At 66.0% G+C, this 100,146-nt stretch carries 81 protein-coding genes (1 of these 81 running past the window's edge); 42 read left to right on the top strand and 39 right to left on the bottom strand.

The genetic code is table 11. The features are described 5' to 3' along the window. Positions 1-157 precede the first annotated feature (157 nt). Entirely contained in the window at positions 158-1,390 is a 1,233-nt protein-coding gene (locus P8R42_15225) for an LL-diaminopimelate aminotransferase (protein MDG2305967.1), read from the top strand. Then, a complete protein-coding gene (locus P8R42_15220) occupies positions 1,387-2,640 on the top strand; it encodes a glycosyltransferase family 4 protein (protein MDG2305966.1) in 1,254 nt (417 codons plus the stop codon). The genes P8R42_15225 and P8R42_15220 overlap by 4 nt, the downstream gene beginning before the upstream one ends. On the opposite strand, the gene P8R42_15215 is transcribed toward P8R42_15220, so the two are convergent. From P8R42_15215 to P8R42_15205, 3 genes are all read right to left on the bottom strand, one after another. After that, on the bottom strand, positions 2,637-3,686 hold the full coding sequence (locus P8R42_15215) for a class I SAM-dependent methyltransferase (protein MDG2305965.1): 1,050 nt from the start codon (positions 3,684-3,686) through the stop codon (positions 2,637-2,639). The two genes, P8R42_15220 and P8R42_15215, sit on opposite strands and share 4 nt — an antisense overlap. Before the next feature lie 44 nt (positions 3,687-3,730). Further along, the gene (locus tag P8R42_15210) at positions 3,731-5,950 is read right to left on the bottom strand and encodes a sulfatase (protein MDG2305964.1); all 2,220 of its coding nucleotides are present in this window, start codon (positions 5,948-5,950) and stop codon (positions 3,731-3,733) included. A gap of 114 nt (positions 5,951-6,064) precedes the next feature. Next, the gene (locus tag P8R42_15205) at positions 6,065-6,994 is read right to left on the bottom strand and encodes a hypothetical protein (GenBank protein ID MDG2305963.1); all 930 of its coding nucleotides are present in this window, start codon (positions 6,992-6,994) and stop codon (positions 6,065-6,067) included. A 206-nt stretch (positions 6,995-7,200) separates the two neighbouring features. Between P8R42_15205 and P8R42_15200 the strand changes: the two genes are divergently transcribed. Then, positions 7,201-7,596, top strand: a complete 396-nt coding sequence (locus tag P8R42_15200) for a hypothetical protein (GenBank protein MDG2305962.1) — start codon at positions 7,201-7,203, stop codon at positions 7,594-7,596. Between the two features lie 64 nt (positions 7,597-7,660). Here the strand turns inward: P8R42_15200 and P8R42_15195 are convergent, their stop codons facing one another. Then, positions 7,661-10,420: a hypothetical protein gene (locus tag P8R42_15195; protein ID MDG2305961.1), complete on the bottom strand. Its 2,760-nt coding sequence runs from the start codon at positions 10,418-10,420 to the stop codon at positions 7,661-7,663. Between the two features lie 243 nt (positions 10,421-10,663). Continuing rightward, complete coding sequence (locus tag P8R42_15190) at positions 10,664-11,956, bottom strand: hypothetical protein (protein MDG2305960.1); 1,293 nt, start codon at positions 11,954-11,956, stop codon at positions 10,664-10,666. A 112-nt stretch (positions 11,957-12,068) separates the two neighbouring features. Between P8R42_15190 and P8R42_15185 the strand changes: the two genes are divergently transcribed. Then, the gene (locus tag P8R42_15185) at positions 12,069-15,323 is read left to right on the top strand and encodes an NHL repeat-containing protein (protein ID MDG2305959.1); all 3,255 of its coding nucleotides are present in this window, start codon (positions 12,069-12,071) and stop codon (positions 15,321-15,323) included. An 11-nt stretch (positions 15,324-15,334) separates the two neighbouring features. On the opposite strand, the gene P8R42_15180 is transcribed toward P8R42_15185, so the two are convergent. After that, entirely contained in the window at positions 15,335-16,174 is an 840-nt protein-coding gene (locus P8R42_15180) for a class I SAM-dependent methyltransferase (protein MDG2305958.1), read from the bottom strand. A gap of 106 nt (positions 16,175-16,280) precedes the next feature. On the opposite strand from P8R42_15180, the gene P8R42_15175 reads away from it, so the two are divergent. Continuing rightward, positions 16,281-17,549 (top strand): glycosyltransferase family 4 protein, encoded by a 1,269-nt coding sequence (locus P8R42_15175; GenBank protein ID MDG2305957.1) that lies wholly within the window; start codon positions 16,281-16,283, stop codon positions 17,547-17,549. Here P8R42_15175 and P8R42_15170 read toward each other — a convergent pair. The 3 genes from P8R42_15170 to P8R42_15160 all read right to left on the bottom strand — a co-directional run bounded on the left by P8R42_15170 (position 17,546) and on the right by P8R42_15160 (position 22,997). Further along, the gene (locus tag P8R42_15170) at positions 17,546-18,979 is read right to left on the bottom strand and encodes a glycosyltransferase family 2 protein (protein ID MDG2305956.1); all 1,434 of its coding nucleotides are present in this window, start codon (positions 18,977-18,979) and stop codon (positions 17,546-17,548) included. The genes P8R42_15175 and P8R42_15170 overlap by 4 nt on opposite strands. Next, positions 18,976-20,103, bottom strand: a complete 1,128-nt coding sequence (locus P8R42_15165; GenBank protein ID MDG2305955.1) for a class I SAM-dependent methyltransferase — start codon at positions 20,101-20,103, stop codon at positions 18,976-18,978. Before P8R42_15165 ends, P8R42_15170 begins: the two co-directional genes overlap by 4 nt. A 71-nt stretch (positions 20,104-20,174) precedes the next feature. Continuing rightward, a complete protein-coding gene (locus tag P8R42_15160; protein MDG2305954.1) occupies positions 20,175-22,997 on the bottom strand; it encodes a S8 family serine peptidase in 2,823 nt (940 codons plus the stop codon). 512 nt (positions 22,998-23,509) lie between these two features. Between P8R42_15160 and P8R42_15155 the strand changes: the two genes are divergently transcribed. Both P8R42_15155 and P8R42_15150 read left to right on the top strand, forming a co-directional pair. After that, complete coding sequence (locus tag P8R42_15155) at positions 23,510-24,301, top strand: sulfite exporter TauE/SafE family protein (GenBank protein MDG2305953.1); 792 nt, start codon at positions 23,510-23,512, stop codon at positions 24,299-24,301. A 19-nt stretch (positions 24,302-24,320) separates the two neighbouring features. Beyond that, entirely contained in the window at positions 24,321-25,586 is a 1,266-nt protein-coding gene (locus P8R42_15150) for a hypothetical protein (GenBank protein MDG2305952.1), read from the top strand. 10 nt (positions 25,587-25,596) lie between these two features. Here P8R42_15150 and P8R42_15145 read toward each other — a convergent pair whose 3' ends face one another. Then, entirely contained in the window at positions 25,597-28,413 is a 2,817-nt protein-coding gene (locus tag P8R42_15145; protein ID MDG2305951.1) for a M1 family metallopeptidase, read from the bottom strand. Positions 28,414-28,783: 370 nt separating this feature from the next. Continuing rightward, positions 28,784-29,200 carry a hypothetical protein gene (locus tag P8R42_15140; protein MDG2305950.1) on the bottom strand — a complete coding sequence of 139 codons (417 nt, stop codon included), beginning with the start codon at positions 29,198-29,200 and terminating at the stop codon, positions 28,784-28,786. A 48-nt stretch (positions 29,201-29,248) separates the two neighbouring features. Between P8R42_15140 and P8R42_15135 the strand changes: the two genes are divergently transcribed. Further along, entirely contained in the window at positions 29,249-29,929 is a 681-nt protein-coding gene (locus tag P8R42_15135; GenBank protein MDG2305949.1) for a DUF1573 domain-containing protein, read from the top strand. Positions 29,930-29,958: 29 nt separating this feature from the next. On the opposite strand, the gene P8R42_15130 is transcribed toward P8R42_15135, so the two are convergent. After that, positions 29,959-30,369: a hypothetical protein gene (locus P8R42_15130; protein ID MDG2305948.1), complete on the bottom strand. Its 411-nt coding sequence runs from the start codon at positions 30,367-30,369 to the stop codon at positions 29,959-29,961. 43 nt (positions 30,370-30,412) lie between these two features. Here P8R42_15130 and mfd point away from each other — a divergent pair, with 43 nt between their 5' ends. Next, the gene (mfd, locus tag P8R42_15125; protein MDG2305947.1) at positions 30,413-33,979 is read left to right on the top strand and encodes a transcription-repair coupling factor; all 3,567 of its coding nucleotides are present in this window, start codon (positions 30,413-30,415) and stop codon (positions 33,977-33,979) included. Further along, on the top strand, positions 33,976-35,922 hold the full coding sequence (locus tag P8R42_15120) for a potassium transporter Kup (GenBank protein MDG2305946.1): 1,947 nt from the start codon (positions 33,976-33,978) through the stop codon (positions 35,920-35,922). The genes mfd and P8R42_15120 overlap by 4 nt, the downstream gene beginning before the upstream one ends. 224 nt (positions 35,923-36,146) lie before the next feature. Here P8R42_15120 and P8R42_15115 read toward each other — a convergent pair whose 3' ends face one another. From P8R42_15115 to P8R42_15100, 4 genes are all read right to left on the bottom strand, one after another. After that, positions 36,147-36,761: a PadR family transcriptional regulator gene (locus tag P8R42_15115; protein MDG2305945.1), complete on the bottom strand. Its 615-nt coding sequence runs from the start codon at positions 36,759-36,761 to the stop codon at positions 36,147-36,149. A 244-nt stretch (positions 36,762-37,005) separates the two neighbouring features. Beyond that, positions 37,006-37,884: a 5'-3' exonuclease H3TH domain-containing protein gene (locus P8R42_15110; GenBank protein MDG2305944.1), complete on the bottom strand. Its 879-nt coding sequence runs from the start codon at positions 37,882-37,884 to the stop codon at positions 37,006-37,008. Positions 37,885-37,889: 5 nt separating this feature from the next. Further along, positions 37,890-39,089 carry a HupE/UreJ family protein gene (locus tag P8R42_15105; protein MDG2305943.1) on the bottom strand — a complete coding sequence of 400 codons (1,200 nt, stop codon included), beginning with the start codon at positions 39,087-39,089 and terminating at the stop codon, positions 37,890-37,892. Further along, complete coding sequence (locus P8R42_15100; GenBank protein ID MDG2305942.1) at positions 39,086-39,994, bottom strand: peptidylprolyl isomerase; 909 nt, start codon at positions 39,992-39,994, stop codon at positions 39,086-39,088. Before P8R42_15100 ends, P8R42_15105 begins: the two co-directional genes overlap by 4 nt. An 87-nt stretch (positions 39,995-40,081) precedes the next feature. On the opposite strand from P8R42_15100, the gene P8R42_15095 reads away from it, so the two are divergent. Next, positions 40,082-41,266, top strand: coding sequence for an alpha/beta hydrolase (locus P8R42_15095; GenBank protein ID MDG2305941.1), 1,185 nt, complete (start codon positions 40,082-40,084; stop codon positions 41,264-41,266). Then, positions 41,263-41,871 carry an HD domain-containing protein gene (locus P8R42_15090; GenBank protein MDG2305940.1) on the top strand — a complete coding sequence of 203 codons (609 nt, stop codon included), beginning with the start codon at positions 41,263-41,265 and terminating at the stop codon, positions 41,869-41,871. The genes P8R42_15095 and P8R42_15090 overlap by 4 nt, the downstream gene beginning before the upstream one ends. Here the strand turns inward: P8R42_15090 and P8R42_15085 are convergent. The 3 genes from P8R42_15085 to P8R42_15075 are packed head-to-tail and all read right to left on the bottom strand — an operon-like array spanning position 41,868 to position 44,761. Then, a complete protein-coding gene (locus tag P8R42_15085; protein ID MDG2305939.1) occupies positions 41,868-42,524 on the bottom strand; it encodes a class II aldolase/adducin family protein in 657 nt (218 codons plus the stop codon). The genes P8R42_15090 and P8R42_15085 overlap by 4 nt on opposite strands. Positions 42,525-42,572: 48 nt before the next feature. Next, the gene (locus P8R42_15080) at positions 42,573-44,195 is read right to left on the bottom strand and encodes a HAMP domain-containing sensor histidine kinase (GenBank protein MDG2305938.1); all 1,623 of its coding nucleotides are present in this window, start codon (positions 44,193-44,195) and stop codon (positions 42,573-42,575) included. Continuing rightward, the gene (locus P8R42_15075; protein ID MDG2305937.1) at positions 44,192-44,761 is read right to left on the bottom strand and encodes an NUDIX hydrolase; all 570 of its coding nucleotides are present in this window, start codon (positions 44,759-44,761) and stop codon (positions 44,192-44,194) included. Before P8R42_15075 ends, P8R42_15080 begins: the two co-directional genes overlap by 4 nt. Positions 44,762-44,942: 181 nt before the next feature. On the opposite strand from P8R42_15075, the gene P8R42_15070 reads away from it, so the two are divergent. From P8R42_15070 to P8R42_14985, 18 genes are all read left to right on the top strand, one after another. Continuing rightward, entirely contained in the window at positions 44,943-47,750 is a 2,808-nt protein-coding gene (locus P8R42_15070) for a glycosyltransferase (protein MDG2305936.1), read from the top strand. Further along, complete coding sequence (locus tag P8R42_15065) at positions 47,747-52,123, top strand: glycosyltransferase (protein MDG2305935.1); 4,377 nt, start codon at positions 47,747-47,749, stop codon at positions 52,121-52,123. The genes P8R42_15070 and P8R42_15065 overlap by 4 nt, the downstream gene beginning before the upstream one ends. Further along, positions 52,116-52,742, top strand: coding sequence for a hypothetical protein (locus P8R42_15060; protein MDG2305934.1), 627 nt, complete (start codon positions 52,116-52,118; stop codon positions 52,740-52,742). The genes P8R42_15065 and P8R42_15060 overlap by 8 nt, the downstream gene beginning before the upstream one ends. Further along, positions 52,742-52,963 carry a glutaredoxin family protein gene (locus tag P8R42_15055; protein MDG2305933.1) on the top strand — a complete coding sequence of 74 codons (222 nt, stop codon included), beginning with the start codon at positions 52,742-52,744 and terminating at the stop codon, positions 52,961-52,963. The genes P8R42_15060 and P8R42_15055 overlap by 1 nt, the downstream gene beginning before the upstream one ends. 133 nt (positions 52,964-53,096) lie before the next feature. After that, positions 53,097-53,861, top strand: a complete 765-nt coding sequence (locus P8R42_15050; protein ID MDG2305932.1) for a hypothetical protein — start codon at positions 53,097-53,099, stop codon at positions 53,859-53,861. A gap of 61 nt (positions 53,862-53,922) precedes the next feature. Beyond that, complete coding sequence (locus P8R42_15045; GenBank protein MDG2305931.1) at positions 53,923-54,231, top strand: hypothetical protein; 309 nt, start codon at positions 53,923-53,925, stop codon at positions 54,229-54,231. 82 nt (positions 54,232-54,313) lie between these two features. Further along, positions 54,314-54,670 carry a hypothetical protein gene (locus tag P8R42_15040; GenBank protein ID MDG2305930.1) on the top strand — a complete coding sequence of 119 codons (357 nt, stop codon included), beginning with the start codon at positions 54,314-54,316 and terminating at the stop codon, positions 54,668-54,670. A gap of 63 nt (positions 54,671-54,733) precedes the next feature. Next, positions 54,734-57,556: an isoleucine--tRNA ligase gene (gene ileS, locus P8R42_15035; protein MDG2305929.1), complete on the top strand. Its 2,823-nt coding sequence runs from the start codon at positions 54,734-54,736 to the stop codon at positions 57,554-57,556. Then, a complete protein-coding gene (gene lspA, locus P8R42_15030; protein ID MDG2305928.1) occupies positions 57,553-58,077 on the top strand; it encodes a signal peptidase II in 525 nt (174 codons plus the stop codon). Before ileS ends, lspA begins: the two co-directional genes overlap by 4 nt. 73 nt (positions 58,078-58,150) lie before the next feature. Beyond that, a complete protein-coding gene (locus tag P8R42_15025) occupies positions 58,151-59,173 on the top strand; it encodes a glycosyltransferase family 9 protein (GenBank protein MDG2305927.1) in 1,023 nt (340 codons plus the stop codon). Position 59,174: 1 nt separating this feature from the next. Continuing rightward, positions 59,175-60,326, top strand: coding sequence for a hypothetical protein (locus P8R42_15020; protein MDG2305926.1), 1,152 nt, complete (start codon positions 59,175-59,177; stop codon positions 60,324-60,326). A gap of 56 nt (positions 60,327-60,382) precedes the next feature. Beyond that, on the top strand, positions 60,383-61,966 hold the full coding sequence (locus tag P8R42_15015) for an NAD(P)/FAD-dependent oxidoreductase (GenBank protein ID MDG2305925.1): 1,584 nt from the start codon (positions 60,383-60,385) through the stop codon (positions 61,964-61,966). A gap of 113 nt (positions 61,967-62,079) precedes the next feature. Continuing rightward, positions 62,080-64,023 carry a sulfatase gene (locus P8R42_15010; protein ID MDG2305924.1) on the top strand — a complete coding sequence of 648 codons (1,944 nt, stop codon included), beginning with the start codon at positions 62,080-62,082 and terminating at the stop codon, positions 64,021-64,023. 85 nt (positions 64,024-64,108) lie between these two features. Beyond that, entirely contained in the window at positions 64,109-65,122 is a 1,014-nt protein-coding gene (locus tag P8R42_15005; GenBank protein ID MDG2305923.1) for a sulfotransferase, read from the top strand. 203 nt (positions 65,123-65,325) lie between these two features. Continuing rightward, positions 65,326-67,950, top strand: a complete 2,625-nt coding sequence (alaS, locus tag P8R42_15000; protein MDG2305922.1) for an alanine--tRNA ligase — start codon at positions 65,326-65,328, stop codon at positions 67,948-67,950. Next, on the top strand, positions 67,947-68,930 hold the full coding sequence (locus P8R42_14995) for a PhoH family protein (GenBank protein MDG2305921.1): 984 nt from the start codon (positions 67,947-67,949) through the stop codon (positions 68,928-68,930). The genes alaS and P8R42_14995 overlap by 4 nt, the downstream gene beginning before the upstream one ends. 10 nt (positions 68,931-68,940) lie before the next feature. After that, on the top strand, positions 68,941-69,390 hold the full coding sequence (gene ybeY / locus P8R42_14990) for an rRNA maturation RNase YbeY (protein MDG2305920.1): 450 nt from the start codon (positions 68,941-68,943) through the stop codon (positions 69,388-69,390). Positions 69,391-69,583: 193 nt separating this feature from the next. Further along, positions 69,584-70,033 carry a hypothetical protein gene (locus tag P8R42_14985; GenBank protein MDG2305919.1) on the top strand — a complete coding sequence of 150 codons (450 nt, stop codon included), beginning with the start codon at positions 69,584-69,586 and terminating at the stop codon, positions 70,031-70,033. On the opposite strand, the gene P8R42_14980 is transcribed toward P8R42_14985, so the two are convergent. After that, positions 70,030-71,091: an NAD(+)/NADH kinase gene (locus P8R42_14980; GenBank protein MDG2305918.1), complete on the bottom strand. Its 1,062-nt coding sequence runs from the start codon at positions 71,089-71,091 to the stop codon at positions 70,030-70,032. The two genes, P8R42_14985 and P8R42_14980, sit on opposite strands and share 4 nt — an antisense overlap. A gap of 69 nt (positions 71,092-71,160) precedes the next feature. On the opposite strand from P8R42_14980, the gene P8R42_14975 reads away from it, so the two are divergent. Further along, positions 71,161-71,646, top strand: a complete 486-nt coding sequence (locus P8R42_14975) for a hypothetical protein (protein MDG2305917.1) — start codon at positions 71,161-71,163, stop codon at positions 71,644-71,646. An 8-nt stretch (positions 71,647-71,654) separates the two neighbouring features. Here the strand turns inward: P8R42_14975 and P8R42_14970 are convergent, their stop codons facing one another. Next, positions 71,655-72,338: a sulfotransferase family 2 domain-containing protein gene (locus P8R42_14970; GenBank protein ID MDG2305916.1), complete on the bottom strand. Its 684-nt coding sequence runs from the start codon at positions 72,336-72,338 to the stop codon at positions 71,655-71,657. 83 nt (positions 72,339-72,421) lie between these two features. On the opposite strand from P8R42_14970, the gene P8R42_14965 reads away from it, so the two are divergent. From P8R42_14965 to P8R42_14955, 3 genes are all read left to right on the top strand, one after another. Next, entirely contained in the window at positions 72,422-73,612 is a 1,191-nt protein-coding gene (locus P8R42_14965) for a sulfotransferase (GenBank protein MDG2305915.1), read from the top strand. A 98-nt stretch (positions 73,613-73,710) separates the two neighbouring features. Then, a protein-coding gene (gene prfB, locus P8R42_14960; protein ID MDG2305914.1) for a peptide chain release factor 2 occupies positions 73,711-74,845 on the top strand; the annotation gives its coding sequence in 2 pieces (ribosomal slippage) (positions 73,711-73,770 and positions 73,772-74,845; 1,134 coding nt in all). A 119-nt stretch (positions 74,846-74,964) separates the two neighbouring features. Further along, complete coding sequence (locus tag P8R42_14955) at positions 74,965-75,252, top strand: hypothetical protein (protein MDG2305913.1); 288 nt, start codon at positions 74,965-74,967, stop codon at positions 75,250-75,252. 49 nt (positions 75,253-75,301) lie between these two features. On the opposite strand, the gene P8R42_14950 is transcribed toward P8R42_14955, so the two are convergent. Continuing rightward, the gene (locus P8R42_14950; GenBank protein MDG2305912.1) at positions 75,302-76,771 is read right to left on the bottom strand and encodes an aldehyde dehydrogenase family protein; all 1,470 of its coding nucleotides are present in this window, start codon (positions 76,769-76,771) and stop codon (positions 75,302-75,304) included. Between the two features lie 254 nt (positions 76,772-77,025). Between P8R42_14950 and P8R42_14945 the strand changes: the two genes are divergently transcribed. Next, entirely contained in the window at positions 77,026-77,400 is a 375-nt protein-coding gene (locus tag P8R42_14945; GenBank protein ID MDG2305911.1) for a hypothetical protein, read from the top strand. Positions 77,401-77,416: 16 nt separating this feature from the next. On the opposite strand, the gene P8R42_14940 is transcribed toward P8R42_14945, so the two are convergent. Further along, a complete protein-coding gene (locus tag P8R42_14940; GenBank protein ID MDG2305910.1) occupies positions 77,417-78,172 on the bottom strand; it encodes an SDR family NAD(P)-dependent oxidoreductase in 756 nt (251 codons plus the stop codon). Between the two features lie 96 nt (positions 78,173-78,268). Here P8R42_14940 and P8R42_14935 point away from each other — a divergent pair, with 96 nt between their 5' ends. Further along, positions 78,269-80,167, top strand: a complete 1,899-nt coding sequence (locus P8R42_14935; protein MDG2305909.1) for a sulfatase-like hydrolase/transferase — start codon at positions 78,269-78,271, stop codon at positions 80,165-80,167. Here the strand turns inward: P8R42_14935 and P8R42_14930 are convergent. From P8R42_14930 to P8R42_14890, 9 genes are read right to left on the bottom strand one after another with little or no spacing between them, the layout of a single operon-like run. Beyond that, entirely contained in the window at positions 80,164-82,605 is a 2,442-nt protein-coding gene (locus tag P8R42_14930; GenBank protein ID MDG2305908.1) for an aminotransferase class III-fold pyridoxal phosphate-dependent enzyme, read from the bottom strand. The two genes, P8R42_14935 and P8R42_14930, sit on opposite strands and share 4 nt — an antisense overlap. After that, positions 82,602-83,720, bottom strand: a complete 1,119-nt coding sequence (locus P8R42_14925; GenBank protein MDG2305907.1) for a hypothetical protein — start codon at positions 83,718-83,720, stop codon at positions 82,602-82,604. Before P8R42_14925 ends, P8R42_14930 begins: the two co-directional genes overlap by 4 nt. Before the next feature lie 8 nt (positions 83,721-83,728). After that, positions 83,729-84,001, bottom strand: a complete 273-nt coding sequence (locus P8R42_14920; GenBank protein ID MDG2305906.1) for a hypothetical protein — start codon at positions 83,999-84,001, stop codon at positions 83,729-83,731. Further along, positions 83,998-84,339, bottom strand: a complete 342-nt coding sequence (locus tag P8R42_14915) for a tetratricopeptide repeat protein (protein ID MDG2305905.1) — start codon at positions 84,337-84,339, stop codon at positions 83,998-84,000. Before P8R42_14915 ends, P8R42_14920 begins: the two co-directional genes overlap by 4 nt. Positions 84,340-84,377: 38 nt before the next feature. Beyond that, the gene (locus tag P8R42_14910) at positions 84,378-84,959 is read right to left on the bottom strand and encodes a hypothetical protein (GenBank protein MDG2305904.1); all 582 of its coding nucleotides are present in this window, start codon (positions 84,957-84,959) and stop codon (positions 84,378-84,380) included. A gap of 35 nt (positions 84,960-84,994) precedes the next feature. Beyond that, positions 84,995-86,365 carry a hypothetical protein gene (locus P8R42_14905; GenBank protein MDG2305903.1) on the bottom strand — a complete coding sequence of 457 codons (1,371 nt, stop codon included), beginning with the start codon at positions 86,363-86,365 and terminating at the stop codon, positions 84,995-84,997. A 9-nt stretch (positions 86,366-86,374) separates the two neighbouring features. Then, positions 86,375-87,955, bottom strand: coding sequence for an AMP-binding protein (locus tag P8R42_14900; protein MDG2305902.1), 1,581 nt, complete (start codon positions 87,953-87,955; stop codon positions 86,375-86,377). 58 nt (positions 87,956-88,013) lie between these two features. After that, a complete protein-coding gene (locus P8R42_14895; protein ID MDG2305901.1) occupies positions 88,014-89,819 on the bottom strand; it encodes a hypothetical protein in 1,806 nt (601 codons plus the stop codon). A gap of 10 nt (positions 89,820-89,829) precedes the next feature. After that, positions 89,830-90,444, bottom strand: coding sequence for a DJ-1/PfpI family protein (locus P8R42_14890; GenBank protein ID MDG2305900.1), 615 nt, complete (start codon positions 90,442-90,444; stop codon positions 89,830-89,832). Between the two features lie 103 nt (positions 90,445-90,547). Between P8R42_14890 and P8R42_14885 the strand changes: the two genes are divergently transcribed. Continuing rightward, complete coding sequence (locus P8R42_14885; GenBank protein MDG2305899.1) at positions 90,548-90,802, top strand: hypothetical protein; 255 nt, start codon at positions 90,548-90,550, stop codon at positions 90,800-90,802. Between the two features lie 11 nt (positions 90,803-90,813). On the opposite strand, the gene bioB is transcribed toward P8R42_14885, so the two are convergent. Genes bioB through P8R42_14865 form a run of 4 tightly spaced genes read right to left on the bottom strand, consistent with a single transcriptional unit; the run spans position 90,814 to position 94,213 of the window. Then, a complete protein-coding gene (gene bioB / locus P8R42_14880) occupies positions 90,814-91,839 on the bottom strand; it encodes a biotin synthase BioB (protein MDG2305898.1) in 1,026 nt (341 codons plus the stop codon). A gap of 30 nt (positions 91,840-91,869) precedes the next feature. Next, positions 91,870-92,706, bottom strand: coding sequence for a hypothetical protein (locus tag P8R42_14875; protein ID MDG2305897.1), 837 nt, complete (start codon positions 92,704-92,706; stop codon positions 91,870-91,872). After that, a complete protein-coding gene (locus tag P8R42_14870) occupies positions 92,703-93,743 on the bottom strand; it encodes a lipoate protein ligase C-terminal domain-containing protein (GenBank protein ID MDG2305896.1) in 1,041 nt (346 codons plus the stop codon). Before P8R42_14870 ends, P8R42_14875 begins: the two co-directional genes overlap by 4 nt. A gap of 11 nt (positions 93,744-93,754) precedes the next feature. After that, complete coding sequence (locus tag P8R42_14865; GenBank protein ID MDG2305895.1) at positions 93,755-94,213, bottom strand: nuclear transport factor 2 family protein; 459 nt, start codon at positions 94,211-94,213, stop codon at positions 93,755-93,757. A gap of 226 nt (positions 94,214-94,439) precedes the next feature. Between P8R42_14865 and P8R42_14860 the strand changes: the two genes are divergently transcribed. Together P8R42_14860 and rnhA are read left to right on the top strand one after the other, a co-directional pair. Next, a complete protein-coding gene (locus P8R42_14860) occupies positions 94,440-95,288 on the top strand; it encodes a chlorite dismutase family protein (GenBank protein MDG2305894.1) in 849 nt (282 codons plus the stop codon). Between the two features lie 11 nt (positions 95,289-95,299). Further along, complete coding sequence (gene rnhA, locus P8R42_14855) at positions 95,300-95,758, top strand: ribonuclease HI (protein ID MDG2305893.1); 459 nt, start codon at positions 95,300-95,302, stop codon at positions 95,756-95,758. 306 nt (positions 95,759-96,064) lie between these two features. Here rnhA and P8R42_14850 read toward each other — a convergent pair whose 3' ends face one another. The 3 genes from P8R42_14850 to P8R42_14840 are packed head-to-tail and all read right to left on the bottom strand — an operon-like array spanning position 96,065 to position 99,070. Continuing rightward, on the bottom strand, positions 96,065-96,478 hold the full coding sequence (locus P8R42_14850) for a DUF4079 family protein (GenBank protein ID MDG2305892.1): 414 nt from the start codon (positions 96,476-96,478) through the stop codon (positions 96,065-96,067). A 14-nt stretch (positions 96,479-96,492) separates the two neighbouring features. Next, on the bottom strand, positions 96,493-97,185 hold the full coding sequence (locus tag P8R42_14845) for an SAM-dependent methyltransferase (protein MDG2305891.1): 693 nt from the start codon (positions 97,183-97,185) through the stop codon (positions 96,493-96,495). Positions 97,186-97,195: 10 nt separating this feature from the next. Continuing rightward, positions 97,196-99,070 (bottom strand): cobalamin-dependent protein, encoded by a 1,875-nt coding sequence (locus P8R42_14840; GenBank protein ID MDG2305890.1) that lies wholly within the window; start codon positions 99,068-99,070, stop codon positions 97,196-97,198. Between the two features lie 120 nt (positions 99,071-99,190). Between P8R42_14840 and P8R42_14835 the strand changes: the two genes are divergently transcribed. The 3 genes in view from P8R42_14835 to P8R42_14825 are tightly spaced (each overlapping or abutting the next) and all read left to right on the top strand, a layout consistent with a single transcriptional unit that may run on beyond the window. Then, complete coding sequence (locus P8R42_14835; protein ID MDG2305889.1) at positions 99,191-99,553, top strand: hypothetical protein; 363 nt, start codon at positions 99,191-99,193, stop codon at positions 99,551-99,553. After that, positions 99,484-99,975 (top strand): HAD hydrolase-like protein, encoded by a 492-nt coding sequence (locus tag P8R42_14830; GenBank protein MDG2305888.1) that lies wholly within the window; start codon positions 99,484-99,486, stop codon positions 99,973-99,975. The genes P8R42_14835 and P8R42_14830 overlap by 70 nt, the downstream gene beginning before the upstream one ends. After that, on the top strand, positions 99,972-100,146 hold the 5' portion of the coding sequence (locus P8R42_14825) for a calcium/sodium antiporter (protein MDG2305887.1). Its footprint extends 920 nt past the window's final position; the window shows 175 of its 1,095 coding nt (coding positions 1-175); the start codon lies at positions 99,972-99,974; the stop codon falls past the right edge of the window. Before P8R42_14830 ends, P8R42_14825 begins: the two co-directional genes overlap by 4 nt.

Below are 100,146 nucleotides of genomic sequence, written 5' to 3'. Positions count from 1 at the left end.
CGTTGGTTAGTCTCGCCTTTTTTGTTTAGTCGCCGCGGGACCTTCTCTAAGACGCAGCGCCAGCCGACGGCCGACGACTAAACAAAAAAGGCGAGACTAACCAACGTCCCCTCGCCACCGGTAGCGCCGTTGCCGCACAATGGGTAATCCACCGGCCATGGCGCGTATCAACGAGAACTTTCTGAAGCTGCAGGCTGGCTACCTGTTTCCGGAGATTGGCCGACGGGTCGGGGCCTTCCAGAAGGCCAATCCGGACGCCGCGATCATCAAACTGGGCATCGGCGACGTGACGAAGCCGCTCGTGCCGGCGATCGTCGAGGCGTTCCACGCCGGGGTCGACGAGATGGCCGTCGAGCAGACGTTCCACGGCTACGGACCGGAGCAGGGCTACGGCTTCTTGCTCGATCTGATTCGTGAGAACGACTACGAGTCTCGGGGTGTCTCGATCGAGAACGACGAGATCTTCGTCTCGGACGGCTCGAAGTGCGACAGCGGGAACATCCAGGAGATTTTCGGCCTGGACAACGTGGTGGCCTTGGCCGACCCCGTCTACCCGGTCTACCTCGACACGAACGTCATGGCCGGCCGAACGGGCGAAGCGGACGACGCCGGCCACTACGCCGGGATCGTCTACATGCCGGCCGTCGCCGAGAACGGGTTCAACCCCGAGCCGCCGTCCGGCGCCGTCGACCTCATCTACCTGTGCTCGCCGAACAATCCGACCGGCACGGTGTCGACCAAGGAGCAACTCGCGGCGTGGGTCGCGTACGCGAAGAAGAACGACGCGATCATCCTTTTCGATGCCGCGTACGAGGGCTTCATCTCCGATCCTTCGCTGCCGCGATCGATCTATGAAGTCGAAGGCGCCCGCGACGTCGCGATCGAGTTCCGCAGCTTCTCGAAGAGTGCGGGTTTCACTGGGACGCGTTGCGCCTTCACGGTCGTGCCGAAGACCGTGATGGGCAAGACGGCTTCGGGTGAAGAGGTCTCGCTGAATGGCCTGTGGAACCGCCGCCACACGACGAAGTTCAACGGTGTCTCCTACCCCGTGCAGAAGGCCGCGGCCGCGGTGTACTCCCCGGAAGGGCGGCGACAGACGAACGATGTCGTCCGCTTCTACATGGAGAACGCGCGCATGATCCGAGAGGGCCTGTCCAAGACCGGACTCGAGGTCTACGGAGGCGAGAACGCGCCGTACATCTGGTTCCGTACTCCGGCGGGTCTGGGGTCCTGGGACTTCTTCGACAAGCTGCTCGAGAAGACGCATGTCGTGGGGACTCCCGGCTCGGGCTTCGGTCCGTCGGGCGAGGGTTACTTCCGCCTCTCCGCGTTCAACTCGCGTGAGAAGGTGGAGGAGGCGATTTCCCGCGTGACCGAGGCGACCTGGTGAGCGACGACCGTCCCCTCCGAATCCTGCACGTCGTTCAGGGGTACGCCCCGGCAGTAGGGGGCACCGAGCGCGTCATCCAGCGGCTCTCGGAAGAACTCGTCTCGCAGTTCGGGGACGATGTGACGGTCTTCACCAGTGATTGCTACAGCGCCGAAGCGTTTCCGCGCCCGGGCCACCCGCACCTGAAGCCCGGGATCGAGACGTGCGGCGGCGTCTCGATTCGGCGATTTCACGTCGTGCGGTCCCTCGGGCCGGTGCTGAAGCCTATCCAGGAAGTCGCGTTTCGGTTGGGCCTGCCGCTGAACCAGTATCTGCGCACGTGGTACGCCGGGCCGATCATCCCCGGGCTGACCGAGGCGGTCCGCGCGCACCCGGCCGACGTCGTGGTGGCTTCGTCCTTCCCCCTTCGCCACATGTACCAAGCCTTGCGCGGCGCACGCCGTGGCGGACGGCCCTGTATCCTCGTGGGCGGCATGCACCCCGAGGATCGCTGGGGCTACGACCGGGGGATGATCCATCGCGCGATTCGACAGGCGGATCTCTACATTGCCTACACCGGCTTCGAGGCCGAGCACGTCGTTGCGGAGGGGGCGCCGCTCGAGAACGTCGAGGTGATCGGACTCGGTGTCGATCCCGAGCCGTTCGACGCGGTCGATCCGGTCGCGGCGAAGCAGGCCCTCGGATTTGGGGAGCATCCGGTCGTCGGATTCATCGGGCAACTCGGTGTCCACAAGGGAGTCGACACGTTGCTCGACGCGATGCCGGCGATCTGGGCCCGTCGCCCGGAGACGCGTCTTCTCATCGCCGGTTCGCACACGGAGTTTGCAGCACAGATCGAGGCGCGCGTGGCGCAGTACGATCCCGGGTCTCGGCGCAAGGTAATGTTGCACTATGACTTCAAAGAGGACGAGAAGCCGCGCCTCTTCTCCGCCATCGACGCCTTCGTATACCCGTCGGGATATGAGTCCTTCGGCGTGGCGTTCCTCGAAGCGTGGTCGGCCTCGAAGCCTGTGATCGGTTGCCGCCGCGGTGCCGTCCCGGACGTGGTGCGCGACGGGCAGGACGGCGTGCTCGTCCCGTTTCGTGATGCGGCCGCTCTCGCCTCGGCGGCGCTCGGCCTCGTGGAGAACCCCGAGTGGGCACGGGGGATGGGTTTGATGGGCCGAGAGCGCGTTCGAAACCGTCACACGTGGCCTGCCGTCGCGCGGCGTTTTCGCGAGAGCTACGTACGGACCGCCGCGCGCGGCTAAGGCGACTCGTCTGGTCGCCGGAGAACGACCAGGTCCTGGTAAGTGTGCATCCCCGCCGGGATGTAGTCGACGATCTCGAACGTTCGCGACCAGTGCCGCATCGTGTAGCGGCGGGTCTGGAATACCGCGCGATAGTACCCTGGGGGCGCAACCGTACCGAGGCGAGGATCTTCACCCAGATCGTCGAATCCACGGGCCTCCGGCGTCCCTACGCGAAGGCGTTTGAGCCTTCGGCGCCAACGGTCCGCTCCCTGGAAGTGGAGGGATGCGGCAAAATCGCCGTGGACGGACACGACCAGGAGCCCCCCGGGTGCGAGGACCCGCCGCAGTTCCGCAAGCCACGCTTCCTGCATGGGCTCGGTCAGATGTGTGAACACCGAGCACCCGATCACGAGATCGAAGAAGCGGTCCTCGTAGGGCGTGGGCGGCTCGGGCGAGGCGTGCTCGAAGTGTCCCGTCGGAAGGCTCTCGCGACACCAGGCGACGGAATCGCCGTCGATGTCGCAGCCATGCACCTCTGGGACCGGTCCGTCGTGCAGGAAGTGGACCGTGTTGCGCCCGCCGCCGCAGCCCCAGTCGAGCATCCGGCGTATCGAGCTCAGCGGGCGATGTCGCTCCACCGCACCGCGGAACTCGGAGTACGACCGCAGGCCTTCCGCGCGGTAGTACTCGGGACTCGATCGGCCGATGGTGCGTTCCAGAATTTCGGCGGGCGGCAACGGAACGAAGGTCTCGAGGTCGCTGCGGAACGGTGTCCGAAGCCGGGCAATGGCCCGTCCGCCGGCCCGCCCTTCAATCTCGATCTCGCCCGCGTGCGGAGGGCCGTCGATCCGGAAGTCAAACCCGGTGTGGGCCGAGTGCCGAAGGTGCGGATACACCTGAAGTACGTCTTCTCGGTCGGTCGGAGGGCACGCCTGACGTGGCTCGCCGTCGACGAGGAGGACCAGCTCTTCGAGCGGGCTCGTCGGCACGAGCATCCACCCGCGCACCAGGAGCGAGCCGCCCTCGTTTCGTACTTCCTCGAAATGCCCGCGCGCCAGCTTCACCGACTTCCCCGGACCGGAGTCAAAGCACGGTGCTGCGGACGTCGCTACCGGAGATAGCCCAGGGCCTCGAGCTGCTTGCGGAGGTCGGCATCGATTGCAGTCGCGCCGCGAGACCTCGGTGCGGGGGCGTTCTTCCACAGGACTTCGAGTTCTTCACGCAAGTGCTCCGCCTCCGCAGGCGGATCGCCTGCGAGGTCGACGATCTCAGCGGCGTCGTTCCTCAGGTCGAAGATTCGGTGGATCTCGCCGTTCGTTTTCCGGATGAGCTTATGGTCCTTGGTTCGGATCGAGGATCTCCAGCCGCCCTGTTGCCAGGTGGCGCCTGGGCCGAAAGAGAGCACGGACGTCGCCTCAGCCCCCCCCCCGTCCTCGGAGAGCGGCAGCAGGCGGCCCGCGCTTTCCGGCAGCGTCTTCGCGCCTGCGAGGTAGACAAGTGTCGCACTGAGGTCGACGAGTTCGACGAGCGCGCTGGTCCGCCGAGGTCGTTTTCCGGGTGCTCGAATCAGGAGCGGAACGTGAATCTGCTCGTCGAAGAGATACTCGCCCGGGTGTTGGAAGGCTCCGTGTTCGAGGAACTGCTCCCCGTGGTCGGCAGTCAGGACGACGACGGTCGTTTCGAGGAGATCCAGAAGCTCGAGCTGCTCGACGATTCGGCAGACCTCGCCGTCGACGTAGAGCAGGTTGTCGTCGTAGCAGTCGACCGCGTCCTGCCTTAGGGCCCGAGCCGCCTCGGGGCTCTTCTCCGTCGCGTCCAAGAGAACGGACCCTCGACCGTCGAACCCCGCGTCCTTCGAACCGCACCGACCCCAGCGTGACCGAGGCGGGGCATACGGTGCGTGCGGCTGGAGGTAGTGGGCCAACACGAAGCTCGGACGGGTTCGCGGGGTGGCGAGAAACTCCAAGGTGGATTCCGTCATGAGTTCGGCGCGTACGACGCCATCGACGCCACGCTCCTCCGCAGCGGCGGTGCGGAAGAGCTCACGGATGTCGTCGAAGCCACGCGTGAGCCCGAAGGCCTTCCCCAAGAACGGGTTGGCGGTGATGAGCGCCGTCTCGTAGCCCTTCGCTCGGATGGCTTCGGCCACGGTCGGGATGTCGGTGTTCAGAAGAACATTCGGCCGAACGCCGTGCGTCGGTGCATGGGTACCGGTCAAGAGAGACGCCATCGAGACGAGGGTCATCGGTCCCTGAGCGAACGCTTCGGTGAAGACCACGGACTCGTCCGCAAGACGGTCGATGCACGGGGTCGTTTCGCGGTGGTAGCCGAGGCTGTGCACGTGGTCGGCGCGCAGCGCATCGAGAACAACCAGGAGGACCGACGGCGGTGTGTCTGTCGAACGTGAGGCCGCAGTGCTCCGCTCGAGCCCGATGTGGTCCAGAACGATCGGGTACGCATTGTCGTTCGTCAGCAGGATCTCGGTGTCTCCGGTGGGAGGGGCGGACAGCTCGAGCAAGTCCGAGCCGTCCTCGTCGGCCTTGGGCCCGAACGGCACTCCCAGCGTCTTCCCACCGGACCGGGAGAAGACGGAGAGCACGGTCGCCGCCGGAGCCCCGCCCGCCGTGCGTAGGCGTAGCGAGGCGTCTTCTCGGATCCGCGTCTTCCAAGAGATTCCGGTATGGGCGGGTAGATGGAGCCGGCCGGCGTCGTCGGCCCAGCCGGTTGCGCCGGAGCCCGCAGGAGACTTCGTGCTGGGCCCACCGTCGCCCACGCGCAGGAAGTCGAGGGCGACGGCGAGAGTCCGCTTCTGTCCAGCGGGCTCTTCGAACGACCCGACGAAATCGAGGTCGAGCAGATTCGTCCCTGCGCTTAGAGCCCCGGCCGGCACCGGCACAGAGTATTCCTGCCATCCCTCGGCGATCTCCGTTACGTCCAATGCCGCACCGGCAATTGAGACCGTCATCGAGATCGGCGCGGGCGGTCCATACGCGCGGAAGGTCAGCTTTGAGCCCGCGGGGCCGAGTGCCCGCAGCTTCAGCGCCGCATGAGGCCCCTCGGCCCAAACGTAGGTCGAAGTGCCGTCGCTTTCGTCCAGGAGCCAACCCGACGCGAGCGCGCGATCCCGTCGTGCTTCCCGCGTTCCGAGATCGATCTCTCGGGTCGGGAGAAGCGGGTCGGCGGCGGCGAGGTGCGCGAGGAGATCGAGTCGTTCGACGCCTGCGTGCGCGCCCGGCGCACCTGCGAGTGCGACGACGATTGCCAGAATCGCCCGGCAGCCCGTGTGAGTACAGAGGCTCTTGAGTCGACTGCCCGCCAAGGTGGACACGGTTCTAGCAAAGGGGCGACGTGAACGCCGACCCGAACGTCGGACGAACGTCCTGCCTCGAGTGCTGGTGCATCGTAAGCGACAAGGCGTTGGTGCCATGTCGCCTGCGGTGCACTAGGAGCCGGCGCCGGTTGGGATGAGGGCGACCGACGGCAGTCGCTGGCCGGCGGCGAATGTGCCGAGCGATTGGCTGTAGAGCCCCAGGTAGTTGCCCTCGCCGGGGTCGACGTCGAAGAAGACCTTCCCGCTGCTGTCGAGCGTGATGCCGTCTGCGAGTGTTTGCAGGTTGCTCAGCAGGACGCCGTTCACCAGTGCGGGCTGCGTGATCAGGCGTTTGCCGGAGGCGTCGAAGAAGACGGCCATTGCGTTGTCCGACCGTCCGCTCACGCCGAACGGCACGCCGTAGTCGTCCTGGAACGTTGCGAGCAGGACCCGGTTCCCGTCAAGCTCTGGAGGTTCGAGGGTCTGCGGGTTGAAGTAGACCGGGATCACGAGGACCTCGGGTGCGAAGCGCTCGTACGCGACGTCCGCACCGTCGACGACGGTTCCGGAGGGAGGTCGTTTGCCGTCCCCATCGACCGCGGAGCGGGCGAACGGATTCTGACCGAAGCCCGACCCGAGTGCGAGGTTCGCGAGGGTGAAGACCCCGGTGAGCGGGCCTGGTGGCACCACCGCCCGGCGATCGTCGGGTCCCTCGACTGGAGTCACGAGTGCGAGCCCGGCGTGCCCGATGGCTCCGCCATCGGCGAAGCTCTTCGGGTCGATGATCACGTTAGCGGCGGGCAGGATCTCGACGACGGCGTCTGCCACACGGCTGTCGAGGCCCGCGTCGTAAAACGCGACTTCGACGAATACGCGCTCGTCCGTCGTGTTCGCGACGCCGAGGAACGGAATGCGATCGGCGCGGGCGTCGTACAGAAAGATCAGCTGGTCCCCCGAGACGTCGGGGACTTCGAGCGCGCGCACCTGCGTCCACACGAGCAGGGCGCAACCGAGGGTGAGCGCCGCCACAGCGCGCGTCGTCGTCTTCGAGACGGTCTTCACGTGCGAGTGATCATCCCAGGACCGGGAGGTCAGTCAAGCGAGACCAGCGAGGGCGGCGACCATCCAAGAGGCCGTTATACTGCGGACGTTCGATTTCGGGGGTCTGCGCTCAGGGGTGCTACGAGGCGTAGCGCGAAGATGGGCGCGAGTTCCGTTGGTCTCGCCGCTGGTGCGGGCTTCTCATCGATTCTCCTGGAGCGACGTCGTTGGTTTTGGAAGTCGGGGTTCCCCGCGTCGCGTTTCGCGATGCGTTGCTCCTGCGGGGTCGGCCCCGTCCTCTCGTACTGACGATCTCTCTCGATGGTCGTCCCTTGGCAACGCACTGGCTGACCCCGTGGACGCGCACGATCGAGGTCCCGCTCAGGGCTTCTGCGACCGATGCGGTGCGGCAATTGAGTTTCGCGTTGAACCGCACTTGGACGTCGCGGCACGGAGACGATCCACAGCAGATGGGGATTCAGCTGCATGGAGTGACCGTCGTCGAGGCGATCTACTACCTGCAGGCATTGGCCGCTGGGCCCGGCTCGTCCTCGTTCAACCTGCGGCTGCAGCGCGTTGCCCAAGAGTCGAATCTCGACCAGCTCGCGCCGCTCGTTCCGTGAGGGGTGTACGCGAAGTACAGTTCCTGCCGCTGCATGTTCCGGCCAGAAATAGCGGCGCCCGCGCCTAGGGCACCGAGAGCGTGAAGCCTCCGTCCGAATCGCCGGTCGTCGACGAGAACGCAATGAACGGCGGATTGAGCACCATCACGTATGCTGCGCCGTTCTGTGCGGCCGCCGGAACCTGGAACGTGAGCTGGTTCGACGAGATGACGTTCAGTGCGATGTTCGCCGTTCCCCCGCCGCTTAGCCCGCCGAGATTGGCGACTCCACCGGCGGTCTGGGCGAAGAAGTTGATCACCGACAGCGAGGAGAACCCGGCGCCGTTGACCGTGACCGTCGTGCTGCTTTGGCTGATCGAGGTGATGTCGAGCGCTTCGCCGATCGGAACCGAGACGGCATTCGAAAGCACGTTGCCCGTGTAAGGAGTGTTCACGACCTGCAGAGCACCCGGACCGGTGACGGTCCCTGGGGGGATCGTGATCTCGAACGATGTGCTTGTCCACCCGGACACCGGTGCGAGCGGCCCGACGTTACCGGCCGCAGTGAAGAGGTTCACAAGGGGGCTGTTGAAGCCCGTACCGGTGAGGACGATCGTGGTCCCGGCGGCGACGATGGTCTCGACGTTGTTGGTCGGGATTGTCGGATCGAGCGCGCTCAGGGCCACGCCGTCCACCGTCAGGATGGTCGGGATGTTCTCCCCGGCAGAACCGAAGAGTGCCTGGCTCTGCAGCGTGGACAGCTGGAAGCTCTGGTCGGTGTTTACGATCAGGAGCGAGACGAAGCCGTTCCCGAGCGGAAGCGTGTTCGGCACGTCCCACGTGAGTGAGGTCGGGGTCCATGCTGAGGGGGTGAACGGTCCGAAGTCGGCCGGTCCCGACGCAGTTGCGATGAACGCGAGGACGACCGAGCCGGCGGTGAACTGAGAGCCGTCGAGCACGGAAGTCTCGCCGACGACGATGGGCGCGGCGATCGGATCCAGGATGGGCTTTCCCGGTGGCAGGATCGGTGTTCCGGTCGGTGCCGGGGTTGGTGTGGGCGACGGAGTCGCCGTGGGAACCGGCGTCGGGGTTGGTGTCGGCGTCGGAGTGGGGGTCGGGGTTGGTGTCGGCGTCGGAGTGGGGGTCGGGGTTGGTGTCGGCGTCGGGGTGGGGGTCGGGGTTGGTGTCGGCGTCGGAGTGGGGGTCGGAGTCGACGTGGGCGTCGGGCTCGGGGGCGCTACGGTGCAGTCCGCCTCGCATCCGTCGCCGGGCGTGAGGTTCCCATCGTCGCATTCCTCACCGCACTCGAGGATGAAATCACCACAGACGTCGTCCACTCGCTGGCAGAGGCCGGCGCAGCCGTCGCAGCTCGCGCTGCCGCCGTCGTCGCAGACCTCGCCACCGGAGACGACGCCGTCGCCGCAGTAGCCGCAGGCGGCGATCGTCACGTCCTGCAGGAGCGTGGGGGCGGGCGAGACCGACCCGGTGACGACCGGTACCAACGATAGGTAGAAGAGTTCGTTCTCCGTCTCGGCGATCAGGTCGCCGGTGATGGTCGTCTGACCGCCGGTCTTGAAGGTGGTTTGACCGAAGCCCGGGAACGCCAGAGTGGACCGGGAGTCCAGCTCTCCGCCGGCCAGGACGTTGAGATCACAAGTCGCCATCTCGATTCGGCCCCCGATGCTCTCAGGGTTGCCGTTACCGCGCACGGTGATCTTGTCGAAGATGTCGATTGTGTGAGGCGACAGGACCAGTACGTCGGCGCCGAATCCGGGGGACGAACCGTCGATGTCCCCGAGGTAGGAGCTTCGTCCGGTGGTGATGTCGATTGCCCCGCCGGCGCCAAAAAAGCCTCCGGTGGAGGTTGAAATTGAGCTCGTGGCGCCCTGGATGAAGTCGAGGCGGGCGTCGAACACGAGGTCTCCACCGAAGCAGTGGAGGCCACCCTTCACGTCGATCTCTCCGTCCACGATGATGCTGCCGCCCGTGTCGAGGTACATCGACGCGCCGTCGCCGCAATCCTCATCGGGACCGACGCCACCCTGTCCGCGGAGAATGGCGCCCGGGGAGACGACCATGTCACCACCGCTCATGGCGTCCAGTTCGCCGGCTTCGCCATCGGGGTTTCCGCCCGACAGGAGGACCGTGTCGTTGAACGTGATGGAGCCGCCGGCGAAGAACGTGATGTCCCCGCCGCCGAAGTCCTGACCCTCGGCCGTCAACTTGGCATCCACGAGGATGTCGAGCCCTGCGGTGATGTTGATGTCGCCACCGCCCGCGAAGTCACCACCGGCTTCGGCAGAGAACTCTTCGCCGATCGTCACCGATCCGGCGGCTTGGACGTCGATGTCGCCCCCGGTTGCGTCTTCACCCTGGGCGCTCGCATCGAGGAGGCCGTCGAGAATCGCATCGCCGGCGGAGATGATGTTGATGTCGCCGCCCTCGATGTCGTCGGCGGACACGTCGATCCTCGAGCGCGTCGAGCCGGTCGTTTCCATCGTGATGTTGCCGACGACCGACTGCAGGGTAACCCGGGCGCGATCACCGTTGTTGTTCGCGCCGGACGGATCACCCAGGACCCGCGCGTTCGGCTTCATCGTGATCTCGTCCGCGGTGATCGAGATGACACGCGGGTTGATGCCCGCGCCCACCCGCAGGAAGGCCCCCGAGTTGATCACCAGCGATTGACCCGTGAAGTCCAAGGCGGAGCCAGGGTCGATCGTGACGTCGCTCGTGACGACGCAGGGGTTGCCGGTGCACAGGTCGCTCTCGACCGTCGCACGCACGGACGTAGAGAGGAGTACAACCGCTGCGGCGGTGAGGAATGAGATAGTGAGTTTGTTCACGACACGCTTTCTTCTTGGGGGTGGGTCCAGACCTGACGACGTTCGTCGCCGGTTGCGGGCGAGCGCCCGCTGAACTAGCCCGAGGCTACCACGGCGAATTTTTCTGAGTGCGAAAAAAGTGCGGGAATCTGCCGGTCGTCGCTCGCCAAAGAACTTAAGAAAAACAGCTATTTAAGAGGGTTTGGCTGGGGCGGGATCGCGTCGCCGAGCGCCGTCGGCCCAGTGGCCTCTCGGCAGGGTCGCTCAGGGCGGTGGAGCCCCGTGAATCTGCGCCGCGATCACGTTGTCCCGGATCGCCCAGTAGCTGGTCTCTCTCGCCTTCACCCGCCGGTGCCAGGCCTGGTAGCCGCTTCGTTCGGTGATTCCGACCCAATTGACGCTGATCGACAGCACGACGAGCAAGACGGCGATGATCTTACGGGGAGCGGTCGTCGCCCAACGTTCGTACCCGACCGCCATCAGCAGCCCCCAAGCCGGTATCGTTTCGGTGAGGAGACGCGGACCGTAGGTCCAGCCGCCATGCCAGCCGATCCATGTCGCGCAGAGGAGGGTCTGAAGGACGCTGCCGAGAAGGAGCGCAGCGAGCGCGCGTTCCCGGTTCGGGCCGGAGGGGAGGAACCATCTTCGGGCTTGGCCGAGGCCGGCGAGGCCGAGCAGGAGTGCCGGAGAGAAGACGAATAGGCCGCGCGAAGGCGAGATCAACAAGCCCGCGAGGCCCCAATGCGTCGGAGTCGACCAGTTTCCTCGCGAGTACTTCTCCAGGGCGTAGCCGCCGGTCGCCGGCGCGTCGAAGAAGTGCGCGTTGTACGCCCAGAGGGCGAACAGCGGTAAGGCCGCACCTACTCCGAGTAGAACCGCGGTACGCCACCTCCGGTCCACGAGCGCGGAGAGGCCGGCGGCACCCAGCATCAGACCGGTCATCGCACGCGTGAGAACTGCCATGCCGAATGTGAAGCCGGATGCGAGCGCCAGCAGAGTGCCGCGCCGCAGCGAGGTTGGCTCGCGCCACAGGAAGCACGTGCCGAGTAGAATCCAGAACGTCGCGGGGCCGTGCGCCCATCCGGCCTGTGCAGCCGTGCTCATCAGCGTTGTTCCGAGGCCGACGACGAGGGTCGCCGGCAGCGCGCCCCGTGGGGCGACCTGGACGGCGAGCCAGTAGAAGAGCGCGGTGGCCGCCGCGGTGAACGCCGAACCGGTCCGCTTGCCGAGCCAGCGCATCTCTTCGTAGGTAGGTAGGGGTGCGCCGTACCAGGCGATCGGTGCCAGGAAGGGCGTTGCTGCGATGCCGATTCCAGGGGGGTATTTCGAAGCCCGCCCGGCAGGGCTCGACAGGACGACGCGATTGAACCGGTGGATCTCGGGGTACCGCTCGAGACTCAGGTCGCCGTGGCGGACAAGTGACCAGGCGACATAAGCTGTCGGGATGGCGTCGATTTCCTCCAGGACGAGGCGGTTCGATTGATAGACGCCGAAGCACAGGATTCCGATGAGGACCGTCTTCCACAATGCGGGTGGTGTGTGCGTCGCTGGAGCCACTGAGTGGTCCTATGCCATGCGGCGCGCGGGGCTGCGACCGGTCCGGTGTTCCAAGAGTGGGGTTCACGCGACACGTGAACCCCGCCGATAGTAGGAGGGGAATTCCCTCCGCATGGGCACAGTCATTACTCACACTCTGATCCTCGCGATTTCGCTTTCGGTGGTTGTCGCGGACTCGGCGCCTGCCGCAGTCGATCCCGATGCGCGCATCTCTATCGGCGCGAGCAACCTGATCAGCAATCACCTGAACACCACCAATGCGACCGGCCTGTTCTACCCCTACGACATCGTCGTCGATCCGTCGGTCGCACACACGAGGGTCTACGTCGCCGACACGTTCAACAGTCGAGTCATTGCCTTCGAGTGTGCGGGTGCCTCTTGTGATCTCCCGACCGAGGCGACTGCGGTGCGTGTCTTCGGCCAGCTGGACTTCAGTCAGGGGCTCCGCAATCACGGGCACACCGGGGTCGTCGGCTCGATGACCATGAGCTTCCCGCGCGGGGTGGCCGTGGCCAGCGACGGGACGCTCTACGTCGCGGATACCGGGAATCATCGCGTGCTTCGCTTCTCGGACCCCTGGAACGATCCGACTGCCGACGTGGCACTCGGTCAGGTCTCGCTTGGCACCGGAGTGGCGGGTTCGTCCTCGGCCGGGCTCAATTCGCCAGAAGGCGTTGCCGTCGACAGTGGTGGTTCGGTCTGGGTCGCGGATACGGCGAACCATCGCGTTCTCAAGTTCTCGTCGGTCGTCACCGGGGCCGCGTCGAGCTTGCAGATCGGGGGCCCCGGGGCCGCCTCGACGACGACCCTGAGTTCCCCCACGGATGTCGCCTTCGACTCCTCCGGCCGGCTCTTCGTCGCGGACAAGGGTTTCAGCCGTGTGCTGACGTACGCGACCCCGCTGGTCGGCGGCAAGGCGGCATCGATCGTCTTCGGTCAGGGCGGCAGCTTCTCGAGCGGGGTCGCGAACAAGAATGGCCTGTCGGCGTCGAGCCTCGCTTTCCCGGAAAAGCTGCTCCTCGATTCCTCGAATCGGCTGTGGGTGGGTGATTCGGCGAACAACCGCGTGCTCGAGTTCGATACGCCGGTTTCGAGCCAGACCGCGGCGCGCGTGTTCGGCCAGGCGGATCGCGATCAGACCCCGACCTTCTCTACGAACATCCACGACGCGCCGGACGGCTTTCCGAGCGCTGCGGGCGTCTGGGGCGCCCGCGGGATCGCGCGCGATGCGAGCGGAACCCTGCTGGTCTGCGATCGCGACAATAGCCGGGTCTTGCAGTTTGAGGATCCGACCGGTGCCGTGCCGGGGGCAGTTACCGCAGACCGTGTCCTCGGGAAGGACTTGTTCATCGGCGCGTTCGCGAACGAGCCCTCCGATGATCGGATGAACAACCCTACGGGTGTGGCGGTCGACTCCTCCGTTTCCCCGGCGCGATTGTGGGTGGTGGACATCGGGAACAACCGACTTCTCGGGTATGCCTCGACCGACGCGCTGGCAACCGGCCAGCCCGCGGATCTCGTGCTCGGCCAGGCAGGCTTTGCAGAAGGACATACGAATGCTGCGCTCAACAGTCCCCTGCAGGATGGGGCCGACGCGGTCGCGAACGCTTCGTCGCTTTTCTTTGCGGAAGGCGTCGCGGTGGACGGCGTCGGTGCGGTGTACGTCGCCGACACCAGCAACAGTCGAATCCTGCGCTTCGACGATCCTTTCGCGAACGACGGCACCGCGGACGGAGTGCTGGGCCAGGACGACTTCAGTGATCGCAACCCGCATTGGCCCTGGGGTGCGGCAGAGAGCTTGGCCGGTCCGCGCGGCGTGGATGTCGATGGATCGGGTGACGTCTGGGTGGCCGACACGCTCGATCATCGGGTCGTCCGTTTTGCCTCGGGAGCCTCGTCCGCGAACCTGGTTCTCGGTCAGAGCACGTTCGTTTCGCTGAGTGTTTTTCCCCCGTACTCGTCCGGCTGTTCCGCGACACAGATGAAGAGCCCGGGGAACGTGCACGCGGCTGCGAGCGGGAGGGTCTACGTTGCAGACACGTTCAATCATCGAGTTCTCGTCTTCTCTCCGCCGTTCTCCAACGGGATGAGCGCGACCACGATTTTCGGTCAGAGCAACTACACTTCGTGTGCGGCGAACCGGGGTGGGAGCGTCGGTGCGCTGACCCTGAACGAGCCGATGGGCATCTACGAGGACGGGGCCGGCAACGTCTACATCACAGACAGCGGGAACAGCCGAACGCTGGTCTTTCACACCCCGTTTGGGAGTGGTGACCTGGTGCCCGACGAAGTGCTCGGCCAGCCGGACTTCACGACCAACACCGTGACGCCTCCAGATGCAGACACGCAGGCGAATCCCGCCGGGCTCGATATGGATCCGTCGGGGCGGCTCTTCATCGCCGATCGTGAGAACTCGCGGGTCACCTGGTTCGATTCGAACGGGGGCAACGCGATCGGGCTCGACCCGAGCCCCGTCCCGATGGTCGCCGGGCAGTTCTTCTTCCTGACCGGATCGAGCTTCACGCCGGGGTCGCAGGTGAAGCTCTTCGTTGCGACGGCTTCGGGCCCGGAGGACTTCGGAGCGTACGTTCCGAACTTCATCACGCCGGGCCTCCTTTGGTTCTTCGTGCCGCCCGAGGTCACGCTCGGCAATGGTTTCGTGACAGCAGTCGTGATCAACACGGACGAGGGCTTCATCCAGTCGCCGTCGCAGAGTCAGCTCCTGTTCGGCGACCCGACTCGGAATATGCCGACGGTCCTCGCGATCGACGGCATTCCTCTCACTGCGGTCGACCCGACGATCCCGACGGCGAATATCGAGACCGTCATCTCCCAGGGCTCGACGATTTGGATCGAAGGCACGGGCTTCAACGGCCCTCTCGTGAATCTCTTCACCGCGGTTGGGAACGTCGGACCGCTCAGTCCGCTCGCCGGCGGAACCGACACCTCGTTCCAGATCGAAATCCCGGCCGGTACGGTGACGGGGCCCGGTTCATTCCAGGTGGTCAATAACCCGTACACGGGGACGGTCATCTCCAATGCCGTGTCCGTGCCGATCGGACAAGCGCTCGACATCACGTCGATCAGTCAGGACGGAACGACGATCGCGGTCGACGGCGCCGGCTTCTCGGCGCTCTCCGTGATCAACTTCTTCGCTCAGACCGGCGGTGGCGTCGAGAATTTCGGCGGTCTCGACGGCGGCGGGGCATCCAACATCCCGCTTACCATCGTCTCGGAGAACCAGTTCACCTTCCAGGTGCCGGCCGGCGCTCAGGGCGGTGCCGCCTACGTGATGGTGCTGAACCCCCCGTTCATTCCATTCTCGTCGACTACGGGCGATGAAGATGGCGGGTTCACGCTGAACTGAGTCGTTCCGTCCTACCGGGCGCGGAACAGAACGAGGTCCTGCTCGCTCGTGACCGGCTCTTGAGTTGCTGTCCAGAACCCGGGGAGAATCCGCTCCACTTCGAGTCCCGCCTGGGCCGCCAGTTCATCGATCCGTTCGCGTGAAAACGCGATGACGTTCTCGGGGAATTCGGGGTCGTGCACGGCGACGCCGCGCTCGTCTTCGAGTGGGTGCTCAAACTCATAGAGCTCGCACGCTGACGTTCCCTTGCCCTCGTAGCGATCGAGAATGAAGAAGCTGTACAGGCACTTGCCGCCCGGGCGCAGGACGCGGCGCGTCTGCTGAAGGTAGTTCAGGGCGGTGTTGGGCGTGAGGTGGGTGAACACCGACGCCGCGTACGCCATGTCGAAGGTCGCGTCTTCGTAGGGAAAGACGTACTGGTCGGCCGGAATAGCGCCGCCAGGGTTGTAAGTCCCGTTGAAGATGTCGGCCACCGTGAATCGGAGGTGTGGGTAGCGGCTCTGGATCTCCCTCCGCGCGAACTCGATCTGCGTCGGCAGGATGTCGAGGCCCTCGTAGCGGCCAGGTGGCTGGAGCAGGTCGACAAGCCCGAGCATCGTGCGGCCGTGGTTGCAGCCGACCTCGAGGACGCTGGAGCCGGCCCGGAGTCCGCACAAGAGGACGAGGTACGACCGGTACTCCCAGGCCCACCGCAGGAAATGGGAGACGGGATCCTGGGGGCCCACCCACAGGTCACGCGGCGGTATGAGTTCCTCGAGGTCGGGCCAGAAGGTAGGGCCCCAGCCGTCGCCGCTTTGCGCCGCTAGCGGCTCCGGCGCCGGTTGGGAACTACGTCGTCGGAACCATCCCATTGCGCTGTACTTGGCAACCTGACCGCCCGGCCGCAACCGGTCGGGGGAGGCTCTTGCCCGCGACTGACGTGAACCGGTACGCCAGTGCGTCCGGAGCCGACTCGTCATGAGAGCCCTGCACGTCTTTCCGCTGTTCTCTGCGGACCGAACCAACGGTGCGTCGCACCACACGTTCGTCCTGAGTCGGCATCTCCAGTCGCTGGGCGTTGAAGTGGAGATCTTCTCGACGACGACGTCCGCGATCGTTCCTCACGCAGCCTTCGGGCTGAAATGGCCCGACCGCCTCCCGCGAGAAGAAACGGCCGCGGGACTCCGCGTTCGCCGGTTTCCCGTCACCTTCTCGCCGTCCGTTAAGCTGGGCCGTGCGTTCTCGAAGGAGATTCTGGAGAGATGGGAGACCGAAGCGCTCCCCGCGGGGGCTGCGTTCGATGAGTGGCTTCGCGCGGCCAACTCCCGCCCGCGTCGATACGATTGGATGAGTGCCATCGGCCGCGGGCCGACGTCGCTCGGGCTACTCGCGGCGATCGCGCGGGAGAGCAAGAACATCGACGTGATTCTCGTCGGCTACGCCCCGTTCTCGATGGTGGGGCAGGTCACGTGGCTGGCGCGGGCCCTTCGCAAACCCGTGGTCGTTCTTCCGCTCTTCCACGCCAACGATCCGTACCATCACTTCCGGTCGGTCTACGGGAGCTTCGAGCGCGCGGACCGTGTTCTCGTGGAGACTCCCTACGCCGTGGATCTCTTCCGTCGCGCGTTTCCAAAGAGCACGCCCGTGGAGATTGGCGTCGGCGTCGAACCCGAGGATTTCCGGGATGAAGCCGTTTCGGGCGAGCGGTTTCGCAGCCTGCATGGCTTGGGGGACAAGCCGATCGTGCTGATGGTGGGCCGCAAGGAGCCCGCGAAGCGCTGGGATCTCTCGGTCCAGGCGATTGATCGCGTGAAGAAGGCCGGGGCGACCCTGGTTCTCGTCGGTCGGGAGGTCGATGGCCTGCCCATCGAGTCCTCGCGCGTTCTCCACCTGACGGACGTCGACGATCAGGCGCTGCGTGACGCCTATGACGCGTGCAACGTGCTCGTCCATCCGTCGGAGAACGAGAGCTTCGGCTTGGTCTTGCTCGAGGCCTGGATGCGGCAGAAGCCGGTGATCGGCAGTCGGGTGTGCGGAGCTGTCGCGTCGGTCATCTCGGAGGATGTGGACGGCCTCCTCTGCGACGGCGCGGACGATCTCGCCGCCAAGATCGATCGCCTCCTGGACGCACCGGAGTTGGCGGCACGCTTTGGTCGAGCGGGGCGCGAGAAGGCGAGGTCGCGCTACCCGTGGGCCCACATCGCGGGCCGCGTGAAAGCGACCTACCAAGAACTGCTCGAGCGCTAGGAGCTGCTGGTGGTTGCCGCGGTGGTCAGTGGATCAGCGGTCTCGAGCGTGAGCGAGCCGAGTCCCATTCCCAGCGGGCGGCCGATCGAATCGACGACGGGCCTGTCGGAGATGAGTTGGAGTTCGTACGTGCCTGGTCCGATTTCGCAGTTGATCGTCTGCGTCGACCAGGCCTGCGTGAGAGTTGCCAGCGGGCTCTGCCAGACCGGAGTCAACTCGCCGAGGCGCCGGGCGACGAGCTGAACGTGCTGCGCTTCGCGTGGGCTGATGGCGGTGATGTTCAGTCGCGAGACCGGTTGCTCGAGCCGAATCAGAACCGAGGCTGCGGCTGTCGCCCAGCGGAACGCGCGACGGCCATCGTGCTCGGCGGGGTACCAGCCGTAGAGCAGGCTCTCGGCGTGGTCGCCGGTCTCGACGCTCACATGTGCCGACGTCGGTCGCGGCGGGACCTCGGGGACGTGTTCTTCTGGCAGCGGCGCCGGGTACTGTTTCCACGTGCGAGCGAACAGCCCCCAGTATCGGCCGGGGTCGACCTTCCTGCGGCGCCGCATCGCTAACGCCGATCCGAGATGTCTAAGATTCCAGCCCCACGCGCGGAGGGGGATGTCGCGGAGTCCTGCGATCCGGAGATAGCGAAGAATCTCGTACTCGTGGAAAAACCAGAACGGTAGGTGGCGCAGCGGGAAGAACTTGAACACGGTCCGGATCCGATTGCGCTCACAGAGGTAGACCTTCTGATGATTTGTCGTAGTCGACGAGCCATACTCGTGATCGATCCAGGCCTCGGGACACACGACCACCCGCTTGCCCGCGTTCCAGACGGCGATGCCGAGCTCGACGTCGTCGTAGTAGTTGAAGATGATGTCATCGAACGGACCGATCTCATCCATCGTCGCGCGGCGAATGAGCATCCCACAACCCATCGGATAGAGTACGTCGGTAGGGATGTTGGCGAACTCGTACGAGGCGTGGAAGCAGTGATCGCCGCCGTAGCCTCGAAGGTTCAGCGTGCCCCCGGCGCCGTTCACGATGATCTTCTTCTTGTTGAAAAAGACGAGCGAAGCGACGGCACCCACGGAGTCATCGCGGAACATCCGGACCGCGTTCTCGAGCCACGTGGGTGCGGGGTACCCGTCGTTGTCCACGAAGGCGATGATGTCGCCTCGTGCGTGCTCGAGGCCGACGTTCCGGCCACCAGGAACACCGCAGTTCTCCTTCGACCAGACGACTCGCACGCGCTCGTCGGCTTCGTAGGCGCGAAGGACGTCATCGCTCCCGTCGCTCGACGCGTTGTCGACGACGATGATCTCGTAGTCCTCGAACGTCTGCACCAGCAGGTGCTCGACGCACTTCCGGACGAGCTCAGCCCCGTTGTAGTTGAGCACGATGACGCTGACGGCGGGTGTGGCGCGATGGGCGCGTGTCGTCATCGCGTCGCCACGACGTAGTAGTCGGTGCTGGAGTAGAGCAGGTCGCTCAGGAAGTTCGTCGATCGATCGAATTCGGCGTTGCGTTCGCCGGATTCCTGCGGCGACGTGGGTTCGGCGGGCAATGGGGGAATCCGGACCGCGCCCGCGGCGGGTGGGATCATGTGGATTTCGATCTCCTCGAAGCCGGCCGCGCGCAGGAGCTCTTCGAGCAGCCAAGGGTGAACGAGCCGCCGATGGGTCGGGTCGAGCCAGAACCAGCGATAGATGACCTGCAGGCACTCCGGGTTGAGTGTCTCCAGCACGACGCGGCCGCCGGGATGCACCTTGTCACGAATGAGTTCGAGTAGCTCCACGAGATCTTGCGACGACAAATGCTCGATGAACTGAGCGGAAAACACGCCTCCGAGCGAGGCATCGGGGAGCTCCGCCAGGTGTCGCAGGGAATCGGCGCGGACCACGTCGAGGCCGCGATCCATGCAGGTCTGCACCATGCCTTCGTCGAGGTCGACGCCGCTGGAGGGTACGTCGGCCCGACGGCACGCGTCGAGGAAGCGGCCGGTGCCACACGACACGTCGAGGACGTTCCGAAGCCCGACGAAGCCGTTTGCGTAGTCGGTGTATCGCTGTTCCGCGTCGCGCGTGATGTTCGCGAAACGCTTGTTCCAATCGAGGGAGCGGAAGAGATCCGACCGATCGAGGATTTCCTCTCGGCGCCGTGTCGGCCCGCCGGGTTGTCCAGTGCGGCTCTCGCGGAGGGAGGAGATCTCTCGCTGGTGTCTCTCGAGGGCGTGTCTAACTTCGTCGAAGGAAGCGACGGAAGCGCGATTGAACTGGCGTTGCTCGCCGGTGAAGGTGCGCAACAAGGAGAGGAGCGTGCGGATGGCAAATTGCCCGACGCGACGCCGGATCCAGCCGCTCTCCGCCATGGCCGGTGCGGATTGGCCGACATTCTCGAGTCGTCTTGCGTAGCTGACGGCCGTCGCGAGGCCGAGAAGCGATTCGGAAGAAACGCCGTCGCCGAGGGCAGTCGGGGCTGTGGCAGGAGATCGTCTGTGTTCCGCTAGGAGTAGGCGGAGGCGCTGCAGCGCAACGTCTACCTGGTTATCCGTCTCCGTCGGGTCCACGGTCCGGTCCGGGGTAGCACGCCTCGCACCACGGTGCAGCGGTGCGAGGCGTCTACGGGATGCCGAATCGTCTACGGGCCGACGCTGAGCGTGAAGGCGCCCTCGGCGTCCCCTGTCGTCGAAGAGAACGGGATGAAGGGCGGGTTCAGAACCATGACGTAGGCCGCTCCGGCTTGTGCTGTGGCCGGGACCTCGAAGGTGAACTGGTTCTCGGAGACGATGGTAAGCGGGATGTTCGATGCCCCGCCGCCGTCGAGGCCGCCGAGGTTCGCGACACCGCCGGCGGTTTGAGCGAAGAAATTGATGACGGAGAGAGCGGAGAAGCCCGTTCCGTTCACTGTGACCGTCGTGCCGGCCTGGCTGATCGAAGTGATGTCCAGTGCGTCACCGATCGGGACCGAGACGGCGTTCGAGATGACGTTTCCGGTGTACGGGTTGTTCACGACCTGGAAGGAGCCGGGTCCCGTCACGGTGCTTGGGGGGATCACGATGTCGAACGAGTTCGCGGTCGCGCCCGGCTCAGGCGACAGCGGTCCGACGTTGCCCGCGGCGGTGAAGAGGTTCACCAGCGGGAAGTTGAACCCGGTGCCGGTGATCGTCACGGTCGACCCCTGCGCGATGATCGTCTCGACGTTCGCCGTCGGAATGGTCGGGTCCACTGCGGTGAGCGGCGTCCCGTCGATGGTCAGGATCGTCGGAATGTTGAGCGTCGGATCTCCGAAGAGCAGCTGACTCTGGGTCGGGGACTGCACGTAGTTCTCGTCGGTGTTGACGACTCGAGCCGTGCCGAAACCGTTCCCGAGAGGGATGGAGGGGTCGATGTCCCATGTCATCGTGGTCGTCGACTGCGTCGTCGGGCTGAATGGTCCGTAAGAGACCGGGCCGGCCGACGTGGCGACGTACAGGAGGATCACCGACCCCGGCGAGAATCCGATGCCGGTCAGAGTTGCGGGATCTCCCACCACGAACTCCGTCGCCGGCTGATCCAACAACAGTCCACCCGGTGCATCCACCATCACCCAGTCCGGCACGATGGCGAGCCCGGCACCGACCTTGGTGTCGTCGCCGACGTCTTCGATATCGACCGCTGTGCCGATGAACCACTCTTTCACGGTATCAGGCGTAAGCTTCGGAAGACCGTGGTTGACCCGGTGGCTCTGCATGAGCGCGACCATCGCAGCCACATGCGCCGAGGCGGCTGAGGTCCCGTTGAACGTCCAGTCGCTAACGAAGTCGAACTCGGTGACGGCGAAGTTCTCGACGATGCCGGGGCCGCCGATGTCGGGCTTGAGCGGGCCGGAGGCCGCCGGGCCCTGGGAGCTGGTCTCGGTCACCTCGTCCTCGAAGAACGCGTCGATCTCGGACACCGTGATCGCGCTCTCCACGACGGCGAGATCCGAGAGGCTGCCCGGAGTGTTGTAGAAGGTGAATTCGTCGACGCCGGTGCCGCAGGCGATCCGGAACTCGGGCCACGCAGTCTGCGCGCCCTTGCGGGTGTCCTCCACCGACAGGTAGTAATAGTGCTCGTCGAATTCACCGTCGAAGATTTCGATGGGCTTCTCGAAGAACCCTCCGAGGACTCGGCGCGTGGAGGCGACGTTCGTTGCACCGTCGTCGCCGGGGCAGATCGGCTCGTCGTTCTCCGAGCCATCGTCGTATTCGTGGAGGCGCATCTTGAAGTCCGTAGCGTCCGGGAAGCCGTCCTCGACGGCGCTCCAGCACTTGAGGGTAATCTTCTCGTCGTCGTAGTGATCGTCGTCGAACAGAATCGGGTTCAGGGCCATCTCGATGATGTCCTCGAACTTGTGGAACTTGCTGTTGTCGCTGGCGTCGTTGCAGATGTAGTTCTCGTGCGCGTTGTCGCACTCGAGGCACGGTACGAACTGTTCCTGGAGATGTCGCTTCGCTTCGTTCCCCGCAGCGACGACGACGACGCTTCCGAGCCCGACGGCGTACTCGATGTCGTCGGTGAAGCGGTTGGTTCCACCGGCGAGGTTGCTCGTCGGGTCGCTCATCGTCTCGATGTGCGTGAGCGGAATGTGAATCACGTCGAAGCCCTGGTCCGCCGCGTGACGGATCGAGTACTCGATGCCGTCAATGCTCTCCACGCCGTAGAGCTTGATCGTGGCGCCCGGTGCCATCTCATATATGACCTCTGCTGACGCCGTGCCGTGTTCGCGGTCGTCGTGCGTGTTGAGGTCGGCGTTCTGGAAGGTGTTGTTCGAGCCGACCTGACGGAACATGTCGCTGATGGCGATCGATTTCAGCTCGTCGTCGATGTCGCCGATCGTATCGGTGAGGACTTCGTAGTCCTTGTCGATGATAGCCACGCTGATGCCCGTGCCGGTCTCGCCGGCTGCGTGTGCGAGGTCCGCCAGTGTGAGCTCGATGCCTTCACTGTCCCAGACTCCGGCCGAGACCGGAGCCACCGGCTCACGGATCCAACGGATGAACGGAAGCTTCGCGAGGTCCTTCTTTGCGTCCACCGGCATCCAGGCTTCGAGCGTGTCGAAGTTGATGACAGCGGTGGGGCCGAGGTCGACCCCGTGATCGGCTAGGATGGCGAGGGTCTCGCTGAGGGTGTCGCGCGGGTCGAAGGAGCGGAACAGCGGGAGATCGGAGCTGCGAGCCTCGGCGATCGCTTGGATGCGGTCCTCGCTGGCGGCACGGTCTGCTGCCGGGAAGCCGGCGGCCTTCAGGACGATGTCGACGCGCCGCATCGTGGGGGCGCCCCTCTCGGTGGTTCCCTCACCTCGTGCGGGCCCGGCGAACGCCAGCCAGACCACCATGGCGGCCAGAAGGATTCCTGCGTGGAGCAGCCAGGAGGGCTGTTGCGAGGCGCTGATCGCTCGAGCGGCAACCGGCCGCGGGTTCATATTCCTGCGAAGCTTCAAAGGGAGTCTCCTTGGGGGGTGTACGATTCGACTCAGGAGAGGAGGGTGCAGGGAACAGCCGGGAGGAGGGGGCGGGGTACGTCGATCCTTTAGCCATGCAACGGTGATGCCGTCGTTCGATGGAGAATGCTGGGCTTTAGGCAGCTCATTTTCTTGCAGAAATGCACGATGCCGCGTCTTTGAGGCACGCCTCGATAGCGTATGCATGAGGCCCTGTCGCCGGTCGGCATTCGGGTGTCGCCCGGGGGACACAGCGCGTCCGTCCTCGGGGCGCGCTCGGCTTGGAGTGTGCATGGGGTCTCGCCAGTGCCGCTCTGGGAAACGGTCATCCTCGCCGACAGGACAACCTGTGTCCAGTGGGTGTTCCCCCCAGCCCGACCTTGGGGCCGTGAGCGGCCGGGGTTCGCGAATCCCCGCCCGGAGCGAGCACGCAAAAGGCTGTCTCGTGGGGTGGGGAGAGTGATGCGGCGTTTTCTGGCTTCAACATCGCGGGTTGGTTACTGTGCCCCGCTGTGTTCGATCCTGGCCTGAGCCTGAGCGGATTCGTCGTCGGTGTTCTCGTGGGGCTCACCGGAGTCGGCGGTGGCGCCATCATGACGCCACTCCTGATTCTGCTCTTCGACATCAAGCCCACCCACGCGGTGGGTACGGATCTCGCCTACGCGACCATCACGAAGATCTTCGGCTCGTACTCGTACATCCGCCGCGGCCAGGTCAACTTCCCGTACGTTCGGTGGTTGATCGTCGGTTCCGTTCCGATGTCGTTGTTCGGCGTCATGGTGTTGATGCCGTGGCTGACCACGCAGGGCATCAATATCGATGATCTGATCGCGCGTGTCCTGGGCGTGATGTTGCTGATCGTCGGAGTGGTGAGCATTCTCGAGCACGGGCTCTTCAACGGGCAGCTCCGCGATTCTCGGCTCATTCGGAACCGGCATGTGCAGAAGAGGTTCAAGGAACCGATTCTCGTCGTCGGTGGCGGATTGATCGGTCTCGGCGTCGGCCTCACGTCTGTCGGATCCGGTTCCATGCTGATGGCGATCCTGCTTCTCGTGTCGGAGCTCCCGATCCTCGTGCTGATCGGTACGGACATCGTGCACGCGACAATCCTGCTCGGCGCGGCCGGCCTCGCGCATTGGTCGCAGGGGCACACGGACTGGGCGATCGTATTCGCGCTTCTCATCGGCTCCGTTCCGGGTGTCTGGGTCGGGAGCCGACTTTCGCAGTACGTCCCTGCAAGCCCTCTGCGCATCCTGCTCGCACTGATCCTCATCGGGACCGGGATCAAGCTGTCTCTCGGGTAGCCTGTTATAGCCAAGCCCGATGAGTGGGCTGAGTTCGATTGGGCTGTACCTGCCGCGCCACCAGATCGCGCGCGACGACAGGGCCGTCGCCGCCGCGAACGGTGACGAGGATGCATTCACGATGGCCGTCGAGGCGGCTCATCGGTGTCTGGAAGAGGTCGAGCCTCTCACTTTCGGCGGCCTGTTCTTCGCTTCGGTTACATCTCCATATCGTGAGGCTCAGCTTGCGAGTGCCATTGCGACCGCGTGCGATCTGCCTCGCGACATCGTGACGGCGGACTTCGGAGGCTCGCCGCGTGCCGGCCTCTCCGCGCTGATCAGCGCCGTTCGAGCGGTCGACGGTGGGGTCCGCAAGGTTCTGGTCGTGGCGGCGGATTGCCGCCTGGGTGGGCACGGAGACGGGGCGGTCGCGGCCGTCGTCGATTCGAAGGCGAGCCTCTGCGGGTTCCTCGCGACGGCCGCAGTCGCCGAAGACGTGACGTTCCAGGGAGCCGCGGAGCGGGTCGAGGACGAAGCTGCGCGGTCGTTGCGGGACCTCGCGGAGGTCGTCGAGCGTGTCATCAACGAGTACGGCGTCGGCGCCGACCAGCTCTCCGCACTGGCGCTCGGAGGATCCGAAGAGGAAGGTGCGGTCCGGTTGGCCGAGATGGTGGGCATCGACCCGAACGCGCACCTCGTCTCTTCACACGTTGCGGAGGTCGGTGCCCTCGGTTCGCCCGAGGCGCTGTTCCAGCTAGCCGTTGCCCTCGAGCGGGCGGAGCAGGGTGATCGAATCGTGGTCGCGTCGAACGGGGAGGGGGCGGAGGCCGTTTTGTTCGAGGCCATGGCCGGCGCCGGCGCCGGCCGCCCAGCGGTACGCGCGATCCTCGACCGGCAGTTGCCGCCATCGTCGCCGACCGACGCGTCGGTCGGACCGCTCGTGTGGGACGAGTCCTTCCGGGCCGAGCCTGCCGACGAGCGGTCGCTTCAACAGACCACGCGGCTGTACGGCACGCGGTGCGCGGCGTGCCATGCGGTGCAGTTCCCGCAAGCCGCTGAGTGCTCGGCGTGCGGAACGAAAGACGGACTCGAGCCGGCGAAGCTGCGGAAGTGCGGACACGTCACGTCCGTCGACCCTTCAACGGGCGCGGCCATGGTCGAACTGCAGGACGGCGGGTGCCTCCAGGTCGCGATCACGGATACCGCCTCGGCCGCGGTCTCCCCCGGGGGGGAAGTGCGCCTGACGCTTCGCCGGAATTCCCCGGGTGCGGCCGCGCGCTACACGTGGAAAGCGCGCCTGCCCTGACTCGGGTCGCTCAGCGTCCGTTGTCGTCGGAAGGCGGGGCCTTTTGGTCGAGCCAATCCTTCAGCTCTTCGGCCGCGCGCTTGCGGAATTCTTCGTTCACATCGAACCGCTCGAGCGCGAGCTTGAGTGCGCGCGCCGCGGTCTCGACGGGGTGCTCCTTGAAGAACGCGCCGACTTCCTTGCGGTGATCCTTCGACTGGAGGAGGGCCGTAGCCTCGATGAGCCGTGAAGCCATCATGGGCGGTAGGCGTCCGCCGAGTGCTTCCCAGTGCTTCTGGATGAACGCCCAGGCGAGCGGACGGGCGATGCGATTCGACAGGTAACGGATGAGGAGAAACCCGACGTCCTGCGTCGGCACTTCCGGCGTGAGCGTGATTCCCAGGCCCTGTTCCATCGAGCGGGTCTGGCGGAAGTCGCCCAAGGCCTGCTGTAGGCGGCGCCGTTCCTGCGGAGTGCGGGTGTTCTCGACCGCGCCGCGCATGCGGGTGAATCGTTCGTAGTCGCCTTCGCGGGCTGCGATGCTGACGAACGAGTCCGCGAGGTTGGGGTCGAGCGTGGTGGCGTCGTCGAGGTAGGCGTCGAGCCGGGTCGACGCCTCGGCGGCGATTTCCCGGTTTTCGGCGAGCACGCCGACGAGCCGGAAGAGCGAGGCACGCCTCAGAGCGCGCGCTTGTGCTTCGTCGGGTTCGGCGTCCCACCCGAGTTCGGCTCGGGCCGGTCCGAAGACGCTCTCGAGCCAGGCGTGAAGCTGCTCGCGGCTGTCCGGGCCCGCCGCGTCGACGACCTGGTCGTCGAGGAACGAGAGCGGACCCACGAGAGTGTCGAGAACTTCGTACTCTCCCTCGTGGCGACACGCGTCGACGAGGGCGAGGAAGCTCGAAAGCGGCGCACGTCCGGCGCGAACGATCGCCCACTGATGTCCTGCGAGGCCCATGCGCTCGACGGGCTCGAGGTGGGACTGGAAGTTCTCGGTCAGGCTGGCGAGACACTCGTCGTCGTGGAGGGGGCGGTAGAAGCCGCCTTCCGCCGCGTTGCCGTAGTACCACGCCGGCGCGGCGTCTCCCTTGACGGTGATCCGGTCGCGGGCCTTCTGGACAAGGGCGCGCTCCATGCGGGTGCCACGCGTCGGCTTCGGCACTTTCACCACGAGCGGGAGCGGCCAGCTGGTTGCGCCGCCGGCGGGCACCTTCGTGGTCGGGCTCGCCTTGAACCGTTCCTGGCGCACGGCGAGCTCGGGCGTGGTCTTCTCCTCGTCCCGCGCGAACGTGACGATCGGGAAGCCGGGCTGCTTGATCCAGGCGCCCGCGATCTTCTCGACGGGTTGGTTCGAGGCCTTCTCGAGTGCTTTCCACAGATCCGCGGCGACGGCGTTCGATTCGGCGTTCTTGGCGATGTACTGCCGCACGCCTTTGCGGAACCTCGCTTCGCCGAGGTAGCTCTCGAGCATCCGCACGACGGACGCACCTTTTTCGTAGGTGATCGCGTCGAAGTTTTCGGTCGCCTGCGCGGCGTTCGCGACTTCCGCGTAGATCGGGTGGGTGTTTGCGAGCGCGTCCATGCCGAGTGCGGCGGACCGATGCGGCTCGAAGTTGTTCCACATCCGCCACTCGGGCTTCCAGTCGTCGATGATCTTGAACGCCATCCAAGTGGCGAACGCCTCGTTCAGCCAGAGATCGTCCCACCACTGCATGGTGACCAGGTTGCCGAACCACATGTGGGCCAGCTCGTGGGCGATCACCTCGGCGACGCGTTTCTGTTCGGCGACGGTGATGGTGTGCGGATCGACGAGGAGCAAGGTTTCGCGGAAGAACACCGCGCCGGCGTTCTCCATGGCGCCCGCCTCGAAGTCCGGGACGGCTACGAGGTCGAGCTTTTCGTACGGGTACGGGATGTTGAAGTAGCGCTCGAGCCGCTGCAGCGACGCGATGGCCGTCTCGAGCGCGAAGGTGGCCATGTTGGCCTTGCCCGGTACGTGCCACACTCGAACAGGCACGGTGCCGAGATGCCGCTGCTCTTCGCTCTCGAGCTCGCCGACGGCGAGCGCGCACAGATACGTTGAGAGAGGCGGCGTCTGAGTGAAGTGCCAGGTCGTCGTCCCGTTCGTGTTGTGATCGGAGCGTCGGACGGGGTTGTTCGAGACCACGGTCAATCCGGAGCGGACCGTCACTGAGAACGTGAAGCGAGCCTTCATCGCCGGCTCGTCGAAGCACGGGAAGCAGCGCCGGGCGTCGGCGGCTTCGAACTGCGTGAAGGCGTAGCGGCGATTGCCGCTCTGTGCGGCGTAGAGCCCGCGAAGTCGTTTCTGCAGGGCGCCGTGGTAGGCGATGCTCAGGGTGTAGCGGCCAGGCTGGAGTGAGCGCGGAAAGCGGATCTCGACGGTCTCGCGCGACGGGTGCGCGGTGAACTCGGTGGCCTCGACCGGGCTGTGCGAGGCTGCGTAGCTCGGTTTGCGCGGGGCGCCGGCGGTCTTGGTCTGGCCTTCCCCGCGCGGGGTGATCTCGGCTCGGTCGAGTTCGAGGTCGGCGGCATGGACCTGGATGACGGACCGGCTGCGATCGAGGGTAATCTCGATGATCTCCTCACCGCGAAAGATGCCGCGGTTGAGATCGGGCACGACGTGGATGTGATACGCTTCGGGCCGAACGTCTTCGGGGAGCCGGAACGATCCGTCGCCGCGTCGGATGACGGGGGCCGTGGTTTTGGGACCACCTTTGAGGGCGCGCCCGGCGCCTCCGCGACGAGCGAGGGCGGCCTTCTTGGCGGCAACCTTCTTGGCGGCCGCAGCCTTCGCTGCCGGTGTCTTGGCGGTCGTTTTCTTCTTGGCCACGGGAGCTTTCTTGACGCCCTGCGTCGTGGAGGGGGTGGCCTTTTTTCCAGTGCTCGCCTTTTTCGCTTTAGCGGCGGGCTTCTTGGCGGTCTTCACGGCCTTCTTGCTCGAGACCTTCGTCTTGTTGCCGGCCTTGTGTCCGCTCGGCTTCGAAGAGCCCCCCGAGGTTCTCCCGGATTCTCTCAAGTGCTTCCTCCAATTGCTGGCAGACTTTTTGCCGTCTGGAGGGCGGTCGCGCAAGGGTTGGTGCGTCAACTCCGCTGGAGGGGCCGAGGGGGAAGAAAAGGCGAAACCGGAAAAGTCGCCCACAGTGTGGGATGGATTTCCCTCTGATCCCGCCGGAAATACCGGGAATCAGAAAGTTATTTCGTCAGTGGCCTTTGTGGTGATCGGCGGCTGTTTGGGCGACATCTGCGCACGATTCGGACCTCGCTTCGAGCTTCTCGAGCGAGGGACCGCCCTGTCCGGCGCTATTGTCGAGTCGGATCAGGTCTCCGGGCGCGACCGCCGGCATTTCCTTGAAGAAGAGCGACGTCACGCCGCCGTCCAGGCCGCTCGCCGGGGCGAAGGTGACCATTTTCATCATTGGCTCGATCGAAACCACGCAGCGGGTGTTCTCATCCCCGGCGGGTTTGCTCGTCGTCGCGGCACAGCCGGCCGCGGCCAGACCGACTAGGACCAGCCCGATCGACCACCGAATCCGAGCCGCGGCATGCCGGGCTCCTCCCAAACGTATCGAACCGTCCAACATCAGCGAGAGGATGCTCTGCGCGGGCGTCGGTTGCAAGATCGCGCCAAGTTGCAACTTACGGCGGGTAGCGCGTAGTCGGGGGGGATGCGGTGGTTGCTGGCGGTCGTGTTGGCGTCGGGGTGCGTGGCTCGCTCGCCCATCGTGGCCCTCGTCGCGGAGCCGCGCGCCGAGCTCACGTCGACCGTTTACGACTTCGGCAGCGTGCCCATCGGCGAGGAGGTCCGCCACGTCTTTCCGGTTCGCAACGGCGGCCGGAAGCCGCTCACGCTCGTTCCCGGTCGCAAGGAATGCGCGTGTACCTCCGCGGTCAGTCCGGGCGGCACGGTCGCGGCCGGCGACGCGGGCTGGGTCGAAGTCGCCTTTGCCACGAAGGGTGCCGGCGGGAAGCGCGCGCGCACGGTGACGATCGAGACCAACGATCCCGAACGCCCCGAGCTCGTGCTCACGCTGCGCGGGACCGTCCGCGTGGATGTGAACGTCTCACCCGACCGGGTGTTCTTCGGCCGCGTGCCGCGCGGAGCTTCGCGGCAGATCGAGGTCGACATCGCGACGGCACCTGGTGTGGCAATCGAGAAGATTCGCAAGGACAGCCGGCGCTTTCGACTTCGGGTGGAGCAGGGGTCTGCCTCCGGGGCGGGGATCCGGCTAATCCTCTCCCTGAACCCCCAGCGTCGCCGAGGACCCTTCGATGACACCGTCATCCTCGAGACGAGTAGCGCGCGGCAGTCGACGATCGAGCTTCCGGTGTTCGGCCTCATCGAGTAGTGCGGTCGTGAGCGACCGGGGGCAGCGCTTCAGGCCTTCTTCGGGCGGACCTTCTTCTTCGCTCGGGTTTTCGCGCGGCTGGTCGTCTTGGCGACCTTGCGCACCGCCTTCTTGCGGCGTTGGGCCCCGTCGAGTTCCGCGCCCAACTCGTCGAGTCGGGACGCGATCGAGTGGAGCCCCTGCGCGAGGTCGAGGACGCGGCCTTCCATCATGCCGACCTTGCGCTCGAGCTGATCTTCCTCGCCCTGGAGGCTGTCCCCCTGCGCGTCGACGACACGACCCAGGCGCCCGACGAGGCCGACCAGCGCTTCGAGCTGGTCGGTGGCGCGCTCGAGGTGGTCGCCGGTCGTCCCGATGCGATCACCGAGTTCTCCGATGCGTTTCTCCAATCGGCGAATCCGCTCGGCGAGCAGATCCCGGGTTTCGGCGCGTGGTGCCACTGGAAAAGAGCATTATCAGCGGCGATGCTACAGCGACAAGCGGATGACGGACCCTTCGGACATGATCGGCAGGCGCTCGATCGAGGGTGCGGTCGCCCGCGTCGCCGCTCGGCTCCCGGACGAGAGGCGCGTGAAGGTCGCCGGTGCCCGCGGTCCGGCCCGCGCCGCCCTGGTGGCGCAGCTAGCGCGCTTCCTGTCCCGGCCCCTTCTGGTGTTCGCGGCGAACGTGGGAGAGGCCGAATTGCTCGCGCAGGATCTCCGGTTCTTCCTGGGAGAGGCGAACGACGCGGACCTGCTGCGCAAGCGGGTGCACGTCTTCCCGGCGTGGGACACCGCGGCCTTCGCGCCGATGTCACCGAGCCCCGAGACCATCGCGCAGAGAATCGAGGGGCTCTATCACCTCCGCCGGTCGCGCAACCCGGTCATCGTGACGACGCCCGAGGCGGTGCTCCAGAGGGTGATGCCACCCGCCGCGCTCGATCGTGCGGTCACGTACCTCGTGGAAGGCGAGGAGGTCGACCTCGCGGACCTCGCGGGGCGGCTCGCCGATTGGGGTTATCGCCGTCGCCCCCTCGTCGAGGATCGTGGGGAGTTCGCCGTGCGGGGTGGACTCGTCGACGTCTTTGTCACCGGGCAGCCCGATCCGCACCGCCTCGAGTTGATCGGCGATACTCTGGACTCGATTCGGACGTTCGACGCGCGGTCCCAGCGGCGGGTCGAGGCGTGTGAGGACGCGCTCATCCTGCCGGCCGCGGAAGTCCCCCTTGCGGCGCGGCAGGATCCCGCCCGTCTTCGCATCATCGAGGAGCGGGCGCGTGAACTCGAGATGCCGCGTCGGGAGCGACTCGCGCTGCTCGACGCGCTGGCCGAGGGCACCGCCTTTCCCGGTTACGAGGCACTCGCGCCGTATCTCGCGCCGCTGGTGCCGATGTTCGAGTATCTGCCGGCGGACACGGTTCTCGTGCGCGACGAGGAACTCGCACTCGTGCACGCGAGGGACGAAGCCTGGGAGAGCGTCCTCGAACACGCCCGGCTCGCCGATGAGGAGCGCCGGCTCTATCCACCCCCCGAAGCTCTGTTCCTGCCCGGAGACGAACTCGCGGAACTCGTCGCCGCATGGCCGTGCGTCGAGCTCGATTCGCTTGGGGTGCCCGACGGGACCGACGGGACTGAGGGTGTCGCCGTCCGCCTTCCGTTCGAAGTCCGTGACACGCGGCTGCTGCGCGAGAAGAGCCAGTTCGCCGCGGTGGCGGACAAGATTCGCGGCTGGGTGGATGCCGGCGATCGCGTTGCGCTCGTCGTGGGCTCCGCATCGCAGGCCGAGCGGCTTCGCAACGTCCTCGAATCGCAGGAGCTGATGGTACCCGTCGTCGGCGACGACTTGCCGACCGCGGTTCTCGAGCAGGACGAGCCCGCGGCGTTCATCGTGGAAGGGGAGCTCTCCGGCTCGGTCTGGCTCCCCGAAGATCGTCTCGTCTGCGTGGCCGAGCTGAACCTGTTCGGCGAGCATCGCAGGTCGCGGCGGCGGAAGGCGGTCGCGCTCACCCTCGACGAGGTGATGCGCAGCCTGGAGCAGCTGAAGCCGGAGGACTGCGTGGTCCACCTCGACCACGGCATCGGTCGCTACCACGGCCTCACCCATCTCACCGTGGCGGGGGAGGAGGGCGACTTCCTGCTGCTCGAGTACCACGGCGGCGATCGCCTCTATCTTCCAGTCGATCGGGTGAACCTCGTGCAGAAGTACGTCGGCGGGGACGGCAAGGATCCCGATCTCGACAAGCTCGGCGGCAACACGTGGGAGAAGGTCAAACAGAAGACCAAAGAGTCCATCCTGGCGATGGCCCACGAACTCCTCAATCTCTACGCCGTTCGCCAGCGGAATGAGAGCCACGCCTTCTCGTCGGACGATCCGTACTACCAGGAGTTCGAGGCGCGCTTCCCGTTCGACGAGACGCCCGACCAGGGGCGCGCGATTCGCGAGGTGTTGGCGGATCTCGGCAAAGGGCGCCCCATGGATCGCCTGGTGTGCGGCGACGTGGGGTACGGGAAGACCGAAGTCGCGATGCGGGCCGCGTTTGTCGTGGCCATGGAAGGGAAGCAGGTCGCAATACTCGTTCCGACGACCGTGTTGGCGCAGCAGCACACCGAGTCGATCCGGAAACGCTTCGCGGGTTACCCGGTGAACATCGAGATGGTCTCGAGCTTTCGGACGCGCAAGGAGAATCTCGGCGTCTTAGCGGGTCTGAAGGCCGGCAGTGTCGACATCGTGGTCGGCACGCATCGTCTCCTTCAGGCGGACGTGGAGTTCGCGCGGCTCGGGCTGCTGGTCGTCGACGAAGAGCACCGCTTCGGGGTGCGCGACAAAGAGCGCGTGAAGCAGATCCGTAAACTCGTCGACGTCCTGACGCTTTCGGCCACACCGATCCCGCGAACGCTCGAGCTGTCGCTTACCGGCATCCGCGACCTTTCGGTCATCGAGACGCCGCCTCTCGATCGCCAGGCAATCCGTACGTACGTGACGCGCAGCGAGGATGCCGTCATCCGCGAGGCTCTCCTGCGCGAGTTACGCCGCGGCGGGCAGGCGTTCTTCGTGCACAATCGCGTGCAGTCGATCGAGCGGACGGCGGAGAAGCTGCGGGCGCTCGTGCCCGAGGCGAAGATCGTCGTCGGTCACGGCCAGATGCGGGAGCATCAGCTCGAGAAGGTCATGATGGGCTTCCTCGAACACGAGTTCGACGTCCTGTGCTGCACTGCGATCGTCGAGTCCGGCCTCGACATCCCGAACGCGAATACGATCCTGATCAATCGCGCCGACATGTTCGGGTTGGCCCAGCTCTATCAGCTTCGCGGTCGAGTCGGCCGGTCTCCCGCGCGTGCCTACGCTTATCTGCTGATCCCCGGAGAGCAGATCCTCAGCAAGGATGCTCGCCTCCGGTTGCAGGTCCTCCAGGAGCTCGACGATTTGGGCGGCGGCTTCAAGATCGCCGCGCACGACCTGGAGATTCGCGGCGCCGGAAATCTCCTCGGGAAGAAGCAGAGCGGGCATGTCACAGCCGTAGGCTTCGAGCTCTACACCCGGATGATGGAGGAGGCGGTCCACGAGCTCCGGGGCGAGCCCATCGAGACGGACATCGAGCCGGAGGTGCATCTGGGGATCCCGGTCTACATCCCCGATTCGTACGTGAACGACGTGAATCAGCGGCTCGTGTGGTATAAACGGCTGGCTGCGCTTCGGCGGGCGGAGGACCGAGTCCTCCTCGCGGAGGAGCTTCGAGACCGCTATGGACCGATCCCGTCGATCGTCGACACGCTTCTGGATGTGATGGAGCTTCGCCGCCGAATGAAGATGCTCGGTATCCTCGAGGCCAGAGTCCGCGGTGCGCGGATCGGTGTCCGCTTCCACGAGAGTTCGCAGATCCCGGCGGAGAGCCTCGTGGACTTCGTCACGCTCGGTGGCAGTGGGCGGACGCTGCAGGCGGACGGGACCCTCACCGTGTCGGTGACGCAGGGAGACGAATTGCTCGGCGAGGTGTCGGAGCTTCTGTCGACGCTCGAGGGCCTGGGGCGCATCGAGCCCGCGGCTGGGCCGTTGGGTGAGACCGCGCCATGACGCAGGGGGGCGCCGAAGCGTGGGGCAAAACCTCCGAGGGGTCCGACCAGGCCGACCAGGAGGTCCAGGGCCCGCTGCCTTGGCTCGCGCTCGGGGCTCTGGGTGTCGTCTACGGTGACATCGGCACCTCGCCGCTCTACGCGCTGCGCGAGTGTTTTCTCGGCGAGCACGACCTGGCGATCACCGCGCCCAACGTGCTCGGCATCTTGTCGCTGATCTTCTGGTCGCTCGTGATGGTGATCAGCGTCAAATACCTCACGTTCGTCATGCGCGCGGACAACCACGGCGAAGGCGGGATCCTCGCGCTCCTGTCCCTGACGCAGGCCAGCCGAACCGATCGCAGTGGGCCGCTTCCGCGCTACGTCCTGTTGCTGCTGGGGCTATTCGCGGCCTCGCTGCTCTACGGCGAAGGCGTGATTACGCCAGCGATCTCGGTCCTCTCCGCGGTGGAGGGCCTCTCCGTCGCGACGGATGCGTTCGATCCGTTCATCATCCCGATCACGATCGGGATCCTGATCGGCCTGTTCACGGTCCAGTACCGCGGGACTGCGGGCATCGGCGCCGTCTTCGGGCCGATGATGTTGATCTGGTTCGGTACGATCGGCGTGCTCGGCGCAACGCAGATCTTCGCCCAACACGCCGACCACGTTTCCGTCCTGGCCGCACTCGATCCGAGCTGGGCGATTTCGTTTCTCGCGAACTCCGGCGAAGTCGGCTTCCTCGTGCTCGGCTCGGTGGTGTTGGTCATCACCGGCGGCGAAGCCCTGTACGCTGACATGGGCCACTTCGGCCCGCGGCCGATCCGACTCGCGTGGTACACCGTGGTCCTTCCCGGTTTGCTGCTGAACTACTTCGGGCAGGGCGTGCTTCTTCTCGAGCACGGCGCTGCGGTGCGGAATCCGTTCTTCGAACTCGCCCCGGAGTGGGGACTCTATCCCCTCGTGGCGCTCGCGACCGTCGCGACGATCATTGCCTCGCAGGCGTTGATCTCGGGATCGTTCTCGCTCACCCAGGCGGCCGTCCAGTTGGGCTACTCGCCGCGCTTCACGATCATCCACACCTCGAAGACGGCACACGGACAGATCTACATCCCGGCCGTGAACCGCACGTTGATGGTGTTCTGCATCCTTCTTGTTCTGGGCTTCCAGGAGTCGAGCGAGTTGGCCGACGCGTATGGCATGGCGGTCATGGGCACGATGACCACCACGACCTTGCTGTTCTACGCCGTCGCGCGAGAGCGCTGGGGCTGGTCACGTGTTCGTGCGGGTAGCGCCATCGCGGTCTTCTTGCTCTTCGATCTTACGTTCCTCGGCGCGAACCTCGTGAAATTCTTCGAAGGCGGTTGGTTCCCGCTGGCGGTCGGCGCGGTCCTTTTCACGGCACTGACGACGTGGAAGCGTGGTCGCGCTGAGGTGGGGCAGATCCTCCAAGGGACCCGCCTCCCTCTGGACCTCTTCTTGCGGGACGTCGAGGCGACGCAGTGCCACCGCGTGCCGGGTACGGCGGTCGTCATGACCTCCGCGCTCGACGGCGTGCCGAGCGTCCTGCTGCATCACTTCAAGCACAACAAGGTGCTCCACGAGCGTGTCGTCCTCATGTCGTTCGTCTCGGCGATCCGGCCCGAGGTTCCGAACGAGGACCGGGTCGAGGTCGACGAATCCGAACATGGCTTCTATCGCGTCCAAGCTCGGTTCGGATTTATGGAGGCCCCGAAGATCGATCTGGTGGTCGCGCTGTGCGCGGAGCATGGTCTGAAGCTCGATGTCGACCAGACCACGTTCTTTCTCGGGCGTGAGACGCTTCTCGCGACCGGGACGTCTCCGATGGCCACCTGGCGGAAGCACTTGTTCGCGGTGCTGTCGCGCAACGCGCCGTCCGCGACGGCGTACTTCGGTATCCCGCCGAACCGCGTCGTCGAGTTGGGCGCACAGCTCGAACTCTGACGCCCTGGGCTTGGGAGAATCGCAGCGCCTGCCGAGGTGTTCCCCGTGGCCGTTCCCGTCAGACGCGTGCTCGCGCGCTCCCTACGGGTCGAGCGGGACGTTCCCGATTTGAATGTCCTCTACCGCCGAGAGCTCATCGCGCTCGATCCGGACGGCGCGACCGATTCCGAGCAAGTGTGGGCCCGACTTACCTCGGGCACGGGGGTGTACCCCCCGGTCCGGGGCTACCCACCCGGACCGCTTCTCTCCAGAGATGCACGGCGTCGTGGACGACCTGTTCGCGCTTGGGCATCGTACGCGTCCGCGTTGAGGTGTGCGGCGCACAGCTCGAGCCATTCGATGTGCGCGCGGATCGACAGACGCGAGGCCTCGAGAGCGAGAAACTTCGCGGACTCGACGGTCGTGTCCGCGTCCTCGAATTCGCGAGTGAGGTCGGCGACCAGATCGAGCTCGCGGGCGTAGACGGCGCGCTCGACGAGGACCCCCTCGAGGATCTCCTCCAGGCAGGCCCGCCCGCCGACGGCGAGCCTCCCCAGGATTTGGTTGCGTGCGGGCCCGGGGGGCCTCGTCGGTCTAACCTCTGCGCTTCGCCATCGTGCGAGCTCGGCCTCGCCTTCCGCTGTGATCGCAACGGGCCAGCGCTCGTGGCCGCCCCGTTGGTTCGTCTCCGGAGGAAGCTCCTCGACCCATCGCTGACGGCGCAGTCGGTCGAGCACCTGATAGACCTGCCCGACGTTTACGCACCACACCGGTCCGAGCAGACCGTCAAGGCGTTGTTTCAGGCGGTAGCCGTGGTCGGCGCCGTCCTGCAGCAGCGTGAGGATCGCGTGCTGGAGCATGACGGCCGGTACCGCGAACCGGTTCGCCTGTGCAACGACTGTAAGGTCTCGACGAGTGACGTCGACCTGCGCTTGCCATGCACCAGATCGATGCAGTGTAGCTAGTTCAGATTCGTGGAGTCTCGCGCCGGCGGCGGACCTCTGGGACGAACTCCCGCAGCATGGCATAGGCGGCCCAGAGGAGGAGAACGTCTCCGATGCTCACGATCCGGAGCGCCTTCACGGCACTTTCGTGTCGTTCTCGTTACGCCTGCTTCGCCGCGATCCTCTCGGCGCGTTTCAGGAGATTCATCGCGCCAAGCTTTTCGCACATCGGTGCGAAGTGCTCGCTCGGACCCTGCCAGTGCCAGTCGTCCACCGATCGTCCGACCGGCGCGTCCGTCCGAAGCGTCGCGAGCTGCTTAAACAACATGGCGTCTTCACGCCCCTCGGCCAACGCGTCTGCGAGGCGCGCTGCGCTGCGGGGCTTGACCTTCCACGTCTCGACGTCGTCGGGGATGTTTTCGAGATGTCCGTAGCGGGCCAGCACGGTGGCCGCCGATTTGGCGCCCCATCCGGGAAGGCCGGGAAAGCCGTCGGCGGTATCGCCGACTAGAGCCAGGTAGTCCGTGATCGATTCGGGGGGGACGCCGAACTTCTCGACGACGCCCTTCGTGTCACTGATGACGTTCTTGCGGCGATCCATCAGAACGACCCGGCTTCCTTCGACGCACTGCGCGAGATCCTTGTCGGGCGTGCAGATGAAGACCTTCTTCACGCGGGAATCGGCGCTCGCGACCGCCGCGGCCGACGCGAGTCCGTCGTCCGCTTCGAACTCCACCATCGGCCACACGGCGATGCCGAGGGCGCCCAGGAGATTCTCGAGCGGATGGAACTGCTCCAGGAGCGTGGGCTCCATGCCTTCGCCGGTCTTGTAGCCCTCCCACATGTCATTCCGGAACGATTCCACGACGTGATCGGTCGCCACGCCGAGGTGGGTAGCGCCGTTCTCGAGCATCATGACGACCGAGCCCACCACACCGCGGGCCGCGGCCATCTCGTTTCCGTCGGCATCGAGATGGGAGGGCAGGGCGAAGAAGTGTCGGAAGAGCTCGTACGTTCCGTCGACGAGGTGGACCTGCATGGACTTCACCCCCAGTTGCGTATCACGACCCAGTACAAACCGAGACCGAGGATGGCCGCCGATCCGGTCTCTGCGACGCGGATGTACCAACGGCCGTCCCCGAGCCGAGCGAGCGCTCGTAGCGCCGGCCAGAGGAGCACCACGACTGCGAGCTGTCCGAGCTCGACGCCAACGTTGAAGCCAAGAAGGGCGGGAACCAAACGGCTCGTCGGCAACTCGATCTCCATCAAGATCCCGGCGAACCCGAACCCGTGAACGAGCCCGAACGCGAACGCGACGATTGCCCGCAACAGGCCGCCCGAGCCGGCGGAGGTCTGAAGGAGGCCGAAATGGCAGGCGGAGAACACGGCTAGCCCGGTCCACGCGAGCGCCGAGAGCACGCCGCTTCCCGCGATGGCGAGGACGGCGGCGATCAGGAGGCCGCCGGTTACCGCGTACGGGATCGAACGTGTCTTCCCGCCGAGCAGCCAGCCGTTCTCGGCGGCGACGAGTGCGATAGAGAAGCCGATCAGGATCTCGACGGCGGCGGCTTCCGGCCGCACGACGCCGAGCACAGCCAGAGCGAGCGTGATGCTGTGGGCAATGGTGAACGAGGTGACGAGAGTCGCGACCTCGCGGAAAGATGTCGAGAGAATGAGGAGCGCCGCGACGAACGCGAGGTGATCCCAGCCGGCGAGGATGTGTTCGATTCCCACAACGACGTAGCCGGAGAACGACGTGCCGACGGATTCCTCCTCGCCGGGGGCGAGCGACCAGGTCGGTGCGGCCGGCACGAGCACGCGCTCGAGGACGCCGGCCTCCGGGTCACTCACGCGCGCGAAGTGTAGGTGCGAGGAGAGAACGTCGGCCAGAATCGTGCTCTCGATTCGCCGGGAGTCCTCACTCGGACAGGTGGCCTCCCACCGAAACACGGCCCACCCGGGTGCCGTGGCCTCCACGCGTGTGGCGTTCGACGGCGCGCAGATCTCATCGCCGGCAAACAGCCGTAGGTGCTGTGTGAGGTAGCTCGGCCAGTCGTGTTCCGGGGGGAAGCGGGTCAGTTCCAACAAGGGGAGCCGGACCCGCACCTGCGCGCCGCCGTCCGTCATCCGGAAGCGGGAGTAGGACGCGCTCTTCGTGTGCGCGTCGGCCAGTGCCGGCAGCAGGACGGCGATCGCGAGGAGGACCGAGGCGATCCGGAGTGCTGGCCGCGAGCGGATCCTCATGGCGCCTCCGGCAGTGCCGTGACTCCCGGTTTGATGCGCACGTCCGCGGTGGCGCGGAGCTGGTCGAGGTAGGAACGCAGCGCATTGTCGCCGGCCCGGCGGAGCATCTCGGCCCGGACTTGGGGTTCGACCTCGTCGAGTGGAGGCGTCCGGGCCGGATCGCGATCGATCATCCGAAGCACGTACCAGCTGCGCCCGCCCTTCACGGGCTCGCTCACGCCGCCTACGTCGAGCGTCAGCGCACGCTTGGTCGGCGTGGGGCCGAGGTACTCCCGGAGTTTCGTTGCCGGGAGCAGGCCGTTGGGAACCGGGACCACCCACGCATCCGCGAGCTCGGTCTCGACCTGCGCGGAGTCGTCGCCGGCCTGGAGTCGTTCTGCGGCGGCGGTGGCGCGCGCACGGACGTCCGCGTCTTCTTCTCCGTCTCGTTTGGCGAAGCGAAGCGGTCGCACGTGCAGCCGCCCCGTGCGTGCGAAGTATCCGCCATTCTCGGCGAAGAATTCCTCGACGTCGCTCATCGAAGGTTCCTCCGGCTGCGCATCGGCGACGATCGAGTCGATCATGGAGGACACGAGCAGTGAGCGGACGCGGCGATCGTGCTCGTCGACCCCGAGTTCTCTCGCACGCTGCACGAGGAGCTCTTCTTCGATCATTCGGTTCAGAACGTGTGTCCGCTCCGCTTCGCCGATTGGATTCTTGCTGTCGGCGGCGAGGAGGCCGACGGCCCGCTCGAACGCTTCCTCTTCGATCACCGCGCCCTCGATCACCGCGGCGGTTCCCGGCGGGACGTCGGCGTCGAATCGAGGTCCGGGACGGACGATGGCGGCGACAGCGAGGAGCAGGCCCACGGCAGCGCCGATCGCGAGAAGCCGTCTTGCACGAAGGGAGTCCTGCGTTTCGGTCATCCCGCCATCTAACCCCGAAGATCTCATCGGCGCTAGCCGGTTCGCGGGCTCTGGCGCACACACCGGCGCGAGTCCTAAGGTAGTGCCATGTCGGAGCTTCTGAAGACCGGGCGGCCGCTGGGAATGAGCTACTGGCCCTTGCCCGAGGATGCCCCGGATGTCGATCTCGTCCAGGAGGAGATCCGACTCCTCACGCCGGACGGGATGCTCGTCCGGGGGATGTTGTGGACACCGGCCGGGAAGCAGCCGAAGACGGCTGTCCTCCTGGCCCACCCGCGCGGGGACTTCACCGTGCACTACGCCTGTCCTCTGCTCGCGGCGGCGGGGTTTGCCGTTCTGGGTTTTTCGACCCGGTATCTGAACAACGACGCGGACTGCCTCCACGAGAAGTGCGTGATCGACGTGGAGACCGCCGTGGCCGAGATGCGACGGCGCGGCGCCGAGAAGGTGGTGTTGTTCGGCAACAGCGGCGGCGGCTCGCTGATGGCGCTGGCTCAGGCAGAGACCGGCTGCGGAGATGCGTGGGTAGGCGTCGCCGCGCACCCCGGCGAGGGCGTGTTCATGGGGCAGGTGATCGATCCGTCGGTCGCCGATGAGGACGATCCCCACTCGGTCGTCCCCGAACTCGACATGTACGATCCGCGCAACGGGTGGAAGCCGTGGCCGGAACCGGCGACGTACGACCGCGGATGGCTCGAGAACTATCGCGCGGCCCAGCGCGACCGCATCGAGCGGATCGACACCATCGCGCGCGACGCGATCGCCGCGGCCGACGCCGCGCGTCGCGGTGGCCGCGACCTGCCCAAAGGCAGCGACGAGTGGCGGGAGGCACGGCGCCGTGGTCTGCACACGCCGTACCTCACGATCTACCGGACGCTCGCGAACCCGGTGTACCTCGATCCGACGATCGACCCGGACGACCGGCCTCTCGGCTCTCTGTTCGCCTTCCCCGACCCGTTCGAAGCGAACTACTTCGGGCGGTTCGGCTTGGCGCGCGTCATGACGCCTTACGGTTGGCTGTCGACATGGTCGAGTCTGTCGTCGTCGGCGAAGCTCGCCGACACGATGCCCAAGGTCACCTGCCCGGTGCTACTCATCCATCCGACGGCCGACACCGAGATCCGCACCTGGCAGGCCCGCGAGGTGCGCGACCGAGCCGGAAGCGACGACGTGACGTACCACGAGCTCGAAGGCGCGCTGCACTACCTGGAAGGACACCGAAAGCCGGCGATGGAGCTCGTCGTCAGCTGGCTGAGGGAACGCTTCTCGTGAGCGATACGACCGACAACCCCCGACTCGGAGAGCCTTTCGCGGAAGCGCTCGCCTACGCGGCCCGCCTGCACATTCGGCAGACGCGAAAGGCGAAGGAGACGCCGTACATCGCGCATCTCCTGGGCGTCGCGAGTCTTGCCCTCGACGCGGGCGCCGACGAGGACGAAGCGATCGCTGCCGTCCTGCATGACGCCGTGGAAGATCAGGGCGGGGAGCCGACGCGCGTCGAGATCGAGAAGCGGTTCGGCGCGCACGTCGCGTCACTGGTGGTGGCGCTCTCCGACAGTCTCGTCGACACGAGTGATGGGGCGAATAAGGAGCCGTGGCAGGTTCGGAAGGATCGCTACATCGAGCATCTGCGGACGGCGGAGCCGTCGGTTCGACTGCTCGCGGCGTGTGACAAGCTGCACAACCTGCGCGAGCTCGTCGAGGATCACCGTCGGCTCGGAGACGAAGTGTGGGAGCACTTCAGTGCTGGGCCGGAGAAGCAGCTCTGGTTCTACCGCACCGTCGTCGGTATTCTCGCCGATGGGAAGGAGGGCCCGCTGTTCGGTCGTCTCCGAGCAGCGCTGGCCGACTTCGAGAGCCTGGTCGAGGGCGCTTAGCTCGAGCGCAGCAGCTTGTAGATCGGTGCGAAGCGCTCCAGGGTCGAATCTGGGAGCGGAACGAGATCGCCCAGGAGTCTGGATCCCCAAATGATCTGCGCCGTTCGCTCGACCAGGTGCGCGACCTTCATCGCATTCTCGATGTCTTTGCCGACGGTGAGCAGGCCGTGGTTCGCCATCAAGACGGCGCCACGGTCCTCGACCCAGCGAGCGACTTCGTCGCCGAGCTCGTCGCTGCCGGTCATCTTGTACTCGGCGACCGGGACTTCGCCGCCGACGAAGACGTCAAACTCCTCGATGACGCACGGGATCGGTTGCCGGGTGACGGCGAACATCGTCGCGAACATCGCATGCGAATGGATGACGCCGCCGAGGTCGTCGTGGGCGCGAAGGCAAGCGAGGTGTAGGGCCTTCTCGGTGGTGGGGGATCGTTCCCCTTCGAGCACGTTGCCGTCGAGGTCGATGACTACGAGGTCTTCGAGCTTCATCTCCTCGTAGTCGAGCGACGACGGCGTCATGATGACGTTGCCGTCGGGGAGGCGCGCGGAGAGATTCCCCGCGGTCCCTTCGACGAGCCCGGTCCGCAACATTTCTTTGGCGGTTCGGAGAACGGCCGCCTTCACTTCTTCCGCGCTTCGTTGGACCTTGGCCACGATTGCGAACCCTAGCCTCCCCCTCGAGGAACGCCACCTACCGGAAGGTCAGGCTTGCGGCCGGTCGGCGGGGAGCACGACTTCGAAGCGGGAGCCTTCGCCTTCGGTGCTCTGGGCGTGGACGGAGCCTCCGAGTCGTTCGGTGGCGCGGCGGGCGATGTGAAGTCCGAGCCCGACGCCGGCGTACCGACGGGCGGTCGATCCGTCGGCCTGGCGGAACGCTTCGAAGATGGTCGGGAGCGCTTCTCTCTCGATGCCGACGCCGGTGTCTTTCACGACGAGGACGACCTCCGTGCCCCGGCGCTTCGCGCTCAGCGAGACCACGCCTTCCGGGGTGAACTTGAGGCCGTTGCTGAGGAGGCTCTTGAGAATCAACTTGAGCTTGGTGCGGTCGGAATGGACGCGCGCGACGTCGGGAGCGATTCGGCGTTCGATCTCGACGGCCGCATCGCGCTGCGTCACGCGAACTTCCTTTTCCGCCTCGTCGGCGAGTTCCGCGAGATCGATGTCTTCGAGGTGGACCGGGACCTGGCCGTCGTCCAGCCGGGTGAGCTGGAGCGCGGCTTCACTCAGTTCGAGCAAGGATCGTGCTCCGAATTGGATCCGATTCATCCCGTCGTGTTGATCGGCGCTGAGCTCGCCGAACTCTCCGTCGAGGAAGAGGTCGGCGAAGCCGAGGACGACGTGAATGGGTGTGCGCAGCTCGTGGGAGACCGTGGCGACGAATTCGCTCTTGAGTCGGCTCGCCTCGCCGAGTTGGCCGACGAGCCGTGCGTTCTCGATGGCGAGCGACGCCAGTTGTCCGAGTCGTGCGGCCAATCGCTCGTCGACCTCGGTGAAGGGCTCGTCGCTGCGGCGGCACGCGGTCTGAAATCCGATCCGCTTGTCGCCGTGGCGGAGCGAGATCTGCAGGAGCTGACAGACCCCCAATCGCTTGGCCAACAAGGCGAGCGGGGCGACGGCATGTTCGCGAAAGTCGACCTGAGAGACGGCGACGTTCTCGCCGCGTGCGACGGCGCCGACGAAGGCCGTGCGGGGGAGGCGCATGTTCCGGATGGCCTCCGTGTTCTCCTTGGTGTCGCCGTGGGACGCGGCGGCTCTGTAGGACTCGTCTTCTTCCTGCCAGAAGATCGTGTGGCTCGCATCGCAATCGAGGAGTTCGACGGTCAGGCGGCACAAGCGGTCGAGCGTCTCCGGAAGGTCGAGGGATGTGATCAGACCCTGGCCGGCCCGCGCGAGGGCGCTGTCGATCTGAGCGCTCGCGTTCTCTTGCGCGCGGCGCATGTCGTCTCGCCGCCGCTCGGTGATGTCGGTCTGGGAAACGACGGCGCCGCCCGGGCTCGGGTAGGCGGATAGGGACAGCCACACGGTCTGGTCGGAACGCCGGACCGGGTACTCGATTTCGAATCGATCTCGCGTGCCGGCGAGCAGCTCGCCGATTCCGAGGTTCAGGGTGGATCCGACGAGCGGCTCGGTGGCGTCGCCCGCCCACCCGGAGAGCAGCGTCTCGCCGACAGCGGGATGTCCGAACTCTTTCCAGGATCGATTCGTCTCGAGGATCATGCCGCGGTCGTCGATCGACGCGATGTGGATCGGTAGCGCGTCGATGATGTTCCATTTTGAGCGAAGGCTCGTGGGGGAAAACGCCGGGGACAGGTTGGCCAGGGTCAAGAAGGTGCCTCCTCACGCAGCTCGAGCCAGTGGAACGCGACCACGACCAGGGCGTGCGAGATCAAACCGGTGCGGATGAGTTCCGGGATCCGGGTGAGAGGTTCGAGAACTACTTCGGTCTCTTCGGTGCCGTCGAACGAAGGGGTGGCGCGTTTCTCCGCGCCCCGTGCGAGGAAGGTGTGACAATGGTTCGCCTGGATCGCCGGATTGGGATGGATGGAGCCGAGGGGGATGATGTCGTCCGAGCCGAACCCGGTCTCTTCGAGCATCTCGCGACCTGCGGCGACCTGGGGGGACGCGTCGGTCGGGTCGATCATCCCGCCGGGAATCTCGAGGGTGAAGTCTTCGATCCCGTGTCGGTACTGGCGGATCAGGACGACCTCGTCGTCGTTCGTGAGGGGAATGACGTTCACCCAGTCGCAGGCTTCCAGGACGAAGAAGTCGTGTTCACGCCCCGTGCGGGGCGAACGGCTTCTTTGACGCAGCACGTCAAAGACCCGTGTTCGATACACCTTCGACAGCCCCAGGCGCACCCACGGCAACAGCCCCGTACTCTCCCCCGACATCAGCCTCCCCCGAGCCCGTTCATACTAAGCCCCTGCCGGGAGGACGCAAATGCCTAAGGCGGCAGAAAAGCTCCCCGAACCCGGGACGTCGGCGAAAAGGGACGCGACCCATGGCCTCTGTTAGGGGGCAGATGAGAATGGCGGTTGTCGTGGAGAGTCGGGTGGGGTCGGGGTTGGCCGTATGAGAGCAGCGCTCGTAAGCGCGCTGTACCTGCCCGAGTTCCAGGGAGGAGCCACGGTCGTCTGCCGACGGCTCGCTGCCGAACTCGTTGCCCTCGGACACGGCTGTACCGTCTTCAGTGGCCGGACCACCGCGGACGAACCGCTCGGCGCCGTGGCCCGTGGGCGCGTCGATGCAGCCGACACGTATCGGGTGAACGTGGGAGGCGCTCTTCTGCCTTGGGCCCGCGATGGATACTGGAACCCGGTCGCTACCGAGGCCTTCGCGGGCTTCCTTGCAGAAACCCGCCCGGATGTCGTGCACGTGCACAGTCTGCAAGGGCTCGGTGCCGGAGTGATCGGCGCGGCGCGGGCCGCTGGTGCGCCCGTCGTCGTCACGATGCACGACTGGTGGTGGCTTTGTCCGTGCCTCTTCCGGTTGTCGCCCGAGGGGGAGATCTGCCCGAAGCACGTGCGGCCGAAGAGCTGCTCGGGCATCTCGGAGATCGACTTCACGGCACGCCGTGCGACCTTGGAGGCCGCTCTGTCGGACGTCGCGCGCATCGTCGTGCCGTCTGCGTTTTTGCGCGAGAGCCTGATCGAGAACGGGTTCGAGGGTGTGAGGGTCGTCGTTCACGAGAATGGAGTGCCGATGCCGGCGTCGGTCGCGCGCGCGGCCGGGGCGGGACCCGGCCCGACCCGGTTCGTGTTCGTCGGAGGGGCAGGGAATCGCGCGAAAGGACTCGACGTATTGCTCACCGCGGCGGCGTCGCTCGACGAGGACTTCGTTCTCGACGCGTACTCTGTGGACGGCAGTGAAGCGGAGAAGTGGTCGACGGCTCTGGGCGCGCGGCTTCGCTGCCATCCGCCGTTCTCGGCGGACCAGTTGGATGACGTCCTCTCGGCGGCCGACGTAGTTGTCGTCCCGTCCATCATGCGGGAGTCGTTCTCGTTGGTGACGCGCGAGGCGCTCGCGCGGGGTCGGCCCGTGATGACGTCGGATTGCGGTGGCCCGCAAGAGGTGGTGACCGACGGGCAGAACGGCCTGGTCGTGCCGTCCAACTCCGTCGGCGCGCTGGCGAGCGCCCTGCGGCGGCTTGCGGCCGATCGGGAAGAGGTGCGTGCGTTGGCTTCGCGAACGTCGCTGGAGCCGGTCTCGGTTCGCGCGCACGCGCAAGCGAGTGAGGCGCTCTATCGCGAAGTCGTGCGCGAAGCCGGGGGGCCACGCCCCTCGGCGGCGCGACGACGTCTCGCTGGGCGCCGAGTGTTGTTCCTCACCGGGATGGACGGCGCACCGCTACGCTATCGCGCGTGGAACTTGCTGGAACGCCTGGCCCTCGCGGGAATGCAGGGGGACGTCCTCTATCACTCGGACCTTCGCGCGGTCGCTGCGGCCCGAGCCGCCGAGCTGATCGTACTGTATCGAGCGCCGTTCAGCGCCACCGTCGCACGCGTCGTTCGCGAAGCGAGGGCGCGCGCGGTTCCGGTGCTGTTCTCGAGTGACGACTTCGTTTTTCGCGCGGACGACCTGGCCGACGCGCCGGCGCTGCAGCATCCGGATCCGCAGGTCGTCGACGGCTACCGGCAGAGCGTGGAGGGGCACGCTCGGTGCTTGGATGCGGCCGACGGATTTCTTGGAAGCACACCGGAACTCGCGGACGGCGCACGAGATCTCGGGCATCCCTCGTACTGTCTAGCCAACGGCCTCTCTGATCATCTGCTCGGGCTGCGTTCGCCGGTCGCAAGGGGCGCGGCCGACGGGCCCGTCAGGATCGGTTACGCCTCGGGTACGGACACGCACGATGCGGATCTCGCGATGGTCGCCCCGGCACTAGCGGATGTGCTCGGGCGATTCCCGCAGACGGTCTTGGCTCTCGGCGGGCCCGTCGCGACGCCGACCGTCCTGGAACCGTTCGAGGGCCAGATCGAGCGGTGGCCGTTCGTCCCGTGGAACGAACTGCCGGCCCGGCTCGCCACGCTCGACGTGAACCTCGCGCCGCTGGATACGTCGCGACCGTTCAACCTCGGCAAGAGCGAGGTGAAGCTCCTCGAGGCCGCGGCGGTGGGTGTACCCACGCTGGCGAGTGATGCACCGGCGTTCGTTCGGGGGAGCCGAGGTGGGCGCGTCGCGGTGCTTTGCAAGGACGAAACCGAATGGCGGGACGGGCTGGCCCGCCTCGTGTCGGAACCCGCACTCCGCCAGTCCCTCGGTGACTCCGCCCGACGCGATGTTCGGCGTCGGTATGGGGCGAACGGGCAGGTGGACGACCTCGTGGGGATCCTCACTGAAGTCTTCGATCGTGGTTCGAGAGGGGAACGTCCGCTTCCCGAACCGATCGTTCTCGAGGCCGGAGACGGTTCGGAAGTCGCTATCGAGCCGGGGCGGTCGCTTTTCGATCAGTACCAACTCGAGGCCGAGTCCGGTGGTCCGTTGCGTCCCGGAGCCGAAGTGGAGCAGGGATTCGTCTGCGAACGCGACGGTCTCACGCGCGTCGACGTGCGGGTGGGCACGTACGCGCGCACGAATTCGCACGATGTTCACTTTTCCCTGCAGGACGAGGCCGGGAAGACGTTGGCGGAGCGCTCGTATCCCGCCGAGCACTTCGTGGATCGTCGCTTCGTCGGATTGGAGCTCGATGAACCTCAGCCTGACTCCGCCGGACGCACTGTGACGTTTCGTGCGAGCGCGCCGGGCGCGCAGGAGAGCAACGAGATCCTCCTGTGGCATGCTCCGTCCGAGATGGGTGGCCTCACAATCGGCGGGCAGGAACAGTCGGGTAGAGCTCTTTCGTTCCGTGCCTTCGCCGAGCCCGCCGGAAGTGGCTCATGAAGGTCTTGATTTCCTCTTGGGACCGCATCGGGGAACGGATGGCCGGCTCGGCGATCCGCTCGCTCGAGATGGCGCGATCGCTCGCGCGCGCCGGGCATGTAGTCACCCTTGCGGCTCCGGCCGGAAGCACGCTCGAACCCGAGACGCGCCTCGAGCTCGCACTCGTCGACGGTGACGACGGACTCCGCCGTTTCATCGAGCGGGCAGACGTCGTGGTGGTTTCCGGACGCACCGAGCTCATGACGGCCGTCGGGAAGCCTCTCGTCGTGGATCTCTACGACCCTTTCGTGTTGTCGAACCTCGACCTGTTCGGCGGAGACTTCAACAAGGCGGGCGGCAAAGCTCTGCTGTCGCTCCGCTGGTTGCAACATCATCTGGAGAACGGCGACTTCTTCATCTGCGCGAGTGAGGCGCAGCGGAGCTTCTGGCTCGGCATGCTCACCGCGGCCGGGCGGGTGAATCGGGCGAACTACGAGACGGATCCGGTGTTGGAGCGACTGCTCGCCGTCGTCCCGTTCGGGGTGCCAGACGCGGTTCCGGAGAAGGGTCATCCCCAGGTCATCAAAGGGGTCGTTCCCGGAATCGGGAAAGAAGACTCGGTCGTCTTGTGGGCCGGCGGGATGTGGAACTGGGTCGACCCGCTCACGTTGATTCGGGCAACGGCCAAACTGCGTGAGACGCGCACCGATGTGAAGACCCTGATTCTCGGCGGACGCCATCCGAACCCCGAAATCGGTGAGATGGAGATGGCGCAGCAGGCGCGTGCACTCGCCGCCGAGCTTGGCCTTCTCGACCAGGGGGTGACGTTCCTCGATTGGGTGCCCTACGAGGAGCGCCATCGTTGGATCCTCGACTCCGACGTCGGGGTGAGCCTGCATCGCCGCGGAGTCGAATCGGAGTTCGCGTTCCGGACCCGCCTCTTGGACTACCTGTGGTGCGGCCGACCGATGGTGGTGACCGAGGGCGACGATCTCGCGACCGTCGTCGGCGAGAAGCGCTTGGGGCGCGTCGTGGCGCCCGATGACGTCGATGCGGTCGCGAGTGCTCTGGCCGAGGTCCTGGGCGAACCCGAGGACGCCGGACGGGCGGAGCGTTTCGCCGAGGCGCGGTGGGACTTTCGTTGGTCGAGAGTGGTCGAGCCGTTGGTCGAGTTCTGCCGGGCGCCGCGACGTGCGGCGGATCGCGCCGGCGACGCGTGGCTCGTCCCCGACGCGAGCCGTGACGACGTCCCCCGAAAGGAGCAGGCCCTCGTCGCTGAGGAGTTCACCAGCAGCGCTCGCGTACTCTCGGACGCGATCGGCCCGACGTACACGCCGAGGCAGCGCTTCACCGCCCGATACGATCGCCTCTGCCAGGTCGATGTTCTCGTCTGGTTCGATCCACCGCTCGACGGTTCGACGCTCGCCTTCGAGATCTCGGATCCCGCGGAACCGGGGGCCCCTCTCGCGCGCGTCGTCGTTCCGGCGGCCCAGCTCGCGCGCGACGGCTGGCAGCGCTTCGAGTTCCGACCGATGGCGCGCTCGCGAGACCGAGAGTTCGAGATCCGCCTTCAGCTGGAGCATGCGCCGGGCGAATGGGGTCAGCGGGGCCGGATCTGCGTGTGGCGCTGCGCCGGTGAGGGCGTGGCTCCGGGGGAGGGCGACAAGATCGCGTTTCTCGTGCGCTACCTGATCGCGGGCGTGGAAGAGGAGATGCCCGTCGACGCCGACGAGTTTCTCTTTCTTCACAACACGACGCTTCCGGTCGGCTCCCGCGAAGACGGTCTGGGCGACCGAGCCTGGATCGAGGCGGGGCCTCCCGTCGAGGACGTCGACGGCCTTCGGGCATCACTTGCGCGTCTCGCCGTGCGCGCCGAAGCGGTCGAGATGCGGGCCGAGCGGTTGGAGAACGACCGAGCCGAGGCGGCAAGAGAGGCCGCAAGTGTGGTGGCCGAGCAAGTCCTCGACGACGTGAAGTACTTCCGTGGCCTCGCTCGCGAGATGAAGAACGCGGTCGTCCGTGTGGCTCGCGTGGTGAAGCGCTCGTTCATGACCCTGCTCACCCTGCCGCTCACGGCTGTGGCGGCCGGCGTCTCTGTGGTGGTCGGCCTCGCGCTCGTGCTTGGAGACCTGATTCCGGTGCGCCGACGCGGCGATGGCCTGGCGCCCGCCGCGAACGGCGTTGATCCGAGCGACGCGGTTTCGGTCGTGATCCCGACCTGGAATGGCCGAGAGTTGCTCGACATGAGCCTCCCTCCGCTCGTCGAGGCGCTCCGCCGGCACGGCAACCCGGATGATGAGATTCTCGTCGTCGACAACGGCAGCGAGGACGGCACCGTCGAGTATCTCGCTGGACGAGCCGCCGAGTTCCCGGGCCTGCGCGTGATCCCTCTCGATCGCAACGAGGGCTACGGTGGCGCCACGAACAAGGGGGCCTTGCAGGCAAAGAACCCGGCGCTCCTCTTCCTGAACAACGACATGGTCGTCGAGCCGGACTTCGTGCAGCCGCTTCTCGATGTCTTCGGCGAAGAGCCCAATGTGTTCGGGGTCTCGTGTCAGATCGACTTCATCGACCCGAACCGGCCCCGCTGGGAGACCGGGAAGGTGCACGCGGAGCTGCGCAACGGCCTCGTTCGCTTGTTCCACCTCGACCGGTTCGACGAGGACAAGGTCTACCCGGTGTTCTTCGCGGGTGGAGGCGCGTCGGCGTACGATCGCGATCGCTTCGTTGCGCTCGGCGGGTTCGACGAGGCGGTGTACTCGCCGGTCTACATCGAAGACGTCGACCTCGGGTACCGCGCCTGGAAGCGCGGGTGGCCGTCGCTGCTCGCACCGAAGAGTCGGGTGCACCACAAGCATCGCGGGACGACCCGGCGTCTCTGGAGCGAAGGAGTCATTCATTCCTTCTTTTTGAAGAACCTCGCGGCTTTGCTCTGGAAGAACGTGAGTTCGTGGAAGCTGCTGTCGTCCCATCTCCTCGGGATTCTGATCCTGCCGGAGAAGGCACGCCGGGAGCAGGGCGGGTGGTCCGCACTCGCGACGCTCAAGGGGCTCGCGCGTCAGGTCCCCGTGGTGATGCGCGCCCGTCGGCGGGAGCGAGCCCTGCCGCGGGTTCTCAGCGACGAGGACATCTTCAATGTCTCGCGCTTCCGGCACGTGTATCGCGCGCGGTTCCATCCGGGCGAGACGCACGGGGAGGCGCGGCCGCAGGTCTTGGTCGTCTCGCCATACAGCCCGGCGCCGGCCGTCCACGGTGGCGCCGTTCGGATGCTCAATCTGATTCGCGAGATGAAGAAGCGGTGTGACGTCACGCTGATCTCCTTCACCGATACACCGGCCGAGTCGGCTCCGGAGAGTCTGGCCGAGTTGGAAGCGCTCTGCCGCGATGTGGTGCTGATGCCGCGCGATCTCCATAGCGCCGGGGAACGTCTTCTCCCGCTTGCGATGCACGGCTTCTTTTCCGAGCGCATGTTCGAGATGATCGAGATCTGGCTCGAGAAGCGCGCCTTCGACGTCGTGCAGATCGAGTACACGAACATGGCACACTACCTGCCTCCGCCTTGCCCGGGGATGCTTCGCGTCCTGGTCGAGCACGATGTGAGCTTCATCGCCGCCGAGCGTGCGCGGGAGAACGAAGGATCGCTCATGCGCCGGGCGGCGCTCTGGGTCGACGGCCTTCGTACGCTTCGCCACGAAGTGAAATCGGTCGAGCAGGCGGACCGCGTGCTCACGATGAGCGAGAACGATCGCGAGACTCTCGCTCGCTTCGTCGATCCGGAGCCTTTGTCCGTCGTGCCGAACGGTGTTTCGTGTCGAGAATTCAGGTTCGCGCCGCAGGAGGCCGAACCGGCGACGGTCCTGTTCGTCGGGTTCTTTCGCCACGAGCCGAACGTCACCGCCGTGCTGCATTTCGCGAAGGAGGTCCTGCCGCGCATCCGCGAGAGGGTTCCAAACGCGATCTTCCGCGTGGTCGGTGCCTATCCGCCGGCTTCCATCCGGGAGCTCGCCGACCACGACGCGGGAATCGAGATCGCCGGCATGGTTCCGGAGACGGCGTCCCACTACCGGCGCGCGACGGTTTTCGTCGCCCCCATTCTCGTCGGCTCGGGAACGCGCCTCAAGATCCTCGAGGCCATGGCGAGCGGCTGCCCGGTGGTGTCGACGACCGTGGGCGCCGAGGGGCTCGGAGCGGGCGAGGGCGAGATCCAGATCGCGGACGATCCCGCGGCGTTCGCCTCCTCCGTTGCGCGCTTGATCGAGGATCGCGGCCGTCGCGAGGCACTCGCGCAGTCGGCTCGGACGTTCGCCGAGGAGAACTACGACTGGCCGGTCATCGCGCGACGGTTGTTCGATGCGTATGGGTGGGAGAGGCCGCGAGAGCCGTCCGATGCCTAATCTCCTCTCCTACATCCGGCCCTTCCAGTACGACCGGATCTCCCGGATTATCGTCGTCGAGACGGGCCCCGCACGCCTCGTGGCGGGGGTCCTCGAAGAGCTCCGGGAGCTCTTTCCCGACGCACACACCGAGGTCCTTCTTCGCGAGGAAGATGAGGGACTCGCGGGTTCCCTCCAGGCGAATCGGGTTCGGATCGTGCGCTTCGCAGAGCGAGCGGATCTCGTGCGGGAGCTGCGCAAGGAATCGTTCGACCTTGTCGTTCTCCAACTCAGCCAGGGCGGATCCGAAGGGCTCCGGACGATGCCGTTCGTCCTCCGGGCCCGAGCCGGGATGGTCTTCAACGACAGCCTCGACCACTTCCCGCTAAACGTGTTCCGACTTCGGGATCTGGCCAACCACTTTGGTCTGGGCTCGCAGGGGATGGGGATCTTCCTCGCGCCGCTGCTGTTCGTTTTTCTGCTTCTGTCGACGACAAGGATCCGTATTCGCGGCTGGTGGCGTCGATTGCGCCGCGTCGGCCGGCGGACGACACCGGGCGTGGCGTCGAAGGGGCCCGGTCCTGCACAACGGGACGAGCTCGATCGCGATCGCGCCACCGCGGGGTCGGAGAGGGCCTAATGGCGCGCGTCACGCTGTACACGAAGGACGGCTGTGTACACTGTGATCGTCAGCGCGACCTCCTGCGCGGAAGCGACGATCGCGTGGAAGAAGTGAATCTTACCCAGTCGCCGCAGGCGATGAACGAGCTTTTGAAGCTGACCGGTGGTCGTCCGATCGTGCCGGTGATCGTGCGTGGTGCACGGATCGAGGTCGCACCAGACGGCGGCAGCGAAGTCTGAGAACCCCAATCGCCTGCGCTGGCGGGACCCTGTAGTATCCAGGAACTGATGATATCGGTCGGGACGACGACCGGCTGGGTTCGCGGGCTGGTTCTCGTACTGGCCTACGCACTGTCCTCCCTGATTCCTGTGGGTGATCCTAGGCAATACGCGGCTCGTTCAGCGGCGGGTCTCGGGCGATAAGGGCCTCGAACGTCTTCTCGGGGAAATTGATACCGCGACGTCGCGCGCGAGCGATCTCGTCGATCAGATCCTGACGTTTGCACGTGTCCGCGACGTCGGTGACGAGCGGGCGGAGTTCTGCGGAGTCGTCCGCGAGACGTTGGCTCTCGTGGAGCGGGTCGCCGGACCCGACCTCCACGTGACCCGAGATCTCCCGAGCGAGGAGCTTTGGGTTCCAGGGAACCGTTCGCAGCTCGGGCAGGTCGTGATGAACCTCTGCACCAACGGCTTGGGGGCCATGCCGCAGGGTGGGAGTCTCCGCGTGCGAGTGGCCCTGGCGGACGAGGCGCCGGCGTTGGTCCTCCAGGTGGAAGACTCCGGCCACGGCACCGCGCCGGCACAAGAGACCGCAGACACCGCCGCAACGTCGCCGCGGCCCGCAGGGGCCGTGAACGGGGAGGAGATCCTGGTCGTCGATGATGAGCCGCAGGTCCTACAAGTGATGGCGGAGATCCTGCTTGACGCCGGTTACCGCGTCACCAGCTCCGAGAGCGGGACGGAGGCGCTCGAGCTGCTTCGGGAAGCGCACGTCCTAGTGCCGAACCTCCCGGCGATCATCGTGAGTGGCTACCACGACCCGCTCGGGCCGGCTCCGGAGACGAGCGTGATCTTGCGCAAGCCCGTCGAGCTGGCAACTCTGAGCGCGCGCGTTCAGCAGTCCTTGTCGCGGGCGTAGCTTCCCCCCGCCTTCGGAACGCGATACCCAGGGGAAACGCACTAGGAACTCAGGAGCCGCGATGGAGTACACGGCCAAAGACAAACGGATCTATCTTCGCCTCGGCGACCGGGTCACGCACATGTGCCACGAGGAGTGGGGCGAGGGCGCGGTGGTCGAGGAGCGCACGTCGATCGTCCCGGGCGGTACGTGCCTCGTCCGTTTGCTCTTCGAGGACGGGCAGCAGCGCACCTTCAACAACGACCTCGATCACGAGCAGTGCTGCTACTTTTTCGGGCTTCGCAGGAAGTGGTCCTTGGACCCCTCCCAGTGGGAGCCGGCCCGAGCCGAGCATCGGGGTGGTCGCAAGCGACGGATTACCGACCGGTAATCGCATCAGCGCTGCCGGTCGTGTAGCGTCTCGGACTCGGCCACTCGGGCCGCACCTAACTGGACTTTGCAGAGGAGGCCCCGTGGAAATTCGAGACCTGAATGAGGACGAGCAACTGGCGCTCGTAGGCTTGATCGAGTTCATTGCGGAGTCGAACGCCACGATCAGCGAAGAAGAACAGGAAGAGATCAGCGGTCTCGTGGAGGAATTCGGGGCCGAGAAGTACCGGGCCCTGGTCGACGCCGTGGACGAGAAATTCGGCAACGAAGAGGCGCTGCGGGCCTTCCTCAGGGGAATCGAGCGGCAGGAGGCCCGGGATTTGATTTTCGGGCTCGGCCTCGAGACCGCTCTCTCCGACCCCGAGAACCTCAATCACTCCGACATGCTCGACTGGCTGCGGGGCGAGTGGAACGTCTCGGTGGAGATCAGCTCCACCTAACGCTCCACGGTCGTACCATCGGGTCGGTTTGAAACCGCGTTTGTCGGTTGGTACCCGCGCAAGATGGAATACCGCGCGTCGCTGAACCTACCACGCACGAGCTTTCCGATGCGTGCGAATGCGTCGCGGCGGGAGCCCGAGCAGTTGGCCCGTTGGGAGACGGACGATCTGTACGAGAGCATGCTCGCTCTACGGAAGGACGCGCCCGTCTTCGTCCTTCACGATGGCCCCCCGTACGCGAACGGCAACATGCACATGGGGCACGTCCTGAACCGAGTCTTGAAGGACGTCATCGTCAAGTACAAGCACCTCGCGGGATTCCGGACGCCCTACGTCCCCGGGTGGGACTGCCACGGACTTCCGATCGAGCTGCAGGTCGAGAAGAAGATCGGCCGCAAGAAGAAGGCCGAGATGTCCACAGTGGATGTCCGCAAGCTGTGCGACGAGTTCGCGCGCAAGTTCGTCGATATCCAGCGCACGGAGGTCCGTCGGCTCGGGGTCGTCGGCGACTGGGACAATCCGTACCTCACGCTCGCCCCCGACTACGAGGCGCAGGAGATCCGCGAGCTCGGACGTCTGGCGACGGGCGGCTCCCTGTATCGCAAGAAGAAGCCGGTGTACTGGTGCTCGTCCTGCGCGACCGCGCTCGCCGAGGCCGAAGTCGAGTACGAGGACAAGCGCTCGTCCAGCATCTACGTCCGCTTCCCCGCCGTCGACGTCGCGCGACTTGCCGAGGCGGCCGATGCCGGTGCCGAAGCTCTGGCCGCGCACGATCCGAAGCGCGTGTCGCTCGTCGCCTGGACGACTACTCCCTGGACTCTCCCCGCGAACATGGCGCTCTCGCTCAACCCGGACTTCGACTACGTCGGGCTGCGGGTCGGTGACGAGATCCTGGTGGTGGCTGAAGGCCTGGCCGATGCATTCCTGGCGGCCGCGGGGCTCACCGAGAGTGGTGAGCGTCTCCGTCTTTCCGCCTCGCGACTCGAAGGGGCGACGCTCCATCACCCGTGGATCGATCGCCAGGTCCCGGTGGTTCTGGGTGACCACGTCACACTCGAGAGCGGCACGGGGATCGTTCACACGGCGCCGGGTCACGGTCACGAGGATTACATCGTCGGAACCCGGTACGGTCTCGACGTCTACTGCCCCGTCGACGGGTACGGACGCTTCACCGACGAAGTGCCGGAGTTCGCCGGACAGCGCGTCTTCGACGCCGATCCGGCCGTCATCGAGACGCTGGCGAAGGCGGGGACGCTGGTGGCCCAGTCGAGCCTCGATCACAGCTACCCGCATTGCTGGCGCTGCAAGAAGGCTCTGATCTACCGGGCGACCGAGCAGTGGTTCGTCTCGATGGAGGTCGGCGATCTGCGCAAGAACGCCCTCGAGGCGATCGACGCCGTCCAGTGGGTTCCGCCCTGGGGCCGGGAGCGCATCTACGGCATGATCGAAGGGCGTCCGGATTGGTGCATCTCCCGCCAGCGGGTCTGGGGCGTGCCGATCACCGCTTTCTTCTGCGAGAAGTGCGACGAGGTCCATTTCGACGACACGCTGGCTGCACACGTCGCGGCGATCGTCGAGAAGGAAGGCTCCAACGCGTGGTTCGCTCGCCCGGCCGCTGAGTTGCTGCCCGACGGGTACAAGTGCAAGTGCGGAAGTGACTCCTTCACCAAGGAGAAGGACATCCTCGACGTCTGGTTCGATTCGGGGGTCAGCCACGCGGCTGTGCTCGAGCGCCGCGAGGGTCTCCGGTCACCGGCCGATTTGTATCTCGAGGGCTCCGACCAACATCGTGGTTGGTTCCACACTTCGTTGCTGACGTCCGTCGCGAACCGGGGTGCTGCGCCCTACAAGGCGTGCCTGACCCACGGCTTCATCTTGGACGGCAAAGGCCACAAGATGTCGAAGTCGGGCGGGAACGCGATGGCGCCCGATCAGATCTTGAAGGAGTTGGGTGCCGACGTTCTACGGCTCTGGGCGGCGGCTGAGGACTACCGAAACGACGTTCGCATGTCGAAGGAGATCATCTCGCAGTTGGTCGAGTCCTATCGGCGCCTGCGAAACACGTCACGCTTTCTCCTGGGCAATCTCGGCGACTTCGATCCCTCGAAGCATGTGGTTGCCCCGGCCGACATGCCGGAGCTGGAACGCTGGGCCCTCGGCCGACTCGCTCGCGTCGAGACCCGCGCCAAGGAGGCGTACGACGCGTACGAGTTCCACTCGGTCTATCACCTCCTGAACAACTACTGCGCCGTCGACCTCAGCGCGCTCTACCTCGATGTCGTGAAGGACCGTTGTTACTGCGGCGGGACCGACGATCTGGGACGCCGCGCGTCGCAGACCGTGATGTGGCACATTGTGCGCGCGCTCGCGGGGCTCTCCGCACCCATCCTCTCGTTCCTGGCCGAAGACGTCTGGGCGGCGACGCCGCATCTGCCGGAAGAACCCGAGAGCATCTTCCTGGTGGACTTCCCGGCGCCCGAGGTCGATTGGGCAGATGAAACCTTGGCGCAACGCTTCGATACGATGCTTCAGGTTCGCTCGGCGGTCACGAAGGCCATCGAGGAGGAGCGCAAAGAAGGCCGCATCGGCCACTCGCTCGAGGCCCACGTCCACCTGGACGCTGACGGGGACCTGGGCCGTCTGCTGCACGCCGAGGAGGAGTTCCTCCCCGAGTTCTTCATCGCGTCGCGGGTCTCTTTCGGCGGGATGGAATGCCCCGCGAGCACGCTCGAGGGCCTTCGGGTAGGCATCGCGCGCGTGTCCGGCGAGAAGTGCGACCGCTGCTGGATGTACTTCGAGGAGTTGGGCGCCGAGCCCGAGTATCCGGGCACGTGCGCGCGTTGTGCCGAAGTTCTGGTACAATCCGGGTTCAAAGAAGAAGCATGACCACCGCAGCGAAATCCGCAGAGACTCCCGTCGCCGAGGCGTCGGGGGTGGGGAAATACATCCTGGTCGCGAGCATTGCGCTCGTGATCGTCGTTTTCGATCAGATCACCAAGATCTGGATCGACGCGGATATGAAGCTCTACCAGTCGATTCCCATTCTCGACGGGGTTTTCAATCTCACCTACGTGCGCAATACCGGTGCTGCGTTCAGCATGTTCGCCGACATGTCCGAGACCTACAGGGTGCCGTTCTTTGCCAGCGTGGCCGTCGTGGCGGTTCTGGCGATCCTGTATTTCGTGTACTCGACTCCGCCGTCCCAGAAGGTGGTCCTGATCGCGTGCGGCTTCGTGTTGGGTGGGGCGCTGGGGAATCTGATCGATCGTGTCACCTACGGCTCGGTGATCGACTTCCTGGACGTGTACTACGGCGACTGGCACTGGCCGGCGTTCAACGTCGCGGACTCCTTCATCTCGACTGGGGTCGTTCTCCTCCTGCTCAGCTCGGTCTTCACCAAAGATTGATCCTCGCTCGGGCGAGGACCGCGCGAGGCGAGGGATTCGGCGCGCGGGCTTGCTCCCGCCGCGGGGCTAAGCGATGACGAGCGGTGTGTCGGCCGACCGGTTCCTGCTGATTCGCCTGAGCGCCGTGGGCGACGTGATCAACACGCTGCCGACGCTGTCGCTCCTTCGCCGGGCCCGGCCGGACGCGACGATCGGGTTCGTGGTGGAAGATCGAGCCCAGGATCTCTTGGTGGACCACCCGCTGGTCGATCGGGTGCACGTGTTCCCGCGTCGGCGTTGGGGGGAACTGCGCCGCTCGCCGGGCTCGTGGGGTGACTTTCGTTCGGAACTCTCGGCGTACGCGAAGGAGATTCGCGGTGTCGGGTACCAGGTCGCGATCGACGTCCAGGGGAACGTGAAGGGTGGGGTCCACGCGCTGCTGTCCGGCGCGCCCCATCGGATCGGGTTCGCCCGCGGCTACGACCGTGAGCTGAACCACTGGTTTTCAACCGATCGTGTCGTTCCGCCGTCCGATCGTCCTCATCGCGTGGATAAGTTCGCCTCGCTCCTCGGTCCGCTGGGGATCGAGGACGCCGCTCGGGAGTGGGTGTTCCCGAACACGGAGGAGGCGGATTGCACGATTCGCTCGTATCTCCACGACAACGGGATCGCTCCGGGCGAAGCCGTGATGCTGCATCCTGGGACCAGCGGCCGTGGGGCCTCGAAGCGGTGGCCGCCCGAGCGCTTTGCTGAGTTTGCGCGTCGTGTGGCGTCGGAGTTGGAGCAGCCGGTGATCGTCACATGGGGGCCGGCGGAGGAATCGCTCGCTCGCGACGTCGCGGCCGGGAGTGATCGCGTGTTCGCGGCACCGCGCACCACATCCCTGCTGGAGTTGCTAGCCCTCGTTCGTATGGCGCGGCTTTTCGTCTCCGCCGACACGGGGCCGATGCATCTCGCCGCGGCGAGCGGCATCCCCTGCGTTGCCCTGTTCGGGCCGAAGGACCCAGCGGTCTATGCGCCCTACGGCGAGGGGCACACGGTCCTGTATCAGCCGGAGGGCATGGACCAGATCTCCGTCGACGAAGTCGTCGCCGCGGCGGGACGAGAGTTGGGCTGACATGCGTCGTTGGCTCGGTCTGGGGCTGCTCTTCGGGTCGCTGGCGGCGGTGCTGCTGTGGGTGACGCCGGGCGCGAACGTTTACGATGGTCCGCTGCGTCTCGCGGGCGAATTGGTGCGCGGTCGAACCCACCTGCCGGACTTCGTCGGTTGGCTGGAGATGTTCCGCCACGATGGCCGCGACTACCTCGCGTATCCGCCGATGGTGAGCTTCGTGCTCGTGCCGTACGTCCTCGTCACGTCACTCGGCCAGCCCCTGGCGAACACGTTGTTCATCCTCGGCTCGGCGGTGCTCCTGTTTCGCCTGATGCGGACGTTGCCCGGGGTCGAAGCGCTCGCGGGACGCGCGGCGATCGCCTACGCGATTGGGACGCCGGTGCTGTACTCGGCTTCTTGGGGAGACGTCTGGGGCTTGATGCACAGCGAGGGGAACTTCTTTCTCTTCCTGACGTTGTTCTTCGTGCTCGTTCGTCGGCATCTGCTCATCGCCGGATTCTTCTTCATGGTTGCGATGCAGACGCGATACTCGGTGGCGCTCGCATCGCTCACGTTCGGTCTGCTCTTCTTGCAGTTCGGGGTACCGGGAGAACGTCTCAAGACCGCGTTCCGGTCCGGGTTGTGGTTCACCGCGGGGGCCGTGCCGGCCTTGGCCGTAGTGCTGCTCTACCAGTGGTGGACGCTGGGAGATCCCTTGATGTCGCCGTACTCGGGGGGATGGCGGGAGTGGGGGCTGAAGGGGCCGCAGTTCGATCTCAAGTACTTCTGGAACAACCTGCCGGTCTACACCTATGCGACGCCGACCGTACTTCCGCAGTTCCCGTACCTTCGCTTCGATGCGAGCGGTCAGTCGATCTTCGTGCTGAGCCCGTTCTTCCTCGGCGTGTTCCTGCCGGCCCTTCGCCGTCCCTGGGTCCCTGCCTTCCTCGTCACGGCCGTCGCGATGCAGGGGTTCTACCTCGTGTACTTCGGGACCGGGTTCGCTCAGTTCGGGGCCCGATACATGCAGGATGCCTATCCGTTGCTGCTGCCGGTCGCGTTCTCGGCCTTCGGTCGGCCGGGTCGAGGCTGGCGCATCGCTCTGGACGTGCTCCTAGTCTATTCGGTGTTGATGGTCGGCTACGGCGTTTATGTGACCCGCTTTCTCGCTCCCTGAGGGACCGGGGTCGTTGCAATGCCCGCGCCCGAAGGCGACGATCTCCGGATATTCTGATGCAGAAACGTACCGCCATCATCATCGGCGCCGGCCCGGCGGGCCTCACGGCCGCCTACGAGCTTCTCGAGCAGACCGATGTTCAGCCCCTGGTGTTCGAACTCACAGACGATGTGGGCGGGATTGCGCGCACGGTCAACTACAAGGGCAATCGGATCGACATCGGCGGGCATCGCTTCTTCTCGCGCTCGGATCGCGTCATGGATTGGTGGCAGAAGATTCTACCGCTTCAGGCCGCGGACAGCACGAAGGACAGCCTGCGGATCACGTATCAGAACAAGTCGCGTGATGTGGACGTGGGAGAGGGAGCCGACCCCGAAGCGACCGATGAAGTGATGCTCGTTCGGGAACGGGTGTCGCGCATTTTCTTCAACCGCCGCTTTTTTGACTATCCGGTGAGCCTCACCCCGAGCACCGTACGGAACCTCGGCCTCATCGAGACCTTTCGCGTCGGACTCTCGTACCTTTGGAAGAAGGTGACCCCGGACCGCGAAGAGCGCTCTCTCGAGGACTTCTTCATCAATCGTTTCGGTGATCGCCTCTACCGGACGTTTTTCAAGGACTACACGGAGAAGGTCTGGGGCGTTCCGTGTGATCAGATCAAACCGGAGTTTGGCGCGCAGCGCGTGAAGGGCCTCTCGGTCACGACGGTGGTGCTCCACGCGCTCAAGCGTCTGCTCGTTCGGGATCAGTCGATTGGCCAGAAGGGCTCCGAGACGAGCCTGATCGAGCGGTTCCTCTACCCGAAGCACGGCCCCGGCCAAATGTGGCAAGAAGTCGCCCGGATCGTGAAGGAGCGCGGCGCCGAGATCGCCTTCGAGAAGAAGGCTGTTCGTCTCTACGGCGATGGCAACCGCATCCGTGCGGTCGATTTTCGCGACGAGAAGACCGGCGAGGTCGAGACCGTCGAGGGTGATTTCGTGTTCTCGACGATGCCCGTCCGCGATCTCGTGGAGAACCTCGAAGCGGACGTTCCGTCCGAGGCCCGTCGTGTCGCGTCGGGACTCATCTATCGCGACTTCTTGACGGTCGGTCTGCTCCTGTCGCAACTCAAGGTGAAGGGTGACGCGCGGCCCGGCATGCCCGAGGGGCTCGTGCCCGACAACTGGATCTACATCCAGGAGCGCGACGTGAAGGTCGGCCGCCTTCAGATCTTCAACAACTGGAGCCCATACATGGTCGCGACTCCGGGAAAGATCTGGGTCGGTCTCGAGTATTTCTGCAACGAGGGCGACGAGCTTTGGAGCATGTCGGATGAAGAGCTGGCACGCTTCGGCGCCGCCGAGCTCGAGAAGATCGACATCGTAAACGTCGGCGACGTCGAAGACAGCGTCATCATCCGAATGCCGAAGACCTACCCGGCCTACTTCGGCACGTATGAGGAGTTCGACACCGCGCGCGAGTACCTCGACTCGATCGAGAATCTCTTCCTCGTCGGTCGCAACGGGATGCACCGCTACAACAACCAGGACCACTCGATGCTCACCGCGATGGTTGCCGTGGAGAACATCCGCGACGGTGTTCTGACCAAGGACAACATCTGGGAAGTGAACACCGAAGAGGAGTACCACGAGGAGAAATAGCAGCGACGCTCCGTTTCGCTGAGTGGAACGTTCCGCTTCGCATCTTCTGGAACAAAGTGTTTCTCTTCGGTCGTCGAAGGTTGGATCCCCGACGGATTCCGTCGGTATGATCCGTGCAACACAGCCATCTCATGTGGCGCGGATGGCGAGGAGTCGGGACGGGTTGGGCGGCCGCGAGTCTGTGTGTGGGCTTGGTCGATGTGCTCGTCTGCCTGTGGGCGAATCGAGAGATCGGTCCGGAGCGGGCCTTGGCCCCGGCTCTGGCAGCACCGATGCTGCTGGCGGCGGGCGCGCTCGCCGGGCCGGCGTTTCTCATCGGCCTGCTGCGAGGACTTCGAGGGCGGTCCGATTCGGTCGCGAATGGCGCGAGCGCGACGACGGCTCTGCTGCTCGCTCTCGTGACGGGAGTCCTAGCGTGGCGCCTCGGCGGCGTCGTCCTGGATGCGTGGGTCGACGGGGGGCACCGTGCCCGCGCCTCGGTCGGAGCTTGGGCACTGATGGCCTTCATCCTCCCGAGTGCTCTTTGGGTAGCCGGAGTCCTGCGGCCGGCGCTGGGCCGGCTCGCGCCCCTGAGCTGGCGGCGCCTGGCGAGGGTCTCCTGGGCCCTCCAGGCTCTCGCGGTGGCGGCGTCGGTCGTGCTCGTGGAGTACGAGGGCCCGGGGCTTCTTCGGGACCTCCTCGGTCCTGTGGCCCTCGCGCGGGCGCCGGCTGATCCCCACGGAGCGGCGCCGAATCGCCCCCCGAACCTGGTTCTTCTCACAATCGACACGCTGCGGGCGGATCGCCTGAGCGCGGAGATCATGCCGCGGACCACGAACCTCGCGCGAGGCGGCGTCCGGTTCACGCAGGCGTTCGCGGCTGCCCCCTGGACCCTGCCCTCGCTCGCGTCGGTCCACACCGGCCGAAGTGCGCGGGGCCATGGCGCCGGGAGATCCGTGGGCGTCGACCCACTCGCGCGAAGTGCACTTGGTCCGGACGTCCCGGTGCTCGCCGAGGCGCTGCGCGAACAGGGGTTCACTACGCGCGCCGTCGTCACCAATCCGTACCTGTCGATCGAGTACGGGCTCGGCCGGGGCTTCGACACGTACGAGAATGTGTCGTTGGAGACCGAAGCGTGGCTTCTTCTCGAGCCGACGATCGCCGGATGGTTCTGGGCGCGGGCGCTGCCGCGTTTCTGGATCGTCGACCGAGGCCCGACGGTCACGTCGCGCGCCGTGCGGTTCTTGCGGTCGGTCGACGCGTCGCAGCCGTTCTTTCTGTGGCTTCACTATCTCGATCCGCACGCGCCGTACGACGGGGAGACGCGGAGCTTTCGGGGCGAGCTGTTGGCACCGTCGAAAACGAATGGAAGGTTGCCGTCGATGGCGCGCCTGCGCGCCGGCGAGATTCGTCCCGATGCCGTCGGACGGCAACGACTCGAAGCCGCGTACGATCGCGCGGTTGGCGACGCCGACTGCGAAGTGGGTGAGGTCGTGGACGCGCTGGGTGAGCGAGGGCTCTCGGAGCAGACGCTCGTCGTCGTCACGTCGGATCACGGCGAGGAGTTCTGGGAACACGGCGGCGTCGAACACGGCCACACGCTTTACGACGAGGTGCTTCGTGTGCCTCTCGTTCTGCGCGGACCCGGGGTGCACGCAGGACGCGTGGTCGAGCGGATCGTTGGCCTGGACCGGCTCGCACCAACCCTTCTCGCTCTGCTTCGCGTCGAGGTGCCGGCGGGGATGGGCACGGGTTTCGCTGACGTGGTGTCGGACGGGACCGCTGCCGCGTGGGCGTCGTGGCCCGTACGGAGTGAGAACCTTCTCTTCGCGCAGGAGAGAGCCGCCCTCCGCACCGGTGGCCACACTTACGTTCGCTGGCCGAGTGGCAAGGAGGAGGTCTACGACCGGCGATCGGATCCGGGCGAGCTGCGTGACCGGGCGGCGGACGCCGGACTTCGGCGGTCCCTGGCGGCGAGGTTCGACCGGGCCGAGCCGGGCGCGCCCAGGGCTCTGAAGCCGATTTCGAGGGCCGCCGGGGTTCGCGCTGCCCTACGGGCCCTGGGCTACGTCCAATGAGGGGCCCGGGGCGTCCGGGGTCCCGAAACCGGGCCGCGGAAAAGGGTACGTGGATGAGCCCGGCCCGTTCGTTATAAGAGTCGGGATGCAGGAACGGCTCGTCTTCCTTTTGGGTGCGCCGCGCTCGGGTACGACCCTTCTAGCGCGCATCCTCTCCGCGCATCCGGCCGTTTACGGCCGGGCGGAGCCGCACCTGATCACTCCTCTCGCGCACCTGGGCTACTACGCCAGCGTCCAAAAGGCGCCGTACGACCCCTTCAACGTGCAGCAGGCGGTCCACGAATTCGTGGAGGACCTCCCGCAGGGCGAGGACGACTACCTCGAGGCGCTTCGAGCCTATGCGGACTCTATGTACGGCCGCATGCTCGATTCGGCCGGCGAGAAGAAGCGGTACTTCCTCGACAAGACGCCGGCCTACGCGCTGGTGCTTCCGTTCCTGACGAAGCTCTATCCCAACGCGAAGTACGTCATCCTCACCCGGCACCCGCTCGCGATTCTCACGTCGTACGTGAATTCCTTCTTCGATGGCGAGTGGGAGGTGGCGCTCAGCCATAATCCGATCCTTGAGCGGTACGTTCCGGCTCTGGCGAAGATGGTGCGTGAGAAGCCGGTTGCCTTGGCGCACGTCCGATACGAGGAATTCGTGGCCGATCCGGAGAAGGGCTTTCGCGGTATCTGTGAGTACCTCGACATTCCGTTCGATTCCTCGGCGATCGACTACCAGGAGTCCGGCGAGAGCTTCGAGGGGCTCGGGGATCCCACCGGCGTGCACCAGCACGACCGTCCGGTCACGTCTTCGATCGGCAGCTGGGCGGGCGAGATCGCCGCGAATCCCGAGACCCTGGCGTTGGTGCGAAATCTGGTCGACGCCCTCGACCCGGCAGATCTGGAGACGCTCGGGTATCCGCGCGAAGAGATCATGATGCAGCTCGACGAGGCCGAAGGTGCGGGCGGCACGCCGCGTAAGCGCAAGGCGCCCCTGCGTTACTCCATGCAGCGCAAGGTTCTCGTACGGCTTCGGAAGGACATCCACGAGAACGCCCTCGGCCGGGTCCTGAAGCGCCTCCGGTTCGCCCTGGACGTCATCCTCCGCGAGTAGGCGCTCCCCCGCTCGGCCGGCCCTCTGTCGAGACGTGGGGTGATGTGCACGATCGGGGCACGGTAGTGCCTCCCGCGCCCGGCCGAGATCAGCAAAAGTCCCCGTGCCCGCCGGAGTCCCCTCCCGGGCGATTCTCCGGTCGTTGGGTTGCTCCGGGCGGGAGGTCGTCGAATCAATCTGGGGCCTCTGCTAGCGTTTTTCCGATGACCGGCGCCGAGATCCGACAGAGCTTCGTGGACTTCTTTCGCGAACGAGACCACAAGATCGTACCGAGCGCGCGTATCGTCCCCGAGAACGATCCGTCGATCATGTTCATCAACGCGGGGATGGTTCCGTTCAAGAACGTCTTCCTCGGCGTCGAGAAGCCGGCCGCGCCGCGGGTCGCTGATGCGCAGAAGTGCCTTCGGATCTCCGGCAAACACAACGATCTCGATGACGTCGGTCGCGACGTCTATCACCAGACGTTCTTCGAGATGCTCGGAAACTGGTCCTTTGGCGACTACTACAAGCCCGAGGCGATCGAGTGGGCCTGGGAGCTGCTGACCGGCGTCTGGGGTCTCCCCAAGGACAAGCTGTTCGCGACCGTCTACGAGACCGACGGCGAGGCCGAAGCGCTGTGGCCCAAGATCACCGACATCTCGCCGGACCGGGTCCTACGCTTCGGAGCGAAGGACAACTTTTGGGAGATGGGCGAGACCGGTCCCTGCGGGCCGTGCTCGGAAATCCACGTCGATCGAGGGCCGGGCACGTGCGATCAGCCGCCGGGCCACGTCTGCGGCGTCAACACCGACTGTGCGCGCTACATGGAGATCTGGAACCTCGTCTTCATCCAGAACGAGCGAGCAGCCGACGGGAGCCTCGGTGAGCTACCCGCGAAGCACGTCGATACCGGGATGGGCTTCGAGCGCGTCACCGCCCTCATGCAGGGCGTCGATGGAAACTACGACACCGACGTGCTGCGTCCTTTGATCGGAGTTGCCGAAGAGCTCTCGGGCAAGCCGTACGGTGGGGGGATGGGCCCCGACGACATCGCGTTCCGCGTCATTGCCGACCACGCGCGCGCAGTCGCCGTCATGATTGCCGATGGCATTCTGCCGTCGAACGAAGGGCGTGGTTACGTGCTTCGCCGGTTGCTCCGGCGGGCGGCGCGACAAGGGCGCGTTCTCACTCTCGAAGAGCCGTTCCTCGGGAAGGTGACGGATCGGGCGATCGAGATTCTCGGCGGTGCCTATCCGGAACTCGCGGAGTCCAGCACCCGCATCCGCGCGACGATCACCGGCGAGGAGGAACGCTTCGTCGAGACTCTGGAGAAGGGACTCGGCCTCCTCGAAGACGAGGTGGCCAAGCTCGGCTCGCGCGGCGAAAAGACGCTCGCGGGAGACGTCGCGTTCAAGCTCTACGACACGTATGGGTTCCCGCTCGATCTCACGCAGGACATTCTGCGAGAGAAGGGGCTCGCCGTGGACGAAGCCGGTTTTCAGTCCTCGATGGAAGGCCAGCGGGCCCGGGCCCGCGAGGGCGCACGCTTCAGCTCCTCGAAGGGCGGCGGCTTCTCCGGTATCGCCGCTCGTTTCGCGGGTGACGGCGTCGACTCCCTCGAATCCAAGATCGTCGCAATCGCGGTCGAGGGCGATGAGAAGGCCGAGGCGCGCGAGGGCGACGCGGTCGAGATCGTCGCCGAAGAGACGCCTTTCTACGGGGAGTCCGGCGGCCAGACCGGAGACCGCGGTCGGATCGAACTCTCCGATGGCTCCGTGATCGAGATCGAGGACACCCAAAAGCCCCGCGGAGATCTGATCGTTCACCGAGGCCGAGTGGCGAGCGGCGCGGTCCGGACCGGACAGGCGGCGACCCTCACGATCGACACCGCCTACCGCGGCGCCACCCGTCTGAATCACTCCGCGACTCACATCCTGCACGCGGCACTCCGCAATCATCTCGGAGATCAGGTGCACCAGGCCGGGTCCCTCGTCACTCCGGATCGGCTGCGATTCGACTTCACGCACGAGGCGCGTCTCAGCGACGACCAGATGCGGGCGATCGAGGACGAGGTCAATCAGCACGTCCGCGACAACGCGGACGTCACCGCCGACGAGATGTCGTACGACGAAGCGATCGCGGCGGGCGCGCTCGCCTTCTTCGGCGACAAGTATGGTGACCGCGTGCGCGTTCTGCGCATGGGCGACTTCTCGACGGAGCTCTGCGGCGGTACCCACGTTTCCCGCACCGGGGATATCGGGCTCTTCAAGCTTCGGGCGGAATCGGCCGTGGGCGCGGGGGTCCGCCGCATCGAGGCGCTCACCGGCGAAGGCGCCCTGGCGCTCGTGCGGCAACGCGAGTTGGAGTTGCGCGAGATAGCCGGACTTCTGAAGAGCGGGGAAGAGGAGATCGCCGAACGCCTCGGTAAGCTCCTGGCCTCGCAGAAGGATCTCGAGAAGCGGCTGGCGGAGACGCAGTCGAAGCTCGTCTCCGGCGCGTCTGAGGATCTTCTGGACGGGGTTCAGGACGTCGGTGGGGTGAAGGTGCTGGCCCGTCGGGTCGATCAGATCGACGCGAAGGTCCTGCGCGAACTGTCCGACAAGATTCGCGACAAGATGCAGTCCGGCGTCGTCGTTTTGGGCGGCACGGATGGGAAGAAGGTTCTCCTGGTGGCTACCGTCACGAAAGATCTCACCAAGAAGCTCAACGCCGGCTCCCTGATCAAGGAGATGGCGCCGATGGTGGGCGGGGGCGGGGGCGGTCGCCCCGATTTCGCTCAGGCAGGTGGGAAGGACCCGTCGGGACTCGACAAGGCCCTCGAGCGCGTGATCGAACTGATTGGCGCATGAAGAGTCCCGAGCGCGCCGCATCGAAGACAGCACCGACCGGAGAGATCGTCGAGATCGGAGACGCCGCCCTCCTCCCGACGCTGCTGGGGAACCACGACGAGCACATCAAGATCATCGCGGCGGAGACCGGCGCCGATCTCGTGTCGCACCCGTCGGGCATCGAAGTTCGTGGCGATGACGTGCAGGTCGAACTCGCCGCGCGGGTGGTCCGGCAGTTGGTCGAGCTTCTCCAGCAGGGCTACCCGCTGTTCCCGTCGGACGTCGAGTACGCCGTCCGGATCCTGTCGGGCGATCGGAACGCTCGCCTTCGCGAGATCTTCCTCGACACGATCTTCATCTCGGCGCAGAAGCGGACCATCGCGCCCAAGTCGATCGCCCAGAAGTACTACATCGATGCGATGCGCAAGCACGACATCGTCTTCGGCATTGGTCCTGCAGGGACGGGCAAGACGTACCTCGCGATGGCGATGGCGGTCGCTGCCTTGTCGCGGAACGAGGTGGCGCGCATCGTCCTCACGCGGCCGGCCGTCGAAGCCGGTGAGCGACTAGGCTTTCTGCCCGGTGATCTCGCCGAGAAGGTGAACCCCTATCTTCGTCCGCTGTACGACGCCCTGAACGACATGGTCGACGTCGATCGGGCGCGGCGCTACATGGAGCGCGGCACGATTGAGGTGGCACCGCTCGCCTTCATGCGGGGGCGAACCCTCAACGACGCCTTCGTGATTCTCGATGAAGCGCAGAACACGACCCGCGAGCAGATGAAGATGTTCCTCACCCGCTTGGGATTCGGCTCGCAGGCGGTCATCACCGGCGACGTCACCCAGATCGATCTCCCGGCCGGGAGGGACTCGGGGCTGATCGAAGCACGCGAACTCCTGAAGGAGGTCAAGGGCATCCAGTTCTGCCAGTTCTCCGAGCGCGACGTGGTTCGACACCGACTGGTCCAGGCGATCATCACCGCCTACGACCGTATCCTCTGACGGGCGCTGTATGTCGGACGACCTGCGCGTCGACGTCACGGCCGCTCCGGGGTTCGAGGGCCAATCCGCGCTCGTACAGCGGGCCGCGGAGGAGAGTCTGCGCGTCCTCGACGAGGCGGCCAGCGAGCTTTCGATTGCACTCGTCGACGACGATGCGATGCAGGAGTTGAACGCCACGTGGCGGGGCAAGGATCGGCCGACCGATGTGCTCGCCTTTGCTCAGCGAGAGGGCGACGACCTGGGGGACCCGGATCTTCTGGGCGATGTCGTGATCTCGGTCCCCACCGCCGAGCGTCAGGCCGCCGAGCGAGGGCACTCCCTCGAACACGAGCTTCGAGAGCTGTTGGTGCACGGGATTCTGCACCTCCTGGGATACGATCACGAACGATCACCCGCCGAAGAGCGCCGGATGTTCAAACGGCAAGGCGAGGTTCTGGCGGCGATCGAGTTGGGGGGATGATCTGAGCGCCTCCGTTCAGGAACCGGAGCGGGAGCGCGTTGCCGGGACGAGTTCCGTCGGAGGCGTCGTCCTCCTGACGGTTCTCACCCTTGGCGTCTACTTCTGCTTCGATCTCTATCGATCGCTTCGTCGCTTCGAGGAGGAAGCGCCGTGTGACGAGTTAAAAGCGGACGCCCGTCGAGTCCGTTTCTGTGTGAGCAGCGGGATCTTTCTGCAGCTTGTCGCTCTGCTGCTGCTTCTGGGCGCGGCGGTGCCGGTCCTCTCGGATCCCACCCTAATCGATGTACTGTTGAATGGCCTCGGTGAAGGTCGGGTCGTTCTCCCGCCGGCGCTGGAGCGTGCGGACCAGTTCTCGCAGCTCTTGAACTGGGCCGGCTGGCTACTCTTCTGGGGGCCGCTGTTCGCGTTTCTGGGCGCGAGTTTACGAGAGAAGGGGGAGCCGGCGGGCTCGGCCGGCTTCGCCGGCGTGTTCATCGGTGTTCGGCTCGTGCTCGGACTCGCGGGGCTCGTCGGCCTGACGGGAATGGCGACGGTCGGCTCGGCCCTGGACTCGATTCTGTTCCTAGTGCTCGCCGGCTGCTCGGTATCCGCCGTGAACGCAATCTGGATCGCTGGGGAGCAGTTCGGCTCGAGATCGGGCTAGCAGCACTCCGGCAGGATGCCGTGGCCATCGTGGAAGGGCCCGCGGTCGAGATAGAGGCCTCGCTGCGAGGCCAGTGAGAGGGCCTTCTCCACGGAGATGACGTTGGGGCCCGCGCGCTCCACGCGAAGTAAGGCTTCTTCGTCCGGGGCGAGTTCGATCTCCCGGTCTCCGTCGAAGGCCAGGATGCCGGGGCCGCGCACGGAGATCGGTTCGCCGAGCGGGACGCGTCGTACACCGGCGACGTGGACTGTGCGATACAGGCCGGGCGAGATCGGGACGAGGAGGGGGCGACCGCCGCCTGCGTGCGCGGTGCACGTCACGACGACCCCGAAATCGTCGTTCTCGCCCGCGGGTTCTAGAAGGCCGCCGATCGGGGACAAGCCGACCGCCGCCGGTTCCGATCGAGCGAGGATCACCGTTCGGATTTTCGCGGGCTCGACGGGCATCAGGTTGCCGATGATGTCATCGACGAACAGGCCGGCGTCGATCAGCGCGATGTCCTCGCGACCGTCGGCCCGTCGCAGTCGAACCTGCTTCGCCGGGCGCGAGACTTCCGAACCGTCGAGGCGCCCGGCGGCAACCAGTCCGGCCGCAGCACCGGCCAGCGTCGCCTCGACCATCCGAGGAAACACGTTGTTGGTTCCGGTCGAGACCGGGACCACGCAGGCCTTGGGCCAGGCCCGCGCGACGATGCGATTCGTGCCGTCACCGCCCAGGACGACGAGAGAACCACAACCGGCGGCCCGCATCGCCACGGCGGCGCGGTGGGTATCGTCGGCATTGTGCTGGGCACCGACGTCGAGGACTTCCACCTCGAGATCCAGCGAGAGGTTCTCGAGTGCGCCGACGGCGACTCGGAGCGGGTCCCGCGCAATGAAGACCTTCTTCACGCCGGCGGCACGCGCGCCGACGGCGGCCCGAGTGACCTGGTTTCGTTTGCTCTCCAGAGTCGAGGAGGATGCGCGCGCGGCGAGTCGGCGGACGTCACCACCCGCGCGGGGGTTCGCCAGGATGCCGACCGCACCCCGGAGCGTCACGTCATTCGGTTCCGTCGTCATCGGAACGTCCCTAGCGAAATGGGCCAGGTGGCGCTTGCCTTCGGGGCGGGGTGTAGGAGATATGGCCGCATGCGCAATCGAATCTCCGCAGCCCTCGTTCTCTCTCTTGCTCTGCTCGCACCGACCGCGAGCCCGGCCGAGGTGACCGGGGTGGTTGCGGCGGATGCGGGCTGTACCGCGCCGAGCGAAGAAGGTTGTGCGGAGTGTTGCCGGCCGGTCGGTGGTGGGATGTGCACACAGCTCAGCTGGACGGGGGCCAAGGACAGCCCGACGAAGCCCTGGTACAACGCGCAGCGCGCTCTGGGAAAGCCGTGCCGGGAAACCTGCAAGCCATGCGCGCGGTGTCTCGAGCGCGACAAGAATACCCTGGCGAAGTTGAAGGCTCCCGAGGGTTGCGACTGCGCGGAGACCGAGATCGGTGTCGATCCCTGTCACAGTCCGAGAAGCTGCGCGTGCTTTTGCTCCCGTCACGGACGCCTCGCGGCGATGTGCGCGGAGCCGGCCGCGGCAGACGACGACGATTCGTCGTCGTCCTCGTCCGACGACGAGGGCTAAGGCGAGGGCTACGACGATGCGGTTGTGAGCGCGGCGACCGCGTCCTCGTAACCGAACTTCCGAATCGCCTCGGCCTCGGAGTCGATCAGCCGTTGGAGGACGGCAGGTTCCCACGTAGGCAGCCCGCACCGCGGCTCACTCACGTTGGCGGCGGGCACCCGCCCAAGCGCGTCCAGATCGACTTCGGCGCCGGCCTCGCGCAGGGCCGCCTGAAGGTCTTTGGCGAGTCGCTCGGCGCGGCCGACGAAGTCCGAACCGTCGACGTACCAGCGGTACATTTCGCTGACGTAGCCCGGGCGCTCGCGGAGGACGTTTTCGACGAAGCGGTTGAAGTCGTCGTCGCCACAGTCGTCGATCGGTCGCTGGGGATGCCAGCGCCCGACCTCCCAGGGGTGCCAGTCGCCGGCCATGAACTTCCACCACGACTCGTACCAGGTGACGGGATTGCGAACGAAGCTGAACTTGAAGGCGCGTCGAAGCTTCCCCGTCGTGACGTCGGGACGGGTCGGTAGGTGCTTGATGAACTGCCAACGGTGAAACTGCCAGACATCGGCGATGCGCTCGGGCGTCGAGTGCTTGTACCCGATCCGGCACCGCCAGAGGCCCTGGTCCCGGAGGGCCTCGCGCACCCAGTTGCCTCCGCACTTTGGGACGTGGATGAACACGGCGCCCGTTCGAAGCAACTCGGCCATGGCGGGCGAAACCTACCCGTGAGTCTGGTCGGGAGCAAACGTTCGTGGCTCGCGGTGTAGTCGAGCGTTCGTGTATAGGATCCGTGCGATTCCGCGTCGTCGTCGGAGACCGAATGATCTTTCACTTCAGTTTCGAGAACTGGTTCCAGCTGATCCGCCTCGCCTCACGAGAGAAGCAGATCGGGGTGCGGCTCTACTTTCTCTCGATTCTGCTCATCGCGGTGCCCCTGGTCTCGACGTTCCACGCAATTTGCTTCTTCCTCGACGGCATCCTCTTTCCGGGGCTCTGGAAGACGGAGATCAAAGAGCCGATCTTCGTGGTCGGGCACGCTCGCAGCGGCACGACGCTCGTCCATCGCTTGCTGAGCGCGGACGAGGGCCGCTTCAGCGTCTTTCTCCTGTACGAGATGTATTTCCCGTCTCTCCTTCAGAAGAAGGTCATCCGTGGCGTGGCGGCGTTCGACCGCAAGTTCCTCGGCGGGATGCTCGAGCGCCGGGTGAGAGCGTGGGAGGACAAGCACTACGCGGCTGTCCGCAAGGTCCACCAAATGGGCCTCACCGAGGCGGAGGAGGACGACATCGTCCTGTACTACTCGCTCGCTTCGGGGTTCTGGATCACGAAGATGCCCTACATGGGCGACATCGATTTCTACTCCGTCGACAAGTGGTCGGAGAAGAAGCGGTGGCGTCTGATGGGATTCTACAAGGAGTGTGTCCGTCGGCAGATCTATCTGAATGGCGGCGACAAGGTGCACCTCTCCAAGAATCCCGTGTTCGCCGGCCGCGTGGCGGCACTCATCGAGACGTTTCCCGATGCGCGGATCGTGACGACCATGCGTAATCCCTACGAGACGATCCCGAGCCTGCTGAAGCTCCTGAAGAGTTCGTGGCGACGCATGGGCTGGGAGGACGAACGGACGGCGCGTTGCCTGCGGTTTCTCGCGAACCAGTCCTTTGAAACCTACATGCATCCGCTGGAGGTCCTCGAGAACTCCCCCGCAACGAGGGGCGCGGTCGTCGACTATCGGGAAGCGACGACGGATGTGTCGGCCGCGATCCAGCGGCTCTACGGCGACCTCGGTATGGAGATGAGCGACGAGTACCGCGCGTACCTGGATTCACAGGGCAAGCGGGAGAACAAGCACCGGTCGGGGCATACGTACAGCCTCGAGGAGTTCGGGTTGGAGGCGGACGAGATCCGGACTCGGCTGAGCGTCCTCTTCGATCGGTTTGATTGGGACGCGGACGCCTCTCCTCCGGCGGATCCGACCTGATCAGGCGTTCCGCTTGCAGCCACCGGCGGGCGGCCGCTAACACACTGGCTGTGCCGGGCGCGTCGACGTCGCGCTCCACATCGGGACGAGGGAACGAGATGGTTTTGACCGAGGGAAGAGATCGTTTGACCAAGCTCGAGGAGCGCGCCGCCGCCCTCGGGAGGTATCTTTGACGTCGCTGCTCTTGAGCAGCGCGTCTCCGAACTCGACACGCTGACCGCCAGCGAGGACCTCTGGGAGAACCAAGAGCGCGCCCAGGAGGTTCTGCGCGAGCGTGCGACCGTCAACGGTCGCCTCGACTCCTTCCGGGAGATTACGGAAGGGATCGACGAGGTTTCGGTCTTTCTCGATATGGCGTCCGAGGGCGACGAGGCGGAGGCCGCGGAAGCACTCGGGGAAGCCGAGATGCGGCTCGCCGACGTAGAGTCCCGCATCCATGACCTCGAGTTCCAGCGGATGCTGGGCGGCGAGCACGACGCTTCGGGGGCCATCATCACGGTCAATCCGGGTGCGGGGGGGCTCGAGGCTCAGGATTGGGCGGAGATGCTTCTCCGCATGCTTCTGCGTTGGGCCGAGCGTCGGGGGTTCAAGACACAGGTCATCGAGCACACGCCCGGAGAGGGGGCGGGCATCAAGAGCAGCACCGTGGCGATCGATGGCGAGTTCGCTTACGGCTACTTCAGTGCTGAGGCCGGCATTCATCGGCTGGTGCGTATCTCGCCGTTTGACGGTCAGGCCCGGCGACACACGTCGTTTGCCTCGGTGCTCGTCACTCCCGAGATCGATGAGAACATCGAGATCGAGATCAACGACGACGATCTCCGGGTCGATACGTACCGCTCGTCCGGCGCCGGTGGGCAGCACGTCAACAAGACCGACTCGGCCGTTCGGTTCACGCACATCCCGACCGGAATCATCGTCGCCTGCCAGAACGAGCGTTCGCAGCACAAGAACCGCGCGATGGCGATGAAGATCCTGCGTTCCCGCCTGTACGAGTTGGAGCTGCAGAAGAAGCGCGAGCAGAAGGACGAGCTGACCGGCGCGAAGCGCGGCATCGACTTCGGCAGTCAGATTCGATCCTACGTGCTGCAGCCGTACCGAATGGTGAAGGACCACCGGACCGGGATCGAGGTCGGGAACACGGATGCGGTCCTCGACGGCGATCTCGACAAGTTCATCGAGGCCGAGCTGCTGCGTCGCGCAGGCGAGACGGTAGACGGCGAAGCCGAGTAGCTCTCCATCGGTTAAGAAGGCTCTCCTTGGCGCCGATGTTGGGTTGTTCGTGTGGTTCACGACGTTCCGGACGGGTGACGAGGTGCGATGAGGGGGCTCTTGGTATTGGGTCAGTTTTCATGGCGGGCTTCGGCCTCGCTCTGCCGCCCGACAGGGTCGGAGCGCAAGCGGCGGCAACCGGGGAGGCCTTTACGCCCATCATCGGATCGGTGCTCGGAGGCGAAACCGCTTCGGTGCGGGGCTCCGACGGTCGGTACTACGTCGTGTACGAGCTGCAGCTGACGAACGCGAAGTGGATTCTTGCCGAAGTGCAGCCGATCATCTCGAAGGCCGTCAAAGACGGCAGCGTGAAAGTCGTGAGCGCGGTCTACGACCTCAAGACCGGTCGCGTCGACCTGATCGACTGACAGAAGGTCCGATCGGCAGGATCCAGCGAATCTCGCCGACGCCGTCGTTCTACCGACCGACGTCGGGGTCGGATTGTGTGACCCGGCCGCGCACCGTGTAGACGCTGTCGCCCGATAGGACCCCACCTCGGCCGAACAACCGACCGTTCTGCCAGCTGGAGAGACCGAGTTCCGGGCGTTCGAGGGCGTACTGGCCGTCGACCCAGCGCGTGAAGCCGTTTCCCACGAAGGGTGCGTTGACGGCGCCGTAGAAGGCCTCGTGTTCCTTCGTGTCTCGGCTCACGAGGCTCGCGATGAACTGGGGGCTGTAGCGGTTGAACAGCGCGACGGCGTGGTCGATGCCGTCCACGATCTTGAGGGAGACCTCCGGCGTTTCTTCCCACTCCCACTCGACGCCGAGATCCGCTTCCGGGAGGAGCTCGGCTTGGGGCTCGTTTACGTCGCCTTCGGCGCGGCGCACCGCGATCTGCGTCTTGAAGAGGTGGGCGGGAACGTACGACTGGTCGCCGTCCGCCACGTGGAGCTTGTAGGCTTGTCCGCGATTCTCTCCGGCCGCGGCCAGACTTTGAAGGAGTAGAGGAACGAGGTCCGCCGCTCGCTCGCGCGGGATGCAGCACACGTTCAGGGTGTTGCAGACCTTCCGGTCCATCGAGTTGAGCACGGCGGCCTGGAACGCTGCTTCGTCGCCGTTCGGGCTGGCGACGATCCACGCGCCGCCGGTTCCGTGGAGGCTCGCCGCAATGCCGGCCTGACGGGCGAGCCCGCCGAGCGTGGCGACGGCCGAACCGGAGCCGCGTGCGACGGCGAGGGAGATGCGAGCGTCGGAGAAGAGGGCCCAGCCCGCCGCGTGCGCGGGGCTGTCGATGAGACAGACGGCGCCCTCGGGAAGCCCGGCGGCGTCGAGCGCGGGATCGAGTGCGAGCTTCATGATCGCTCGTGCGGTGCCGAGCGCATCCCGGCCAATCCGGAAGACCACGGCGTTGCCGCCGCGTAGAACGCCGGTCGCGTCGGCGAGCACATTCGGGCGTCCCTCGAAGACGAACGCGACGATGCCGAGTTCGGCGCCGACCAGATCGACCCGCCAGCCGTCGTGTTCGATCGTCTCGACGACCGTACCGCGCCGGGATGTGGCGCCGATCCAGCCGCGCAGGCCCTCGATCATTCCACGGCGCAGTTTCTCGTCGGCGACGAGACGAGTCGTCGATCGACCGCGGTTGCGGGCGGCGGCGACGTCCCCGCCGTTCACCTTCTGGATCTCGGACCAGATCGCGTCGTCGTCGAGTCGCGCGGCGAACTCCTCGAAGAACTTCGAGATCTGTTCGTCCGTGACGGCGCCCATTTTCGAGAACGCCGCCGATGCACGATCCACGGTTTCTTTTGCGATGCGGCGCTCCGCCGCCGGAACGTGCAGGATCTCGCCGGTCGAAACGATCGGTAGGATCGCGTCGCCCGCTGCGAACTTATCCGCGATCTCTCGTGGGATCTCGACGACCTGATCGCCACCCAGGACGAGAGTCATTCCGGGACGAATCTCTGTGAGTTGGGACCAACCGGACATGAGCAAAGGGGAGCGAACCGGGCTTGGGGAGTCAAGGCGGGCCGCCGTCGGCTCCCGCCACGACCGTGGGAAGGCCAGACGCGGTCGGGGCTGCGCCCGGCGACTTTTTCCGAGAGGGAGCGACGGGAATCCAATCCATTGGGGTTTCACCTACGACGGCCCGCGCCCGCGCACCGGATTTCCTGGAGAGGTTGAGGACGCCGCCCGGAGTGGACATGAAGACACGATCCCTGATTCTCGCGATTGCCTTTCTTTCCGTCGCCGCCGGGTGCGCCATCCGCCCGACGCCGCGCGGCGTCGTCGTTCGCCCGGCGCCCGTCGGCTACCCTTCGCGGGCCGCACGCCCGGCGACGGTCTGGGTGGTCGCGGTGAAGCCACCTCCGGTGCGACCCGCAGTGGTCGTTGCGCGCCCGGCGCGACCCGGTGGGGCTTACCTCTGGCGCGGCGGCCATTACACCTGGACGCGCGGTCGCTATAGGTGGGTCTCCGGAGCCTGGGCGCTCCCTCCGGCCGGCAAGCGGGAGTGGGTCCCCGGGCTCTGGAACACGAGGGGGTCGGGCGGTGTCTGGGTCGCCGGCTACTGGGCCTGACGACGGCTCGAGGCCGCTACGCGGTGATCCCGCCGTCCATGGAGAGCACGGCGCCTGCGACGTAGCGCCCCTCGTCGGACGCGACGAAGGCGATCAGTCCCGCGATCTCTTCGGGCTGGCTGTTCCCGAGTGCCGACCGAATCTTTGCGAATCGAGAGAGATCCGCGCCTTCGGGCATGCGGAAGCCCTTCTGCATCGGCGTATCGATTCCGCCGGGCGCGATCGCATTCACGCGGATCCCTCGCGACACGTATTCCTCGCAGAGCGCGCGGGTGAGTTGCACGACGCCGCCCTTCGAGGCGCAGTAGGCGGCGCTATAGGCGATGCCGTGGACTCCCGCGTTCGAGGCGATGTTCACGATGGCGCCGCCGCCGTCGAGCATGTGGGGCAGCGCCGACTGACACATGAGGAACGTGCCCGTGAGGTTCACCGCGATAATGCGCTGCCATTCGTCGAACGCGAGTTCATGGCTATGACCGAAGCCACCGATGCCGGCGCAATTGACCAGGACCTGCGGGCGTCCCAGGTCGCCCGCAGCGGATTCGACGGCGGCCGAGACCGAGCCGGGGTCCGAGACGTCGACGGCGTAGCTACGCGCCGTGTGTCCGGCGCTCCGGATGTCCTCGGCCGTTTTCTCGGCCGTCTCTGCGGAGAGGTCGAGGCAGGCGACCTGCGCGCCCTCTCCCGCGAGCCTGGCTGCGGTGGCTCGCCCCAGCCCGGAGCCGGCTCCGGTGACGAGGGCGGTACGATTCTGGAAACGTGGGGTGCTCATCGGTTCGACCCAAACACGCGCCCCGGCCCCCGGCAATGAGTCCCCCGAGATGTTTCGTTGACGCCAAGTTCACATTGTCTCTATGGTTCTCGCTTGATGAACCTACGTTTTCTCCGCCATTTTCGAGCATTCTGCCTCATCGTCCTCGGCTTCATGGGCGCCGCACCGTCTGTCGATGCACGCGACAACTTCCTCTTGATCATCGCAGACGATCTCGGTGTGGACAGCCTTGCCGTCTATTCGGACGACCTCGCCTACGGGCACGTCGGCGAGGGGGCGGACCACGGCCCGACGCCGCGGCTCGATACGCTCGCGAGCGAGGGAATCCTGTTTCGCCACGCTTACACGAACCCGCTGTGTGCGCCGTCGCGTGCACAGATTCTGACCGGGCGACACGCGATGCGCACGGGCGTCGGTACGCCGGGAGGCGCGGTGCTCGATCTCGCCGAGACGACTCTGCCGGAGATCCTCGCGGGGACCCACAGCAGCGCGGCGATCGGCAAATGGCACGTCGGACCGGGCGGTGATGTTGATCATCCGATCGACTCCGGGTTCGACTACTTCGCCGGCGCGTTGAACGGGAACATCAGCGATTACGAAGACTGGCAGAAGACCATCAACTCGGCGGGCGGGAGCGATACGGTGATCCCGAATCATCTGGTCTACGCGACGGACGACAACTCGGCCGAAGCGATCGCGAAGATTGCCGAGTTCGGCGAGGCTCCCTGGATCGTCTACCTCGCGTTCAACGCACCCCACTCGCCGTTTCACGTACCGACCCAACCTCTGACGACAGCCGTGACGACCGGCTCGAGCAGCCACGTGAAATACGAGGCGATGATCGAGGCCATGGATCGAGAGATCGGCGACGTTCTCGACTCGATTCCCGCCAGCATCCTGGCGGACACGACGATCATCTTCATCGGCGACAACGGAACACCGACCGGCGTGACGCGCCCGCCGTTCCTCTCGTCGCACGGTAAGGGCACCGTGTACGATGGTGGCACCAACGTGCCGCTCATCATCAAGAGCCCGCACGTGGCGGTTGCGGGGACCGAGAGCCTCGCTTTCGTTCAATCGACGGACATCTTCGCGACAATCGCTGAGATCGGGGGCGTGGTTTCCGAGGCGGAAGACTCGATCAGCATGGTGCCGTACCTCTCGGATGCAACGCTGCCCACCCAGTCAGCACGCCCGTACGCCTACGCCGAGCAGTTCACGCCGAATGGCGCCGGGATCGTTTACACAGATCACGAGCGGGCCATTCGGGACGGACAGTACAAGCTCATCTGGCGGAACGACGTGTACGAAGAGTTCTTTGATCTCACCGCGAATCCGTTCGAGGATGCGAACCTCCTTCCGTACGCCGGGATGACAGAGGAGCAGCAGGCGGCCTACGATGCGCTCCTTCAACAGATGACAGCGGTCGAGACTGCCGGCGATGGGGCGTGTCCCTCACGTACCGACGTGAGCTGTACCGTCGGATATCTGAAGGCGAAGTTCGAGTGGCGCGAGGGCGGTGGCCTCGGCGACAAGGCCACCATCAAGCTGGCCAAGGGTCCGGCTCAGGTTCAGACCGATTTCGGGAATCCAGTCTCAGTGGACGGCACCGGCTACTCGGTGTGCGTTTATGACGACGCCGACGTGATCGTCGGTGAGATGCGCGTGGTTCGATCCGGCGATTTGTGTTCGGGAAAGGATTGCTGGAAACCGGTCGGCAACGATGCGCCGGACGGCAAGGGATACAAGTTCAAGGACAAGCTCGGCGCCTCGAGCGGCGTCTTAAAGATGCAGCTAAAGGGCGGCGACGCTGAGAAGTCAAAGTTGAAGATCATCGGGCGCGGCTTCGGGCTTCCCGACGGAGTCACCGGAGCTCTTCAGGGCTCGACGTCGGCAACCGTCCAGGTCCGCGGCAGCGACATGGCGCAATGCCTGGGCGCGACCGTGACCGAGATCACGAGGCATGACGTCGATCACTTCAAGGCGACGAACTAGAGTACCCGCTTCATCACGCTAAGGGCGTGATCGATCTCGTCTTCGGAGATCGTGAGCGGTGGTGCGAGTCGGATGACGCAGTCGTGGTGCAGCGTCCATCCGAGGAGGACGCCGTTCTCGCGACAGCCGTCCGCGAAGGCCATCGTCCCGTTGGGGGTCTCGAACTCGAGTCCGATCAGGAGCCCGATCCCCCGCACCTCTTGGACGCCGTGGCCCACGAGTTCGGACAGCCGGTCCTTGAAGTACAAACCTACCGTGCCGGCTCGCTCAGGAAGGCGCTCCTCGGTGAGCACGTCAAGGGATGCGAGCGCGGCGGCGCAGCACACGGGGTTGCCGCCGAACGTCGTTACATGGCCCAGTGGCGGGTCCTCGGAGAGGGCGCGATGCAACTCGGGCGACGAGACGAAGGCGCCGAGCGGCAGTCCTCCGCCCAGAGACTTGGCCAAGACCATCACGTCCGGTGCGCTGCCGGCCCAGTGCTCGAACCCGAACCACGTGCCGGTGCGACCCAGGCCGGTCACCACTTCGTCGAAGACCAGAAGCGCTCCGACCTCCCGGCATCGGCGGGCAAGGGCGGGGAGGAATTCCGGCGACGGGATCCGTACGCCGCCTTCGGCCTGGACCGGTTCGGTGAAGACCGCGGCCGTGCGCTCGTCGATTCGTGAGAGCGCTCGGTCGTCGTTCCAGGGAAGATGTTCGACGGGGCCGACTAACGGCTCGAAGGGTTCGCGGTAAAAGGGGTTGCCGCCGAGCGCCATCGCTCCGGTGGTGTCGCCGTGGTACGCGCCCTCGAACGCGAGGATCTCTTTGCGGCCGGTCGCCTTTCGGACCAGCTTCATCGCACCCTCGATCGCTTCCGCGCCGCTGTTGGTGAAGTACGTCGTCGACAGCGACGGCGGTAGCATCGCGGCGAGACGCTCAGCCAGGTCGACCTGGGGCGCGAGGATGTCTTCGCCGTACACCATGACGTGTGTGTACCGGGCGCTCTGCTCTGCGACCGCCGCTGCGACGCGAGGATGCCCGTGCCCGATCGAGGCGACGCCGATTCCGGCGAGCAAGTCGAGATGGCGGCGGCCGTCGCGCGAATGAACCCACGATCCCCGTGCGCGCTCCACGTCGATCCCGCGAGGGCTGTCCGACGTCTGCGCAACATGGCGAAGAAAGCGGCCGCGTCGTTTGGTGCCGAGCGATCCGTGCGCATCGGTCGTGGGTCGTGCGCTCCACGTGAGGTAGTCGTGTAACGGCGGGCGGCCCCCCGAATGCCAATCTGCAGGCGGATCCTGCATCTTGCCGATCGGGCAAATCCGCCCGGCGCCCGCGGAGCGACAGATGTCGTCGAGCGGGCGTCCGCCGTCTGTGAGTCCGACGCAATCGAGAAGACCGCGCAGGGGTGCCAGCGCGGTCGCGAGACCCTCCGAACCCGAGAACGGGTGGAGGCGAACGAAGCGGTCGAGCGGTGATGCCTCGATCGACGGTTGTGGGTCGACCACGACCGCCCAGGGTTCGCCGACACCTCCGAGCAGTTCGATGTCCGCGCCTCCGAGAGCACGGGCTTCGGCTTGTTCGACGGCGCGGCGGAATGAAGCCGCGTCGGCCTCGGAGAGCTTCCGTCGCGGCCATGTTTTCTCGAGCGCCGAGAGCTCGCGCGCGAGGGCGTGCCCGAGCGCGGTGCGGTCGAGTTCCTCCGCGACCAGCACCGCCTGTGGCGAGAGGCAGCCACGTTGGTCGAGGAAAGCGACATCTCGCGCGAGCGCGACCGCGAGTGCATCGATGTCGCTCACCTGGGCGACGACCGCGACACTCACGCGTGGTCCGCACGAGAGGACCGTCTCTGGAGCGAGAGAGCGTGCGCGCTCCACGGCGTCGCGCGGGCCGTACACGACGACGCGTGATGCTCGCGGGAACAAGGTCTTTTCCAGAGAGGTGCCGCCGCGCCAGGTGTGAGCCTCGCAGGCGGCGCCGAGAGTCGCGTCGACGGCGCGGATCCGCTCGGCTAGCCGCGGTGCGAAGGTTTCTTCGCCGTGTGAGCTCTTCAGGAGAATCGCGGATCCGAGCGCGAGCGCCGAGAAGGTCGGTGCGATCGCGAGGCCGGGCGTGTTTTGAGCGAGGACGGCGACCACCAGCTCCGGCGCGGTCGCGATCGACGCGGGTGATGCGAGGGTCTGGTCGAGAAGCGCACGGAGTGGCCGGGTGCTCCATGCCTCGAGGGTTCGTTCGAGGCACGTCACGACCATGGCTGGCGCGTAGCCGGTCTCCGCGGAGATCGCGTCTGCGGTTTCCTGGAGGGCGGGTCGATCGGCTAGCCAGCCCGCGGCGACGCGCCCGAGGATTGAGACTCGCTCTTCCCGGGGCAGAGCCGCGGCCGTGCGACCGGCCGCGACGAGTCGGTCCAGGAGGCTCGGGATCTCTGCATCGGTCAGCGTGATCGCGTCGCTCACGGGCTTCCCTTGAGAAGGTCGGCCAGCGCGAGCGCGCAGCCGCGCGGCTCCGCTCCGGGTGCACGACCTCGAAGAACGAACCGCCTTCCCTCGAGGACGCCGAGATCCTCGGTCTGCACCGCGAGCACCGACAATGCGTTCGCGAGGTCCACGTGGCAGAGGAGCCCAGTCTCGCCATCGGGGAGCGTCTCGAGGCTCACCGGGTCGACGACGCGCGTGCGTAGCCAAGCCGGTCCGACCTTGCGTCGTTTTCGATTCGTTCCCGCGAAGCGCTCCGCCAGGACGTCGTCGTAGTACTGCGAGCAGAGCTCCGTCATTCCGTACTCGTTCACGCAGTAGTACCCAGAGACGCCGAGTCGGTGCCAGCAGGCGGCGAGGAAGCCGGCGTCGGAGAGGGCGCGTCCGCCTTTCGGGCCGCCGGTATCGACGATGCGGGAGTTCGCTGGGAGTTCGATCGGGTGGGTGGCCGCGCAGTGTTCGAGAAGGGACGTGAAGGCGACCCGTACGCCGATCAGGCACAATGGCCGTCCGTCGCTCGAGATCTCTTCGAGACGCGCGGCCGCGCGCGCCGGGTCGAAGGTGTCGCCGTCGATCAGGTACTCGCCGTCCCCGTCGCACACGTCCTGACGAATCCACTCGACCATGTGGCTGAGAGACGAGTCCGGCAGGATGTCGGGCCCGCCGACCAGCCCGACGAGTCGGGGGCGCACTTCGTCGGGCAGGACCATCCGACGGAAGTGGGGAAGGGCGGAGCGTCGGTATAGTTCGAGGCGCGGAACGTGGTGACGACCGCGTGTGTCCGGTCCTTGCGTCGTGCCGCTGGTGAGAAAGGTCTTCTCCGGCGGGGCACAGTGGAGGTCCAGAGACTTGAAGGCCGACGTCGGAACCGAGGGGATCTCTCGCCAGGATTGCACCCGGCCCGGGCTTCGGTCTCGTCGATCGCAGAACGCGCGGTAGACCGGCGAGTTCGCGTACTGGAACTCGAAGACGTCGAGCGCGACCCGATCGAACTCGGCGTCGAGTGTGGCGTCCGGATAGAGGGTCGCGCGTGCGTGGCGGTCGATGAACCCCAGAACGCTCGTCGTGACCCGTTCGAGTTCGCTGGCTGATGCCATCGACCCCTCTAGAGGTACGGAACGAAGTTCCGCAGGGCGGTGAGGAGAGCGGTGCAGTTTGGGTAGTCGTCGAGCGCATCGAGTAGAAACTGATGTTGTCCGATCGCGCGGCCCTGGTCCTGCTGGTCGGGCGGGTAGCTCAACGTCTGGATGAACTCCTTCAGCATGGGCTGCGTTTCGAGCTTCGTTTCGATGGGGATGTCGTCATCGGTGGCGACGACGAGCTTCACGCGCGAGAGAAGCCGCTCGACGTAGTACTCGTCGGCGCGCTCCTCGCTCACGAGTCGCCGCCTTCCTTCAATTGGCGCTTCCAGTCGAGCATCCGGGCCTTGGCGGACTCGGCTTCGGCCTCGGGGATCATGTCCTTGTTCATGTAGAAGGTGGACAGGCTGGTGTGCGCGAGGATGTCGTCGGGCGCGATGTCGCAGAGGCGTTTGCCAGCCTCGATCGCCTCGTCGAGGTTCCCCGTTTCCGCGTGCGCCATCGCGAGGGCATGGAGAGCGTCGGTGTAGCCGGGATCGACTTCGAGAGCCGCTTTGTACTTCTCGATGGCTCCCGGATAGTCCTCGTCGAACGCGAGATCGAGGCCTTCGTCGTAGAACTCTTCCTTGCCCGCCATGCTGTGGAGGTACCCGCGCGGGCGGGTGCAGGCAAGGGTTAGCGATCTCGGTTCTTCAAGTACCGGACGATCAGCCCCGAACCCTCGCGGAGCGCTCGTTCTCGGCTCCGAAAGACCTTCTCTCGGACCCATTCGCCGCCCGCCCAGGCGTCGAATGAGGACTGGCTGCCGATCGAGAGCTCGATGATCCGTTCGCCGACGGGCTCGCCGGTGGCGATCGCGCGGATCGATGTGCCGGCATCGACGAGAACCCCGCGTGCCCACTTCGGGAGCCGGAGCATGCGCTTCACCTTGGCGAGCCGTTCCGGCGGCGACTTGTCCTCGATCATGCACATGTAGGCCCAAGTGCCCTCGCTGGGGTTGGCCTCTTTGATGAGGTTCAGATTCGAGTCGGTAAGCTGCTTTTGGGCCTTGTCCTGATCGAATCCGATTCCGACGTCGAAGAATAGTTGGCCGATGATGGGCCCCGTCCCGTCGGGTTCGGCGCTCTGCCGGGCGGCACCACCGCGGGCTTCCTTCTTGGTGCCGCTGTCGACCCACCAGCGGTTCTCGACCGCGGGCTTGTTCTCCTCGGGAGCTTCCGCAGGAGCGTTCTCCTGCGGAGGGTCGGGGTTCGCCATACTCCCTGTGTAGGGGATCCGGAGCGCTTCGCCAATCAAGCCGGATCGACCCGGGCGAGCAGCCAGGATCCGAATTCGGCGACCACCTGCAGACGATGCCCGTGGATCGTGAGCTCCCTGGCCGGCAGGACCCCGGGACTCGGGGCGGCCCCGTCGATGACGCGCCGGTCCAGAACGACGTAGTCGATGCCGTCGAGCTCTGCGGAATCGGTGCTGAGCGGCGCGATGGCGCGGGTTGCGTAGTAGGAGAGACGTCCGCGCGCCGTGTCGGGCGCAGCGATCGTCGCGTCGGCGGCGAGGTTGCGTCGAAGGAACTTCCCGGTCTCACGAACCGCCCACCGGTCCATGTCGAACTCGGGCGTGGCGGAGGCGAAAGAACCGAGCGAGATCCCCAGAGCCATGCACGTGGCGGCGGCGGCCGCGAGATGAGCCCGCGGAGCGCGCGCCATCGCCCAACTCGACGCGACCCCGAGGGCCATGGCGATTGCGACCCAGAGCGGCGCGAAGGCCCCGAACGCCAGCATCACCGCACCGGCGAGAATCACCCAGGTCGCGAGGAAGCGGGGCGAGCCCTGTCGTTGCCAGCGCTGCGGAATGTTCCAAAACCCGAGAAGGACCAGTGGCACGATCGGGATGAGCTGGGGAGTGTCCAACAGAAAGCCCAGCAGGGAATCGCGGGCCGGCGGGAGGGCGCTCGGGATTGGGAGCGGGGCCGTACCGAGTGCGAGCGAGGAGAGGAACGCGACGACGGTGGTCGCCGCGGCGGTCGTTCCGATCGCGATGCAGAAGCTTCGCAGCGTGAGCCCGTGGAGTCGTTGCAGCCACACGAGGGCCATCAGGGGAATCCACACCGCGCTCGGTCCGACGAGCGCGATGGCGGTGCCACCAGCGATCCCCGCACGAAGGAGGCTTCGCTTGTCGAACGAGAGGTTTCGAATCGCACCGAGGCTCATCAACATCGCCAGCAGATAGAATGGCTCTACGCCGAACTCGGTACCGAGAAGAGAGCGACCCGCTTGGCTCGCCATCAGGATGAGGGCGGCGATGACACCGGCTCGTGTCGAGAAGAGGCGTTCCCCGAGCCAGACGAGGAGGCCGAGGGCGGCACAGCCGACCACGACGCCGAGCGAGCGCAATCGGAACTCCGTCGTACCCAGAATTTTGGGTCCAACGCTCGCGACGGCCGTCGCCGCGGCGCTCGCCGTCGTGGGGGCGGATTCCGCCAGCCCACGCGTCGGGTAGCGGACGGCAATCGCGAGCGGTGCTTCGATCTCGGAGAGCGGACTGCGCAGCGATGCCGCCTGAATGAGGACGAGTAGCCCGAGCATGGGCAGCGCCACCACCGGGATGGACATGCGCAGGATGTTGCGTCGTCGAGGGCGCGCGGGATGGAGTTTCAGGGCCAAGAGATTCCCTTAGGACCGCTGCCAGCCCGCCGTGAAGCGTTCGCGAAGCAGAGTCTTCTGGACCTGCTGCGTCGAGGCGGTTCGCGGGAGCTCGTCGATGAAGCGGACGTGGCGTGGCTTCTTGTAGCTCGCGACCCGATCCTTCACCCACTGGACGACGGTGGCTTCATCGAGGCTCGCGCCGGGGGTTCTCACGATCACCGCCAGGACCGACTCGCCCCAGTGGGCGTCGGGGACCCCGAGGACGGCGCACTCGTGGATGTCGGAATGTTCGTGCATCAGCTTCTCGAGTTCGGCCGGAAAGATGCTTTCGCCGCCGCTTTTGATCATCTCCTTGATCCGCCCGACGATGAAGAGGAAACCGTCCTCGTCGCGCACGGCTTGGTCGCCTGTGTGCAGGAAGCCGCCGGCGAACGCGGCCTCGGTTGCCTCGGGCATCCTCCAATAGCCGAGCATCGTGAACTCGCTCGACACCACGATCTCGCCCGGCGTCCCGTCGGGTACCTCGACGCCGTTCTCGTCGACGATGGATACGTCGACGTGATTGACCGGGGTACCGACGGATCCGGCTTTCGCCGCGAGATCGTGTGCGCGCAGACAGGTGACGGGCCCGGCCTCTGTCTGTCCGTACATGATCATCATCTGCTCGACGCAGAACGAGCCCATGATCCGCTCGATCTGTTCGCGCGGCATGTGCGCGGTTCCGCCGCCGAGAAGGCGGAGCGATGCGAGGTCGTGGGCCGCGAAGTCGGGTGCGGAGAGCATCGACTCGTAGACCGTCGGAACCGCGTAGAGATAGGTGACGCGGTCGCGGGCCACCGCCCGAAGCATGGCGGTCGGATCGGCCTTCTTCATGATGACGACGGAGCCACCGCCGGCCCAGTAGCCGAGCGGGGTCGCCCAGCCGCCCATGTGGAACATCGGGAACATGCTGAGCCCGACGTCGCGCTCGGTGAGCCCGCCGAGGGCCTGCGTGGTTCCCGCCTGCAGGATGTAGGTTCGTTGCGAGAGGAGGGCGCCCTTGGGTTTTCCGGTGGTTCCGCTCGTGTAGAGCATCACGTGGGCGTCGTGCTCGGTCGGAGCCTCGTCGGGTTCCGGTTCGTCGTCGGACGAGACTGAGAGGAGTGGGTCGAGGGCCTCGAAGGAGGTGGAGTCGCTCGTCCCCGGCTTTGGTGTGGCCCCCAGCACGAACACCCGTTCGACTTCTGGGAGGGCGCCCTGGGCGGCGAGGGCCTCGATGTCGGCGAGGAACTCGAGTCCGACGATCACGACCCGGGCCTGGGCGAAGTCGATCGCGTGCTGAATCTCGCCGCGCTGGTACCGCGTGTTCACGGGCACCGCGATCGCCCCGAGCTTGCAGCACGCGAAGTAGCCCCAAGGGTACTCGATGCAGTTGTGCGCGAGGATCGCGACGCGGTCGCCGCGTCCGACGCCGGCGGTCATGAGAACGTGGGCGAGCCGGTTCGTGCCCGCGTTCATCTCGGCGTAGGTCACCCGTTCGACCTGGCCATCGGCGTGGTCGAGGACGTAGGCCAGGCGTTCCCCGCGGTAGCGGGCGTGGCGGCGGACGATCTCTCCGAGCAGAAGCAAAACGAGTCCTTGGAACAGTCGGAACGGAATCTCTATCAGAGGCGGGCGGGAGCGGAAATCAGTCGCCTGCGGGCATCGCCGCGGCCTCTGGATGGGCTTCGTAGTAGCGGTAGAGGGCCACATCGATCGATTCGGCCGTCCCGCCGGCCTTTGCATCGGGGATGAACTCCAGGGCTACCTTCTCGACCTCTCGTTTGTTGAACGCGGCTTCTTCGGCGGCGGCTCCGTGCGTCTCGAGAGCCTCGACCATCGCGCCGATCGCGTCCTCGCGCTTCCCCGCGCGATTCTGGAGCTCGGCGAGGAAGAGGTCCGCGCCGGGAGTGTCCGGGTACCACAGAGTCCTCTCCCGGAATTGCTCCAGGAATGGAGCCGTTGCTTCGTTCTTTCGCACGACCACGGCGGCGAAGCCGTCGTCGTACACGCGGACCCATCCGGGGTTGGTGCGCAGCTTGAGCGGGACCGGGTAGTGCGACTGATGCACGACCACGTCGATTCCACGCTTCGCGAGCGTCTTCCTCCAGCCGATCCGGATGTCGTCTGTGCGTCGGGCTTCGTAGTACATCTCGTCGGGGTAGACAGCGTGAGCGCGGCCGTCGATGTATATCTGCCGGTCGAGTTGGAAGATTAGGTACCCGCCCCACGGGTAGAAGTTGTAGATCTTGCCGGGGATCGGGTTCTTCTGAAGGAACCGCGCGGCGTTCACGGGAAATCGCTCGGCGTGGGTCATTCGATCGAAGAGGCCGCCGGCAACGAGTGTGTTCGCGTGGGTCCAGAAGGCCGTCCCGACCCAGAGGGTGCCGGCCAGCCCGACCAAAGCCGCTGCGGCCGTCCCGTACTGGCGGTAGAGATCGTGCAGTGCCGGCGTCCGCGCGGTGTATTCCCGCGCAAGGTTCGCGATGTTCCGTGCGAAGAAGGGGGCGCTCACGATCCCGAAGAGAACGATGAAGCGGCGTGAGGTGAAGGCCATGATTGTCACGACGGCGACCAGGCCGAAGTCCGCAAGGTCGAACCGACGGGGTGCGCGCCAGAATGCGAGACCGGCGACCAGGACCTGGGCTGCGAGGACGAACACGAACTTGTCCGGCCATCCAGTGCGGAACAGGCGAGGAGGCCGCCACTCGATCACGCGATCCCACGGGGAGCTCGCATCGAGGATGTCGAACGGGAAGAGGAGGGCGTCGAGCCCCTGCGGGTTGATCGCGCAGGCGACGACCGAGGCGAGGAAGATCCAGCCGAGTTTCAGAGAGCGGGCGAGCGGCATCGGGTTGGCGGGCAGCTGAAGAAGCGACTTTGCCGTCTCGGCGCCGAAGTATCCGAAGACGATGGCCAGCCCGAAGATGAAGCCGTAGTGCAGGTCCACCCACAAGAGGAGCACGAGGGGCGGCCCGAACGCGGCCCAACGTATGCCGCGGCGATACGCGTCGATCACCGACAAGAGAACGACCGTGCCGAGGAACGTGAAAAACTGGGCGCGTAGGTCGACGTGATAGCCCCATAAGAGGAGCACCGCGGCGGCGGTGGAGATCCCGAGGAAGGCGGATCCGCTTCGCTTGGTTCCGAGTCGCGCGAGGAGCAGCGTGAACAACACGCCCAGGGCGAGCTTCACATACACGAGCCCGTCGGGTCCCAGTGTGTCGAACAACTTCCAGTAGAAGATCTGCGTGAGCCACTCCTGGTTGTACCAGGGAAGTCCCTCGGCAGTGTGCGAAAACACGTCGACGTTCGGAACGGCACCGATCTCGGAGATGTACCTCCCGGCGGCGAGACTCCACCACAGGTCGCCGCCGAGACTCGGCTTGCTCGCGCCGTACAACGCGCTCAGCACGAGCCACGAGACAAGGAGGACTGCGGCGGCCTTCTTCACGACAGGAGGCTCATTCGTGCTCGGTACCCGGACCGTCGACGAGGCCGTGAATTCGCGCGAACGGATCGCGGTCGGAGTCGCACTGCCAGTCGTACTCGGTCTGGTTGGCGAGACTCTGGGCGAAATCTTCTCCGCAAAGGTGGGCTATCACGGCGAGGGTCATGTCGATCCCGGCGGCAACACCGGACGAGGTGACGAATTTCTCGTCCCACACCCAGCGAGCTTCTTTCACCCACTGCACATCCGGACCCTGTTCGACGACCCAGCCGAACGCGCGCTTGTTGCTGGTGGCGCGCCTGCCGTCGAGGAGGCCGGCTCTGGCGAGGAGTGCCGCACCGGTACAGACGCTCAAGACGAGATCCGTCGCGGCCCCTCGTGCGGCGATCCAGGACACCATGTCCGCGTCGTCGACGAGGGCTCTGGTGCCGAGGCCGCCCGGGACGAGGAGGATGTCGAGCGGTGGCGCCGCCTCGAAGGAATGCTCCGCGACGATCGCCGGGCCCTGGGTGCTTGATACCGGGCCCGGGGCGGCAGCGATCAGCGCGATCTCGAGGTTCGGGACATAGCCGAACATCTCCAGCGGGCCGAAGACATCGAGGAGTTCGAAACGCGGGAAAAGCGCCACTCCAAGCCTCTTTTGGGGCACGGCCATCGCGGCAGTATACACGCGCTCGCGGTAGAAGTCCGGCACTGATGGGGCTCGCGCGAACGGACGATGCATATGGCAAGTGCGCGAGAGATCGACACCTCAGGGGGCTCGTGATGCGCCGACCGGGCTTTCCATCGCGATCGGGGCGAGCGGAATTCAGGAAGAGCCCGCGATCGTGTGGTGGCTCGGAGATCGTGTCGTGGCGCGCTGCCGCAACACGCTGGATCTCTCCGAAGTCTCATCCGAGACCTTAGATACGGGTGTACCGCTTCGCGTGACCGTGGGGGAAGGCAACCGGGATCAGCAGATGCGGGTGTGGCGCGTCGAAGACTAGCGCCTCGCGCTTCAGGCTGAAACGGAGATCGGGTCTTCGAGCGTGAAGCCGAGACTCTCGACCATCTCGCGGGCTTCGGCGTTCGCCTGCCCCGGCGTGGTCAGGTAGCCGTTCACGAAGATCGAGTTCGCCGGGTAGAGCGCCAACGTCTGTTCTTCCCCGAGCGTGCGCTCGCGTCCGCCGGCGGCCCGGATGTCCGCCTCGGGGTTCAGGAATCGCATGAGGCAGAGAGCGCGCAACGCGCGGCCGCGGCCGGTCGCTTCCCGCTCACCGAGCGGGGTGCCGTCGATCGGGTGCAGGAAGTTCAGCGGTAAGGAGTCGACCTGGAGCTCGCGAAGGGCGAACCCGAGCTCGATTATGTCCTCGTCTTCTTCGCCCATGCCGATGATGCCGCCGCAGCACGTGTTCAGCCCTGCCTTCTTGGCGGCGAGGATCGTCGAGACGCGATCGGCGTAAGTGTGGGTCGTGCAGATCTCGGGGTGGAAGCGCTCCGAAGTGTTCAGATTGTGATTGACCCAGCCGACACCGGCATCCGCGAGCCGCTTCGCCTTGGGCTCGTCCATGATGCCGAGAGAGACGCAGATCTCCATGTCGGGGAACTCGTCTTTGATTTCACGGGTCGTTTCGCAGAGATGATCGATGTCGCGATCCGCGGGCCCCCGCCCGCTGGTGACCATGCAGTACCGGCGCGCGCCCTCGGCGGCGGCGCGCTTGGCTCCGGCGATGAGCTGGTCGCGGGGCATCATCTGGTAGGTGTCGATATCGGCCTTCGAGACGCTCGATTGCGAGCAGTAGTTGCAGTCTTCGGGGCACAGGCCGGAGCGGGCGTTCTGCAGCACGCAGATCTTTACGTTGGTCCCCCAGCGCCGCGTCCGGACGGAATAGGCGGCCTGCAGGAGGCCGGGCAAATCGTCGTCGGAAGCTTTGAGGACGGCGCGGGCCTCCTCACGGGTGGGCAACCTTCCGGCCAGGACCCGCTCAGCGAGCGGGGCGAAGGTGGGATGCGTGGGCGGACCGCTGGGTACCTCGATGCTCATGGGTTGGCTCTACCAGACCCCCGTAGCGGTTCAATTTTGCTCGGATTCCGCACTCAGGCGCTTGCGGGCGTTGGTCGCGGCCCGGGTGAGGCTGCGGTCGGCGCTTCCGATGGCTCGCGCGAGGGCGGCGCGGCCCCGTTCGGTCGATGCGCCCAGCTTTCCCAGCGTGGCGGCCGCTGCTCGACGGACGCCGGGGTCGGGGTCCTTGTCGACCAGGCCGGCGATCGTGTCGGCGAGCGAGCTCGTCTCGCCGGGTGTTCGCGAGGCCTGGGCGCCGGCTGCGAGGGCCGCCAGTCGGACGCCCGCGTCGTCGTCGGAGAGGCTCGCCGTCGCGGTCGCGAGTAGCTCGGGGTCGGCGAGATCCCGCAAGCAGTACAGCAGCATTCGGCGGAGGGTCGGGGAGCCGTCCCGGGCCGCGTGAACGATGTCGGCCCGGACGTCCGGGTGCGTGCGCGCGAGTTTGCAGGTGAGTTCCGCGGCGGCCCAGCGCTGGTCGCCGTCGTCGAGCGCGAGCGCTTCGCGCACCGCGGGCCAGAGCTTCGCCGGAGGCGGGTGGATCGCGTGCCCGATGGTATACGCGGCGCCCCAGCGCAGCCGCGGGTCCAGCGCGGTGAGTGCGGATTGCAGGGCGTCCGCGAGCGCGGGTGCGTTCACGACCAACCCCTGTAGAGCGTCGGCCGCTCGTCGTTGCCGTGTTCGGCTCGGGTCACCGAGCAGGAGGACCAGGGCCCCGGCGAGCGTCGAGTCGATGCGTTCGCCGAGTTTGCTCGGATCGAGCTCGCCGAGGGATTCGAGAGCCCTCTGGCGGCGACTCTCGTCGCGCAGGCCGGCGAGAATCCCGTCGCGCCACTCTGTTTGATCGGTCACGGAGGAACCGTAGCGGATCGGCGGATCAGGTCGACGAGGTCGGCCGGACGCAGGCCGAGAAGGTAGCCCCGATCGCGATCGAGGAACGCGGTCACCATCTTCTCGATCTCCTCGGGGTCCGTCGGGCAGCCGCGGAGCGCCCTCGCCAGTGCGTCCGGAGCTTCGATCGGTGCGATGAAGTCGCCGCGAAGCTGCAGATCAGCGATTCGGCCCGCGTCGGTCCGTGCCCACACGTCGACCGGACCGAGGAGGCCCGTCGCGCGCACGGCGGTGCCCTCGAGAATCGGGTGGTCCGCGATCGGGGGGTCGCCCTGATGTTCCGCGGCCAGGGCTCGGGTCAGGTCGTCGCCCTGCCGCTGTGTTTCGATCCCGAGGGCTTCGGTGTAGCCGCGTGCCAGATGCCCGGCGAAGGCCGCAGGGGCGAACTCGTCTCGCTTCGCCGGCACGATGGCCTCGAGGCGCGTCGTTTCTGCCTCGCCGATGAACGATACGGGGATCACGCCTTCGGGATCGGCGCGGTCGAGCAGGAAGGGCCCGTCCCCGAGCGACGCCGAGACGGGGAGGACGGCTTGAAACAGCGTCGGGTCGCCCATCTCCACGAAGCTGAGCGCGCCGATGGAGCGGCGCGTGTGCGTCAGGAGGTCGAGTCCGGGATAGACCACATCGACGCCGAGCGAGCGGAGTGCGGAGAGCAGGCCCCGCACGCAGCGGTTCAGGACCTGTTCGGGGGCGAGCGCGAGTCGATCTTCGTCCACCAAGGCCGCTCGATGCGGGAGGGCGAGGCTGACGATGACGAACCCGCTACCGGCCGGCAGCGCCCGGCCGCCCGTGTGGCGCTTCCACAGAACGACGTCCGAGGTGCGCTCGGGCATTCGATGAAACGCTCCGACCGCCAGGACGTCGGTCGGAGCGAGGGTGCAGACGTGAAGATGCGCTTCGCCTCGGCCCGCGCCGGCGAGCAGACCGCGCTCGCGACGTCGCTGCGTGCTGGGTGCGACGTTCGCCGCGTGACTGATGTGCAGGACCCGCGACTTCACACGACCCGGACTCAGCCGAGAGGGCCCGGATCGTAGTAGAAGCGCTCGCGCACGATCTTGCCGTTTCGGACTTCGTGAATCGCGACTTCGCGGTGAAGCACCTTGCGGCCGCCCGGTTTCATCGCGAGCTGTGCTTCCCACTCGATGATCACGGTCTGGCCATCACACCAGAGGTTCCGTGCGTGCCAGCGCGCGTCGGAGACTCGCTTGTTCCAGTCTTCGCCCTTCTGCTTGAGAGCTTCGATTCCAAGGGCGGGACGATTGCCGCCCGCGACCTCTTCGGACTCGATGCTCTCGGAGTAGAGAGCCATCATCCGCTTTTCGTCCACGACGGATGTCGACGTCACGATCGAGCGCGCGATGCGTCTCAGGTCGGCCAGCGTCGGAGTCCCGCGTAGCACGGGGGCCTTCTTTTTGGCCGTGCTCTTTTTGGCCGTCTTTTTCTTGGTCGCAGTTTTCTTGGTTGCCATTCCGTATGTCCCCGCCCATGGGCTCTGGCCGGGTACCCTTCCCGGCGTCAATCATGGTTTCTGCTTTGAATCAGGCCACAGATATCTGCCCCCCATCCCGGGCGCAAGACACGAAGGTCGGTCGTTCAGCCGCTGGCAGGGGGTTTCACGTGGACTTTCGGATGGGTCTAAGGGAAAGCCCTTGCGTGGCTTGCGCGATCTTCGTGCGGCGGCTTAGATCGCGATCATGGCGGACGAGAAGGGAACCACGGGGCCGACGGATAGTTCCGGCGCCGGCGAAGCCGGTTGGCCGGTGTTGCACATGTTCCAGCGGCTGGATCGCGAGTGCTGGCTGGCACTCGCGTCCGGCGAGCGGACTTCGGCGATCGAAGAGTACGAAGCCCTTCTCACTCGGTGTAACGCCGAGGAGGGGCTCCAGTTCATCGCGAGCGGCGTGATTGGCAAGGCGGACCTGGGTCTCATCATCATCCACCCCAGTCTCGGCCGGGTGCAGCGTCTGACCCAGGAGCTTGCGGCGACCCGGCTCGGCGCCTGTCTGGAGACGATCTATTCGTTCCTCTCGATCTCCGAGAAGAGCGAGTACATATCGAGCACCGGCGACCACGCACGGAAGCTGATCGACGACGAGGGCCTCGAGCCGACGTCCCCCGAGTTTCAGCAGAAGGTCACCGCGATGGCCGATCGGATGTCCCACTACGCCGAGATGCGGATGCACCCGCAGCTGCCGAGCGCGGACGAATACCCGGTTCTCTGCTTCTACCCGATGAGCAAGAAGCGCGAGGACGGCGGCAACTGGTACTCGCTCTCGTTCGAGGAGCGAAAGCGCCTGATGGGCTCTCACGCGACCGCCGGTCGGCGCTACGCGGGTCGCGTTACCCAGTTGATCACGAGTTCGACCGGGCTCGACGATTGGGAGTGGGGCGTCACGCTGTTCACCCGGGACCTGAAGGCCATTCGCGACATTGTTTACGAGATGCGGTACGACGAGGGCAGCGCCCTCTACGGCCTCTTCGGGCCGTTTTACGTCGGTATTCGGATCGCGCCGGGCGCTCTGGGCGACACGCTTCAGCTCTAGAGCCGACCCGAATGAGCGATTCTCCCGTCGACCCGAAACGCGTACGTCTCTACACGGACGGTTCGTGCCACGGGAACCCAGGCCCGGGCGGCTGGGCGGCCATCCTCGAATGGGGGACCAAGAGCCGTGAGCTCTCGGGCAACGACCCTGCGACGACGAACAACCGGATGGAGATGATGGCCGTCGTGGAGGGCCTGCGCGCACTGAAGGAGCCCTGCGCCGTCGACGTCTGGACGGACTCCCGCTACGTCGTCGACGGGATGAAGTCGTGGCTCGCGGCCTGGAAGAAGCGTGGTTGGAAGACGGCGAGCAAGCAGCCGGTGAAGAACGAAGAGATCTGGCGCGCCCTCGACGAAGAGGCGGGACGCCATGAGGTCACGTGGAACTGGGTGAAGGGGCACGCCGGCCATCCCCAGAACGAACGGTGCGACGAGCTGGCCAACGAGGCGATCGAACGACTCGAGACCTGAGCGGCGTCGCGTCCGTGGTGCCGGCTCTCGCAATTCGGTCGACCCCGTCGCCTCGTTCTCTCGAGTCATCTCGCTCGCGAAAAAGAAGTACTCCGCGCTTCACGCCGACGTCCGAAGCGACCGGACGCGGCGGCTCGACGGAGGGACAGTGCCGGATACGGGGTGTGCTCGATCACATGGTGAAGGGTGACGACGTCGGCCGCTTCCGGAGAGCGGCACCGAGCAGGCTCAGGGCACGGCCGGACGTTTCGTACCCAAACTCTCCGAATTGCTCCCGTTCCCCCGCAGGCGCGCGGGTCTTTTGGGCTAGAACGGCAGCATGGGCATTCCGAAGAACACCTGGAGTGCCGCGAAGAGAAGCGCGAGGAGTCCGAGCGCTGGGTGAATCTTCCGAGCCGTCTCATTCTCGGGGACCCGCCGGGACAGCAACGCACCGGTAGAAATCAGCGCGACGACGCCGAGGCCGAACCAGAAGTGCCAGCCTCCGGCGAGCTCGAGATCGGGGCGCCAGAGCCAGGTCGCACCGATGCCCGTGAGCGCGCTGAGCCAGACCATTGCGAGGGCCCACGGGGCACGTCGCGCGTGGACGGGGCGGGCGTCTTCGCCCCGGCGTTGGCGCGACCTGAGGCCGAGAGTGGCGGCGTGGTACATCAGCGCGATCGTCGCAAGCGCGATCAGCGGGTGTAGGAACGCCAGGATGCGCGGGATTCCGGTCGGCATGAGCCGGTCTCCGCTTACGCCGCCGCGGGCGGTCGCAAGGTCAGGAGCTCGTTGCCGCCCTTGCGGAAGTGGTAGTCCACGGTCCGGATGTCGACGTCGTAGTCCTTCTCGCGCAGCGCACGCACGGTCGCGTCGACGTGCCGCGAGCGACTACCGTCGAGGTTCAACAGAGGGAACACCCGGACCTCGGTGGCGACGCGAGCCATCTCGATCAGCGATGCGATGTGGAAGTCGAGGCCGAGGCGGTCGCTGTAAAGGAAGAGGAAGTGCGCGCAGAGCGCGAGGTCGAAGTCGCCAGTGTCGAACGGCAGGCTCGGAAGACAACCGACGACGTACCGGCCCTCCTTCTTCCCTCCGGCGAGGTCGGCCAGAAATTCGTGCATGGCATCGAGGCGTACCTGACCCAGTTCTTCGACGGACTGGATCTGCTTCCAGTGAAACTGGTCGGCGTTCTTGTGACTCTGATCCATGATCTTCTCGAAGGTGGCCTCGATCTGATCGTGCAGCTCTTCCGCGCCGAACTCGTAGATCGGGTCGATCGATACGACCTGGCCGCCGCGGTCAGTGAGCGTCTTGTTGAAGCTCGCGGGACCGTCCGCGCAGCCGAGGAGACTGCGTTCGAACTCGGCGTCGCCGAGCTCGAACATCTCGCAGTACTCCGCGAACGAGCGGCCCCAGGGCACGACCTCGTCGAGGGTGAAGGGCATGGCCTGTATCTTACGCTGACGTTTGGTCGGGTGTCGATTCGATCTGCCCGCGGACCCACGAGCCGCCGTCGGGGTCGCGCAGGATCTCACCGACGCCTCCGGGGTGGCGGATGTCGAGCTTCGTCGAGCACGACGCCTCGAGCAGTTCGGTGGCGGGCGCTTCCATCCGGGAGAGGACCTCGAGCGTGCGGTCGGCGGCAAAGTCGAACGCGAAGGTGCCGCGGGTCGCTTCTCCGAAACGTGGGCAGAGGGCCCGGTCGAGCTCCAGGACGCGGAGAGCGTGCGTCGCGATGTCGGCGGCGTCGTTTGCGGCGAGCCAGCCTTCGATGGTGCGGCGGATCGTTGCGTACGTCCGGTCGGGATCGGCCAGGAACCGCAAGAACAGGTCGGACCGGTTCTCGTAGGCCGAAATCTGGTCGTCGCGAACCTCCGCGGGGAGATCGGCGGCGTAATCCTCGATCAGGGCCCGAAGCACGGCCCGCAGCATCGGGGCGACGGGGACCTGTCGACTCTGAGCCAGGAGCTGCGTGGTGAGGGGCATGATCTGGCCGCGGGCGAGCGTGATGTACGCGCCGATCAGGAAGTAGCCTTCCTCGCCGTCGGCGCTGGAGAACGTGTGGCAGCCGACGACGTACTCGCCTTTGGCCTTGCCGTAGCCCGCCACGGGGCGGGTCTGGAGCTGGTACTCGTCGCGCCGGTCGTAGAACTCCGTGCCGGGCAGCAGCGTGTAGCCGAAGATGTTGATGTTCGGGAAGACTGTGAGGAGGTGGTCGAGGTTCGTCTCGAACTCGCCCAGGGTGTCGCCAGGCAGGCCCCAGATGAGCTCGGCCGCGACGGGAATGCCGTCGGCCGCGAGGCCCTTCACCACCGGCTCATAGTCGTTCGCGCGCATGTTCTTTCGGTTGGAGAGCTCGAGCGCGAGCGGCGTGAGGGTCTGCAGCGCGAGATGGTAGTGCGACAGCAGGTCGTTTCGATGCAGCAGCCGGACGATGCCCTGGACCCGCTTGTTGTGGTTCTTGGACCAAGACGTCGCGAAGGTCTGCGGGAGGCCGGTCTTCTCGCGCAGCTCGATGACGAGCTCTGCCTTGGCGGTATCCTCGCGAAGGGCGCCGAAGTTCGAGTCGCAGAGCCAGACGTCCTTGATGCCCCCGGCGACGAGCAGCTCGAGGTCGGCGCGGATCCGCTCGAGAGAGAACTGATACATCTTCGTGCCGATCGCGCCGGTGCCCCATTCGCAGAAGGCGCATCGGTATGGACAGCCGCGGGTGGTCTCGTAGGCGACCTGCTCGTACAGCGGCTTCCCGTTCTCGTCGCGTAGCGGGATGAAGGGGACCGCGGTGGGGAAGCCGTCGAGCTCGGTCGAGCGGCCTCGAGGCGCCGTTCGGATCAGGTCGCCGTTCTCGTCGAAGTAGCCGAGGCCGGCCACGTCGCGCCATGCCTTGCGATCGGCAGCGTCGAGCAGGCCCGTGAAGGTCTCTTCCGCTTCGCCGAGGGCGATGACGTCGATGCTGTCGCTCTCGAGGAAGTCCTCGGCGCGTTGGACGTGGGGGCCACCGGCGACCACGAGGACACCGGGCACGTCGGCCTTGATCTTCCGGGCGGCGTCGATGAACTCGGCGACATTCCACGTGTAGCAGCTGAGCCCGAGCACGGGCTGAACGCCGGCCGCAACGGCGGCTCGGGCCTGCTCGCGCAGCCCACCCGCCCACTTCTCTTCCAGCCAGGTGTCGACGGCCTCGACCGACAGGAAGTGGACGAGGTCCACGTCGGTATCGGCCTCCGTCGCGCCGTGGGCACGGAAATACGCCAGAAGCGCTCCCGTCGTGAGCGGGGGAGCACAGAACTGCTCGGTATCCATGCTGAAGAGCCAGACGGGACGACGCATCCAGGTTGGGTGCCAGACGGCACTGTCCGGCGCAACGTAGCGTCAAAACGAGGAAATCGGGCCCCGGCGATCGATGGACGTGGCTGGGCCACGCGGTCATGATGCCCGGCTGGAGGGGAAATGACGCGGGCTGTTCTATTTGATTTCGGCGATACGCTGTTTCGCCGCGCCGGGGAGGCGCAGGGCATCGTCGAGATCGGTGGGTCGCAGGACACCCCCGTCGAGCCGACGGCCGCCGAGGCCGTCTGGGAGCGCATCCACATCGCCGCGAAGAGTCCCGAGGAGATTGCCCTCGGGCGCGATCTCTCGCCCGAGGCTCACCGCCGTGAATGGCCTCGCCTCTTCTCGATGGCGGACGTCCTCGTTCCCGGAATGGGGCGCGCTCTCGACGACCGCGAGATCAACCTGGAGAAGTGGATTCCCTACCCGGATACCGTCGTCTCGAGCGCCTCCGGGCTCGTGGAGTATCCCTCGCCGTGGTGAGCGACACCGGATGGGACATTTGCTCCGTTTTCTCGATGCGCGGCTTGGACCGATTCGTCGACTCGTGGGTCTTGTCATTCGAGCACGGGACGGTGAAGCCGGATCCGAGCCTGTCCGAGACGGCATGTGTGGAACTCGGCGTAGCCCCCGCAGACGCCCTCATGGTGGGGGACAACACGATGACCGACGGAGGCGCCGTCGCCGCCAGACGTCCGGGCCCTGATCCTCCCACAAGTGCCGCAAGGCGCTCCGCGAGGCTTCTCGTGCATCGAGCGAATCCTCTCCAGCGATTGATTCGGCGCTTGCGTCGGGTCTTCCGACGAAGCCGTCCCATTGCGAGCCAGCCTGCGCCATGGCAGCAGACCGGCGTGGGGACGAGTCGAGGGAAGAAGCGGGCCAAGACCAAGGGAGGTCGTTCGTGACGACCTGGCACCTGTTCTTGGCGATCGCTGGGCTCGTGGCTCTCGGCGTCGGCGGCGAACTTCTCGTGCGCTCGTCGGTCCAGCTCGCTCGCGGGCTCGGGCTCACGCCTCTGCTGATCGGCGTGACGGTAGTATCGCTCGGCACGAGTGCGCCGGAGCTTGCCGTTTCCC

The sequence above is a fragment of the Candidatus Binatia bacterium genome (assembly GCA_029243485.1).
Taxonomy (GTDB): Bacteria; Desulfobacterota; Binatia; order UBA12015; family UBA12015; genus VGTG01.
This window is presented reverse-complemented; position numbering and strand designations above follow the sequence as displayed.

Excerpts from the sequence above, each read along its gene's own strand:
- P8R42_15225 (MDG2305967.1), top strand. The coding sequence starts at position 158 with ATGGCGCGTATCAACGAGAACTTTCTGAAGCTGCAGGCTGGCTACCTG.
- P8R42_15185 (MDG2305959.1), top strand. The coding sequence starts at position 12,069 with ATGGGCACAGTCATTACTCACACTCTGATCCTCGCGATTTCGCTTTCG.
- P8R42_15180 (MDG2305958.1), bottom strand. The coding sequence starts at position 16,174 with ATGGGATGGTTCCGACGACGTAGTTCCCAACCGGCGCCGGAGCCGCTA.
- P8R42_15175 (MDG2305957.1), top strand. The coding sequence starts at position 16,281 with ATGAGAGCCCTGCACGTCTTTCCGCTGTTCTCTGCGGACCGAACCAAC.
- P8R42_15170 (MDG2305956.1), bottom strand. The coding sequence starts at position 18,979 with ATGACGACACGCGCCCATCGCGCCACACCCGCCGTCAGCGTCATCGTG.
- P8R42_15150 (MDG2305952.1), top strand. The coding sequence starts at position 24,321 with ATGAGTGGGCTGAGTTCGATTGGGCTGTACCTGCCGCGCCACCAGATC.
- P8R42_15135 (MDG2305949.1), top strand. The coding sequence starts at position 29,249 with ATGCGGTGGTTGCTGGCGGTCGTGTTGGCGTCGGGGTGCGTGGCTCGC.
- mfd (MDG2305947.1), top strand. The coding sequence starts at position 30,413 with ATGACGGACCCTTCGGACATGATCGGCAGGCGCTCGATCGAGGGTGCG.
- P8R42_15120 (MDG2305946.1), top strand. The coding sequence starts at position 33,976 with ATGACGCAGGGGGGCGCCGAAGCGTGGGGCAAAACCTCCGAGGGGTCC.
- P8R42_15115 (MDG2305945.1), bottom strand. The coding sequence starts at position 36,761 with ATGCTCCAGCACGCGATCCTCACGCTGCTGCAGGACGGCGCCGACCAC.
- P8R42_15110 (MDG2305944.1), bottom strand. The coding sequence starts at position 37,884 with ATGCAGGTCCACCTCGTCGACGGAACGTACGAGCTCTTCCGACACTTC.
- P8R42_15105 (MDG2305943.1), bottom strand. The coding sequence starts at position 39,089 with ATGAGGATCCGCTCGCGGCCAGCACTCCGGATCGCCTCGGTCCTCCTC.
- P8R42_15100 (MDG2305942.1), bottom strand. The coding sequence starts at position 39,994 with ATGACCGAAACGCAGGACTCCCTTCGTGCAAGACGGCTTCTCGCGATC.
- P8R42_15095 (MDG2305941.1), top strand. The coding sequence starts at position 40,082 with ATGTCGGAGCTTCTGAAGACCGGGCGGCCGCTGGGAATGAGCTACTGG.
- P8R42_15075 (MDG2305937.1), bottom strand. The coding sequence starts at position 44,761 with ATGTCGGGGGAGAGTACGGGGCTGTTGCCGTGGGTGCGCCTGGGGCTG.
- P8R42_15070 (MDG2305936.1), top strand. The coding sequence starts at position 44,943 with ATGAGAGCAGCGCTCGTAAGCGCGCTGTACCTGCCCGAGTTCCAGGGA.
- P8R42_15065 (MDG2305935.1), top strand. The coding sequence starts at position 47,747 with ATGAAGGTCTTGATTTCCTCTTGGGACCGCATCGGGGAACGGATGGCC.
- P8R42_15060 (MDG2305934.1), top strand. The coding sequence starts at position 52,116 with ATGCCTAATCTCCTCTCCTACATCCGGCCCTTCCAGTACGACCGGATC.
- P8R42_15055 (MDG2305933.1), top strand. The coding sequence starts at position 52,742 with ATGGCGCGCGTCACGCTGTACACGAAGGACGGCTGTGTACACTGTGAT.
- P8R42_15045 (MDG2305931.1), top strand. The coding sequence starts at position 53,923 with ATGGAGTACACGGCCAAAGACAAACGGATCTATCTTCGCCTCGGCGAC.
- ileS (MDG2305929.1), top strand. The coding sequence starts at position 54,734 with ATGGAATACCGCGCGTCGCTGAACCTACCACGCACGAGCTTTCCGATG.
- lspA (MDG2305928.1), top strand. The coding sequence starts at position 57,553 with ATGACCACCGCAGCGAAATCCGCAGAGACTCCCGTCGCCGAGGCGTCG.
- P8R42_15025 (MDG2305927.1), top strand. The coding sequence starts at position 58,151 with ATGACGAGCGGTGTGTCGGCCGACCGGTTCCTGCTGATTCGCCTGAGC.
- P8R42_15020 (MDG2305926.1), top strand. The coding sequence starts at position 59,175 with ATGCGTCGTTGGCTCGGTCTGGGGCTGCTCTTCGGGTCGCTGGCGGCG.
- P8R42_15015 (MDG2305925.1), top strand. The coding sequence starts at position 60,383 with ATGCAGAAACGTACCGCCATCATCATCGGCGCCGGCCCGGCGGGCCTC.
- P8R42_15005 (MDG2305923.1), top strand. The coding sequence starts at position 64,109 with ATGCAGGAACGGCTCGTCTTCCTTTTGGGTGCGCCGCGCTCGGGTACG.
- alaS (MDG2305922.1), top strand. The coding sequence starts at position 65,326 with ATGACCGGCGCCGAGATCCGACAGAGCTTCGTGGACTTCTTTCGCGAA.
- P8R42_14995 (MDG2305921.1), top strand. The coding sequence starts at position 67,947 with ATGAAGAGTCCCGAGCGCGCCGCATCGAAGACAGCACCGACCGGAGAG.
- ybeY (MDG2305920.1), top strand. The coding sequence starts at position 68,941 with ATGTCGGACGACCTGCGCGTCGACGTCACGGCCGCTCCGGGGTTCGAG.
- P8R42_14980 (MDG2305918.1), bottom strand. The coding sequence starts at position 71,091 with ATGACGACGGAACCGAATGACGTGACGCTCCGGGGTGCGGTCGGCATC.
- P8R42_14975 (MDG2305917.1), top strand. The coding sequence starts at position 71,161 with ATGCGCAATCGAATCTCCGCAGCCCTCGTTCTCTCTCTTGCTCTGCTC.
- P8R42_14970 (MDG2305916.1), bottom strand. The coding sequence starts at position 72,338 with ATGGCCGAGTTGCTTCGAACGGGCGCCGTGTTCATCCACGTCCCAAAG.
- P8R42_14955 (MDG2305913.1), top strand. The coding sequence starts at position 74,965 with ATGGCGGGCTTCGGCCTCGCTCTGCCGCCCGACAGGGTCGGAGCGCAA.
- P8R42_14950 (MDG2305912.1), bottom strand. The coding sequence starts at position 76,771 with ATGACTCTCGTCCTGGGTGGCGATCAGGTCGTCGAGATCCCACGAGAG.
- P8R42_14945 (MDG2305911.1), top strand. The coding sequence starts at position 77,026 with ATGAAGACACGATCCCTGATTCTCGCGATTGCCTTTCTTTCCGTCGCC.
- P8R42_14940 (MDG2305910.1), bottom strand. The coding sequence starts at position 78,172 with ATGAGCACCCCACGTTTCCAGAATCGTACCGCCCTCGTCACCGGAGCC.
- P8R42_14935 (MDG2305909.1), top strand. The coding sequence starts at position 78,269 with ATGAACCTACGTTTTCTCCGCCATTTTCGAGCATTCTGCCTCATCGTC.
- P8R42_14925 (MDG2305907.1), bottom strand. The coding sequence starts at position 83,720 with ATGGCATCAGCCAGCGAACTCGAACGGGTCACGACGAGCGTTCTGGGG.
- P8R42_14915 (MDG2305905.1), bottom strand. The coding sequence starts at position 84,339 with ATGGCGGGCAAGGAAGAGTTCTACGACGAAGGCCTCGATCTCGCGTTC.
- P8R42_14910 (MDG2305904.1), bottom strand. The coding sequence starts at position 84,959 with ATGGCGAACCCCGACCCTCCGCAGGAGAACGCTCCTGCGGAAGCTCCC.
- bioB (MDG2305898.1), bottom strand. The coding sequence starts at position 91,839 with ATGAGCATCGAGGTACCCAGCGGTCCGCCCACGCATCCCACCTTCGCC.
- P8R42_14865 (MDG2305895.1), bottom strand. The coding sequence starts at position 94,213 with ATGGCAACCAAGAAAACTGCGACCAAGAAAAAGACGGCCAAAAAGAGC.
- P8R42_14860 (MDG2305894.1), top strand. The coding sequence starts at position 94,440 with ATGGCGGACGAGAAGGGAACCACGGGGCCGACGGATAGTTCCGGCGCC.
- rnhA (MDG2305893.1), top strand. The coding sequence starts at position 95,300 with ATGAGCGATTCTCCCGTCGACCCGAAACGCGTACGTCTCTACACGGAC.
- P8R42_14850 (MDG2305892.1), bottom strand. The coding sequence starts at position 96,478 with ATGCCGACCGGAATCCCGCGCATCCTGGCGTTCCTACACCCGCTGATC.
- P8R42_14845 (MDG2305891.1), bottom strand. The coding sequence starts at position 97,185 with ATGCCCTTCACCCTCGACGAGGTCGTGCCCTGGGGCCGCTCGTTCGCG.
- P8R42_14840 (MDG2305890.1), bottom strand. The coding sequence starts at position 99,070 with ATGCGTCGTCCCGTCTGGCTCTTCAGCATGGATACCGAGCAGTTCTGT.
- P8R42_14835 (MDG2305889.1), top strand. The coding sequence starts at position 99,191 with ATGACGCGGGCTGTTCTATTTGATTTCGGCGATACGCTGTTTCGCCGC.